General features: G+C 49.1%; 81 protein-coding genes and 11 pseudogenes. 76 read left to right on the top strand and 16 right to left on the bottom strand.

All coding sequences use genetic code 11. The features are described from left to right. Positions 1–791: pseudogene (locus tag BRO54_RS04335) on the bottom strand (glycosyltransferase family 2 protein); the annotation flags it as partial. Between the two features lie 995 nt (positions 792–1,786). Here BRO54_RS04335 and BRO54_RS04325 point away from each other — a divergent pair. From BRO54_RS04325 to BRO54_RS04280, 10 genes and pseudogenes are all read left to right on the top strand, one after another. After that, positions 1,787–3,973, top strand: a complete 2,187-nt coding sequence (locus tag BRO54_RS04325; protein WP_074043214.1) for a BglG family transcription antiterminator — start codon at positions 1,787–1,789, stop codon at positions 3,971–3,973. Beyond that, a complete protein-coding gene (locus BRO54_RS04320; protein WP_062898722.1) occupies positions 3,927–4,370 on the top strand; it encodes a PTS sugar transporter subunit IIA in 444 nt (147 codons plus the stop codon). Before BRO54_RS04325 ends, BRO54_RS04320 begins: the two co-directional genes overlap by 47 nt. Continuing rightward, positions 4,367–4,633 carry a PTS sugar transporter subunit IIB gene (locus BRO54_RS04315; RefSeq protein WP_062898721.1) on the top strand — a complete coding sequence of 89 codons (267 nt, stop codon included), beginning with the start codon at positions 4,367–4,369 and terminating at the stop codon, positions 4,631–4,633. Before BRO54_RS04320 ends, BRO54_RS04315 begins: the two co-directional genes overlap by 4 nt. Positions 4,634–4,660: 27 nt before the next feature. Then, entirely contained in the window at positions 4,661–5,956 is a 1,296-nt protein-coding gene (locus BRO54_RS04310; RefSeq protein WP_062898720.1) for a PTS ascorbate transporter subunit IIC, read from the top strand. Between the two features lie 306 nt (positions 5,957–6,262). Next, a pseudogene (locus BRO54_RS20405) lies at positions 6,263–6,382 on the top strand (IS110 family transposase); the annotation flags it as partial. A 214-nt stretch (positions 6,383–6,596) separates the two neighbouring features. After that, a complete protein-coding gene (locus BRO54_RS04300) occupies positions 6,597–7,589 on the top strand; it encodes a phosphotriesterase family protein (RefSeq protein WP_013524046.1) in 993 nt (330 codons plus the stop codon). Between the two features lie 9 nt (positions 7,590–7,598). After that, on the top strand, positions 7,599–8,330 hold the full coding sequence (locus BRO54_RS04295; protein WP_013524045.1) for a creatininase family protein: 732 nt from the start codon (positions 7,599–7,601) through the stop codon (positions 8,328–8,330). After that, positions 8,317–9,045: a KDGP aldolase gene (locus tag BRO54_RS04290; RefSeq protein ID WP_062898719.1), complete on the top strand. Its 729-nt coding sequence runs from the start codon at positions 8,317–8,319 to the stop codon at positions 9,043–9,045. The genes BRO54_RS04295 and BRO54_RS04290 overlap by 14 nt, the downstream gene beginning before the upstream one ends. Continuing rightward, complete coding sequence (locus tag BRO54_RS04285; RefSeq protein ID WP_013524043.1) at positions 9,042–9,785, top strand: SIS domain-containing protein; 744 nt, start codon at positions 9,042–9,044, stop codon at positions 9,783–9,785. Before BRO54_RS04290 ends, BRO54_RS04285 begins: the two co-directional genes overlap by 4 nt. A 53-nt stretch (positions 9,786–9,838) precedes the next feature. Next, positions 9,839–10,279, top strand: a complete 441-nt coding sequence (locus BRO54_RS04280; RefSeq protein ID WP_239691202.1) for a hypothetical protein — start codon at positions 9,839–9,841, stop codon at positions 10,277–10,279. Positions 10,280–10,573: 294 nt separating this feature from the next. On the opposite strand, the gene ade is transcribed toward BRO54_RS04280, so the two are convergent. Further along, complete coding sequence (gene ade / locus BRO54_RS04275; protein ID WP_084544541.1) at positions 10,574–12,304, bottom strand: adenine deaminase; 1,731 nt, start codon at positions 12,302–12,304, stop codon at positions 10,574–10,576. 194 nt (positions 12,305–12,498) lie between these two features. On the opposite strand from ade, the gene BRO54_RS04270 reads away from it, so the two are divergent. The 10 genes and pseudogenes from BRO54_RS04270 to BRO54_RS20400 form a co-directional block, all read left to right on the top strand. After that, on the top strand, positions 12,499–13,128 hold the full coding sequence (locus tag BRO54_RS04270; RefSeq protein ID WP_062898717.1) for a YhbD family protein: 630 nt from the start codon (positions 12,499–12,501) through the stop codon (positions 13,126–13,128). A 3-nt stretch (positions 13,129–13,131) separates the two neighbouring features. Then, a pseudogene (locus BRO54_RS20880) lies at positions 13,132–13,215 on the top strand (bactofilin); the annotation flags it as partial. A 4-nt stretch (positions 13,216–13,219) separates the two neighbouring features. Further along, positions 13,220–13,914, top strand: a pseudogene (locus BRO54_RS04265) (UPF0236 family transposase-like protein); the annotation flags it as partial. 296 nt (positions 13,915–14,210) lie between these two features. After that, complete coding sequence (locus BRO54_RS04260; protein ID WP_239691201.1) at positions 14,211–14,510, top strand: hypothetical protein; 300 nt, start codon at positions 14,211–14,213, stop codon at positions 14,508–14,510. 351 nt (positions 14,511–14,861) lie between these two features. Continuing rightward, a complete protein-coding gene (locus BRO54_RS04255) occupies positions 14,862–15,449 on the top strand; it encodes a sterol desaturase family protein (protein WP_062898716.1) in 588 nt (195 codons plus the stop codon). 103 nt (positions 15,450–15,552) lie between these two features. Further along, a complete protein-coding gene (locus BRO54_RS04250) occupies positions 15,553–15,939 on the top strand; it encodes a 3-oxoacyl-[acyl-carrier-protein] synthase III C-terminal domain-containing protein (RefSeq protein ID WP_062898715.1) in 387 nt (128 codons plus the stop codon). 541 nt (positions 15,940–16,480) lie between these two features. Then, on the top strand, positions 16,481–17,158 hold the full coding sequence (locus BRO54_RS04245) for a LexA family protein (protein WP_062898714.1): 678 nt from the start codon (positions 16,481–16,483) through the stop codon (positions 17,156–17,158). 261 nt (positions 17,159–17,419) lie between these two features. Further along, complete coding sequence (locus BRO54_RS04240; protein WP_138187030.1) at positions 17,420–19,501, top strand: efflux RND transporter permease subunit; 2,082 nt, start codon at positions 17,420–17,422, stop codon at positions 19,499–19,501. Between the two features lie 43 nt (positions 19,502–19,544). After that, positions 19,545–21,059, top strand: a complete 1,515-nt coding sequence (locus BRO54_RS04235; RefSeq protein WP_062898713.1) for a hypothetical protein — start codon at positions 19,545–19,547, stop codon at positions 21,057–21,059. A gap of 175 nt (positions 21,060–21,234) precedes the next feature. Then, positions 21,235–21,471: pseudogene (locus BRO54_RS20400) on the top strand (hypothetical protein); the annotation flags it as partial. Here BRO54_RS20400 and BRO54_RS04220 read toward each other — a convergent pair. Beyond that, positions 21,408–21,593, bottom strand: a complete 186-nt coding sequence (locus BRO54_RS04220; RefSeq protein ID WP_275651040.1) for a transposase family protein — start codon at positions 21,591–21,593, stop codon at positions 21,408–21,410. The pseudogene BRO54_RS20400 and the gene BRO54_RS04220 overlap by 64 nt on opposite strands. 485 nt (positions 21,594–22,078) lie before the next feature. Here BRO54_RS04220 and hxlA point away from each other — a divergent pair, with 485 nt between their 5' ends. After that, positions 22,079–22,714 carry a 3-hexulose-6-phosphate synthase gene (gene hxlA, locus BRO54_RS04215; protein ID WP_015375155.1) on the top strand — a complete coding sequence of 212 codons (636 nt, stop codon included), beginning with the start codon at positions 22,079–22,081 and terminating at the stop codon, positions 22,712–22,714. Between the two features lie 3 nt (positions 22,715–22,717). Then, positions 22,718–23,275 (top strand): 6-phospho-3-hexuloisomerase, encoded by a 558-nt coding sequence (hxlB, locus tag BRO54_RS04210; protein WP_062899103.1) that lies wholly within the window; start codon positions 22,718–22,720, stop codon positions 23,273–23,275. Between the two features lie 528 nt (positions 23,276–23,803). Here the strand turns inward: hxlB and BRO54_RS04205 are convergent. The 4 genes from BRO54_RS04205 to hxlR form a co-directional block, all read right to left on the bottom strand. Further along, positions 23,804–24,847 carry a bis-aminopropyl spermidine synthase family protein gene (locus BRO54_RS04205; RefSeq protein WP_074043210.1) on the bottom strand — a complete coding sequence of 348 codons (1,044 nt, stop codon included), beginning with the start codon at positions 24,845–24,847 and terminating at the stop codon, positions 23,804–23,806. 287 nt (positions 24,848–25,134) lie between these two features. After that, on the bottom strand, positions 25,135–25,806 hold the full coding sequence (locus tag BRO54_RS04200; protein WP_066234247.1) for a GNAT family N-acetyltransferase: 672 nt from the start codon (positions 25,804–25,806) through the stop codon (positions 25,135–25,137). Positions 25,807–25,821: 15 nt separating this feature from the next. Further along, the gene (locus BRO54_RS04195; RefSeq protein WP_066234250.1) at positions 25,822–26,496 is read right to left on the bottom strand and encodes a GNAT family N-acetyltransferase; all 675 of its coding nucleotides are present in this window, start codon (positions 26,494–26,496) and stop codon (positions 25,822–25,824) included. A 490-nt stretch (positions 26,497–26,986) separates the two neighbouring features. Next, positions 26,987–27,352, bottom strand: coding sequence for a transcriptional activator HxlR (hxlR, locus tag BRO54_RS04190; protein WP_062898709.1), 366 nt, complete (start codon positions 27,350–27,352; stop codon positions 26,987–26,989). Between the two features lie 458 nt (positions 27,353–27,810). On the opposite strand from hxlR, the gene zwf reads away from it, so the two are divergent. The 24 genes and pseudogenes from zwf (at position 27,811) to BRO54_RS04075 (ending at position 43,973) form a co-directional block, all read left to right on the top strand. Continuing rightward, complete coding sequence (zwf, locus tag BRO54_RS04185; protein ID WP_062898708.1) at positions 27,811–29,268, top strand: glucose-6-phosphate dehydrogenase; 1,458 nt, start codon at positions 27,811–27,813, stop codon at positions 29,266–29,268. A gap of 107 nt (positions 29,269–29,375) precedes the next feature. Then, the gene (gene gnd / locus BRO54_RS04180) at positions 29,376–30,278 is read left to right on the top strand and encodes a phosphogluconate dehydrogenase (NAD(+)-dependent, decarboxylating) (RefSeq protein ID WP_062898707.1); all 903 of its coding nucleotides are present in this window, start codon (positions 29,376–29,378) and stop codon (positions 30,276–30,278) included. A 266-nt stretch (positions 30,279–30,544) separates the two neighbouring features. Continuing rightward, positions 30,545–31,655: pseudogene (tnpB, locus tag BRO54_RS04175) on the top strand (IS200/IS605 family element RNA-guided endonuclease TnpB). 298 nt (positions 31,656–31,953) lie between these two features. Beyond that, the gene (locus tag BRO54_RS04170) at positions 31,954–33,234 is read left to right on the top strand and encodes a right-handed parallel beta-helix repeat-containing protein (RefSeq protein WP_033025658.1); all 1,281 of its coding nucleotides are present in this window, start codon (positions 31,954–31,956) and stop codon (positions 33,232–33,234) included. After that, positions 33,231–33,755 carry a nitrous oxide reductase accessory protein NosL gene (locus BRO54_RS04165; RefSeq protein ID WP_033025657.1) on the top strand — a complete coding sequence of 175 codons (525 nt, stop codon included), beginning with the start codon at positions 33,231–33,233 and terminating at the stop codon, positions 33,753–33,755. The genes BRO54_RS04170 and BRO54_RS04165 overlap by 4 nt, the downstream gene beginning before the upstream one ends. A gap of 135 nt (positions 33,756–33,890) precedes the next feature. Then, a complete protein-coding gene (locus BRO54_RS04160) occupies positions 33,891–34,700 on the top strand; it encodes an ABC transporter permease (protein WP_074043209.1) in 810 nt (269 codons plus the stop codon). Beyond that, positions 34,697–35,398: an ABC transporter ATP-binding protein gene (locus tag BRO54_RS04155; RefSeq protein WP_062898704.1), complete on the top strand. Its 702-nt coding sequence runs from the start codon at positions 34,697–34,699 to the stop codon at positions 35,396–35,398. The genes BRO54_RS04160 and BRO54_RS04155 overlap by 4 nt, the downstream gene beginning before the upstream one ends. A 64-nt stretch (positions 35,399–35,462) precedes the next feature. Continuing rightward, a pseudogene (locus BRO54_RS04150) lies at positions 35,463–35,993 on the top strand (rhodanese-like domain-containing protein); the annotation flags it as partial. Positions 35,994–36,160: 167 nt separating this feature from the next. Further along, complete coding sequence (locus tag BRO54_RS04145) at positions 36,161–36,499, top strand: cytochrome c biogenesis CcdA family protein (protein WP_239691200.1); 339 nt, start codon at positions 36,161–36,163, stop codon at positions 36,497–36,499. Then, entirely contained in the window at positions 36,483–36,779 is a 297-nt protein-coding gene (locus BRO54_RS04140; protein WP_239691199.1) for a TlpA disulfide reductase family protein, read from the top strand. The genes BRO54_RS04145 and BRO54_RS04140 overlap by 17 nt, the downstream gene beginning before the upstream one ends. Before the next feature lie 24 nt (positions 36,780–36,803). Beyond that, positions 36,804–37,172 (top strand): YidH family protein, encoded by a 369-nt coding sequence (locus tag BRO54_RS04135; protein WP_033025648.1) that lies wholly within the window; start codon positions 36,804–36,806, stop codon positions 37,170–37,172. 167 nt (positions 37,173–37,339) lie between these two features. Then, positions 37,340–37,729: a DsrE/DsrF/DrsH-like family protein gene (locus BRO54_RS04130; protein WP_033025646.1), complete on the top strand. Its 390-nt coding sequence runs from the start codon at positions 37,340–37,342 to the stop codon at positions 37,727–37,729. 23 nt (positions 37,730–37,752) lie between these two features. Then, the gene (locus tag BRO54_RS04125; protein WP_033025644.1) at positions 37,753–37,998 is read left to right on the top strand and encodes a glutaredoxin family protein; all 246 of its coding nucleotides are present in this window, start codon (positions 37,753–37,755) and stop codon (positions 37,996–37,998) included. Positions 37,999–38,086: 88 nt separating this feature from the next. Continuing rightward, on the top strand, positions 38,087–38,380 hold the full coding sequence (locus BRO54_RS04120; RefSeq protein ID WP_371878466.1) for a rhodanese-like domain-containing protein: 294 nt from the start codon (positions 38,087–38,089) through the stop codon (positions 38,378–38,380). After that, positions 38,355–38,474 (top strand): annotated as a pseudogene (locus tag BRO54_RS20975) (MBL fold metallo-hydrolase); the annotation flags it as partial. The gene BRO54_RS04120 and the pseudogene BRO54_RS20975, both read left to right, overlap by 26 nt. 145 nt (positions 38,475–38,619) lie before the next feature. Continuing rightward, positions 38,620–39,189 carry a class I SAM-dependent methyltransferase gene (locus tag BRO54_RS04115; RefSeq protein WP_042379791.1) on the top strand — a complete coding sequence of 190 codons (570 nt, stop codon included), beginning with the start codon at positions 38,620–38,622 and terminating at the stop codon, positions 39,187–39,189. Between the two features lie 89 nt (positions 39,190–39,278). Then, positions 39,279–39,671, top strand: coding sequence for a rhodanese-like domain-containing protein (locus tag BRO54_RS04110; RefSeq protein ID WP_094238828.1), 393 nt, complete (start codon positions 39,279–39,281; stop codon positions 39,669–39,671). After that, positions 39,638–39,898 (top strand): metal-sensitive transcriptional regulator, encoded by a 261-nt coding sequence (locus BRO54_RS04105; RefSeq protein ID WP_033025642.1) that lies wholly within the window; start codon positions 39,638–39,640, stop codon positions 39,896–39,898. The genes BRO54_RS04110 and BRO54_RS04105 overlap by 34 nt, the downstream gene beginning before the upstream one ends. 111 nt (positions 39,899–40,009) lie before the next feature. Further along, positions 40,010–40,237: a sulfurtransferase TusA family protein gene (locus tag BRO54_RS04100; RefSeq protein ID WP_033025641.1), complete on the top strand. Its 228-nt coding sequence runs from the start codon at positions 40,010–40,012 to the stop codon at positions 40,235–40,237. A gap of 50 nt (positions 40,238–40,287) precedes the next feature. Beyond that, a complete protein-coding gene (locus BRO54_RS04095) occupies positions 40,288–40,770 on the top strand; it encodes a DsrE/DsrF/DrsH-like family protein (RefSeq protein WP_033025640.1) in 483 nt (160 codons plus the stop codon). Between the two features lie 63 nt (positions 40,771–40,833). Continuing rightward, a complete protein-coding gene (locus tag BRO54_RS04090; protein ID WP_042379801.1) occupies positions 40,834–41,403 on the top strand; it encodes a sulfurtransferase TusA family protein in 570 nt (189 codons plus the stop codon). A gap of 49 nt (positions 41,404–41,452) precedes the next feature. Continuing rightward, positions 41,453–42,589, top strand: a complete 1,137-nt coding sequence (locus BRO54_RS04085) for an MBL fold metallo-hydrolase (protein WP_074043208.1) — start codon at positions 41,453–41,455, stop codon at positions 42,587–42,589. Between the two features lie 68 nt (positions 42,590–42,657). Beyond that, the gene (locus tag BRO54_RS04080; protein WP_074043207.1) at positions 42,658–43,440 is read left to right on the top strand and encodes a sulfite exporter TauE/SafE family protein; all 783 of its coding nucleotides are present in this window, start codon (positions 42,658–42,660) and stop codon (positions 43,438–43,440) included. A gap of 149 nt (positions 43,441–43,589) precedes the next feature. Beyond that, positions 43,590–43,973: a DUF302 domain-containing protein gene (locus BRO54_RS04075; RefSeq protein WP_074043206.1), complete on the top strand. Its 384-nt coding sequence runs from the start codon at positions 43,590–43,592 to the stop codon at positions 43,971–43,973. Positions 43,974–44,147: 174 nt separating this feature from the next. Here BRO54_RS04075 and desB read toward each other — a convergent pair whose 3' ends face one another. Both desB and BRO54_RS04065 read right to left on the bottom strand, forming a co-directional pair. After that, complete coding sequence (gene desB / locus BRO54_RS04070; protein WP_074043205.1) at positions 44,148–45,266, bottom strand: Delta(10) desaturase DesB; 1,119 nt, start codon at positions 45,264–45,266, stop codon at positions 44,148–44,150. A gap of 279 nt (positions 45,267–45,545) precedes the next feature. Beyond that, positions 45,546–45,959: an EamA family transporter gene (locus BRO54_RS04065; protein WP_074043217.1), complete on the bottom strand. Its 414-nt coding sequence runs from the start codon at positions 45,957–45,959 to the stop codon at positions 45,546–45,548. A gap of 125 nt (positions 45,960–46,084) precedes the next feature. On the opposite strand from BRO54_RS04065, the gene BRO54_RS04060 reads away from it, so the two are divergent. The 5 genes from BRO54_RS04060 (at position 46,085) to BRO54_RS04035 (ending at position 52,426) form a co-directional block, all read left to right on the top strand. After that, positions 46,085–47,650, top strand: a complete 1,566-nt coding sequence (locus BRO54_RS04060) for a plasmid pRiA4b ORF-3 family protein (RefSeq protein WP_074043204.1) — start codon at positions 46,085–46,087, stop codon at positions 47,648–47,650. Positions 47,651–47,828: 178 nt separating this feature from the next. Further along, positions 47,829–48,677: a Cof-type HAD-IIB family hydrolase gene (locus BRO54_RS04055; protein WP_074043203.1), complete on the top strand. Its 849-nt coding sequence runs from the start codon at positions 47,829–47,831 to the stop codon at positions 48,675–48,677. A gap of 1,166 nt (positions 48,678–49,843) precedes the next feature. Beyond that, positions 49,844–50,617 carry a type I 3-dehydroquinate dehydratase gene (gene aroD / locus BRO54_RS04045; protein ID WP_074043202.1) on the top strand — a complete coding sequence of 258 codons (774 nt, stop codon included), beginning with the start codon at positions 49,844–49,846 and terminating at the stop codon, positions 50,615–50,617. A 110-nt stretch (positions 50,618–50,727) separates the two neighbouring features. Next, a complete protein-coding gene (locus tag BRO54_RS04040; RefSeq protein WP_074043201.1) occupies positions 50,728–51,294 on the top strand; it encodes a shikimate kinase in 567 nt (188 codons plus the stop codon). A 448-nt stretch (positions 51,295–51,742) separates the two neighbouring features. Further along, on the top strand, positions 51,743–52,426 hold the full coding sequence (locus tag BRO54_RS04035) for a hypothetical protein (protein ID WP_239691198.1): 684 nt from the start codon (positions 51,743–51,745) through the stop codon (positions 52,424–52,426). A gap of 192 nt (positions 52,427–52,618) precedes the next feature. Here the strand turns inward: BRO54_RS04035 and BRO54_RS20775 are convergent, their stop codons facing one another. Continuing rightward, positions 52,619–52,741 carry a hypothetical protein gene (locus BRO54_RS20775; protein WP_275651039.1) on the bottom strand — a complete coding sequence of 41 codons (123 nt, stop codon included), beginning with the start codon at positions 52,739–52,741 and terminating at the stop codon, positions 52,619–52,621. 4 nt (positions 52,742–52,745) lie between these two features. Continuing rightward, positions 52,746–53,021, bottom strand: a complete 276-nt coding sequence (locus BRO54_RS04030) for a hypothetical protein (protein ID WP_239691197.1) — start codon at positions 53,019–53,021, stop codon at positions 52,746–52,748. Positions 53,022–53,136: 115 nt separating this feature from the next. Here BRO54_RS04030 and BRO54_RS04025 point away from each other — a divergent pair. From BRO54_RS04025 to BRO54_RS04010, 4 genes and pseudogenes are all read left to right on the top strand, one after another. Beyond that, positions 53,137–53,400 (top strand): annotated as a pseudogene (locus BRO54_RS04025) (hypothetical protein); the annotation flags it as partial. A 34-nt stretch (positions 53,401–53,434) separates the two neighbouring features. Then, positions 53,435–53,587: a hypothetical protein gene (locus BRO54_RS19780; RefSeq protein WP_161496641.1), complete on the top strand. Its 153-nt coding sequence runs from the start codon at positions 53,435–53,437 to the stop codon at positions 53,585–53,587. Positions 53,588–53,644: 57 nt separating this feature from the next. Next, complete coding sequence (locus BRO54_RS04015; protein WP_074043200.1) at positions 53,645–54,448, top strand: glycosyltransferase; 804 nt, start codon at positions 53,645–53,647, stop codon at positions 54,446–54,448. Beyond that, positions 54,420–54,830 carry a GtrA family protein gene (locus tag BRO54_RS04010; RefSeq protein ID WP_074043199.1) on the top strand — a complete coding sequence of 137 codons (411 nt, stop codon included), beginning with the start codon at positions 54,420–54,422 and terminating at the stop codon, positions 54,828–54,830. Before BRO54_RS04015 ends, BRO54_RS04010 begins: the two co-directional genes overlap by 29 nt. 168 nt (positions 54,831–54,998) lie before the next feature. On the opposite strand, the pseudogene BRO54_RS04005 reads toward BRO54_RS04010, so the two are convergent. From BRO54_RS04005 to proB, 3 genes and pseudogenes are all read right to left on the bottom strand, one after another. Next, positions 54,999–55,300: pseudogene (locus tag BRO54_RS04005) on the bottom strand (threonine aldolase family protein); the annotation flags it as partial. 65 nt (positions 55,301–55,365) lie between these two features. Further along, positions 55,366–56,607: a glutamate-5-semialdehyde dehydrogenase gene (locus tag BRO54_RS04000; RefSeq protein WP_074043198.1), complete on the bottom strand. Its 1,242-nt coding sequence runs from the start codon at positions 56,605–56,607 to the stop codon at positions 55,366–55,368. After that, on the bottom strand, positions 56,604–57,728 hold the full coding sequence (gene proB / locus BRO54_RS03995; protein ID WP_074043197.1) for a glutamate 5-kinase: 1,125 nt from the start codon (positions 57,726–57,728) through the stop codon (positions 56,604–56,606). The genes BRO54_RS04000 and proB overlap by 4 nt, the downstream gene beginning before the upstream one ends. 520 nt (positions 57,729–58,248) lie before the next feature. Between proB and ilvD the strand changes: the two genes are divergently transcribed. The 20 genes and pseudogenes from ilvD to BRO54_RS03890 all read left to right on the top strand — a co-directional run bounded on the left by ilvD (position 58,249) and on the right by BRO54_RS03890 (position 78,930). After that, positions 58,249–59,928, top strand: a complete 1,680-nt coding sequence (ilvD, locus tag BRO54_RS03990; RefSeq protein ID WP_013145048.1) for a dihydroxy-acid dehydratase — start codon at positions 58,249–58,251, stop codon at positions 59,926–59,928. Between the two features lie 287 nt (positions 59,929–60,215). Next, the gene (paaK, locus tag BRO54_RS03985) at positions 60,216–61,547 is read left to right on the top strand and encodes a phenylacetate--CoA ligase PaaK (protein WP_074043196.1); all 1,332 of its coding nucleotides are present in this window, start codon (positions 60,216–60,218) and stop codon (positions 61,545–61,547) included. Positions 61,548–61,643: 96 nt separating this feature from the next. After that, on the top strand, positions 61,644–62,612 hold the full coding sequence (gene paaA, locus BRO54_RS03980) for a 1,2-phenylacetyl-CoA epoxidase subunit PaaA (RefSeq protein WP_011231530.1): 969 nt from the start codon (positions 61,644–61,646) through the stop codon (positions 62,610–62,612). A 13-nt stretch (positions 62,613–62,625) separates the two neighbouring features. Further along, positions 62,626–62,979 (top strand): 1,2-phenylacetyl-CoA epoxidase subunit PaaB, encoded by a 354-nt coding sequence (paaB, locus tag BRO54_RS03975; RefSeq protein WP_074043195.1) that lies wholly within the window; start codon positions 62,626–62,628, stop codon positions 62,977–62,979. Continuing rightward, on the top strand, positions 62,955–63,788 hold the full coding sequence (gene paaC, locus BRO54_RS03970; protein ID WP_074043194.1) for a 1,2-phenylacetyl-CoA epoxidase subunit PaaC: 834 nt from the start codon (positions 62,955–62,957) through the stop codon (positions 63,786–63,788). Before paaB ends, paaC begins: the two co-directional genes overlap by 25 nt. A 155-nt stretch (positions 63,789–63,943) precedes the next feature. Beyond that, positions 63,944–64,420, top strand: a complete 477-nt coding sequence (gene paaD / locus BRO54_RS03965) for a 1,2-phenylacetyl-CoA epoxidase subunit PaaD (protein WP_074043193.1) — start codon at positions 63,944–63,946, stop codon at positions 64,418–64,420. Between the two features lie 24 nt (positions 64,421–64,444). Next, entirely contained in the window at positions 64,445–64,756 is a 312-nt protein-coding gene (locus BRO54_RS03960; RefSeq protein ID WP_011231526.1) for an EthD family reductase, read from the top strand. Then, on the top strand, positions 64,749–65,525 hold the full coding sequence (locus BRO54_RS03955) for an enoyl-CoA hydratase/isomerase family protein (RefSeq protein ID WP_074043192.1): 777 nt from the start codon (positions 64,749–64,751) through the stop codon (positions 65,523–65,525). Before BRO54_RS03960 ends, BRO54_RS03955 begins: the two co-directional genes overlap by 8 nt. A gap of 12 nt (positions 65,526–65,537) precedes the next feature. Then, a complete protein-coding gene (locus BRO54_RS03950; protein WP_074043191.1) occupies positions 65,538–66,311 on the top strand; it encodes an enoyl-CoA hydratase-related protein in 774 nt (257 codons plus the stop codon). A 17-nt stretch (positions 66,312–66,328) separates the two neighbouring features. Further along, positions 66,329–67,846: an aldehyde dehydrogenase family protein gene (locus BRO54_RS03945; protein ID WP_011231523.1), complete on the top strand. Its 1,518-nt coding sequence runs from the start codon at positions 66,329–66,331 to the stop codon at positions 67,844–67,846. A gap of 250 nt (positions 67,847–68,096) precedes the next feature. Beyond that, on the top strand, positions 68,097–68,960 hold the full coding sequence (locus BRO54_RS03940; protein ID WP_074043190.1) for a 3-hydroxyacyl-CoA dehydrogenase: 864 nt from the start codon (positions 68,097–68,099) through the stop codon (positions 68,958–68,960). 26 nt (positions 68,961–68,986) lie between these two features. Next, positions 68,987–70,198: a thiolase family protein gene (locus BRO54_RS03935; RefSeq protein WP_074043189.1), complete on the top strand. Its 1,212-nt coding sequence runs from the start codon at positions 68,987–68,989 to the stop codon at positions 70,196–70,198. Positions 70,199–70,460: 262 nt separating this feature from the next. Next, positions 70,461–71,318, top strand: a complete 858-nt coding sequence (gene paaX / locus BRO54_RS03930) for a phenylacetic acid degradation operon negative regulatory protein PaaX (RefSeq protein WP_074043188.1) — start codon at positions 70,461–70,463, stop codon at positions 71,316–71,318. 321 nt (positions 71,319–71,639) lie between these two features. After that, positions 71,640–72,590, top strand: a complete 951-nt coding sequence (locus BRO54_RS03920; protein WP_074043186.1) for an NAD(P)H-dependent flavin oxidoreductase — start codon at positions 71,640–71,642, stop codon at positions 72,588–72,590. 186 nt (positions 72,591–72,776) lie between these two features. Beyond that, positions 72,777–73,919: a Leu/Phe/Val dehydrogenase gene (locus BRO54_RS03915; protein ID WP_074043185.1), complete on the top strand. Its 1,143-nt coding sequence runs from the start codon at positions 72,777–72,779 to the stop codon at positions 73,917–73,919. 120 nt (positions 73,920–74,039) lie between these two features. Beyond that, entirely contained in the window at positions 74,040–75,053 is a 1,014-nt protein-coding gene (locus tag BRO54_RS03910; protein WP_074043184.1) for an ABC transporter substrate-binding protein, read from the top strand. A gap of 14 nt (positions 75,054–75,067) precedes the next feature. Beyond that, positions 75,068–76,060, top strand: coding sequence for an ABC transporter permease (locus BRO54_RS03905; protein ID WP_074043183.1), 993 nt, complete (start codon positions 75,068–75,070; stop codon positions 76,058–76,060). Further along, positions 76,035–76,828, top strand: a pseudogene (locus BRO54_RS03900) (ABC transporter ATP-binding protein). Before BRO54_RS03905 ends, BRO54_RS03900 begins: the two are co-directional and overlap by 26 nt. Positions 76,829–76,867: 39 nt before the next feature. Beyond that, positions 76,868–77,938 carry a pyruvate dehydrogenase (acetyl-transferring) E1 component subunit alpha gene (gene pdhA / locus BRO54_RS03895; RefSeq protein ID WP_074043182.1) on the top strand — a complete coding sequence of 357 codons (1,071 nt, stop codon included), beginning with the start codon at positions 76,868–76,870 and terminating at the stop codon, positions 77,936–77,938. Continuing rightward, positions 77,935–78,930: an alpha-ketoacid dehydrogenase subunit beta gene (locus tag BRO54_RS03890; RefSeq protein WP_074043216.1), complete on the top strand. Its 996-nt coding sequence runs from the start codon at positions 77,935–77,937 to the stop codon at positions 78,928–78,930. Before pdhA ends, BRO54_RS03890 begins: the two co-directional genes overlap by 4 nt. Before the next feature lie 458 nt (positions 78,931–79,388). Here BRO54_RS03890 and BRO54_RS03880 read toward each other — a convergent pair whose 3' ends face one another. Both BRO54_RS03880 and BRO54_RS03875 read right to left on the bottom strand, forming a co-directional pair. After that, positions 79,389–79,910, bottom strand: coding sequence for a gamma carbonic anhydrase family protein (locus tag BRO54_RS03880; protein ID WP_074043181.1), 522 nt, complete (start codon positions 79,908–79,910; stop codon positions 79,389–79,391). Positions 79,911–80,065: 155 nt separating this feature from the next. After that, complete coding sequence (locus BRO54_RS03875) at positions 80,066–80,527, bottom strand: hypothetical protein (protein WP_074043180.1); 462 nt, start codon at positions 80,525–80,527, stop codon at positions 80,066–80,068. 331 nt (positions 80,528–80,858) lie between these two features. Here BRO54_RS03875 and BRO54_RS03865 point away from each other — a divergent pair, with 331 nt between their 5' ends. After that, a complete protein-coding gene (locus tag BRO54_RS03865; protein WP_074043179.1) occupies positions 80,859–82,349 on the top strand; it encodes a peptide MFS transporter in 1,491 nt (496 codons plus the stop codon). Positions 82,350–82,444 lie beyond the last annotated feature (95 nt).

Genomic DNA, 82,444 nt, shown 5'->3' with positions numbered 1-82,444 from the left:
AAATTCAGCGCGGGGAGAATCGTATTCAAATGGCTGGTATACATATCGAACACTTGTTCCTAATTGCCAAGCGCATAAAAACAGTCGGCTAGCTTTCCACAGGCCGCAATGAAATCTTCCACCCAGCCTTTTTTCGTTTGTAAAAATTGTTCATAATATTGAATGGCCCATTCGTATTGTTGATGGTCAAATAATTCATTTGCAAAGTAAAACAAATCTCTAGGTGAAAATTCTTTGCCTTGAGCTAACTGCTTCTCGTAAATGTTTAAGTTTCGATCGGAATGATGATGGACCGGGTTATGGATCACGGTGATGTCACTGTTGAGAATCGTTCCCCATACTTCCAAGTATTCATGAACCATACCATGCCATTTGAAATGATTGGAGCGCTTGACCAGACGATTGCGACGGACGGTGGAGATGGTTGTTCCATGTTCATCCCGCGCAAGGCTGTAGACCATGGTCACCGAATCGACATCAGAAGGAAGGGTATGCTTCAACGTGAGGAATTTTTCTTGGTCTTCTTTCCATAACACATCATCGGCGTCTAACCAAAAAATATAATCCATTGTAGCATGGGAAAACGAGAAGTTTCTTGCTGCGGAAAAATCATCATTCCAAGGAAAGTCAATGATTCGTGTGGTATAACGTCGAGCAATTTCTTTTGTTCGATCAGTGGATCCTGTATCAACAATAATGATCTCGTCGACTAGATTTTGAACGCAATCTAAGCATCGGGCAAGGACATCTTCTTCATTTTTGACAATCATACAAAGGCTGATGGTGATCAACGAGCTTACACCTCCTTAGATGAGGGGTGTTTTTAATATATATGAAAAACGTAAAGAAGTGCTTATGCGAATACCTTTCGAGTCTTTTGAAAAGGGCTTAAATGGTTAGGATTCTGTAAACAATGGGGGACAGCGAGACGGCTGATTCGAATGTGCTTAAAGATTGACAGAGATCGAAACCGTGGCGTTTGAATGGTCGAGGCTATTGCTTTTTGCTTTGGAATTCGGGAAACGATACGAACAATCAATAATATAATCCCTCGCCCCCCCTTTCCGTACGGGATGAAGACGTTGATCATACACCGTTGAGTCCGTTTCATGATTAACGAGAACGGAAGGGGGATAGGTTGCTTTCCCGCTTGGCCGAATAATGGGGTTGCCTGGCTTCCATTAACACCCCGATTTCATGAGGAGCCAAGTCTCATCGCTGGTTCTCGTCAAGCCACTGGGCAATCTCATAAAGGGTGTGCCGATCCAAGAGCGTTCGTAGCCCTTTCAGGCAGGAAGCCGCCTGAGGATGGGGTCCAGTCAAATATGTTTGGATCGCTTCTGGCAAGTACGCCCGGTATCGGGAATAACTCGACAACCTAGGGTTTGGCCTCCCACTCGGTGAACATCTCTTTCCGCGTTTTTGATTTTCCGTTCCTGCTTGCGAAGTGTCTGTGGTATCCATCCGTGATCGTTGGTGATGGTTAGACGTTTCTGAGACGTTTCATGGATGATTCCGCTCTTTTCCATGGTTTTCATTAGGGGCAGTATAACCGGAGTGGGCACCGCTTATGCGTTGCATGTTAACTTTTCAATGAGCATGTATATAGTTAGATACAGAATAATGAAAATTGGGATTAGGGTACTTTTCGTACAGTTTTGCACAAACATAGTGTGGGAAATTTGGCCTTATAATTGAGAGTGCTTTCTAATAAAATGAAATTAAGCAATTGCTAAATATTTTTAAGACCAATCCGATTTTGCACAATTGTGCAGGGGGTCTGGCGATGTCGCTTGATGAACGCAGTACTGCGATATTACAAGAGTTGGTAAGGCGCGATGGTTATCTATCAGTAAAGGAGTTGATCAAAAAGTTTAATATATCCAGACGAACGGTTTATTACGATATAGAAAAGATTAACTATTGGTTAAAGATCAACCATCTTGATGAAGTGAAATATGTTCGGACTTCAGGCTTTTATATAACAGAACGGACGAAACAAGCTATTCTCGAAAAATTAAAAAATTCAGAGGCATGGAATTACGCATATTCTAAGAAAGAAAGGTTGGCGCGGCTTGCAATCCATTTATTAGTAGAGGAACCACCACATTTCCTGAAAGATTTATCAGAAAAAACAAAAGTGAGTAGAAATACGACCATTAAAGATTTAAAGAAATTGCGTGCACAGTTGAACAGTTTCCAATTAACCCTTTGTTTTACCCGCTACACTGGCTATGTAATAAAGGGAAAGGAAGAAGATAAACGAAGAGCGATCGTATATTACTTATCCCTTGTTATTCCACACCAGCAAAATTGGCAAACGGTTTTAGCTAATTTAAAACGCCTGTTGATCCATGATGAGGATGAGTCAACTACAGTTTTAAGTGAGCTAAGAAATATACTCGATGTCTTAAATGAATGTGAAAAGAATTTAAATATACAGTTTGCAGATGATGTTTTGTACCACTTGGCTCTACGCTTTTGGTTATTTGGAAAGCGAATCGTCCAAGGTAAAAAAATCGACTTTGATCCGGTGGAAAAGGAAGTGATCCAGCAAACGAAAGAATTTGAAGCAGCACAAACAGCAAGAAGCAAGTTGGAATCCATCTTTCAAACTTCTATTCCAGATGATGAAGTTTACTATTTGGCTACTCATTTATTAAGCAGCAAAGTCCAATATTCTGGAAATTCTCTGCAAAGTCATGATGATTATAAGAATCTACAAAATATTGTGCAAAAAATGGTTGCAGAATTTCAAGCTTTTACATGTATTACGTTTCCAAACAGGAAAGCAGTTGAAGAAAACTTGCTTTTACATTTAAAGCCTGCCTATTACAGAATTAAATATGGCTTACAAGTGGAAAATCCGATGATTGAGTTAATTAAGACAAAATATAAAGATCTTTTCTTAATTACAAAAAAGGTGATTCATCATTTTGAAAACGCTATCGGCAAGAAAGTTAGCGATGAGGAGGTAGCGTTAATTGCCATACATTTTGGAGGATGGTTGCGTAAAGAAGGAATTCAGCCAAAAGAACGGAAACGCGCCATTCTTATTTGCGCGAGCGGCATCGGTACTTCAACCATTTTACGAAAACAGTTGGAAGGATTATTTTCAACCGTTGACTTTGTGGAAACCATTTCTGTAAGAGATTACGAGCAAAGGGATTTTCATGACATTGATTTTGCTGTTTCGACTATTCCGGTTTCTAAGAAAAAGCACCCTGTATTCGTCGTTAATCCGATTTTAACGGATCAAGAAAAAGAAACGCTATTAAAAAAGGTTCATGCTTTATTTGGCGAAAGCGCATCACAGAATACAAAATATTCCCCAGAAGCGATTTTGGGAATCATTAAGCAATACGCTGATATAAAAGATGAACAAGCACTAATGACCGCATTAAAGGAATACTTTTATAAGCCTTCTATTCCAAAAAATTGGACGAGAAAACCGGGCTTACTTGATCTGCTTTCACTAGAATATATTCAAATTGCTACGAAAGTGGAAAGTTGGGAGCATGCAATAGAGCTCGCCTCTAAACCGCTTTTACAAACCGGTAGAATAACGCAGCAATATGTTGTTGGGATGATCAATCATATTAAAAATTTGGGACCGTACATCATCATCGCGCCGAAAGTAGCACTTCCTCACGGAAAGCCGGACGAAGGGGTGAAAAAGCCAGGGATTAGTTTGTTGGTGCTGAAAGATCCGGTTTCTTTTTCGGAAAAAAAAGAACATGATGTTCAATTAATCTTTGTTTTGGCATCAGTAGATCCAGAAATTCATCTTCATGCATTATCAACATTGTCGGAGTGCTTTCAGTCATCTGAATTTGTCCAAGAGTTAATTCGATGTTATACGCCTGAAGAAATATGGTCGTATTTAAAAAAGAAAATGAGCGAGGATAACAAAAAGGAGATTAGTCATGAAGTTTTTAGAACCAAACCTAGTAGCATTGAATGTAAAAGCTAATACACCTGAAGAAGCTATTAGGAAAGCGGGACAATTACTTGCTGATCAAAATCATGTCGATCATTCTTATATAGAGGCGATGGTGGAATCGTATAAAAATAATGGACCATATTTTGTTTTAGCACCGCAAGTAGCTTTGCCGCATGCAAGACCGGAAGATGGAGTGAAAGAAGCGTCAGTATCGCTTGTACAGTTGGCAGAACCGATCGAATTCGGAAACAAACCAAACGATCCTGTCAAGCTTGTGTTAGCTCTTGGAGCTTCTAATAATGATGAACACTTGGAAATTTTAAAAAAGTTAATGGTATTGTTAGGAAATAAAGAGACAATCGAAAAGATGATCCACGCAAAGACATATGAGGAAATTGAAAATTTTATTAGAGGAGTGGGAGCATGAAGTTATTATGTGTTTGTGGTCTAGGACAGGGAACGAGTTTAATTTTAAGAATGAATGTGGAACAAGTTTTGTCTGAACTAGGAATTGCGGCAGATGTAGAACATACGGATGTATCTACTGCATCAAGCATGGATGTAGATTTTATCGTGACCAACAAGGAATTGGCTGATTCTTTAGCTGGTGTAAACGCGAAGATCATTATTGTGAATAACTATTTTGATCGAGTGGAAATTAAAAATGCCTTAGAGGAGAATTTAAAATAATAATCTTCATATTAGGAGAGATGGCCAATGGAAATCATTAAGTGGATTGCTGCCAATGTGTTTGGAACGCCGGCTATATTGCTAGGTTTCATTGTATTTATTGGTTTGCTATTACAGAAGAAAAAAACCAATCAAATTATCAGCGGCACATTTAAGGCTGTCATCGGGTTTCTAATTATTGGCGCTGGTGCTGGCGTTATAGTAGATTCTTTGACCGTTTTTGAACCTATGTGGAAAGAAGTATTTAATTTAAAGTCGGAATCGTTAGGTAAGTTTATAGGGCAGGAAGGATTTAACGCGAAATACGGAAGTGCGGTAACTTTAGCCATGACAATAGGGTTTTTAATTAACGTCTTGCTAGCCAGATTGACCAAATTCAAATACATTTATCTGACTGGACATATGATGTTTTGGACAACGACCGTTTTTGCCGGTATTGTTATTCATACAGTTGGAGATGTGTCATTTTGGAAACTTGTTATCTTTCTATCTATTATTATGGGTCTCTATTGGACATTACAGCCAGCGCTTACACAACCATTTATGCGGAAAATTACGGGCAACGATAATATTGCTTTAGGGCATACATCTGCATCTGTTGCGTTGATTGGGGCACTGGCCGGTAAAGTACTTGGTAATAAAGAGAATGATTCAGAAAAGATCAAACTTCCAAAAGGGTTGGAGTTTTTAAGGGATTCTAATGTCATTACTGCACTAACGATGGGAACGTTATTTTTAGTAGGTGCAATCATTGTTTCTCTAAAAGGAACTCCAGGAGCGGAGGAATTAATAAAGAAAGCAGGAAATCAAAACTTTATTATCTATTCGATCGTTCAATCCTTTACGTTTGCCGCGGGAATTGCTGTTGTACTAATGGGAGTTCGGATGTTTATTGGCGAAATTGTTCCGGCTTTTAACGGTATTGCGACCAAGCTTGTGCCAGGAGCGAAGCCGGCTCTCGATTGTCCGATTGTTTTCCCTTATGCTCCAAACGCGGTAATATTAGGATTTTTAGGTGCGTTCGCAGGAGCATTAATTTGGCTTGTTATTATCGGAAATACTGTTGGTTACGTATTTGTACCAACGATGATCGTTCTATTCTTCCATGCCGCGACAGCAGGAGTTTTTGGCAATGCGACTGGTGGTGTAAGAGGCGCCTTGTTAGGCGGATTTATGACCGCAACAGTGGTGGCATGGGGGCAGTACATCATGGTGAAGTTTTTAATATCGAGTACAATCCCTGACACCGCTATGTGGGCAGCTGACTCGGATATGTTTATTCTCGGGCCTATTATTAAAATACTTGCCCAATTATTCTTCTAGATTTTGCTAAAGAAGGCGGGCTGGGCAACAAACCGTTCAACGTGACGGAATCTATATAGACTCTCATGACGAAAAAATTCGTCACGAGCGGAAGGATGAAAACAACCTTCTGTCAAATGGTCTCCTTGCAGCTGGGGTCATGAGGTCGTTGCATTAATGGTAGGGAAAAGTCCGATATATAGGCGGACCCCAGCAGTCTGGTGCACGACGGAATGTCGCTCCCTTGAGGGAAGCACACAGGATAGAATGCTTGAACAAAGGCTGCTGCACCAGCTGTGTTTGAGGACGAAGCAGGGAGGGAGACGGATGCGCGTCTTGTATGAACGCTGCTGTGGATTGGATGTGCATAAGCAATCGATCACGGCTTGCGCCCTTACCCCTGAAGGAAAAGAGATTCGCACGTTTAGTACGATGACTGACGATCTCGATTTTCGACTATCGAAGGCAAGTCTTTGGCTTGCCTTCGTCACGCCTTGGCGTGGCGGAAGACCGAACGACCCGACCACCCGGAAGCAGCGTTGTTCGGTCGCCCGACAGTCGGATCCAATAGCTCTATAAAAGTTACAAATGTGAAAGCTTCAAATTGCATCTATATAGTTTTATCCGCCGTAATAGGGTTTTGTGCTGGAGGTGTTGAAAAATGAGTTTTATTCGTACATTGCATGGAGATATTGATCCTGAACAGTTAGGATTTACTTATTCCCATGAGCACATTGTTTGCCGCCCGCCATATTGGAAAGAAAAAGGAGAAGACGATTTATTGCTGGATGATAAGGAAAAATCATTGAAAGACGTTCTAGACTTTGTTAAACATGGCGGCAATGCGATTGTGGATGCTACTGCAGTAGATTATGGAAGAGATGTAGAAGCTGTTGCAGATATTGCAAGAAAAGCAAAAATCCATATCATTGGGACAGCCGGTTTTAATAAAAGCTTTTTATGGGGGGCTAAACTGGAAGAAAAAATACAAAAAATAGTTGGTCCTTATACTACCTACTATGAGTGGATTGAAACAGCAACTGTAAATGAACTGGCGGAATTTGTCATCCAAGAAGTAGAGGCAGGGCTTGAAGGAACATCTTATAAAGGTGGACAAATAAAATTCGGAACAGGTTACAACCGAATTACTCCTTTAGAAGAAAAAACAATACGTGCCGTCGCCAGAGCACATCATGAAACAAAAGCACCGATTCATTCCCATACGGAAGCAGGTACGATGGCCCTTGAACAAATCGAAATTTTGCGAAGTGAAGGAGTTGATTTGTCTAATGTAAGCTTCGGTCATATGGATCGAAATCCTGATCCTTATTACCATGAACAAATAGCTAAAACTGGTGCTTACCTTTGTTTTGATGGCATTGGAAAGATAAAGTATGCTCCTGAAAGTACAAGAATCCATTGTATTTTGGAACTTGTCCGCAAAGGATACGAAAAACAAATACTAGTGAGTGGAGATACGGCGAGAAAATCATATTACAAACATTATGATTACGGACTTGGTTTAGAGTATATCATTTCTAAATGGGTTCCACGATTTATCGATGAAGCAAATCGTGCAGGTTTTGATGGTGAAAAACTAATTTATCTATTTTTTGTAGAAAACCCTTCTCGTTGCCTTACATTTAAAAAGTAGGTGAAATTGATGAACTTCGCTTTAGAAAATTCATTCGAGATAAGCAACAAAATTACGAAATCAAGCATCGCCATCATGCCTATAGGCGCAGTAGAAGCCCATGGTCCACACCTTCCGTTATGTACCGATACCATTTTGGCAGAACGTCTTGCCTGTCGGTTGGCAGAAAAGGTTGAAGGTTTTGTTCTCCCTGTCATTCCATATGGACAGGTATGGAGTTTACGCGATTTTCCCGGTAGTATATCTATTTCCAATGAGACGTTGATCCGTTTATTAGTGGAAATTGGAACGAGTTTATATAAACAAGGATTTCGGATTTGGGCAATGGTCAACGGTCATCTTGGCAATCAAACAGCGTTAAAAGAAGCAGCAAGAATATTATATGATCAATTTCCAAATTTTAAAACCTTTTATTTTTTCTATCCCGGTATGAACAAAGTCGTTAATGAAATACGGGAAACGGAGGCGATTCATTCCGTCTATTTCCATGCTTGCGAAATTGAAACATCGATTATGCTTTATTTAGCTGAAGAATATGTGGACATGAGTAAAGCCATTTGTGATATTCCGAATATAGATGAGGAAGCGGACGTGAGTCCAACGCCATGGAAGTCATTTACTCAAACAGCGGTGTTAGGGGATGCAACAAAAGCAACAAAAGAAAAAGGAAAAATAATTGTGGAAACAGCTTTGGACAAAATGGCATATATGTTAAGGAGAGCACAAAATGAAGCTATTTAATATAAAGCGGTTTCAAGATCAGTTGCTGCTCAACGTTTTAGCGAAGGATGGAAAAAACGCCGCCGATCTTTTGGAGGCATCGGATGGCTTTTGTGTGCCAGGAATTGCAGCGGCGGATTTTGCCACCATTGAGGAAGCCGTTGGGACGGTTGAAAGTATTAAACAATCATCGCCAGTGGTCAGTATCGGTCTTGGTGGTGGCGGAAAGTTTGATGAGTGGAAACGAGTTGTTGATATAGCCGTTAGGAGCAATCCGGAACATATCAATCAGCCATTGGAAAGAGCCCTTTTTGCCAAGGGATTTGTAGCAGCAAATCAATGTTTTCCTATTGTTACTGCTCTTATCTCTCCATCTGGGGAGGTCGGTTTTGCAAAAATGCTAACAGGAAAAAAGATAAGAGTAGAGCCATTATTAGAATTGGTTGCTGCTTGTGGAGTGGAATCCATAAAAGTCATGCCAATGAAAGGGCTCGATCATCTAGAAGAACTTCTTTTCATTGCCAAAGAAGCAGCCAAAAGAGGAATAAGAGCTATTGAGCCGGCGGGCGGTATTAAAGTTCACCATCTGCCTGTTTTATACAAAGAGATAAGAAAAATAAATATTGAATTATTTATGCCGCACGTATTTGGAGACGTATTACAAGGTAAGGGAGAATCGAATCCAAGCAGAGTCAAAGAAATTTTTCGACAACTAAAAGGAGTGATCGGCTCGTGATCGAACATTATTTTCAAAAGGTCAACGAACGTTTGGAACTCGTTTTAAAACATGAAAAGGACAATCTCAAAAAAGCTGCTTATGTAGTAAGTGAAGCCATTCAGAAAGGTGGAATTATTCAACTGTTCGGATGTGGTCACTCCCACATTTTAACGGAAGAAGTGTTTTATCGTGCTGGAGGGCTTGTACCAATTAAACCAATATTTTTTGAGCCCCTTATGCTTCATGAAGGGGCGGTCCGTTCGTCAATGTTGGAGAGAATGAATGATTTCGCACAAAATTTTATAGATCATGAGGATATCCGTCCTGAAGATGTGTTTTTTGTTTTGTCCACATCGGGGCGCAATCCAGTTCCGATTGACGTTGCGCTGACGGCTAAAGAGAAGGGAACTTATACAATCGCCATTACATCTTTGGAATATTCAAAAAGCCAGCCCTCACGGCATAAAAGTGGTAAATTGTTATACGAGGTAGTGGATCTTGTTATTAATAATTATTCGGTGAAAGGTGACGCAATTTTATCCCACGAAAGTATTTCCGTTCCGTTTTCTCCTACCTCTACTGTTGTAGGAAGCGTGATTTTAAATGCTATTTTTGCTGAAGCTATTGTCTTAATGGCGGAAAATGGTTTGGAACCACCGATCTTTTTAAGTGGCAATATGGAAGGGGCGGATGAACATAACAACAGATTAATTGCAAGATACAAAGAAAGAATTCCTATTTTAGTAGGAACAAGTTAACAGTATCGTTGTAACCCCATATTTATTATGCAGAGGGAGAGTATGGGAGAGCAGTGTATCATTTTGAGCGTGTGCTTTCGAATGGGGCAGACGGGGGATTAAATGACACGCAGCGCATGCTTAGTCATATGCTTCTTGCCAACTGCGGCCTTTTGTTGGCCTCACGGTCGCTGAAGAAAATTGAAGAAATGGAAGACAGCCTGTACGATGAGGAGCTTGTTGAGCGTTACCGCGGTGAAATTTTGCTTCAGCGGGCGGAAACGTTTGTGCGGGCGCTGTATCACATCGTGACGCCAGAAGGCAGTGAAATCGTCAGCGAGGAGCGGTATTTCGCCGAGCAGGACGACTGCCATCCAGATGAAGTACGGCTGTTGATTGAAAATCATTACGACGGATTGGTTGTATGCTATGGATGCAAGTGCGTGATTTTGAATTATGCCACGTTTTACTTGTTGCTGTACAGCGAGCGGCTGCTGGCAAGGGGACATCCGTGAAACGCTGTTTTTCTCCTTTTTGGAACGAGAGATGGCGGAAGAGGCCATTCGCAAAATGATCGAGCGCCTTCGCACTCGTCTCCCGTTTTGGGATGACATGATTGAGACGACGCGAATCGGCAACAAGGCGGCGCGCCGCCGACGAACGGGCGTTTCGCATCACATTTTTTGCCGTGCGGGCGACGTGTTTCCTTGGGAACAATGCGGTTTTTTTATAAAGATAAACTATGTTCTAAATAATCAATTAGTTAATACATCCTTGAACAACAAAGAAGGAGGGACACTCGCCCTCCTCTATGCCTCGATCGGAATCCATTCCCACCGCTTGACATCAAACAGCCCTTGATCGGTCAGCTTGAGCTCCGGAATGACCGGCAAGGCGAGGAATGACAGCGTGATGAACGGATTGAAAGAGCCACATGCGCCGATCGCTTCAAGTGCTTTGTCAATCTGTTTCAATCCGTTTAGCACCTCGGTATAGTCTTTTCTTGTCATCAATCCGCCGATTTCAAGCGGCAGGCTGGCGAGCACCGTTCCGTCTTTGACGACCGCAAGCCCGCCGTGTTGCCGGCGGAGCTGTTCGATGGCGACGACGAGGTCGCGGTCGTTGATGCCTGCGGCGATGATGTGGTGTGAATCGTGCGCGATCGAAGAAGCAATGGCGCCTGCTTGGAACCCGAAGCCGCGGACGATGCCAAGGCCGATTCCGAGGCCGCGATGGCGTTCGACGACCACAAGCTTCAGCAAATCCCGCTCGACCGAAGGGGAAAAGGCCCCGTCCCGGACATCCACCTCGGTGACGAGATGGTTCGTATGCAAATGATTCGGGATGATCTCCATGACATTGGCTTTGTTTCCTTTCGTCATCGGGATGCGAAGATCCGCTTCGGTGACGGGTCGGCAACGAATGGATTGAAGCAATTTCGGTTCGGTTTCACTGGATGCCGGATGGAAGGAAAACGTTGCCCTTCCATGTTCGGCGACGATCGCCCCTTGTTTGAATACATGGGTGATTTTCAGCGTTTCCAAATCCTCAACGAACAAAAAGTCGGCGTCATACCCCGGGGCGACAGCGCCCTTCGTCGGCAACCGGTAGCACTCGGCGGCGTTTAATGTGGCCATTTGGATCGAAAGAAGCGGGTCGAGCCCAGCGCGAATGGCAAGGCGCACGTTATGGTCGACGCTGCCTTCGAACCATAAGTCGTCGAGATGTTTATCGTCCGTGCAAAACAGAAAGCGGCGCGCGTTGTGCTCATGGACGGCAGGAAGAAGTTTTTCGAGGTCTTTGGCGACCGAGCCTTGGCGAATGAGCACGTACATGCCGCGGCGAATGCGTTCAAGCGCTTCGTCGGCGGTGACGCATTCATGGTCCGTATGGATGCGGGCGCTTCGGTAGACGTTGACGGCGTCGGCGTCAAGGCCCGCCAAATGGCCGTCGATCAGGCGGTTGGCGTTTGCCGCGAGCGCCAGTTTGTCGAGCATCGACGGGTGTTGTTCCCTTAATGACGGATAGTCCATCACTTCCGCCAATCCGAGAACGCGTTCATCGTTGAAAAACGGCGCTAGGTCCGCTGCGGTTAAGACGGCGCCGGCATGTTCAAACGAGGCGGCCGGCACGCACGATGGCAACATGATATACACATCGAGCGGCGTCTGTTTCGCATCATCGAGCATAAACTGGATGCCGCGGATGCCGGCGACGTTCGCGATTTCGTGTGGATCGGCGATCACCGTGGTGACCCCATGCGGGAGAACGACGCGGGCGAATTCGCTCGGGGGCACCATCGATGATTCAATATGCACATGTCCGTCAATCAGTCCAGGACAAATATAGCGGCCTTCGGCGTCAATCGTTTCTTTGCCTTCATAGCGGCCAATGCCGACGATCATCCCCTCAGCAATGGCGAGATCCCCTTCGATGACTTCGTGCGTAAACACGTTGACGATTTTCCCGTTTTTGATGACGAGATCGGCTTTCGTTTGTTTTGCGGCGGCGGCGATTTTCTTCTGTAATGTCGAATGCATGCGGCTCATTCTCCTCTCTTCATGATGTGAATCGCGATGCCAGTGGAAATTGGCTTCATTGTACTGAGCTAGACGGCAAGTTGTCAACCGCTTTGGTTCGTTTTTTGACATATGTATGGCACTGCTGTTTTCACACTCTTTATAACGTAACAATGTTATGTTACATTGGTGGTGGTGAAGGAGGTGAGCGGCTCATGGAACAAGAATTGATTTCGAAAAAAGAACTGCTCGAGCTGACTGGCATTTCGTACGGCCAGCTGTATCGATGGAAGCGGAAAAAGCTCATTCCGGAAGAATGGTTTATTCGCAAATCGACATTCACAGGGCAAGAGACGTTTTTCCCGAAAGAAAAAATCTTGGCGCGCATTGAGAAAATCAAAGAGCTGAAAGATGAGCTGTCGCTTGATGAGTTGGCGGGCATGCTTTCTCCCAATCCAGCGGCTGTGATGTTGACGAAAGAGGAAGTGTTGGAACGTCACATTGTTTCGGAGATGGTGGTGCAACGTTATAGCGAGTGGAAAGAAAACAAACAGGTCTTTTCGTTCACCGATCTTCTTCCTCTGTACGTGCTCGATCAGCTTCTGCGCTCGGGCGATCTGAGTTGGGAAGAAGGAAAAAGCGTCCTGAACGTTTTCGAAACGCATTACCCGAAACTTCAAGGGAAAAGCTGCGAGCTGGCGATCATTCGCAAGATGGGAGTGACTGTGTGTTTGCTTGTGGCGGGCGGAGGCGACATGTATGTGGAGCCGGAGGCGAAGCTCGTTGCGCGGCTGCACGTGCCGGCGTGCATCGAGGAGTTAAAACTGAAAATTTTGGAGGGATGACAAATGGAGGGCCGAGATTTGGTCATTGCTGGAACGGGGCATGCGTCCGGAGGGCTGTACAACTTGGTGAAACTTTCTGGGAATGGAATGACGGGACCTTTTAGTCATCAACGGCGACGCGGCATCGTGGATCACGGCATGCCGGGAACACTTTAGAAAGCGGGCCTGCTTCCAGCTGGATCGGTTTCATGTCGCGCGGGAGCTGCGCCAGTGTCTGGCGGGCCATCCGCGTTGGCGGGAGGTGCGGAAGAAGTTGGCGAAACAAGACGAACAAGGGCTTTTGATGGAGCTGAACAGCGCCGCGCCGTCGGCACGTTGGAGGACGAAGCGAAGGAGCAGCAGCTTTTCGCTCTGATCCGCCGGATCGAGTCGATGCCGGGATGCATTCGGGACTACCGGAAGTGGCTGGCGGAGCAAGGAGTGGACACGGCGGGAATGCGTCCGATGGGCCACGCGGAGAGCGTGATGAGCCGGTTCGCGCACCGGGTGAAATCCCGCCGCAGCTGGAAAGACCAAGGACTTCGAGCGTTTTGGAAAGCGATGGCGGCTCGGATCGATGGGATTTCGTTGAGGAAACGGCGTCCGGAGGAAGAGACGGCGTCGACCGCCGCGTCGACATCAACGAAGGCAGAGCGGATCGAACAGGCCAAACGGAAGGTGGGGCGGTTGTATCCGGACGTGGTGCGTCAGAACATGCCGTATCTTCAGCAGTCGTCGGGGACGCCGATCCATCAAGCGTTGTCGGCGCTTCGGGATTTTGGTTTATGTAAAAAAATGGAATGTTGATTCACCACCTCAAGATGAGGGATGAGCGTCCGAAAGCACTTACGATATAAATTCATGAAAATGGTTCAATGCCCTATGATTAACAATGATCCTAGTGAACCGAAAAAAAGTTCTCCACAAAGTCTTGACTGACTCATGCGGCATTTTCGAGTTGACAAAAGTTTTTATTGGTCTTATAGTTAATAACGTAATGATTATTTTTTGGGTTTTTTGGGTGATGGGGGGATGTTGTTAACTGAACGTCGAAAGCAATTTCTTTAGAAGTTGATCGGATCGACTTATACCAAAAAACAAATGTGCCTGTTCATTATGAAACATTTGCGAAAAGCACTAGTGTCAGCAAATGGACGGAATACGACAGGCTGAAAGAACTTGAAAAACTTGGCTATCTCACCCGCGATTACGCTGTGAATCCTAGCGAGACAGGACGTTCCCAAATCGTTTTTCTGCCAACAGCAAAAGCTGCGAGCTTGTTTGAACAAAAACGTTCTGAAGTGTTCAATCTGGAAGAGCGGCATAAAACAAAAGAGAAAATACATGAATTTCTAAACAGTTTAAAGAATTGCAGCCTCAGCGACACCATTCAAAAAGTCTAAGAGATTACGAAAGTGCAAATTCGGATGATGTTATTAGGTTTCTGCTTGTTTATCTCCGCAAGTTGGACATCGGCCGGTATCTGAATGAAATCAGTGGCTGACCTTTCGGAACATGTGGAGGATATGCTTTCCGGTTGTTGGGAAGAGGAGTACAATTATTGTCCAAGGTTATTCTTTGGTTATTTTTTTGGTTTTTTGTGTATTGTTTCATGGGATTATTAAAACGCGATTCCGTTATGTTGTGCAACATCTAACAAAATCTTCTGTGATCATGGAAGTTGGCGGCTTTTTTGTCTTTGGTTTTTTGGTCTTTTTGGTAAAGGATGTCGTTATGGGGGAGTGAGCTTTAAAATGATGCGGTATTACCGGGAGTTTCTTTCCAACTCAATGATTCAGTTCGTGCTTTTTGTGGGAACGGTCAGTTCCATCCTAACTATTGTGGAATTTGATGGGGTAAAGACGATCCTTGCTTTACTGGCTGGTGCAGTTTTTTATGCTGTCGTCGAATATTTGGTGCACCGTTACCTTCTGCACCAGTTTCCCAACGCTATTCCCGTTTTGTACCAGAAACATGTCGAACACCATCAGTACCCTACGGCACTCAGATATTTATTCAGTCCGATGTGGTATGACCTGATCGTTTACGTCGTTTATTTTGTTGTATTATGGGCAGTGTTCCGGAATCTTTCCTTGGTTATGGCCTTCATAGCTGGCACTTCGCTCTATCAATTGTATTATCAATGGATGCATTACATTGCACACCGTCCGATTACCCCTGTAACACCATGGGGGAAGTGGATGAAGAAAAAACACCTTTTGCATCATTATATGGATGAACAGTCCTGGTACGGTGTATCCCATCCCGTCATGGATTACCTGATGGGAACTCACAATCCTAAATCTTCCAAAACCAACGGATACATGGATGGTGGAAAGTGAAAAAACAACTCAATGATCAAGAAACCTATTTGTAACAGAGTAGAAAACGTGGTGTCAGCATGAATAAATCCTTAGTGAAAAAACAGAGAAAGAAGGGTTTCGCATGAAGCATCAAGCTCATGTTGCTATTGCGGGAGCGGGTTTTTATGTACCTCCACGCGTGGTTACCAATAACGATTTGAGCCAGCGGTTGGAGACGGACGATGAGTGGATTGTTCAACGAACAGGAATCCGCCAGCGCTATCGCGTGGAGGAGTCAGTGACAACCACAGAGATGATTGAAAGCGCGGCGAAAAAGGGAGGATATCCTTTCGAAAAGTTTTTTCTGAACGTGGATCGTTACGGAAACACCTCTGCCGCTTCCATTCCAATTGCTCTGACGGAATCGCTCCAACAAAAAGCTGTCCGGGAGTGGGATCTGGTAGCGATGATTGGTTTCGGAGGTGGCTTGACGTGGGGAATTCACGTGCTGTCCGTGTATGCGCGGTAATTCCCCTAGTCTTTTCCACAGACAAATAGGCGGAGTGTACACCTTACGCGAACGGAACTTTGAAGTTCTGAGAGAGTCATTCTCGGGCGCATGAAAAAAGTAGAGTAGTGCAATGTTAGGTAATTCCACAATGCCGTGGTCTTTATTTTTATCAGACAAAAAATACGATAAAATTTTGATAAAATTCAGATGAATGAAGCGTAATTTATCTTACCTCTGTGTCGTGCTTTGCGGCATGGGGTGATGGAGATGGGTGGAATTTAATCCGGTCGCTTTTACAAAGGAGCTGGTTCGCACGTGCTCTTGATAGGTGTATTCGAAAACAATTTTTACAATACAAGAGGGCACATGGAAATGGTTATGTATAATTGGTTACAGCCAGGAGTGACCGTTGTGCCTATCGGGTTGTGGTGTACCAATCGAAATTACCTAATTTTTGGTAAATTTTATTAACATACACTTTCAAGTTGACAAAAGTTTTCATTGGTCTTATAGTTGATAACGTAGTGTTTATTTTTGGGTTTTTTGGGTGGTGAAAACGATGTTGTTAACTGAACGTCGGAAGCAATTTCTCCAGAAGTTGATCGACTTATATCAAAAAGCAAACGTTCCTGTCCATTATGAAACATTAGCGAAAGCGCTTGGTGTCAGCAAATGGACGGCATATGACATGCTGAAAGAACTTGAAAAACTTGGCTATCTCACCCGCGATTACGCGGTGAATCCCGGCGAAACAGGACGTTCCCAAATCGTTTTTCTGCCGACGGCAAAAGCGATGAGTTTGTTTGAACAGAAACGCTCTGAAGCAATCAATCTGGAAGAGTGGCATAAAACAAAGGCGAAAATACTTGAGTTTCTAAACAGCTTAAAAAATTGCAGTCTCAGCGCCGCCGTCCGAAAGGTTTTAGAGGAGATTCCGAAAGTGCAGATTCGTGTTGCCTTCTGTGCGTACATCATCGGTCTTTTTCTTGTTTATCTTCGCAAGCTGGGCGGGAAAACTGAGGTATTGATTAAGAACCTCGTTCAGAACGCCCCAACTAATGAAATGCAGATGACCGTGTTTGTTGGAACCGTCCTTGGCGGCATTATTCAAACGGTGAATCACGAAATTGGCGTGGAAGTGACTGAATTGGTTGGACGGTATCTGAAATCGATCGCCGACCTTTCCCATTTTGAAAAGGAAATGCTTTCCGATTTTCTCCATGAAGCATTAGCATGATTGTGGTCAACGGTTAAAACCTTGGCCATTTATTTGTTTGAGTTTTTGTGTTTTTTGTGTTATTTGTGTTTTTTTGGGAATAGGTTGAGTAAAGAGAAGAACGCAACCTCATAAACAAAATGAGGGGAGGTGGTAACATGATGAACGATTTTCTTGAATTCTTAAAGAAAATCCTTGAAGCATTTCAAAATATTTAATGGCTGGTTGATCATTGACGTTACTTAAGTAACGGCCCATAAATTGCTTTGGCAGGTGATTGATGTGCTTGAATTATTTGGTAGATTTGTGGTGAAAAACAGAATTGCTATCATTGTTTTATCATTGATACTTGTGATTCCTGCATTGTCCGGAATAGTCAAAACGCAAATCAATTATGATATTTTTGCTTACTTGCCGGAAAAGCTTCCTTCGGTGCAAGGGCAAAATATTATGAACAAAGTGTTTGGGTTCGGTGGAACAGGCATCCTGATGGTAAAAAATCAAACAGATGTTGAAGTAGAAAATTTAAAACAAAAACTGGAGCAAGTGGATGGTGTTGAAACAGTCAATTGGATCACCGACATTGCTGATTTTGCAGTGCCTCGCGAGTTTCTTCCAGAGGAATTGGTGGATCAGTTTTATTCTGGAAACAGCACTATCATGCAAATTCAATTTGAAGAGGAGGCGGCATCAGAAAAAACTCATTATGCTGTACAAGAAATCAAAAACATTCTTGGGCCGAATACTTATTTTGCGGGAACTCCTCCAATGTTGTCGGAGCTGCGTCAGTTGCTTGAAAGTGAGAAGTTTGTCTATGCAGTGTCCGCAATTGGGTTTATTCTGTTGCTTTTGGGATTAACGCTCCCATCGCTTTTCATTCCGTTCCTTATCCTGTTCTCAATTGGGGTCTCTATTATTTACAACTTGGGATTGGCTTACTATTTAAATGGTTCAATGTCGTATGTTACCGCTGCGATTGCGGGAGCTTTGCAGCTCGGAGTTACGATGGATTTTTCTATTTTCTTAGTGCATCGTTATGAAGAAGAACGAAAGATGAAAGAAAAGAACGAGGCCATGATCGCGGCCATCAAGCACACAGCGATGGCCATTTTAACCAGCTCGGCAACGGCAGTAGCCGGTTTTCTTGCGATGGTCACCATGTCGCTTGGACTTGGGGAAGACTTAGGGATGACGATGGCGCGAGGGATCATTCTTAGTGTGTTGATGATTTTGACATTGTTGCCGTCGTTCATTCTGGTGTTTGACAAGTGGATTCGCGAATATCAGCACCGCGTGATAATCCCTAATTTTCATCTGTTAGCCAAATTTGTGACCAATCGCCACAAACTTGTTTTTGTAGTGTTCCTGCTTTTGTTTATCCCTGCTTTCATCGGTTTTAAAAATGTGCATATCGTGTATGATTTGGAGCAACTTATGCCGAAGACGCTGCCTTCGATCCAAAATCTTGACGAAATCAAAAAAGAATTTACGTCGACTGATTCGGCTTTTTTAGTCATGGATAGCAAGATTTCTGATCAGGAACGTCTCAAAATCAAGCAGCAGATTGAAGAAATAGAAGGAATCAAGAAAGTAATTGGGTATGACACCTTTGCAGATCCTGCGATTCCTTCAGAATTTGTTCCCGAAAACTTAAAAAACATGTTTATCAAGGATCAATACAATTACATGTTGGTACAGATGGAATATGGATCGTATGATGAACGCACGACACAGGCCATTCAACAAATCAACAAATTAACCGAGCCATATGAAGGGCATATGTACCTGACTGGTCAAGCTGTTTTGCAAAACGATCTGACTACCACGGTGCGGGACGACATGAAAAAAGTAGATTTGATTTCGGTTGTCGCTGTATTTTTGATTATTGCGCTTGCCTTCCGATCCGTGGCGTTGCCGGTTGTATTAGTTGGCGGAATTGAATTGGCGATTTTGTTCAACCAAGGACTCGATTTCTATCTTGGCCGTTCCATGCCATTTATCGGCACATTCGCCATTGGCGCTATCCAGCTCGGCAGCACGATCAACTATGCGATTTTGCTTGTCACACGCTATAAGGAAGAGTTGATGAATTATCCGAAAGAGGAAGCGATGTATCGAGCCATCACAGCAAGTGGAGAAGCGATCTTGAGCAGTGCGCTTGCCTTGTTTGCCGCTGTCATCGGGATTTGGCTGTTTTCCGACATCACGTTGCTCAGAGATTTAACCTTTATGATTGCGCGAGGAGCGATTATTTCTCTTGCCGTCATCTTATTCCTGCTTCCGGCAGTGTTGCTCACATTAGAAAGTTTTATATCCAAAACGACATTTGGCTGGCCTAAAAGCCAAATCCATGAAAGAAGATGAGACGCTTTCAGAATTATCTTAATAAAAGGAGAGGAGAAGCATAATGAATGCGGTAAAAGCCACAATCCCCGTTTTGACTGCTGCCACCCTTTTATTATCATCGGCAACCGGTACTTATGCAGCGGCTCCCGATCAAGTCGTTGATCGAGAAACGGTTTATACCCTTCTTAATTCCGATGGGACTGTGAAAAAATCGATCGTTGTGGATTGGCTGTATTTTAAAGGAAATGGAAATGTCACCGTGACAGATTACGGACAATTACAGCATATTCGCAATATAAGCGGATTGGAAAAACCAGTGGTGCAAAACGGACAAATCATTTGGGATGCGGAAGTGAAAGGAGAACGGTCGATTTATTATTCCGGTGAAACCAGCCAGCCTCTTCCGGTGGACGTCTCGATCAACTATTATCTGAATGGGAAAAAAGTGGATGCTCCCTCATTGGCCGGAAAAAATGGCACAGTAAAAATCGAGATAACGTTGAAGAATCGGCTGAAACAAAAGAAAAACATTTCCTATTCCGGCTATAAGGGAGCCCGTCATTCAGTAGAAAAAGAGCTGTACACCCCGATTTTATCGCTTGTTTCGCTTAACATTTCGACTGAACATTTCACGGATATGAAACTCGGTGATGCAATGACGGTTATGTCTGGGAAAACGATGAGCGCGACTTGGATGGTTGTGCCCAATCCAGAAGAGACCATCACCCTTGAAATGAAAGGAACAGACATTGAGCTTGAACCAATCACAATTACTTTGATTCCGAAGCTTCCTCCAGTATCAGAAGTACCGGTCAAAGAACAATTGGAAAAACTGACAGATGGCATTCAGCAAATCTCTTCTGCACTAGATCAACTAGGAGATGGCGCAAATCAACTTGCCGCTGGCAATCGTCAAGTAAAAAACGGTTTAAACCAACTTTCTGAAGGACTGGGGCAGTTGAACCAAGTGAATCAAGCCCATGAGGGACTTGTGAAACAGTCGCTGGAAACAAACCGGCAGCTTCTGGCACTGGCTCAAAATCTGGCTGCTGAGAAACCGCAGGATGCGAATTTGCAGGCTCTCGTGCAGGGACTAAAAGGCCAGCAACAAATGCTGAAGATGCTAGCCGAAGGGGGGAATTTGCAGGGAAAGCCATTTCCAGGCCTCGATAAGATGGAGGAAGGTTTAAAAGGCTCCAAAGCTGGAGCTGACAAGTTAGCGGCTGCGGCGGGCCAACTGGAAAAAGGTTCGTTGCAATTAAAAACTGGTATAGAAAAGTTATCCGGCGGAACGGCGGAAATGAAAAATGGGCTGATTGCCGGATTAAATAAATTGTATGAAGGAGAAGCTATTTTACATCAATCAAAAACAGCGGCGGAACAATACGATACATTTCTTGGCAAACCAAAAGGTGCGAAAGGGGAAGTCCGTTTTATTTTAAAAACAGATCCGATCGAGCCGGTGAAGGTGAAAGACTCAGCCGGACAAAAGCCAGACACGGGCAGCGAGGAAGAGAACATTTCTTTCTTCGAAAAAGTAAAAAAATGGTTGAGTGATTTATTCCTGAATCCGTGACAAAACATCTTTACAATCCTCGCGAACCGTTGATACGCTAAGGATGAACAAGGTTGATGAGTCTTCACTAAGCAGGTGAAATCATGAAAGACTTCCCGATTCGTTTGGTATTGACGGATGAACCCATCATTCCCAGTGCCGGTTTGGTCCTGGTCGGCTATTTGCTTCATCAAACGAAACTATTTTGAGCGATCCGCGCCATCCCTTACATCATCACGTGAAACGCTACTGGATCAAAACGATCATCCAGACAGTGATCACCATGGCGGGACGGCTCATCCGAAGCGCCCGCCGGTTCTGGATGAAGCTCACCCGAAGGAATGGATACAGCGAGCCGGTCTGGTATGTCTACAACCTCACACAGATCACTGTAGGACTCGATTCAGGCAAAAGCACAGGCGCGTGTTGGTAAAACCATCGTTCCACGGTGGTATAAGCTATGCATAACCATTGTGTCACTTCTTGAATGCTTTTCCCAATGCACAACCACGCCACCCATTGCTGAAAGGATTCGGTGGCAATGCTATTGAACACTGTTTTTTTTCGCGCGACCAACAAATAAAATCCGGCGTTTTCGGAGGGTGTCCCAAAAGTAACGGGACACCCTTTCTGATCACCATATATACGCGCGAAACACCCTTACAAAACTATATATTGTATCTTGCATGAAGAAAGACAATCTTTTGGGTCAGCCCCCTTTTTACATATGGTTTGACAAAGAAACAGTTCTTCAGTTAATGCCACAAGCAATGGATAGCATATTGCTTTTCTTATTTTTGGGCCATTTCAAAATAAAATTTGTCTGGAAATGGAGAGCCCCTCTTTCCAGGTTGCATTCAAAAGTAAAAGAGTATAAATAATAACCAATAGTATATTTTTTAATACTATGTAAAAATAAAGTGCGTACTTTTAAAGATAAAACATACATAGTATACTCATCAGTGTGTAAGAGATAAACACATAAAAATACTACTGCTTATGCAACCTACAATAAAATTTTTATGAGAGGTGAAGGATTCATGGAATTACAATTAGCATTGGATCTCGTAAACATTCCAGAAGCGAAACAATTAGTAAAAGAAGTCGAGGAGTATGTGGATATTGTAGAAATCGGCACTCCAGTTATCATTAATGAAGGTCTTAGAGCCGTAAAAGAAATCAAACAAGAATTTCCTCACTTAAAAGTATTGGCAGACTTAAAAATCATGGATGCAGCCGCATATGAAGTCATGAAAGCGTCCGAAGCTGGAGCCGACATTATCACGATACTTGGAGTTGCTGAAGATTTGTCCATCAAAGGTGCTGTGGAAGAAGCTAAAAAACAAGGCAAAAAAATATTGGTGGACATGATCGGGGTTAAAAATTTAGAAGAACGGGCGAAAGAAGTAGATGGGTTTGGAGTCGACTATATTTGCGTACACACAGGTTATGATCTTCAAGCAGTCGGCAAAAACTCTCTTGAAGACCTTGCTACAATCAAACGTGTCGTGAAAAACGCAAAAACTGCGATCGCAGGCGGCATTAAATTAAACACATTGCCTGAAGTCATTAAAGCAAAACCTGATCTTATCATCGTAGGCGGCGGTATTACTGGTCAAGAAGATAAACGAGCTGTAGCCGCTGAAATGAAAAAAATGATCCAACAAGGTGAATGAATGATGCAGGCTACGCAATATTTAGGCAAAATCATCAAAGAGTTAAATGGGACAGCCGATTTAATCGCCGCGGAAGAAGCGGAAAAATTGGTAAATGGGATTCTCGAAGCAAAGAAAATTTTTGTAGCTGGCGCAGGCAGATCTGGATTTATGTCCAAATCTTTTGCGATGCGAATGATGCACATGGGGTTAGACGCCTATGTAGTAGGCGAAACCATCACCCCTAACCTAGAACAAGACGACATTTTGATCATTGGATCGGGTTCAGGGGAAACGAGAAGTTTAGTTTCCATGGCTGAAAAAGCGAAAAGTTTAGGGGCTACCGTAGCGTTAGTGACCATTTTCCCTGAATCGACCATTGGACAATTGGCTGATATTACGGTCAAATTGCCTGGCTCGCCTAAAGACCAGTCAGATAATGGATACAAAACGATACAGCCAATGGGATCGCTTTTTGAGCAAACCCTTTTACTATTCTATGATGCCATCATATTAAGATGCATGGAGAAAAAGGGATTGGACTCCAATACCATGTTTAAAAGACATGCCAATCTGGAATAGAGTAAAGGGATTCTTGCGCAGACATCTTTAACCATTCAAAATTTTAAACTATTTAAACGAAATTTTCAACTTGATCACGGGGGAAAGGAGAAAAGACCGCAAAGCTTTCTTTAAGAAACGCTTTGCGGTCTTTTTTTGATCGGGAGATTGGATTCTTGTGATCGATCCATGATAGTCCTCCAACAGTTTGAACATTATCATTCTCTTCGTACACATCAGTCGCTCTCCCACTATCAGCATTCCCTCGATTATCATTACAAATCAAATCGGTTATAGTTGGAACGTGGCGTTTGCCAAGACTTGTTTCAAAATCGGATGACCACTCCTTTAATGGTTGCAAACGGCGTCAAAAACTTTAAAAAGTCTGTTGCCTGCCATAATCCATCGGTAAAATCCTGCTGTGGTAATAAATGTGATTCAGCAAACTTTGAAGAACGCAACTCCGCATGCGGGTGTCAGGAAACGGCGTACAAACGTCCGCCCTCGGCGGCGGGAATACCCGTTACCGAGGGCGAGCAGTCTTTATCGCTATTCTTTGACGCAGAACTCTTCGTCGTAGTAGAAGTCCTGCCCAAACTCCACCCGCCCGAAAAAGAGGGGCCGAGGCTCCTCGACCATCTCTAAGCGATAGACGGTGCTGACGTAGAAGGGGATATCGGGTTCTTTGACCGGCACCGGTGCCATGCGCGCCCAGTCTAGGAACACAATATCCTCTAACTGATAGTCTTGGAAGGCGCTCAGCATGTCAGTGATGGCAAAGCCTATGTCAAGGATGCCCTGCTGGATCTGCCGCCATTTCCGCCAAGAGGCCTCCAAGTAAGAGAGTCCAAAATAGCCCGCGGCACCGGGCCCACGCACCCCCTCTGTGCAGCGGCTTAAAAAAAGCAGGAGGCCCTTGACGGTGTCGACCGGGTCCGTGAAGAACACATCAAACTGGCCACGGAGATGGGACGGCAATTCATCCCGCACGTCGTAGACCTCGGCGTGGACGTGGTCCCAACCTTGGTCCTGAGCCACATCGCGGATAAAGCGGACAATGCGCTCATCCACATCCAGGACACAGATGCGCCGCGGCAGCCCCGAGAGCGCGGCCGCAATGCTTGTAAGGTCATCATCGCCCAGTAGCAAAATGTCTCGTCCCATCAGATCTCCCTGTTGGGCCATCAGGGCCAGCCGCCGCACGGTTGTCTCGGGCGTCACATACCCTTGGTCAAAGTCGGGTGTCGCCTTGGGTCGCATGGCTACAATATCTTGAAAAGCAGCAAGGACGCTGTCAAAAGGCGGTCTCAGAACAATGCCGCGCCCCGCGCAAGCCTCACAGCGCTGTTCGGTCACCCGTTCTAGGCCCATAGTTTCTGCCTGACGACGCCCTTTCTCAGTGATCACAAAGCGGTCGCCGTTGTAGGCCGCCAGCTCGCCCTCCAAGAGCGACTGCAGCGCCTTCAGCACTTGGTGCGTCTGGGCTTTCCCTGCCCGCATCAGTTCCCAGTAGGATTTGGGACCAAAGTAAAGCGCACGAAGCAGAAGCGTGTCGATCCGACGACTTTCCGCAGCAATGCCGACTTTCGACATGGGTATCACTCCTTTCGCCCTAAAAGAGTAAAGACCATTCCACTCCGGCACCCCTTCGTTTTCATCGAAAGGAGCGACATGAAACATAGATAGCAGCGGTTCAAACGTTTTTTTGGAACGCCTGTCTTCCTAGTGTGAGGCCTAACAATCATCCGAAAAATAAAGCATCCTTCACCTTTCAGGTATCGAAATAGCATTTTTGCTGCTTTCGATAGGGAAACGATAAAGGACGCGCTGAAGTTGGAAGAATTTTTTAGAGTTCATAAGCATTGTGTTTTTATTAAGGTTTAAATCGGTAATAGCGGTATGGTATTTTTCGCCTCTAGTTTTTCCATCATTTCATACCAATCCCTTGGTTTGTTCGATAAGACAGAATAATAACGTTTCAAAAACTTCACAACAAGATCCGCTGGAAGTTCATTCACGCTATCGTCCATCGGAAGGAAACAAAGATCAAGCCCGGTTACGGCTTCTCCATCATTGTTCCATGATGGATGGACATAAGGGAAGTCAAGCCGCTTATATCCCAAATGAGATAATACCTCACGACGAACATATGGATCCATCGGCTTAATCCCACCAAATTCATAATGCTCCATCCGGTAAGGATCATAAATCTCGGCGAACATGCCATACAACTGCTTTCCATTTGCAGCGGCCCAATTTTGCAAATCCTCCAGTCGCTTTTTAGCTAAAAATCGACCGATCCCCAGACCTGCTTGGCCGATAATGGTAAAATCTGTCATAGCGACATTTAAATCTTCATAATAGCGGTACTCAGTCGCGCCTACTACCTCTCCTTCGTGAACAGCAACGCACACACGAATTCCCGGATCTTCCAGAGGCTCTTTCCACAAATCAAATGCTAATACTTCTTCCGGAGGAAATACATTTTGCATCAATTGATGCATTTTCTTAAACAAAGGGTCTTCAATGCTCGTAATTCTGCGATACTCCATCTTCATCATTCTCCTTTAAGATTTTGAGCGATAAAAAGGATTTTTCCATTCCATCAGTGCAGCATAATTGCACGATTCTTCATCTTCTAAATAGTTCGCCACCACTTTGACCGGTGTGCGGCCGCAGCGAAGCAGGAAGGTAATAACAGGATCCTTCAATTCGCCTTTTACTACCGCTTCGAGATATTGCTCCGCTGTCATCTCATGCGCTTTTTTATGATAGCCAGGCATCCTCCCTCCGCCTAACAGCCGCTCTAGTCCCAAATGAACAACCACTTCATACATGGATAGCATCAGCCATTTTCCCAGCCCCAATTTGCGGTAGGCAGGGCGCACGCCAATATCAACGACATAAAGCGTATTCCCGTTTGGGTTATGGTTACGGATATATCCATTATCCGTGATCTCTTCCCATGTATGGTCTGGATGGCTGGGATCAAAGTCGACAATAAGCCCTGTCATTGACCCCGCAATTTCACCATTCACCTCAACACATAAGGCTCCCTCTGGAAAGAGCGTAACATGATTTTTCAATTGTTCCGTGTTCCACCATAACTCAGAGGGGAATGGTGGCGGGAAACTTTCCTGTTGGATGAGGATTAAGCCAGGAAAGTCTTTTTCTTCATAATTTCGGATCACTGCTGGAACAGGATGGTCTTGGTCAAAGACATAAAACTCCTTTCGATACATTCTTACCCCTCCTCTCTCGTTATCCATCTAGCAATGTATCGCCCATTCATGTGGCGATACTGATATTATTAGGCACATCATTCCATTTAACAAGTAGATACTTTCGTGTTACATAGTGTGAAAAATTATACCTAAAAAAGAAATTCGGAATATTTTTTCCAGACCATCCTCGCATTCGAACAGCCATGTCAAGTCCTCATTATTGTCAGTGAACTTGGATCACTGGAAAACAAAAGCACTTTTTTGCCGTTTTTCTTTTTACGCCATTTTCGGGACTCAATCAACAGTCATCAACGTATATACAGAAAAACCAACGGACAGCGGATCTTTCATAAAGATGGTTGTCCGTTGGTTTTTCGCGTCTAATATAAAACTTATTGCTTTCCTCATCATCTTCATGTGTGTATTTCTTTGTTTACCAGCAAAAAAAGAAAAGTACATATACATACACGCAGAGTGTTTTCGAAGCTTTCATAACGGAGAAAGCTTTCTACTTAGTGGCTTCATTGATTTTTACTTGCCCCTTTACGACCGTCTCCATATAGTTTTTGCCCCATTCATACATCGCATCAAGAATTGGCATCAAACTTTTCCCATGTTCGGTCAATGAATATTCTACTTTTGGCGGAACAACAGGATAGACTTCACGATGAACAATTCGATCTTGCTCCAGCTCCCGCAGCTGGTTAACAAGCATTCTTTGGGTGATCCCAGGCATGAGGGCTTTTAATTCGCTAAACCGCTTCTTTCCCCCTTTTCCTAGATGCCATAAAATAAGCATTTTCCATTTACCGCCAATAACAGCGAGTGTTAATTCTTTTTCACAATTATACGTCTTGCCACAAACGTGCCCCATCGTTTCACCTCCCATGTTGATTATAACCTATGGTATACTTTTTGTCACTTTATAATCATAAAGCACATACTGACAAATAAATGTTATATATCTTTTATTTTCACTCATTGCAAATGGTATTCATTCCTTCTGGATAATATAATCCATTCATTGCATCTGGATGCCTTTTATATCATTAAGTATTTTTTTTTACACTATATTATATTTTTGTCACTACATGATAATAAAGTGCGTACTTCTCAATAAGTTTTATACACATTATACTAGCATCTGTAAACAATCACGAGTACTGGAGGGAGCAGCATGAATCGTTTTACTATTCCTCGCGATATTTATTTTGGAGAGAATGCTCTCTTCATAAAAATACCAATTCGAGCAATGTAGTAAACGTCGTTATATCTGCTCTATCAACTTTATTCTTTTTGAAAAATGTTTCGAAAAGTCAGGGGGGGATCACATTGGATTCAATGACCTTTATCTTGTTTGGAGCAACAGGTGATTTAGCGAAACGAAAAATTTTCCCTGCATTATATAATTTATTTCTTGATCAAAAAATGCCGCAGTCATTTTCCATTATTGGTGTAAGCAAAAGAGAATTATCCGATGAGGCATTTCAAATATATGTGGAAAATTCGGTAAAAACCTTTTCCAGACGTTTGACAAATGACCGTTCCAAAATGAAGGAGTTTCTTCGCGCGTTTCGCTATATTTCTTTAAATGTAACAAATGCACAAGGGTATAAAAAGTTGCTCGAAATGGTTCAACAACGGGAAAAAGAATTGAATATTCCTGAAAACCGCGTGTTTTATTTATCTGTTGCGCCGGAATTTTTCGATGTGATCGCGTCGAACATCAAGGAAAGCGGATTAGGATCCACAAAAGGTTGGAAACGTCTGATTATCGAAAAACCGTTTGGCCACGATATCAAATCGGCCCAAGATTTAAACGAAAAATTAAGCCAAACTTTCGAAGAAGAAGAAATTTATCGGGTAGATCATTACCTTGGAAAGCCGATGGTGCAAAACCTTGAAGCTTTAAAATTTGCCAACCCTGTGTTTCAAGCAATATGGAATAATCAATTTATAGCCAATGTGCAAATTACAGCTAGCGAGACCGTTGGGGTAGAACAAAGAGCAAGCTACTATGATCAGGCAGGCGCCATTCGCGACATGTTTCAAAACCATATGTTGCAACTGTTGATGATGACAGCCATGCACTTGCCAAAACAAATTAGCGCAAAAGACATCCGTAACGAGAAAAGAAAAATTATGGAATCTCTTCGACCAATACAGAAGGAAGAAGTAGGTTTGCACGTCGTTCGCGGCCAATACGGTCCTGGAGAAATCGATGGCAAACCAGTGGTTGGATATAAAGAAGAACCTGGCATCGATGCTTCTTCGACAACGGAGACATTTGTTGCGGCCCGTCTGTGGATTGATGATGAAAACTGGAGCGGGGTGCCATTCTACATCCGTACAGGTAAAAGAATGAAGGAAAAGTCCACACGTATCGTGATTGAGTTTAAAAATCCATTAAAGGAATGGTACTTGCCAAAAAATGAAGAAACAGCTCCTAATCTTTTGGTGATTCAAATCAATCCGAACGAAGGTGTTTCGCTGCAATTCAATAGTAAAAATGTATTCAACAACGGAAAGATGGAGCCTGTCCATATGGACTTCGCGACGAATCAGAAAGAGGTGCCTGAAGCGTATGAACTCTTAATTTTTGACGCTTTACACGGCGATTCGACTTTCTTTGCCCATTGGAAAGAGGTCGAACTATCTTGGAAATGGCTGCAACCTATTTTAGAGGCATTTGCGGAAAACCTCCTTCCTCTTTACTCCTATCGTTCAGGATCGATGGGGCCAGAGGCTTCTTATCAATTATTGAAAGAAGACGGATTTTATTGGCGGTAAATAAGCTCTTCCGGAGCAAACCCGAAAACATAATTTCTGGATAAACTAACTATGAAATAGGAATAGCTAATCTTCTTTGACCAAGATATTTTTAGGAGGTAGTCAGCATGAGAGTCGGGCTAGTCGGTTTAGGAAAAATGGGATTAAACTTAGGCAAAAATCTCATGGACCATAAGCACGAAGTAGTGGCGTTCGATATAAATGCAAATGCGGTTGAAGAAATAAAAAAATACGGTGCTAAAGGCGTATCCACTTTAAAGGAACTCGTCCTATCATTAGAAAAACCGAGAATTGTCTGGATAATGGTTCCCCACACCGTTGTTGATTCGGTGATTAGTGAAATTGCGCCATTTTTAAGCAAAGGAGACATTGTGATTGATGGTGGCAATTCTCACTACAAAGAATCAATTCGTCGCTACAACGAGCTAAAGGAGATTGGAGTTCACTTTATGGATGCGGGAACTTCTGGCGGAGTCGAAGGTGCTCGAAACGGAGCATGTTACATGGTTGGAGGCGATCCCGAAGCTTGGAACATGGTCGAGCCTCTTTTCCGCGACACTGCTGTAAAAAATGGGTATTTATATACTGGAAAAGCAGGTAGCGGCCACTTCTTAAAAATGGTCCACAATGGGATTGAATATGGAATGATGGCTGCCATTGGCGAAGGATTCGAAATATTAGAAAAAAGCGAATTCGATTACGACTATGAAAAAGTGGCGAGAGTGTGGAACAATGGTTCGGTTATTCGTTCATGGCTCATGGAATTAACAGAACGCGCGTTTTCAAAAGATGCAAAATTAGAGGAAATCAAAGGAATTATGCATTCTTCCGGTGAAGGAAAATGGACGGTCGAGACAGCATTAGATCTGCAAACGGCCACTCCTGTCATCGCCATGGCCTTATTGATGCGGTATCGTTCATTAGAAAGCGATACATTTACAGGAAAAGTGGTAGCCGCTCTACGCAATGAATTTGGCGGACATGCTGTAGAAAAAAATGAGAAGAAATAACATAAAATCCCCTTGCAGTAAGACTTACAATGGACATGCGCTGCAAAATAGAATGAGAAAGGAGAAGTGTATATGGCTATCTCTTTTGATTACTCCCATGCCTTGCCATTTATCATCCTGAATCGAGAAGACCCCCACTTCCACGCGTGAGCGGAAGTGGGGGATGAATCGGTATTCGCCATCGATTTCCCTCTTGCCTCCAACGAATCAAAGGTGTAAAATAGACAGAAACAGAACAAATGTTCCGTTCTAAAAGAGGGAAGGTCATGCACAAAGCCTACCGCTTCCTGCTGTATCCCACCCGCACACAAGCGGAACGGATCCATCAAACCATCGGGTGTTGCCGGTTTGTGTACAACCACTTTTTGTCCGAATGGAATCAGGCGTATGAAACCACCGGAAGAGGACTCGGCTACAACGAGTGCTCCAAGCGGCTGACCGCCTTAAAGCAGACCCTTCCGTGGCTGAAGACTCCCGATTCGACCGCCTTGCAAAACGCGCTGCAACAGTTGGACGAGGCGTTTGACCGATTCTTCGATGGAATCGCGAACGCTCCCCGCTTCAAAAGCAAAAAACATCCGAACCAATCGTACACCGCCCAGTGCAACTATTCAAAGAAAGGGCGCCCATCGATCGAAGTGGACGGCCATCGATTGAAACTTCCCAAGCTCGGATGGGTGAAGTTTGCCAAAAGCCGTGAGGTTCAAGGCCGCATTCTCTCGGCCACCATTCGTCGAAACCGAACAGGGAAGTATTTCGTCTCCATCTTGGTGGAAACGGAGATTCCTCCATTGTCCACCACCGACAAGCAAGTGGGGGTGGATGTGGGGTTGAAGCATATGGTGGTTCTTTCCACGGGTGAGAAGATCGAACACCCCCGGTATTGGCGCCGATATGAAGAAAAGCTCGCCTACTGGCAGCGGGTGATGTCCCGCCGGAAGCCGGGCGGTTCGAACTGGCATAAAGCCCGCTTGAAAGCGGCCAAGCTTCATGAGAAAATCGCCAACTGCCGGAACGATTTCCTGCACAAACTGTCCACCCGCCTCATCCGCGAAAACCAAGTGGTGTGCGTGGAGGACTTGCGCGTGCGGAACATGCAAAAGAACCGCAAGCTGGCCAAACGCATTTCCGATTCCGCGTGGGGGCGTTTTCTCAAGATGCTTGAGTATAAAGCGAAATGGTACGGGCGGACGTTGGTCCGTGTCGCGAGCACCTCCATCGAGCCAATTGTGCTCGTGCTGCGGGCATCGGCAGATTGAGGTGAAATCGCTCGACATCCGCGAGTGGGTGTGCCCAAACTGCGGAGCCGAACATGACCGGGACCATAACGCCGCCCGGAATATCCTGAATGAAGGGCTTCGTTTGCTGTCGTTGTAAGGCAGTCGAACCGTGGGACGCACGGGGATGGCTTGGTTAACAGCCTGCCGTAGGGCGGGTGTTCCCAAGAATCTCCCACCTCTAAGCGTGAGCGTAGGTGGGAGAGCGTTCAATGTTGTGAAGAGAACGCCCATTGGCGGAAAAATATACGAAAACGGTGTCGCATTTGTTTTTTGAACGCAAAGCAATCAACGCAACGATTCAAAAATAATAAACGTGAATGTTGAACAATTGACAAACGGTTTTCACAAAGTTCACATCATTGTTTGGTATTGTATCACAAGAAGGTGGTGAGCCGATGAGGAGATATGCAGATCATTGGCTGCTTGTCCTATTGCTGCTCCTTGTCTTTCCGTTGCCGGCGCGTGCGGAAGAAACCGTTCAAGCCCGCATCGACGAAGCGCCGGAGTATGGGGTGGTGAGGCTAGCGAGCGGCGTCTATGATGAAGCGATCGTATTATCGAAACCACTTACGTTGGAAGGGATTGGGGAGGTGACGATTCGTTCGTGCCGCAAGTCTCCTGTCATTGCGATATACGGCCGGCATGTTGTGCTCAAAAATATTCGTGTGGTGCAATGTGGTGATGCGCCCGATATGCCGGCGATTTACGTAACCGGACATGATCATACGATCGACGGTGTGCGCGTGTTGACGAATCAGCAAGGCGTCAAGCTTGATCACGCGCATCATACAACCATTGTCCACTGCGCTGTTCAAGGCGAGAAAAACGGCAATGGCATTGATCTATGGGAATCGACGCAAAACGTGATTCATTATACGGCGATTGAGCGGGTAAAAGACGGAATTTACATGGAAAACAGCCATAACAACGTACTAAGCGGCAATCACATTGACAATGCCCGCTATGGCATTCATGTCATGTTTTCGAATCGCATCGTGTTGCGAAAAAACATTTCCGAAAAAAATATCGCTGGAGCGATGGTGATGGGGACAGAGCAAACAACGATTGAACAAAATTCGTTCGTGCAAAACAAAAGAAATGTCCACTCTCAAGGCCTTTTGTTATACGATGCGGCGAAAACGATTGTACGAAAGAACCGAATCGCGGCCAATCGAGTCGGAATTTATGTGGAACAAGCGCGCCATAACGAATTGACTGAGAACGATGTTTCCCACAATTTTATCGGCATGCAGTGGAATGAATCGTCGAACAATCGTGTTTCGGACAATTCATTCATTGGCAATGTCTATGACGCACAAGCCATTCGCAGTCCTGACAATACCATTGTTCGTAACTATTGGGACGCAGCGACTAAATTAGATGTCACGGGCAAGGGAGTCAGCGCCATCCCGTATCGAGCTGATCCGTTTTTCCTAGCGCTTACCGTCGACGTGCCGGAATACCAATTGTTTTTTCAGTCACCAGGTATGATTGTCTTGCAAAAGTTGTTGCGCAGTCCTGACGAACAAGTGCTGACGGATGACGCTCCGCTCATGGAGCAACCGACGGCAAGGAAGGATCGGCCTTCCCGGTCGGCAAGCCTGTTGTATGTGATGAGTGCTGTGATGATCGCTGGAAGCATTAGTGGATTTATAATAGGGAGGAAACGACCATGAAAGCAAAAGGAATATGGTTGGCCATTTTTATCTTCATTATTGGCGTCATAACTGGTTGCAACCAAAAGGCTGAGCCGGTAGCCATTGATGAAAAAAACGATAAATGTGATTTTTGCCATATGGCGGTAGGAAATAATCAATTTGCGACCGAACTCGTATTGAAAAATGGCAAAGTGTTGAAGTTTGATGACATCGGTTGTATGTATCAATGGATGAAGGAACATAAAAACGAAACGGTCGAAGCCATGTTTGTTCGCGATTATGAAACGAACGATTGGCTGGAGGCGGATCAAGCAACATATGTATATGATCAAACAATTCGCACTCCTATGGCATACAATGTGATCTCTTTTAAAGATGAAGATAAAGCAAAGAAATTTGTCGAACAACATGGTGGAGCGGTTTTGACGTATAATGAACTGGGTCGCCATACATGGGAACGAAATAAAGAGATGATGATGGAAATGAAAAAAGAACATATGAAAATGGACAAACAGAAGGATAACCATATGGGCAACTGAGCGCCAGTTGCCTTTTTGTTTATCTGTCCGTTGCCTGCACGGGCTGTTCTGTAGAGAGATCTAATGTTTCGAAACTCTTAGGTGTTTCTCGAGTGGCTGTTGAAACTGAAACATCGATGGAGAGGACAGAGAAGGATGTGGAATATCGGACGGATGGAATGGCGGCTGCTGATGCGCCAATATTCCTCTTATTCGTTTGTTTTGTTATGGGTTGTCATATTGTCGCTATTATTTTTCATCGCCAAAAACGATGCAGATTTTGCTGGATATACGAATGTCACAGGAACGATCGCGAACATTATCTTATATCTTTTGCCTCTGTTTATGCTCATTGCCGGTTCGTTCGCGATTGCGGGTGAGATGGAAAATGGACAATGGCGCCTGTTATGTACGTATCCGCTGTCACAGGCCATGTATGTGGCCGGGAAATGGCTTGGGCAATGGTTAGGGCAGGCGACATTGTTTACGTTTAGTTTTGGCGTGAGCGTAGCGATCAGTTCCTTTGCTGGAATCGCATTGCCGGTGAAATGGGTGATTGCGCTCTATAGTTTTTCATTATTCCTCATCGCTTTGTTTCTCATGTTGGGTCTATCCGTCGGCGCGTTTACGTCGACTCGATGGCAAGCGTTGACGGTATCGGTCGGAGTATGGTTTTTGTTCATTATGATTTGGCCGACGTTGTTAATTGCTGTGCTTAACATCGTTCCATATCCGCTCATTGCCCCTTTGTTGCAAGCGGCGACGCTTTTCAATCCGGCCGAGGTGTTGCGTGTGGCGTTTGTGGTCGAATTGGGGGGGAGCGCCATTTTCGGACAAGCTTATGATCATTTGATCCATTTATGGAAAAAAAAGTTCAGGCTGATATTGACCGTATATGCCATTGGCTATCTATGTTTGTTATGGTCCATGGCAACGTGGAAGTTAACAAGGAGGAAACAACGATGACCGGACTCGATGTGCGGGAAGTGTCAAAAATGTATAAGAAGAAAACCGCGTTGTCTTCGCTGTCCTTTCAGGCGAATCGAGGGGAGTGTATCGTTTTATGCGGAGGAAACGGCGCGGGGAAAAGCACGCTTCTTTCAATTTTAGCGGGCATTTTGCCGCCGACAGATGGAACGGTCACCCTTCACGGTGTTTCCTTGCGGATGAATCGAAAGCAATACATTTCGCACATCGGATACATGCCGGATGAGTTCCATGCGCCGCCCATGATGACCGTTTGGGAATTTCTTTCGTTTTATGCATCATTGCGAAAAGTCACGCGAGAACAGGTGGAAGAAACGCTTCGTGACATAGGATTGGAAGCGCAAAAAAAGGAATGGATCAAGCATTTATCAAAAGGAATGCGGCAGCGGTTGTTGTTCGGTCAGGCGTTATTAGGAAATCCGGCGTTATTGCTTCTTGATGAGCCGACAAACGGTCTCGATCCGTTTTGGATTGATCGGTTTATCGATATATTGAAACAGAGAAAAAACGAGGGGACGATCATTATTTTTTCGACACATATGATGGATGTGGCCGCAGATATCGGGGATATCATTGTATTTATGAAAAATGGGGCTATCGTTCATCGAATCGAGACCGCAGCCTGTGGATCGAAAGAACAAACGGTGTTGCAGCTGTTGGCTTTGCACCGACAATGAATGATCGAATCGATTGGATCGGCGCGGCGATTTGTTTAGCAGGTGTTTCAGTGATGTTATGGGCGCCGAGCCAATGACGTTCAAATTGATTTTCGATCGCAAGACCGGGCGCATTTACGGCGCGCAGGCGGTCGGAAAAGAGGGAGTCGACAAACGGATCGATGTCATTGCCACCGCGATCAAAGGGGGATTGACCGTTCGGGATTTACCGGATTTGGAATTAGCTTATGCGCCGCCGTTCTCTTCGGCGAAAGACCCGGTCAATATGGCTGGGTATGTCGCCTCCAATATCATGGACGGGCTTGTCGAGACGGTGCAGTGGCATGAAATCGAACGGATTGTGGAGGCAGGGGGCGTGTTGATCGATGTCCGCACGGCGGAGGAAACGGCGCGCGGCATGATCCGCGGTTCGATTCACATTCCATTGGACGAATTGCGTGACCGTTTGCATGAGCTCCCGAAAGGAAAGACCATCTATGTGACATGCCAAGCTGGGCTGCGAGGATACATTGCCGTAAGGATTTTGCAGGGGCATGGGTTTCAGGCGAAAAACGTAGATGGCGGATACCGGCTGTACGCCGCTGTCAAGCGATAACGAATGGGGTGCCTTGCCGATAGCGGCAAGGCGTTTTTTTCGTTCTAATGAACTGTTTTTTGTTAGGTAGATTGACAATAGTGAAAAGGCTAGTTAACATACCCGTAGGGGTAGTTTTGTGAATAAAACTTTTTTTCCTCATTCGAAGGCATAGGAATGATGAAAGGATGTCGATCTATATGTCAGTGATATTCGCTTTCGTTGCAGGGGCGCTTTCTTTCTTTTCCCCTTGCATTTTTCCGATTGTTCCTGCTTATGTTGCCCATTTAACAGGCACTCCAATAGCGGAAAACAGAATCCAAGTTGGAAAACGGGAGATCCTCATGCGCTCCCTTGCGTTTATCGGCGGATTCAGTGTCATTTTCGTGCTGATGGGAGCGACGGCAAGTGCGATTGGACAGATGTTGGTTCAATATCGTGGGTTCATTGAGAGTGATGGTGAACATATGGGCGACTTGGTGTCCGCCTTGTCGTGCGGAAATGCCGGATATGCAAAAGTTTTATGAGCAGTATAAAGATGAGGGAGTGGAGATTGTCGCGGTCAATTTAACTCAATCGGAAAGGCAGCCGGAACATGTTGCGCGCTTCATTCAGGAGTATGGAATTACGTTTACTGTCGTTCTTGATGAAAAAGGAGAGGTATCCCGGCAATACCAAGCTCAAGCGATTCCGACGAGCTACTTGATCGATTCGAAAGGAATCATACAGAAAAGGAATCATACAGAAAAAATGATCGGACCGATGAGTTATGACTGGATCGTCGATCATATGCAATCGATCCAGTAAGTTTGGCAAAAGGGGAAATGGTGAATGAGAGAAGAAAGACCAAAGCCGACAGAGGATTCAAAATATATTCAGCAACACTTAGCCAATGAACGGACGTTTCTCGCTTGGATTCGCACTTCGATCGCTGTGATCGGAATTGCTTTCTTGATGATCAACTTGCATGAAAAATCAACGGCGAGCGCCCTGTCGACATTTCTTGTCCAGCTCATCGGGGCATTGGCGGTGGTGATTTCCGTCTGCACGATTGTGTTTTCCACCATTAGTTATGTCATGAAGACAAAACAAATTAATGAACAAACGTTCCGGCCGTCACGCCCGTTAATTTGGTTTTTGGCGTCCTTGTTGTTGCTGATCACTGGATTGTTTGGCTATTATTTCTTCACTTTGCTTTGACAGCGGCACTTTCTCGCCATTTTTTCTTTTTTGTTGACAAAAGGAAAGCGATTCGATAACATAGGGATTGTAATACACATACACGTATGTGTATACAACGCATGTACGTGTATAAAACCGGGATAGGTATCAAACATAATAACAAAAAACATAAGGAGGTTATCTCGATGAAAGTAGCGATCATTGCGGCAAACGGCGGGTTGTTTGATGCGTACAAGGTGTTCAACATCGCGACAGCCGCTGCGGCGGCAGACGCAGAAGTCGGCGTGTTTTTCACGTTTGAAGGGTTGAATCTCATCCACAAAGAAGCGCACAAACAATTGCCGATTCCTGAAGGGAAAGAACATTTTCAACAAGGGTTCCAAAAAGCGAACGTTCCATCGATTGCAGAATTGCTTCAAATGGCGCAAGGGATGGGTGTGAAGCTGATCGCTTGCCAAATGACCATGGACGTCATGGGGTTGGACAAAGACCAATTCGTTGATGGCATTGAAGTGGCGGGGGCGGCGACGTTCCTGCAGTTCGCGAAAGACGCGGACATTACATTGGCCTTCTAATGAGGGAGAGGAGGAAGGAGAATATGGCGCAAGTCACCGTTTATACAACCACTACATGCCCATATTGTGTAATGGCGAAAAACTTTTTGCGCGCCCAAGGGATTCCATTCAAGGAAGTGAATGTCGAGCTCAATCCGGAAGCGGCGCGGAGACTGGTGGAAACGACCGGGCAAATGGGCGTGCCGCAAATCGAAATTAACGGCCGCTGGGTGCTCGGGTATGACCCGGAAACGATTATGGCGTTATGGAACGAAGCGAATCATCGCTGAAAATCACATGTGAATGATAGAGCGATGACGTAGGGGCTGGGTATGGTTGGCAAAAACGATTTCGGTCAAAGAAATCGCCAATCAAATCATGCGCGGTGAAGAGTTGTTTATTGTAGACGCCCGCAACCCTGAAGATTTTGCCGATTGGCGGATCGAAGGCAAAGGCGTTGAGGTCGTCAATATTCCGTATTTTGACGTGTTGGACGGTATCGAACCGTATTTGGACCGTTTGCCGAAAGACAAAAGCAAAACGATTTATGCCGTTTGTGCGAAGGGCGGCTCGTCGGAGTTTGTGGCAGAGCAGTTGGAAGCGGCGGGCTATACGGACGTTTATTCGATTGAAGGCGGCATGAAAACTTGCTCCGCAGCCGAATGCTTATAAGGAAATCCGGCAGACGAATATGGGGAAACTGCATCCGACAGAAGACGAACAACGGGAGATGGAAATCGGCCCAAACCGTTGCGCCGTTCGGTAGGGAAAAGAAGCCGGCGTTTTCCGATGCCGGCCCTTTTCATGTTTCAGACTCATAATGGGCGTGTCGACTGGTTGATGTGAGTCGTTTGGAAACCGATAAAAAGAATACAATAACGAATACAAGTTGTCGAATAGGAGGGGACAGGATGACAGGGCATCGTTTTCATTATGAACACGCTGATCGACTGCTCGACCCGAAGCGCAAAGAGTGGATCGACCCGCAACAGGCGATTTCGATGTTGTCCGTGAAACCGGATGACACGGTCGTTGATCTTGGCGCCGGGAATGGCTATTTTACGATTCCTCTCGCGCAGGCGACAAATGGAAAAGTATACGCGGTCGATGTGCAGCCGGAAATGATCCAGTTATTAAAAAAACGGGCGCAGCAGTTTTCGATAACCAACATTGAATATCAGGTGGCGGATGTCGCTTCAACCGCCTTGCTTTCTCATTCGATGGATAAAGGAATCATGGCGTTTGTCTTTCATGAAGTGGAACAAAAAGACGCTGTCGTCGACGAGATTCGCCGCGTGATGAAGCCGAATGGACGATTTCTTTTCATTGAATGGGAAGCGGTTGAAAGCGAAATGGGGCCGCCGCTTCATGAGCGGATTCCGTCGGATGAACTGCTTTCCTATGTGAAACAAAAGGCGAGTGATGTGGAATTGGTCCGTTTTCACCCGGCTGTCTATGGTCTGTTGATTCGCTGGAAATAGCCGATTGTTCAGGGAAATGATTCTTGTTGTCATTATACTGCACAGGGTATATAATGATCGTGCATAGGAGAAGCAGAGGGGGTGAACCGTTGACAGGCAGTAGTTTGTTATTCTTTCTTTTTCTTTTGAGCGTTGCGTTGTACCGACGCTACTATCCTGTGAAAAATATTCCGTGCCTTCCGGTAGGAGAGGTGCCGGACGGCTTGCTTCTTGTCGACTTGCGCGATTATAATGAAAGCAATGGCCCCATATTTGGCCAAGCGTTGCATATTCCGGTGGCGTATTTGAAACGGCATGTTCGGCATATCCCGCGAAAGCCGCTTCATATCATTGCCCAAGATGCCATCGAAAAAAACGTCGGCATCCGGCTGTTGCGCCGCTATGGCTATGAGGTGAAAAGCTATTCGATCGCCGCTTGCGACTGCCGAGAAAGGGGGCGAATGGACCAATGGAATACAATAAAGAAATCAAAAACCGCTTAAAACGGATTGAAGGACAAATTAAAGGCGTTCTTGGCATGATGGAACAAGGGAAGGACTGCAAGAGCGTCGTTTCTCAGCTTTCAGCGGCGCGCAATGCCATTGACCGCGCCATTGCCGTGATCGTCAGCACGAATTTAGAGCACTGTCTGCGTGAAAGCATGCAAAAAGGAGAGAACACAGACGACCTTGTCAAAGAAGCAGTTGAACTATTGGTAAAAAGCCGATAACCCGTTGGTCAACAGCAAGAGAAAAACGTGTTGACAACGTTCTTTTTCTTGTAGTAATATACCCATAGGGGTAATGGTAATAAAACATATGATGTCAAGGAGGTTATCACAATGAACGTAGCGAAAGTATTGGATGCCAAAGGACTTGCCTGCCCGATGCCGGTGGTGAGAGCCAAAAAGGCGATGGACGAATTGGAATCGGGACAAGTGCTGGAGGTGCAAACGACCGATAAAGGGGCGAAAAACGATTTGCCGGCATGGGCGAAAACAAGCGGGCATACGGTTATTGATATGAAAGAGGAAAACGGTGTGTTGACGTTCTGGATTCAAAAAGGATAATTTCCGGTCTTTCTTATACCTGTGTAGGTATATAGAAAGGAGGCGGCCAGATGACACAGCCGAAGAAAAAGACGACGATCATTTTGTTCAGCGGCGACTATGACAAGGCGATGGCGGCCTACATCATCGCCAACGGCGCCGCGGCATACGACCATGACGTGACGATTTTTCATACGTTCTGGGGGCTGAACGCCTTGCGGAAAGAGGCGCCGGTTCCGGTGCAAAAAGGATTTCTCGAAAAGATGTTTGCGAAGATGATGCCGCGCGGCGCGGACCGCATGGGGCTGTCGCGCATGAATTTTGCCGGCATCGGCCCAAAGTTGATCAAAAAGGTGATCAAGAAACATAACGCCATGCCGCTTCCGCAGTTGATCGAGATGGCGAAAGAGCAAGGTATAAAACTCGTCGCCTGCCAAATGACGGTCGATTTGCTTGGACTGAAGCCGGAAGAATTGATCGACGGCATTGAGTTTGCCGGCGTCGCCGCGTATTTGGCGGATGCGTCGGAAGGAAATGTGAACTTATTCATTTAAAATGAGGGAGTCGTTGGCCTGGGAAGGGCCTGTCGAATAAACAATCAAGGGGGGAATCAACCAATGATCAAAGTCGATATGACCGTAGATGCTAAAGGATTGTCCTGCCCGATGCCGATCGTCCGCACGAAAAAGGCGATCAACGAATTGGAGCCGGGCCAAGTGTTGGAAGTGCAGGCGACGGATAAGGGGTCCAAAGCCGATATCAAAGCATGGGCGGAAAGCACAGGGCATCAATATTTAGGAACAATTGAAGAAAATGGGATTTTGAAACATTATATCCGCAAGGCAACGGAAAATGAAGCACGCAAAGAAACGGCATTTCCTCATGTCGTATCGAATGAAGAATTGCAAGAAAAACTGGACGATCCTAATTCGTTTGTCTTGGATGTCCGCGAACCAGCGGAGTATGCGTTTGGCCATATTCCGGGCGCCGTTTCGATTCCGCTTGGAGAGCTCGATCGCCGGATGGAGGAACTTCCGAAAGACAAAACGATTTACGTCGTGTGCCGCACAGGGACACGGAGCGATTTGGCCGCGCAAAAGCTGGCCGAAAAAGGATTTGACCGTGTGCGAAACGTCGTTCCCGGCATGTCGCAATGGAACGGGCCGCTCGATTCCGCTCAATCGTAATGGAGCGGCCTTTTTAAACAATCAAATATACATTAGGGGGTATGTTAATATGGTGAAAGAAATGACCGTGCAACAAATGACGGAAAAGGTGTTAAACAAAGAACCGCTGTTCATCTTGGACGTCCGCAACGAAAGCGATTTTCGCGATTGGAAAATCGAAGGGGAAAACTTTGCCTATTTGAACGTTCCGTATTTTGAGTTGATCGATGGGGTTGACTCGATTGTCGGCCGTCTTCCGAAAGACAAAGACATCGTCGTGGTGTGCGCCAAAGGAGGATCGGCGGCGTTTGTCGCCGAACAGCTGGCGGAAGCCGGGTTTGACAACGTTTATACGCTCGCTGGCGGGATGCAGGCGTGGAGCGAGCATCTCCATCAAGCCAAAGTATACGAAGATGATCAATTGAAAATTTACCAATTCATCCGCGTCGGCAAAGGATGCCTGTCGTATATGGTCATCTCGGGAAGCGAAGCGCTTGTCGTCGATCCGCTGCGGTTTATCGATGTGTACGAACAAGCAGCCCAACAAGAAGGGGTAAAGATCACGCATATCGTGGACTCACACTTGCATGCCGACCATCTTTCCGGAGGCAAGGCGCTGGCCGAGCGGACCGGGGCGGCGTACTACTTGATGAAAAGCGAGGGAGCGGTGTTTGATTTCGAGCCGCTCGAGCAACATGAAACGATCGACTTCGAAAACGTGCATTTGGAAGTGTTGGCAGTGAAAACACCGGGGCATACGCCAGGCAGCGTCTCGTTCTTTGTCAACGGCAAATGGCTGTTCTCCGGCGACACCATCTTTGTCGGCGGTCTCGGGCGGCCGGACCTCGGCGGCAAGGTGGCGGAATGGGCGGCGGATTTGTATGACACCGTGTACGAAAAAGTCGCGGCCATGGCTGATGATGTGATCGTCTTGCCGGCTCACTACGCTGATTTAGATGAAGAAATCAATGCGGAGGGGTATGTCGGCGATACGTTAGGCCGCATCCGCGCCCGCAATGAGATGATGCAAAACAAACCAAAAGACGAATTTATCGATCTTGTCATCCAAAGCGCCAATACCGAAACACCGCCGAACTTTGAAGACATTGTCGCCATCAACCGCGGGCTCAAAACCGTGGATATCGAAACGCAGCGGGAGCTTGAGATCGGCCCGAACCGCTGTGCATTGCATCATACCCATGCTTAAAGTGATACAAATTGGTAAGGGACGGGGAGCGCCCCGTCCTTTTTGAAAACAAAAGGGAGGGATGGCCGATGGATGTTTCGCTCGCGTTTCTCATTGTCATCTTTTTAATCGGCTTTGTCGGTTCATTTATTTCTGGGATGGTTGGGATCGGCGGGTCGATTATTAAATATCCAATGCTTTTGTATCTTCCGCCGTTGTTTGGGCTGACGGCGTTCAGCGCTCATGAAGTGTCGGGAATCAGCGCGGTGCAAGTGTTTTTCGCCACGATCGGCGGCGTGTGGGCGTATCGAAAAAGCGGCTATTTGAACAAATCGCTCATTCTCTATATGGGCGTGAGCATTCTTGTCGGCAGTTTTGTCGGCGGCTATGGCTCGAAGCTGATGAGCGAGGGAACGATTAACGTCGTTTACGGCATCTTGGCGGCATTGGCGGCGGTCATGATGTTTGTGCCGAAAAAAGGGATCGATGACATTCCGCTTGACCAAGTGACGTTCAACAAAGGGGTGGCGGCCGCCTTGGCGTTTCTGATCGGCGTCGGGTCCGGCATCGTCGGGGCGGCGGGGGCGTTTTTGCTTGTGCCGGTCATGCTCGTTGTCCTGAAAATCCCGACGCGAATGACGATCGCCACGTCTTTGGCCATTACGTTCATTTCCTCCATTGGTTCTACGTTCGGGAAAATCGCCACCGGCCAAGTCGATTACCTTCCGGCTCTCATCATGGTCGTCGCGAGCTTGCTTGCCTCTCCGCTAGGGGCGAAAGCGGGGCAAAAAATGAACACGAAAGTGCTGCAAGTCATCCTTGCCGTGTTGATTTTGGCGACGGCGGTGAAAATTTGGGTGGATATTTTATGATCGAAGCGCTTGAAAGGCGACGGGTCACGGGAAAAGGCATGTGAATGCTGGAACTGATCATGTTTCGCTGTCCGTTTTCTGCGTGATGGTGCGCGATCCATTTGGGCATGCTAAACAGCGGGAAAACATAACGAAGGGAAGAATGAGCGATGTTCCATTACACGGTTGACGTGTCAACGGGCATGAATGAAACGATCGAGCGTTTGGAAGAAAGCTTGAAACAAGAAGGATTCGGTGTGCTCTGGCGGTTCAGCGTGACCGAAAAGCTGCAAGAGAAAGGGCTCGATTTTTCCACGCCGATGGTCATTTTAGAAGTATGCAACCCGCAAGAAGCGGCGCGGGTGTTAAACGAAAATCTCTTAGTCGGTTATTTTTTGCCGTGTAAAATCGTTGTCTACGAAGAAAACGGGATCACGAAAATCGGCATGCCGAAACCGACGATGCTCGTTGGCATGATAAACGAGCCGGCGTTGAAGGAAATCGCGGCCGACATCGAGAAGCGGCTGGCCGCTTGCCTCGACCGCTGCCGCTGATGGGCAAAGAAAAAAGGTGTCCCAAATGATGGGGCACCTTTTGGTTGTGCGTGCATACACGGAAACGCAGGTTTGCAGAAAGAAAAGCGCTCTTTTCACTTCTCCGCCGCTTCTTGATCGATGATCCAAAAGGAGAACCACATAGGTGGCGGATTGTTGCAAAACCAATCCTTTCTACAAATTCCCTTGCCCCGCCGCTTTTTTTGTTTTTGCCCGTTTTTTGGCTGAGCGCGGCTGTTTCTCTGTTTCCAGCTCGCGATGCACAATCCGGTCGGGATCCAACCCATTGCCAAGCGTGCCGTACACATGGCCTTGCTTCGGCTCGATGAGCTCGTGTTGCTCGTAGTAGACGCGCGGCGTTTTCCAAAGGGCGGCCAACGCTTTTCCCATCGGCATTTCATGGTAGCGGTCGGGCCACATTCGTTTGATGTATGTTTTCACGAGCGGATAGTACTTCGAACTCATCGCTGGAAAGAGATGATGTTCGGTATGGTACGAAAAGTTGAAGTGAAGGATATCCACCCACTTTGGCACCGTGACGGACAAGCTGTTTGCCAACGGATCGTTGACCGGCACTAACGGATTGAGCCGGTGGTTTGTTGAGATATAGCTCATGACGATCGTGTTGGCGACAAGCAACGGAAGCAAAAAGGCGAAAACCCACTTTTCCCAGCCGATCAGCCATAACAGCCCGAGCCATGACGCCCACGGCAAGAAAAATTGAAACAGGACAACCGCGCGGTTCTTCCGGCGAAAGTCTTTGAAAAAGTAAAACAGCATCCGGGTCGAGTGAAGGGTAAACATCACGGACAAGGAGCTAAAGGCGAAAAAAGCGCGAATCGGAAACGGGATGCGATATACCCAAGAGAGCAGGCGGCTTTTCGCTAATTTCTCCATGCTTGGCCACGCGTCCGGGTCTTTTTCTTCATGCTGGGTATGCACATGGTGGCTGGCGTTATGCCATTTTCTCCACAACTTCGGACCGGTGCAAAGCGGCCAAAAGGCGATCGCTCCGAGAAGATCGCGCAGCCATGGCGTTTTGACGACTGTGCCGTGCAAAATTTCATGTCCTAAAAATCCTAACGCGGCAAAACTGAAACCAAGCACAACAGAGATGAGGAGGTTCCATACCGGGTGAAGATGAAAAAGTGATACAGCGAGGATGCCGGTGATGACGAGCCCTACATAAGCCAGACCTCCAAACAAGCGGGACTTCACAGGTTGAAACGCTTTTTTCGGCAAATGCGGGGCAATTTTCGCCGCGTACCAACCGAACGGGTGAAAATCATTCATTAAGTGATCTCCTTTCAAACTACTCTCCGTTTGACAAGCAGCGGCGAAGCCATTCACACACTCTTGGTCGCAACGAAGACCTTATTTCATGAGGTGATCCCAAAAGCTGTTCTCTATGCCTAAATGAGTGAAGGGGCGAGAAAAGCTCTTGGTAATTATAATATATATCATAACATCTTTTGACTCGTCCTGTCTATAGGTTTGATGGAAAACTGCCAAATTTGGGCATGATGGCAGTTTTTCCAGAAGAACAGGCTAGGCGCTTGAGGAGGCGGCCAGCTAAAACATCATGATCAATGTCCCGATGGTAATGAGCAACACCCCGATCACCACTTTCGCGGACAGCGGTTCGCCGAGAAACATGGCGGCAAACAAAATCGTCAGCACCAAGCTTGATTTGTCAATGGCGGTGACGCGCGAGACATCGCCGATTTGGATTGCTTTGTAGAAACAAAGCCATGACAATCCGGTCGCCGCTCCTGAGAGGCAGAGAAACACCCAGCTTTTCGTTGAGATTGCTTTGACGCCTTGATGAGCCCCTGTCATCCAGACGATCATCCATGCGAGCACGAGCACGACGGCGGTGCGAATGGCGGTCGCTAGATTGGAGTTCACGTTCTCAATGCCGATTTTCGCCAGCACCGATGTCAGCGCCGCAAACACCGCCGCCAGCAAAGCATAAACGATCCACATGCACATCCCTTCGCTTTCATTGAGAATTTTTCTCATCTATTATACTACGAGAAGGGAGAACATTTCACCATTTTTCCATTCGTTTGTTATAATGGAGGACAAGCAAACAGGAGAGGAAGTGGAGAATGATCTATCAGTTGAAAGTGCAGTTGAAACATACGAGGCCGCCGGTTTGGCGCCGGTTGCTTGTGCCGGGGGAGATGACGTTCGCCGAGCTGCATCGCGTGTTGCAAGCCGCGTTCGGTTGGATGGACCAACATTTGCATACGTTTTACATGACAAAGGTCGGCGGAACGGCGCGGCTGCGCATTGAAATCGGCAACGAAGCAGCCGGGTGGGACGGCGCCGATTATGATGAGCGGGAGGAAACGATCGGGCAATGGTTTGTCGAAGAAGGTGACCGCGCCCAATACGTGTATGATTTTGGTGATATGTGGGAGCATGACATCGTTTTGGAAAAAATCGTCGATCCGATTCCCGATGCGTTGTATCCATGCTGCATCAAAGCCGTGCGGGCCGGATTGGAAGAGGATAGTTGGGGAGAAGTGCGGGGCGTGGACGAAGAGATCAGCCCCGCAAAGCTGACAGCGAGAGTGAATGCGGCGCTCGCCCCATTTCAACGAAAGGCGGTTGGGGAGAAAGGAGAAGCGAAGGAAACCAAACGAGTCGCAAGCAAAGGCAGAACAGAAGAAGTGGAAAGAGACGTATGGAAAACGCTGTTCGATCGAGCGCTCGCCTACAGGGACTTGGCGCCGTGGACGTGGATGGACGATGATCACATTTTTGCCGTGATGGCTCCTGATGGTGAATCGTTGTATTGTACGGTGATCGGAGCGCTTGGACAGGAGTACGGGCTTGTGATTTACATCGGTGAGGAAGGATACATGTGCTTGCAAGACATTTTATCTGGAACGTTGCATCCAAAAGACGCCGTATTTCAAGAACGCGCATTGCTTGTGTCGTTGGCGCCTCGAAACCACCTAGAAAGAGACGATAAAGCGCTGTTGCGGAAGCATCACATTCCGGTGAGCGGAAAACAGCTGTTGCCGATGTTCCGCAGTTTTGTTCCTGGATATTATCCATGGTTTCTTTCGGAAGAGGAAGCGGCATGGGCGGCCATGGCGCTCGAACAAGCGGTCGTTGTTGCCGAGCGGCTGCGCGGTGGCGAGCTGGCGCTAGCTGCGTTTTCCCGCGGCAATCGGTTGTTTGCCCGGATCGCCGAACGGAGAGAGGATGGGCTTCATTGGCGCGACGGCTGGGTGCCGCGCCCGAAGGCAAAGAAAAAGGAAACATCCGCGCTTGACATCGGCACGGACGAGTTGGCAAAGGCCAAGACGCTCGAGCGAGCCCCACTGTTCGTGGAGTTTTCGGTCGCTTATGTGAACAGGCCGATCCAGGAACGGCGCTCGGAGCGCCCGTATTTTCCGTTGCTGGCGTTGGCCGCCGATGCAGCGAGCGGCGTCATTTTGCATCATCAGGTGTTTCGCGGCCAGACGGATGCGAAGACGCTGCAACAAAGTTTTCTCGCATTTGCCCGCGCGCTCGGGTGTGTGCCGAGCCATGTGCGCGTCACGAAGGAACACGGACCGTTGCTGGCGCCGCTTTTGCGCGAGTTGGGCGTCAATATGAGCACAGGTCCAACCCCTCGTTCTGATGAAGTACGGCAATTGTTCGAACAGTTTGCGATCTAAGAAGCCGACAGCTATTCAGAATAAAAGGAAGAGTTGCAGAACAAGAGCAGATGGAGGCAGGCGCTGGAGTGCGGAGTGAAAAGTGCGGGAATTTCCAGCTTTCCACTAGCCCCCTGCTTCTGTCAGAACGCCGTTTTTCTAGAAGCTCTTTGCATGACGAAGGAAAGAGGGATGAGTTATGTTGATTGCACTCGATATGGATGGCACTCTGTTAAACGGGGAAGGAAAAATCAGCGAGCGCAACAGGGCGGCCATTACGGCTGCAAAAGCGCAAGGCCATATCGTCGCCGTCGTGACAGGGCGGGCGCGCAAAGACGCGCTCGCCCCGCTTCGTGAGGCAGACCTCGTCTGCCCGATCGCCAGCTTAAACGGAGCGATTGTGACGCTTGAGGACGGCACGGTCATCAGCGAGGCGCCGCTCGAGCGGGCGGCGGTCCGCCCGACGCTCGAGTGGGTGCGCGAACAGTCGGATTTGTATTGCGAGACGTACACGGGCGATGCGGTCTATGTCGGCTTGCACAACCGCTCCCAATGGGAAGCGCTCGCTTCCGAGATGGCTGATGTGGCCCCGGATGTGAAATGGCTTGTCAATAAGCAGTTCCAGCAAGCGCGGGTGACGTATGTCGACGACATCCGCACGGTGTGGGACGATTCGCAGCTGACCTTATACAAACTGCTTATTTTTGCGCTTGACCGCGGGCGGCTTCTTGATGCGGCCTCCCGTTTCGCGGCGCTCCCTGGCGTCACGGTCACTTCGTCGCATCCGCACAACATTGAGATGAACAACGAACGGGCGACGAAAGGCGAAGCGCTCAAGCAACTCGCCGCCCATTACGGCATCGACTTGCGCGACACGGTCGCCTTTGGCGACAGCCATAACGATTTGTCGATGTTTGAGGTCGCGGGCTGCCGCGTCGCCATGGCCAACGCCGCGCCGGAGTTGAAAGCAACATGCGACTTTGTCACCTTCTCCCACGAAGAAGACGGCGTGGCGGCGGGGCTTGAGCGGGTGCTTCGGCAACGGTGAGCGGAAGCGCCCTTTTCCCCATTTTGTACACCCCAAAATGGCTGCAAAAACGGGAGAGGTGTGCATGAGGATTTTTTCTTCGATTATCGAAAGAAATAAATAATTGATCTATCAAGCTTTTGGACGATTGATGATTTCAGTCAACTGTACAAGTTGACATAACCACATTTATTTTCGAGGGGTGCAAGGGGGCAAAACAGCCTTTTGTTGCCTTAGAAAATCAATGGTAAAATAAAGGTGCTCTTGATCAAGTTGGGTCTCGTTGAGAGGACGTAAGTGACAATGAATAAGTGAGAAGGGAATCGTTATGTCGAAAACCCAGAGGACTGGTTTTTGCCGTCTTTCCGGGTTTTTTCATGTTTTAAGGGCATTGCGGAATGGCTGCGTCCAAAAGAGGAAAAGTCCGTCTTGAGGGAGAAGCTGGCATATGATTTAGAAAGAAAAAACGTTTGGACATTGGTGGTAGTAATATGTTCGCTCTTTATTATTTTCCGACAGACGACTCCCGCTTCCATTTTGTACGGGGGGTAGCCCAAAATAAGCGAGAGATGAATGTCATTCAGTCTAACCTAAATCGTTGAATATTTCCAACAAATGTACTTTTGTACGTTGTTCTTCGGATCAAGGGTGAAAAAAGGCGTCTGTCGCGTAAAATCTTCAACGTTTGATTTTCCCATGCTCACCGAGGTGCGAAAACCAAGCGAATGCAGAAAATGTGGATGGTTCAGCGTACAAGATTGCTGAACAATGATTTTTTTGCTAATCTTTCTACTAAAGAGCTAGAAGGCCGGTGAAAAACGATTGAAAAACGATGGTCTTGACCAAATCGATGGAGTTCATCAGGAAAGAAGAGATGATTTTACAGAGCTGCTCAACTTGAGAAGAGCTGGTTTTGAGCTGTTTTTTCATTAAGTCACCAGTCTTCTAGGCGTTCAACGTGGCCGGTCGTTTTTTCTTGCGAAGAGCGGAAAAGGAAACGATTGAAGCACGGCGGGAAGAGAGGGGGGCAATCGGATTATAATAAAAAGCAATTTGCTTTCCGTTTGTATAAGCGTAGCAGAGCCATCGCGAGATCCAGATGGGCCATGCTGTTCTGCCCACTTGGTAGGTTTTTTTGCGGCTAGCCGCCGCTTTCTGTTCGACAAACATGATTGGGGGAACCATCGATGAATATTTCACTGAAGGCCATCAAGGTCAGAAATACATGGATCGGCGGCAATGAGCCGTGCATTTGCGCTCCTGTTGTCGGTGCTGACGCCGAGCAAGTGTTGCGCGAGGCGGCGGAAGTGTGCAGGAAGCAGCCGGATTTGCTTGAATGGCGTGCCGATTTTTTCCGAGCGATTGATGACCAGGAGCGCGTATTGGCGACGGCCAACGGGTTGCGGAACATAGCGGGAGAGATTCCAATTTTGTTTACGATCCGTTCCGAGCGAGAAGGGGGGCAGCCGATTCCGCTCAATGAAGCGGAAGTGCGGCGGTTGATCGAAGCAATCTGTCGAAGCGGGGCAATCGATTTAGTAGATTATGAGCTAGCTTATGGGGAACGCATCGCCGACGTGCGCCGCATGACGGAAGAATGCGGCGTCTGGCTCGTCGTGTCGCGCCATTACTTTGACGGCACTCCGCGGAAGGAAACGCTCTTGGCTGACATGCGCCAAGCCGAGCGGTACGGTGCCGACATCGCCAAGGTAGCGGTTATGCCTAAATCGCCGGAAGATGTGCTTGTTTTGTTGCAAGCGACGGAAGAAGCGCGGCGCGAGCTTGCCATTCCGCTCATTACGATGGCGATGGGCGGGTTGGGCGCCATTACTCGGCTGGCTGGATGGCTGTTTGGTTCGGCGGTGACGTTTGCTGTCGGAAACCAAAGCTCCGCTCCGGGGCAAATTCCGATCGATGACGTGCGGACGGTGCTTTCTATTTTGCAAACGTACAGCCGTTGACCGGTTTTTGTTGAAAAGCAACTGCGATTGGAAAACGATTATTTGACCATGACTTTTCCTCCTGCTATACACGGAAATATAGCGGGTTCGGCACGAAAGGGGGATGCATCATGAGCAGGCAAACCGCCATCCCGCTCCGCGAGCGGAACATCATTTTGATCGGCTTTATGGGAGCGGGGAAAACAACGATCGGGCAGCTGGTCGCGAAAAAGCTGTATCGCGACTTTATCGATGTCGACGCGGAAATCGAGCGGCGGCACGGGATGTCGATTCCGGAGATGTTCGCGCAAAAAGGGGAAGCGTACTTTCGACAGGTCGAGCGGGAACTGATCGTCGATTTATGCACAAATACAAGGTTGAAAATCCTTTCGCTTGGCGGCGGCGCCTATTTGCAGGAAGACGTGCGGCGCGTCTGTTTGGCGCACGGCATCGTCTTTTTCCTTGACTTGTCGTGGGATTATTGGAAAGAAGAGCGGCTGCCGCTCATTGTCGACAGCCGCCCGGTGTTGAAAAACAAAACGCTCGAAGAGGTCGAACAGCTCTTTTTCCAACGGCAATCCGCTTACGCTCTCCATCATTCCCGCGTCATCGTCAACGAGCTCGAGGCTGAACAGGCGGCGGACCAAATTGTCGAGTCCATTAAATGGACGTGGGATGTGTACGAGCCGAACCGTTGAGGCGGCTTATTGGCGGGCAAACAAGCTCCCGGGCAAGGGGGCTTTTTCTTTTTATTTCCGCCCCAATGCCCGTCAGCCCATACGGCCGCTGCCACAGGCGAAGCTGTGTTTGACGAAAAGAAAAATTTGACAGATGCCCTTGCCTGTTCTTGCCGGACAATATTTCCGTTTGTTATAAGGAAGATATCGGATGCGAGGGAGAGTGGGAGATGGAAAAGCAAGCGTTTAGTTGGCTTTATGTGTATATGGTGTTGGCCGTAGCTGTGCCTTCCGCACCGTATTAGCTTTGGTGGCTGAAGCTGGTTTGCTTCGTTTTGATCCGGGACCAGGCGCAGCTGCGATCATCAAGGTTGATGGACGCAAAGATGATTGGACGTTCAACGGGATCAACCCCGTATGGACGGACGGGGGGGGGCGTTATGTCACAAGTGATGAGGGTTGCTTATATGTGCGCCTAGACAGCGGGCATATCAAGGATCAAACAACGACGTACATCGCGTTTGATACGATCCCGAACCAAGGGCAGTCGCGCCTTCCGGAGCTTCCCGGCGTGCGCACGGCGGGAGTCGATTTCGCTTTGGTGATTCGCGGGAAAGAAAGCGCACGGTTGTTGATCGACAGCTACTATGACACGTTTTATTATCATTATGGCCATCAGCTCCAGATGATGCCGGCTACGCCGTACGCCAACCGGAAAGATAACGGCGTCTACCACCCGATTCGTCTGACATTAAATAAAAAATTGGAAGAGACTCGCGGCAAGGCGGTGCCCTTTGATTCGTATGAAACCGGAGTATTGCGGTTTGGCACGGCCAACCCGGCTGATGCGGTGTATGATTCACTTGCCGATATCAGCGTGAGCCGCAGCGGGAACGGGTATGAAATCCGCCTGCCGTGGGCGCTCCTCAATGTCACGGACCCGAGCCGGCGCGAGGTGATGGGCGACATCTGGTCGAAAGACGGCTTGAAGAGTCGGCGGATCGTCTCGGGCATTCGCCTCGGTTTATACATCACGGACGGAGCGGATTCGTTTGCGTTTCCAGCGATGAACAGGAACATGCGCTGCCATCAGGGCGGTTTTACCAGTACACGTGGCCGGCGTGGGAGACGCCGCGCTATCATGAGCGGCTGAAATCGTCTTATGAGGCGATGAAAGAGGCGTTTTCGCGCGCGAACATCGTTCAGCCGTAACGGGCTGGAACAGGCGGGAAGTGCAGGGGACGGGGGCAGATGGATTCTCATATTCTTTGTGGTGAATAGTGCAAAAAGAAAATCGGCCGTCGCAGTCTTGATTGCTCGACGGCCGATTCGTTTTGTTGGGAATTTAGTTTTTATCAGCCCAAATGCGGAGTTTTTGTTCATGCTGGAGCGTTTTGCGGGCGAGGAAGTCCACCGTTTCTTGCGTTTCTGACCATTCGAGGCGCAAATAGCCGATTTTCGTTTCCATGCGTTCAAACTGCTTGTCCGACCGTTCTTCGAGGCCAATACATCTCTTGACGAAGCCGCTTCTCTGATTGTTGAATCTCTTCGCGCAACCGCTCTTCCGTTTCCTTCATTTCGGCGCGCAAACGAGTCTCCATGTCTTGCATTTCTGCGCGCAAGCGGTCTTCCGTCTCTTGTATTTTTGTAGACAGCCGCTCTTCCATTTGTTGCATTTGCCAGCGGATATGGTCGAAATGCAGATCGAGCGCTTTTAAAATCTGCTTCACGATTGTTTCTTCTTCCACGTGATTCACCTCCTTTTGTTCTCATCATAGCACATGCCTAACTGGGTGGAACAGAAAAATTTAGTCAAACGGGTGATGCTTTTTCATTCAACTTTCACCAAATGGATGTATGGTGATGATTCAGAAGGTGAAGTGGAAGGAGAGGAAGCCATTGAAGAAACAAAGGAATGCGTGGGATGGATGGCTTACCGCCATCTTGGCATGGTCGGCTTTTTTGCATCTCTATCAAATTGGAAACAGCGGTTCTAATGTGTATTATACAGCGGCGGCGAAAAGCATGGCGGCGAGTTGGAAGGCGTTTTTCTTTGCCGCGTTAGATCCAGCCGGATTTATTACAGTCGACAAGCCGCCGGTGGCGCTTTGGCTGCAGGCGTTGAGCGGCTGACGGGAGAAGCTGGACCGGGAGGGGCAAGATGGCGGCAGGTTTCAACCAAAGGGAGCGGCCGCCGGTAAACAGCGGCACGGCCAATGAGGCGCCGTGGTCAAGCGGTGAGCATGCTCGCCCCGGCTATTGCGGTGTTGGTTGGGGCTGGGGGAAAGATGTTGGCATCGTTCGGAACCCATGAACGTCGAACGTCATGGCTGTTTCCTGCCGCTCTCCTTGCCACCTATGCGTTTGAAATATGGATCGCTTGGCAATACAAAGAGTCGCTGCCGCCGATATTTCCCGCAATTTTGGCCATCAAATCGCCATCACCGCCGGGATGGACTATGCCTCCGGCCAAGCGGTCATCGTGATTGACGCTGACTTGCAGGATCCGCCGGAGTTGATTTTGGACATGATCGCGCGTTGGAAAGAAGGGGATGATGTCGTCTATGCCCGAAGAGTGAAACGGAAAGGGGAGACCGCGTTCAAAAAATGGATGGCGTATGTGTTTTACCGCTTGCTGCGGGCGGCGACCGAAATCGACATCCCGGTCGATACGGGCGATTTCCGCCTCATTGACCGGAAGGTGTGCGATCAGTTACGCTATATGAGGGAGCGAAGCCGTTTTGTCCGGGGTCTTGTGAGCTGGGTCGGCTTCCGGCAGACGGCGGTCGAATACGAGCGGGAGCCGCGTTTCGCCGGCAAGACGAAATACTCGCTCAAAAAAATGATTCGGTTTTCGCTCGATGGCATTACATCATTTTCGCATAAGCCGCTCAAACTGGCGAGCTTGCTTGGATTTTTGTTGTCGGCGGCCAGCGTCGTCGGTATGATGGTTGTTTTGCACTTGAAATGGTTCACCCATTCGACGGCTGCCGGACGGGCGTCGCTCTTTATGGTGATGCTTCTTGGCAACGGAGTGATGATGACGATGCTTGGAATCATCGGGGAATACATTGGCTGCATTTACCATGAGGTGAAAGAGCGTCCGCTCTATGTCATCAATGAAACGTGGGGAGTCAGGACGAAACATGAACGAAAGCCTTCATACCTTTCGTAAAGAAAAACAAACGATATGGCGATTTGCCGTCGTCGGGGTGAGCAATACGGCGGTTGACTTTGTTATCTTTTTCTTGCTTGCCGCGATGGGCGTCCCGGCGGCGGCCGCCCAAGTTGTTTCATACGGTGTTGGAATGGCGAACAGCTACATCTGGAATCGGCTATGGACGTTTCAAGTGAAACGAAAAGCGAACATCGGGGAATTTTTGCGTTTTCTTGCCGTCAACGGGTTGTCGCTTGGCGCGTCGCTTGGCGTTTTGCTTGCAGCCGAACGGATCATGCCGCTCTGGCTGGCCAAAAGTGCGGCAACGATAGCCGGTATGGCGGTGAATTTTATCGGCAGCCGGTTTTGGGTGTTTGTGGAAATGGAAGGGGAAAGATAAGAAAACGATCCGAGCCATGCTTGAGCCCGGATCGTTTTGTGTTTTAGGACAACATCAGGCGAATCCGCTCGATGGCGGTTTGCACCGAATCGGCGGTGATTTCCCGGTGGGTGACAAAGCGGATGACGCCGTCATCAAACGGGCTGGCCAAGATTTCGGCTTCTTTTAGACGCCGGCCAACGCGGATGCCGCGCCGGCTTCGTACAAGAAAATGTGAGATTCAGCTTCTACAATCACCTCGTCCCCCGGGCGGCAATGCGTCAAAATGGCGACTTGGTTTCCTTGCGTGCCGCTTGTGACAAATAAGGCGTCTTCCTCTTGCCAAGCAACCGGGCGGCCAACGCTTCTAACCGGTTGACGGTCGGGTCTTCGCCGTACACGTCATCGCCGACTTCAGCCTCAAACATCGCTTGGCGCATCTCGGGCGTTGGTTTGGTCACTGTATCGCTGCGAAAATCCATAAAAGGCATCGTTCGTCTCTCCTTGCGTGCTTTTGTGTTGAAAAAGGCTACTCGCTTTGCTGAACGCGATTGTTTCATTCTCGAATTTGCCCCGTCCCATACACGAGCGATTTTGTCGTCGTGATGGCGACAAGCCCCATCGGACCGCGGGCGTGCAGCTTTTGTGTGCTGATGCCGATTTCCGCCCCGTAGCCGAACTGTTCGCCGTCCGTGAAGCGGGTTGAGGCGTTATGGTACAAGACAGCCGCGTCGACCGCTTGGAAAAAGCGGCGGACGTTCGCCTCGTTTTCCGTGATGATCGCTTCCGAGTGCTTCGTCCCGTAGCGGCGGATGTGGCCAATCGCCTCGTCGACATCGGCGACCAGTTTGACCGCTAAAATCGGCGCTAAATATTCCGTATACCAGTCATCTTCTGTTGCCTCGCTGACAAACGGATAGGCGGAGGCAAGACGTTGGTCGCCGCGCAATTCGACGCTGCGGGCGTGAAGCGTCTCAAGCAAGTCGCCGGCATATGGCCAACGCTCATGGATGAGCACCGTTTCGACGGCATTGCAGACCGACGGGCGCTGCAGTTTGGCGTTGAGGACGATATCGATCGCCATTTGCCGCTGTGCTGATTCGTCGATGAAAATATGACAGTTGCCGACGCCGGTTTCAAGCACCGGCACGGTGGCGTTTTCGACGACCGAGCGGATGAGCCCGGCTCCTCCACGCGGGATGAGAACGTCCAAATACTCGTTCAGGCGAAACATGCGCTGGGCCGTTTCCCGGCTTGTGTCTTCGAGCAGTTCAATCGCCGTTTCCGGAACGGCCGTCGTGCGGAGCGCCTCTTTCATGACGCGAACGAGCGCTTTGTTCGAATGAAGCGCTGATGTGCTGCCGCGAAGCAAAACTGCGTTGCCCGTTTTCAAGCAAAGGCTCGCCGCATCAACCGTCACGTTCGGGCGCGCTTCGTACACCATGCCAATGACCCCAAGCGGCACGCGCACCGTTTGGATGCGAAGCCCGTTCGGCCGCGTCCACTCTTCGATGATTTCTCCGACCGGGTCAGGCAGCGAGGCGACTTGGCGGACGCCGCCGATGATTTGGTCAAGACGTTCATTCGTCAGTTGGAGCCGGTCGAGCAACGCGGGCGACAGCCCTTGTTCGCGGCCTTGGACCATATCTTTCTCGTTTTCTTGCAAAATGAAGGTGCGTTCGCGGTCAAGGGTTTGGGCGATCTGTTCCAACGCCGCGTTTTTTTCCTCCGTTGACAGCATGGCGAGCGTTTGTGAGGCGGTTTTCAATCGTTCGGCTTTTTCGAGCAGTTCGCTCATTTCGATACACTCTCCTTTCGCAACGTGACCCAATTGTCGCGGTGGATGACTTCCGGGCGGTGAAGGTAGGAATATTGCCGGGCCTCTTCGCTCGGAAGTCCTTTCACTTTCTCTAAATCGGCGGCGGCATAATACACCTGGCCGCGGCCAATCGTAATCCCTTTTTCATTGACGACATCAACGACATCCATGGCGTGAAAATCGCCGGAAACAGCCGTTACGCCGGCGGGGAGCAAACTTTTCCCACGCATAAGCAACGCTTCCTCAGCCCCGCTGTCGATCGTGATCGTGCCGGCGACAGGAGCATGATAGGCAATCCATTGTTTGCGCATTTGCATTTGTTTCGGAAACGGAGCGCCGATGTACGTGCCGTCTCCTTTTCCAGCTAAAATATCAGCCAGTTTTTCTTTGCCGCTACCTGTGCCGATGAACACGCTGACGCCAAACGAGAGTGCTTTTCGGGCCGCGAGAAGCTTCGAGCGCATCCCACCGGTGCCGACGGCTGAACCGATGCCGCCGGCGGCTTCGATCATCTCATCGGTGATTTCCAGCAAAAAGGCGTATTTTTTCGCCTGCGGATTCGTTTTCGGATTGGCGTCATACAACCCGTTAATGTCGGTAAGCAAAATGAGCGCATCAGCGTGCAAAAAGCCGGCCACGAGCGCCGAAAGCATGTCATTGTCGCCAAATGTCAATTCCTCGATGGAAACGGAGTCGTTTTCATTAATGATCGGCACGGCGCCGTTCTCAAGCAGTGTGGTGATCGTGGCAAACAAGTTGCGGAACCGCTCGCGGCTGTAAAAGTCGCTGCGCGTCAACAACAGCTGAGCGGCCGTAAAGCCGAATTGGGCGAACGCCGAGCTGTATGCCTGCATGAGTAAGCTTTGCCCGACGGCAGCGGCCGCCTGTTTCCCGGCGATCGTCGTCGGGCGCGCTGGGTAGCCTAAGGGTCCGAACCCAGCGGCGACAGCGCCGGACGTGATGAGAATGACGTCATGGCCGAGCTGTTTGAGATAAGCGATCGCCTCAACGTGATCGAACAGTTTGTCATGGCAAAGGCCGCCTTTCGGATCGGTGAGAGAGCTGCTGCCGATTTTGACCACCACGCGCTGCCGTTTCATCGCGTTCCTCCCTCCTTTGCGTGTTGAATGGCATGAGTTGGATCGCCTAGCCGTCCTGCGAAGCGGCCGGCCAATAAAAAACGCTTTTCCTCCTTTTTTGCAAAAGGACGGAAAAGCGTTCCGCGGTACCACCTTTTTTGGCGCACAAAGCGCCCTCCTCTAGCCTGTAACGCAGGCGTGCGGCTTATGTTTGCATAAGCGGCCGTCTAGGGCAGGTTCAACCGGCTTCCCGCGAGGAACCTTCCAGCCTGTGGGTTCCACTCTCTGGCGCGTTCCCTCGGTTTACTAGTCCCGTGCCGTTATCGTTGTTTCATTGTCAAGGATAGCCTTGTGATTTATAGTTTGTAAGAAATTATGACGCCAAATGCTCCGGTTGTCAAGAGGGCCGGCTGATTTTTCTGACTCGTTTTCGCGGAGTAGATAATGAAAGCGCATTCAGAATAAAGATAATTGTCTTTTTATTAGAAAAAGTGGTACAATACTAGCAACCTAGCAATCTGCACGATGGAGGGACCAGGACATGAAAAAGCGGCGCAGCGACATGATCAAAAAAGGATTCGACCGGGCTCCGCACCGGAGTTTGCTGAGGGCGGCCGGCGTGAAAGAGGAGGATTTTGACAAACCGTTCATCGCGGTTGTCAACTCGTACATCGACATTATTCCAGGGCACGTTCACTTGCAAGAGTTTGGGAGAATCGTGAAAGAAGCGATTCGCGAGGCAGGCGGCGTGCCGTTTGAAATGAACACGATCGGTGTTGATGACGGCATCGCCATGGGGCATATCGGGATGCGCTATTCGCTTCCGAGCCGGGAAATCATCGCTGATTCGATCGAAACGGTCATTTCTGCGCACTGGTTTGACGGCATGGTATGCATTCCGAACTGCGACAAAATTACGCCGGGGATGATGATGGCGGCGATGCGGCTCAACATCCCGACGATTTTCGTCAGCGGCGGGCCGATGAAAGCCGGTGTGACGAAAGACGGGCGGAAAATTTCGCTCTCGTCCGTGTTTGAAGGGGTCGGGGCGTATTTAGGTGGAACGCTCGATGAGAAAGGGCTCGAAGAACTCGAACGCTACGGCTGTCCGACGTGCGGATCGTGTTCGGGCATGTTTACGGCAAACTCCATGAACTGTCTCGCTGAAGCGCTCGGGCTCGCTTTGCCAGGCAACGGCACGATTTTGGCGGTCGACCCGGCGCGCAAAGAGCTTGTCCGCCAATCGGCGAAGCAGCTCATGTATTTGATCGAGCATGACATTAAGCCGCGCGACATCGTAACGGAAAAAGCGATCGACAATGCGTTCGCGCTCGATATGGCGCTCGGCGGCTCAACGAATACCGTGTTGCATACGCTTGCGATCGCGAACGAGGCCGGCATCGACTACTCGCTTGAGCGCATCAACGAAATCGCCGCGCGCGTGCCGCATTTGGCCAAACTCGCGCCGGCGTCGGATGTGCATTACATTGAAGACTTGCACGAAGCCGGCGGCGTCTCGGCGGTGTTGAACGAGCTGGCGAAAAAAGAAGGCACGCTTCATTTAGATACGCTGACCGTCACCGGCAAAACACTCGGTGAAAACATCGCCGGCTGCGAAGTGAAAAACTACGATGTCATCCGCCCGATTGACAACCCGTATTCGGAAACGGGCGGGCTCGCCATTTTGTTCGGCAACTTAGCGCCGGACGGCGCCGTCATCAAAACCGGCGCGGTCCAAGGCGGCATCACGCGCCATGAAGGTCCGGCGATCGTGTTTGATTCGCAGGAAGAGGCGCTTGAAGGCATTGCCAGCGGCAAAATCAAGCCGGGACATGTCGTCGTCATCCGCTACGAAGGACCAAAAGGCGGCCCGGGGATGCCGGAAATGCTTGCGCCAACGTCGCAAATCGTCGGCATGGGGCTCGGTACGAAGGTAGCGCTTGTCACCGACGGCCGCTTCTCCGGCGCCTCGCGCGGCTTGTCCGTCGGCCACGTTTCTCCGGAAGCGGCGGAAGGCGGACCGATCGCTTTCATCCAAGACGGCGATATCATCGAGATCGATACGGTGAAACGGACGATCAACGTCAAGCTGTCCGATGAAGAGCTCGAACGCCGGAAAGCGAACTGGAAAGGCTTTGAACCGAAAGTGAAAACCGGGTATCTCGCCCGCTACTCGAAACACGTCACATCGGCGAGCACGGGGGGGATTATGAAGATTTAGCCGATTTCTGTAAGAACGTTGTCCCCTTCCAAGCGTGCGAGGGACGCCACTAGACGATCAGGATCAAAAGAGGCGGTTTTTCCGCCTCTTTAATTTATTTTGGAAAGGGGCGTCCATCGCCTCTTTTTTTTACAGCTTTGTCCGCCTGAAAATCCGTTGACATTTTCAAATATTTAGCCTATTTTAAAATTAGATATCATGATAAAACTATATAACGTTTGTATAACGTTATATAGTTTTGTATTTTCCATTTTTATGAAAGCGCTTTAAAAGAGGGGGCGGAAACGATGATTTTGCATGACATCGAGACGGCCGCACGCAGCGAACTGGAGGCGCTCCAGCTCAAGCGGCTGCGGGCGACGGCGGAGCGTGTGTATGAGCGGGTGCCGTTTTACCGGCAACGGTTTGATGAAAAGGGAGTGAAGCCGGAGGATATTCGCACGCTTGAGGATGTGCGCAAACTCCCGTTTACGACAAAGCGGGATTTGCGGGACCATTATCCGTTTGGTTTGCTCGCGGTCGATCTTTCCCAATGCGTCCGTGTGCACGCATCAAGCGGCACAAGCGGCAAACCGACGGTGGTCGCTTATACAAAGCAGGACATTGACCATTGGGCCGATATTGTGGCGCGAGCGATTGTCATCGCTGGTGGGAAACCGGGGGATGTGATTCACAATGCCTATGGATACGGGCTGTTTACCGGCGGCCTTGGGCTGCATTATGGCAGCGAGCGGCTTGGGGCGGTGACGGTGCCGGTATCTGGGGGCAACACCGACCGGCAAGTGATGATCATTGAAGATTTTCAGCCGACCGTCATTTGCGCCACGCCGTCCTATGTATTGAACATTGCTGAGCGGATGAAAGAGCTGGGCAAAGATCCGCGGCAAACATCGCTGAAATACGGCATCTTCGGTGCGGAACCGTGGTCCGAGGAAATGCGGCGCACGCTTGAAGAGACGTTTGATATGAAGGCATGTGACATTTACGGACTGAGTGAAGTGATCGGCCCAGGGGTGGCGATGGAGTGCCATGAAGCGCAAAACGGCCTCCATATCGCCGAGGACCATTTCCTTGTTGAAGTGATCGACCCGAAAACGCTCGAGCCGGTGGCGGAAGGGGAAGAAGGAGAGCTTGTTTTTACGAGTTTGACGAAAGAGGCGTTCCCGGTCATCCGCTACCGGACAGGCGATATCGCTTCCGTGACGAGAGAGCGGTGTGCTTGCGGGCGGACGACGGCGCGTATGTCGCGGGTCAAGGGGCGGGTTGATGATATGATCATCATCCGCGGCGTCAATGTGTTCCCGTCGGAAATTGAACACCATCTGCTTCGCGTCTCGGAACTGGCTCCGCACTATCAGCTGCATCGTCTCCGCCACGGACATTTGGAAGCGCTCGAGCTGCATGCGGAAGTGACCGATCGTTTTTACAGCGAGGTCGGCGGAGATTTGCAAAGCGAGCAGGCCGCTGCCCTTGTCCGGCGCATTCAGTCATTGTTGAAAACGCACTGTCTCATTTCGATTGACGTCCGTCTCCATTCGCCGAAAACGCTCCCGCGCTCGGAAGGAAAAGCGGTTCGCATCGTTGACCGCCGCCATCTTGAAGCACCGCAATCCATCTGATAGAGAAAGAGAAAAAAACGATTGCAAAATATATAACATTAAAATATAATAACGTTAAACAAACGTTGTATATTTTAAATGAGAGGTGGATGGGGGATGGCGGCTATGATGACGTTCACCCGCCTGTCAGATGAGGAGAAATACGAACGGTTTATGCAGCGCATCGAGGCGGGGGAAAAGATCGAAGCCGATGACTGGATGCCGGATGAGTATCGGGTGACGCTTATCAAGCTCATTGCGATGCATGCGGTGAGCGAAATTATGGGAGCGCTTCCGGAAAAAGAATGGGTGCCGAAAGCGCCGTCGCTGCGCCGGAAGCTTGGCATCATGGCGAAAGTGCAAGATGAGATGGGGCACGGCCAGCTGCTGCTTCGGGTGGCGGAAGATTTGATGGCCCCGCTCGGCAAAACGCGGGAAGATATTATCGAAGATTTATTGAACGAACGGTTGAAGTTTCATAACGTGTTTCATATGCCAGCGCCGACATGGGCGGACGCCGGGTTGATCGGCTGGCTCGTCGACGGAGCGGCGATTATGACGCAGACGAACATGCTGGATGCCTCATACGGACCGTACGCACGGGCGCTGAAGCGCATTTGCGCCGAGGAAGTGTTTCACGCCCAGCACGGCGAGTCGATCATTTTGGCGCTCGCCGAAGGGACGAAGGAGCAGAAAGAGATGCTGCAAGAGGCGCTCAACCGTTGGTGGGAGGCGTTGCTCATGTTTTTCGGCCCGCCGACGGCCGACACGACGGGAACTTCGAAGCAAGACATCACGATCAAATACCGCATCCGCACGAAAACGAATGAACAGCTGCGCCAAGACTTCTTTACGAAATATGTGCCGCGCATTTGGGCGCTCGGACTGAAGATTCCTGATGAGACAATGCATTTTGACAAAGAGAAGGGCCAATGGATTTACCGGCAGCCGGATTGGGAGCGGTTTAAAGAGATCATCCGCAACAACGGGCCGAAGTCGCAAGAGCGGCTTGAGCTTCGGCGGACGGCGTATAAGCAGAACGCGTGGGTGCGCGAGGCGCTCAGCGCCGTACGGACGGCTGGATGAGAGGGGGATGTCCATGGCGGAGAAAGAACAAGGATTTTATCAAGTGTTTGAAGTGTTCAGCCGCAAAGCGCCGGATGCGCCGATGCAGCATCAATTCAGTCTGCTTGCCCCCAATGAGGAGATCGCGCTCGTGATGGCGCAGGAAAACTTTATGCGCCGCGAGCCGGTCGCTGACCTTTGGGTCGTGAAGCGGGACTATATTCGGCGGATGAGTGAAGAGGAAAAAGCAGCGCTCAAGCGGCTTGATAACAAAGATTACCGGTTGACGCGAGGATATGGAGACTTGAAAAAACGGTGGCGGAAATATGAGCAAGAAGCATTCGATGAGAAGGAAATTTTGTCATGGAAAGGCGAGATTCGGCGATGAGCGAAAAACCGATTCACTTCCATCCAGACGGTCAAGAAGCGCTTGTCGAGCTATTGTTTCAGCTCGCGGATGATGATTTTTTGCTTGCCTACCGCGGCTCGGAATGGCTTGGGTTGGCGCCGCATATCGAGGAGGACATTGCCTTTTCTTCCATCAGCCAAGATACGATGGGGCATGCGACCATGTATTATCAGCTGCTTGAAGACCTTGGCTGTGGATCAGCCGACGAACTGGCGCACGCCCGGCCGGCTTCGGCCCGGCGCAATGCGGTTTTGCTCGAACGGGCGAACGGCCCGGGGCATTATTTGCGTGAGCCTCGCTATGACTGGGCGTTTACCGTTGTTCGCCAATATTTTTATACGCAGGCGAAGCGCGTCCGTCTCGAGTCGCTGACCAAAAGCAGCTATGCCCCGCTCGCGGAAGTGGCGGCGAAAATTCAAGTGGAGCTGCACTACCATTTGCTTCATTGGCATACGTGGTTTGTCCAGCTGACGAATGCCCCTTTGGAAGCGCGGACGCGAATGACCAAAGCCATTCAGGATGTGGCCGCTGATTTTGCCGGCGTATTGACGCTCGGGGCGAAAGGAACGGAAATGGTGCGGTGGGGGCTGATTGATGAGGAAAAGGTGCTGACGGAAAACACGATTGCCGCGCTGGCGCCGGCGTTTGCCGAAGTGGGGCTTGATTGGCCGATGCCGTTTGGCATGAAACATGGCAACGGCCGCAACGGCGAACATACGCCGGATTTGGACGAAGCGCTGGCGACGTTGTCAGAAGTATACCGCGCCGTCCCGCATGCGATATGGTAATGTCCGCGCCGCTGTTGGCCAAAGTGCGGCGTTGGGCATGACGCCTCTTTGTGACGGCGAAGTGTTTGTTGAAGGAGCAAAACGGCGCAGCATTGGCGGCACTACGCAGCCAAAGCGGGAAAACGGCAGCGGGTTGGAAAATGTGAGGGAGAACCATGACAAATGAAGAGGTTTGGAAAGCGTTAGAAACGGTGAAAGACCCAGAAATTCATTCGATTAGCATTGTCGATCTTGGGATGGTGGAACAGGTTGACGTTCGGGATGAAGCGGTCTCGGTCTGTCTGTTGCCGACGTTTCTCGGGTGTCCGGCGCTTGATATCATCCGCACCCGGGTTGAGGAAGCGGTGAAGCAAGCAGGAGCCTCGGCGGTGACGGTTGAGTTTCTCCGCCATCCGCCATGGACGTCCGACCGGATCAGCGAAGCCGGACGGGAGCGGCTGAAGCAGTTTGGCATCGCTCCGCCGCCGCGGCAAATGCCGTCAGGGGCATGGCAAGTGGCGTGTCCATATTGCGGGGCGGAGCGGACCGTCATGGAAAATTTGTTTGGCCCGACCGCCTGCCGCAGCATTTTCTACTGCAAACAATGCAAAAATCCGTTTGAGGCGATGAAGCCCGTATTAATTTCAGGATAAGAAAAGGGAAAGGGGACGTTCGTGATGTTTAAAATGATCGCCTTGTACAAACAGCCGAAAGATAAGGAGCAGTTTGACGCCCATTATTATGGGACGCATGTGCCGTTGACGGAAAAAATTCCTGGCCTCCGAAAAATCAAGGTGACGAAAATTACGGGGACGCCGATGGGGACGGAGAGCGAGTATTATTTGTTGTGTGAAATGTATTACGATAGTCAAGAGGCGTTTCAAGAGGCGATGAAAACGAAAGAAGCGAAGGCATCGGCAAAAGATGTCATGTCATTTGCCGGCGACCTCGTCACCTTTATGGTCGGTGAGGAAGTGGAACATGAGTGAGTTTGTTTCCATTGCGGCGCGTCAAGAGGGAGCGGTCGGCATCATCGAGCTCGCCCGTCCTGATGTATTGAATGCGCTGAGCCGTCAAATGGTGGCGGAAATCGTTGCGGCAGTGGAAGCGTTTGATCGGAATGAGAAGGTGCGTGTCATTGTGTTGACCGGGCGTGGACGGGCGTTTGCGGCTGGGGCGGATATTCAAGAGATGGCAAAAGATGACCCCATTCGTCTTGAGTGGCTGAACCAGTTTGCCGATTGGGATCGCCTGTCCATCGTGAAAACGCCGATGATCGCCGCTGTGAACGGGTTGGCGCTAGGGGGAGGTTTTGAGCTGGCGCTTTCGTGCGACTTGATTGTCGCGTCGTCGGCGGCCGAATTTGGCTTTCCAGAAGTGAACCTTGGCGTCATGCCAGGTGCGGGAGGCACGCAGCGGCTGACAAAGCTCATCGGTCCGAAGCGGGCGCTCGAGTGGCTTTGGACTGGGGCGCGTATGTCGGCGAAAGAAGCCGAGCAGCTGGGGATTGTCAACCGCGTCGTCAGCCCGGAGCTTTTAATGGAAGAAACGATGCGGCTGGCCGGGCGTCTCGTTGAACAGCCGCCTTTGGCTCTCCGGCTGATCAAAGAGGCGGTGCAGAAAGCGGTCGACTATCCGCTGTATGAAGGCATGCAATTTGAGCGGAAAAACTTTTACCTATTGTTCGCCTCGGAAGACCAAAAAGAAGGAATGGCGGCATTCCTCGAAAAACGAAAGCCGCGCTTCCAAGGAAAATAAGGGGGGCGTTCGATGTACGAAACGATCCGTTATGAAGTGAAGGGACAAGTCGCCTGGCTGACGCTCAACCGCCCTGATCAGCTCAATGCGTTTACGGAGCAGATGAATGCGGAAGTGACAAAGGCGCTAAAACAAGCAGGGGCGGATCCAAACGTCCGCTGCGTGGTGATCACAGGCGCCGGTCGGGCGTTTTGTGCGGGGGAAGATTTGAGCGGCGTGACGGAAGAAATGGACCATGGCGACGTGCTGCGCTCCCGATACGCGCCGATGATGAAAACGCTTCATCATCTTGAAAAACCGGTTGTCGCGGCGGTGAACGGGGCGGCGGCCGGCGCGGGCATGAGCTTGGCATTGGCTTGTGATTTCCGGCTCCTTTCGGAAAAAGCGAGTTTCGCTCCCGCGTTTATTCACGTCGGTCTTGTGCCGGACGCGGGCCATCTGTACTATTTGCCGCGTCTTGTCGGGAGGGCGAAGGCGCTTGAGCTTGCGGTGCTCGGGGAAAAAGTGACCGCCGAGGAAGCAGCTGCGCTCGGACTGGCGACAAAGGTGATTCCTCTCTCTGATTGGGAGGAGGAAGTAAAGCAGTTTGCCGAGCGGCTCTCTGCCATGCCAACGAAGGCGATTGGACTCATCAAACGGCTGCTTCGCGAAAGCGAGGAAACGACGTTTGACCGCTACCTCGAACGGGAAGCGGAATGCCAGCGCATTGCGGGATTGACATCCGACCACCGCGAAGGCGTCAAGGCGTTCTTTGAAAAACGAAAACCACTATTCCAAGGAAACTAAGCAAGGGGGAAAAAACGATGGCGACTGTCAAACAAAAGAAAATGGAACCGATGCCGACCAAACGTGATTTCTATCATTTGATTGTGAACGGGGAGCGGGTCGAAAGCGCCTCGGGCGAAACATTTGTGGTGACCAATCCGGCCACTGGCGAACCGGTCGCCCGCGTCGCCAAAGGGACGCGCGAGGATGCCGAACGGGCGGTGCAGGCGGCAAGGCAAGCGTTTGACCGTGGGAAATGGCGTCATTTTCCGGTGCAAAAACGGGCGCGCATCTTGTACCAAATTGCGGCCATCATGCGCGAACGTTTTAATGAATTGGTGGAATTGGAAATTTTGAATACCGGCAAAGCGTTGTCGGCTGCTCAAGGGCAAGTAATGCAGGCGATTGAAGACTTTGAATTTTTCGCCGGGGCGATCATTGGGCACCGCGGGGCGGTCAACCCGATGCCGGGGGCGTTTCACAACTATACGGAAAAAGAGCCTGTCGGTGTGTGCGCCCAAATCATTCCTTGGAACTATCCGCTCATGATGGCGGCTTGGAAAATCGCGCCTGCCATTGCCGCTGGATGCTCGGTCGTCGTTAAACCGGCGTCGCTGACGCCGCTCACCTGCCTTGTGCTGGCGGAAATTTGCCATGAGGCCGGCGTGCCGGAAGGGGTCGTCAATGTGGTGACGGGCGCCGGAGCGGAAGTTGGGGACTATTTGGTCGAACATCCGCTCGTCGACAAAGTGGCGTTTACCGGATCGACGCCGGTGGGGAAGGAAATTATGGAGAAGGCGTCGAAAACATTAAAACGGGTGACGCTCGAGCTGGGGGGCAAATCGCCAAGCCTTGTGTTTGCGGACGCTGATTTAGAAGCCGCTGTCGCCGGCTCATTGTTCGGCATTTTCTACAACAGCGGCCAATCGTGCGAGGCGCGTTCCCGCTTGTATGTGCATGAAAGCATCTATGACGCGTTTATGGAAGCGTTCGTGGCCAAAACGAAGCAGCTGAAACTCGGCGATCCGTTTGATGCCGGCACGCATGTCGGGGCGATCATCAGCCGCGGGCAGCTGGAAGTGATTGACGAATATGTGCAATCGGCTGTCGCCGACGGAGCGACGGTCGCTGCCGGGGGAAAAGAGGCGGTTGTCGCTGGGTTTGAAAACGGTTACTGGTATGAACCGACGATTTTGACGAACGTGAACCATCAAATGAAAGCGGTTCGTGAAGAAATTTTTGGACCGGTTGTCGTCGTGATGAAATTCCGCGATGAAGCCGAAGCCATTGAATTGGCGAACGACAGCGACTATGGACTGGCCGCCGCGATCTGGACGAAAGATCATGGCCGCGCCGTTCGCGTAGCGAAACAGCTGCGCTCCGGCATTGTCATGGTCAACAGCCCATTCTCCGCTTTCCCAGGCACGCCGTTTGGCGGCTACAAACAGTCCGGATTTGGGCGCGAGCTGTCTGTCGAGGCGCTTGATTTGTACACAGAAACGAAAAGCGTGCTGTCGTATTACGGCCCGCGTCCGCTTAATCCGTTTGGCGTCTAAGGGCTTTTGCCGTTTTGTGTTTGCCCATATACGAGAGCGTGTCGCGTCCTTGGAAGCAACGTTCAGTTTGCCGCCCTTGAAGGCAAGAGCTGGTTAGGGCAAGCGTGGAGAGACACGCCCGCTCGTTTGCCGAGCACCCCGTCGCTCTTGATGGGGTGCCCATTCATTTGACGGCGTCCGCCGCTTGGCGAAAGGCACGCCGGCTTGATACATCAGCCGTCATATGCGAAAAAAGGAGAGGGGGAAGACGATGATCGAACGCCTTGTTGTTGTCGGCAGCGGCGTGATGGGGAGAGGCATTGCTTATGTCGGCGCTGTCGGCGGGTTCCAGACGACATTAGTGGACATTAAGCAAGAACAATTGGAGAGCGCCCAGAAGGAGATTGCTTCGATTTTTGAACAAGCGGTCGCTCGAGGGAAATTGACCGCTGGCGAGCGGCAAGAAGCCGAGGCGCGCCTGTCGTATTCACTTGATTTGGCGGCCGCTGTGCGCCATGCCGATTTGGTGATCGAGGCGGTGCCGGAAAAGCTTGAATTGAAAAAGCAAGTGTTCGAGACGATTGACGCCCATGCGCCGGCGTCGTGCTATTTTGCGACGAATACGTCCACCATGAGCCCGACCGAAATCGGTTCGTTCACGAAGCGGCCGGAGCGGGTGATCGCCATGCACTTTTTCAATCCGGTTCATAAAATGAAGCTTGTGGAAATCATCCGTGGCCTTGAGACGAGCGACGAAACGGCGCAAGTGGCGAAAGAAGCGGCCGAGCGAATGGGAAAAGAGACAGTGGTTGTCAATGAATTTCCGGGATTTGTCACGAGCCGGATCAGCGCCCTTGTCGGCAATGAAGCGTTTTACATGCTGCAAGAAGGGGTCGGGACGCCCGAAGAGATCGACAAGGCGATCAAGCTCGGCCTCAATTTCCCGATGGGGCCGTTTGAGCTCGCTGATTTAGTTGGGCTTGATACGAGATTGAACAACTTAAAATATTTGCACGAAAAACTCGGAGAAAAATACCGCCCAGCGCCGCTTTTGGAGCAATACGTCAAAGCAGGGCGTCTCGGCCGCAAAACCGGCCGCGGCGTCTATGACTATACGAATCGGGAAAATCGCTGATTCGCTGGAAAAGGAAGGGAGAAAATATGAGCAGAGAAGTTGTGATTGTCGATGCGGTGCGCACGCCGATTGGCCGCTACAAGGGCGCGCTAAAAGAAGTCAGGCCGGATGATTTGGCGGCTGTTGTCATTCGAGCGCTCATCGAGCGAAATCCGAATGTGCCGGTCGAGCAAATTGATGACGTTGTCTTTGGAAACGCCAACCAAGCCGGCGAGGACAACCGAAACGTCGCCCGCATGGCGGCGCTGTTGGCCGGGCTGCCGATTGAGGTCGCAGGGGTGACGGTCAATCGGCTGTGCGGTTCAGGGCTTGATGCGGTCAATTATGCGGCGCGGGCGATTTTGGCCAATGAGGCGGACATCATGATCGCTGGCGGCGTGGAAAGCATGACGCGCGCCCCGTTTGTCATGGCCAAACCGTCAAGCGATTTTCCGCGCGGCAACATCGAGATGTATGACACAACGATCGGCTGGCGCTTTATCAACCCGAAAATGCACGAAATGTATGGCACCGACAGCATGCCGCAAACGGCGGAAAATGTGGCGAAGCGATTCGGCATTACGCGCGAGGCGCAAGATGAGTTTGCTTACGAAAGTCAAATGAAAGCGAAACAAGCGATCGAAACGAATCGGTTTGCGGATGAACTCGTGCCGGTCGTTTATCACGACCGGAAAGGCAACCGCGTCGTCGTCGACAAAGATGAGCATCCGCGTCCGGATACGACGCTTGAGAAGCTGGCGAAGCTGCCGCCGTTGTTTGAAAACGGCACGGTCACGGCGGGTAACTCGTCCGGCATTAACGACGGGGCGGCGGCGCTGCTAGTCATGAGCGCAGAGAAGGCGAAGGAACTCGGCTTAAAACCGCTGGCTGCTTATGTCACCTCGGCGGTCGCCGGCGTTGAACCGGCCGTGATGGGAATCGGTCCGGTTTTTGCGACGCGCAAAGCGTTGCGCCGCGCCGGGTTGTCGCTTGACGACATCGGGCTTGTCGAGCTGAACGAGGCGTTTGCCTCGCAAGCGCTTGAATGCATCCGGCAGCTTGAGCTCGATCGGGCGAAAGTGAACGTCAACGGGGGAGCGATTGCCCTCGGCCATCCGCTTGGCGCGAGCGGCGCCCGCATTTTGACGACATTGATTTACGAAATGCGAAAACGCGGCGTCACCTATGGCTTGGCAACGATGTGCATCGGCGTCGGCCAAGGAATCGCGACGATTGTGAAAAACGCGGACGAACGGTGAGAACGCTTGCCTTGGTTCGGCGGAAAGGCTGGTTATATTCAGACGACGGCCCGTCATACAGCCGGTCTGGTTGAATGACGTCTGCCTAAGTTGATGAAGCTGCCGAAGCTGCGGCCGCATGTTTGCATGCCGTCGAGAGCCGCCTGCTTTTTTAGCGGTGCGGCTCTTTTTTATTCCTTTTGTTTTTTCGTCCGTCTTGCCAGCGTGAGAAAAGTTTGTTACGATTATATTTCGAAAACAAGATAAAGGGAGCCCATTCACAATGAACACACGCTCAATGATCTTTACGATTTACGGCGACTACATCCGCCATTACGGCGGTGAAATTTGGATCGGCAGCTTGATCCGCCTCCTCCGCGAGTTCGGCCATAACGACCAGGCGGTGCGGGCGGCGGTGTCGCGCATGAGCAAACAAGGCTGGATTCGTTCGGAAAAACGCGGCAATAAAAGCTACTATTCGCTCACGGAGCGCGGCGTCAAGCGGATGGAAGAAGCGGCCCGGCGCATTTACAAAACGCGCCCCGAGCATTGGGACGGGAAATGGCGCATTCTCATCTATACGATTCCTGAGGATAAGCGGCATTTGCGCGACGAACTGCGAAAGGAGCTTGTTTGGAGCGGGTTCGGCACGATTTCCAACAGCTGCTGGATTTCACCGAATAATTTGGAGCAACAAGTATACGACTTGATCGACAAGTATGACATCCGCCCGTATGTCGACTTCTTTCTTGCCGAATACGATGGACCGCATACGAATAAGCAGCTTGTGGAAAAGTGCTGGAACTTAGAAGAGATCAACCAAAAATACGAGCAGTTTATTGCGGTCTACAGTCAAAAATATGTGATTGACAAACATAAAATCGAGCGTGGCGAGATGTCGGACGCGGAATGTTTTGTCGAGCGGACGAAGCTCGTCCATGAATACCGAAAATTTTTGTTCATCGACCCCGGCTTGCCGGAAGAGCTGTTGCCGAATGAGTGGATGGGAAGCCATGCCGCCGCCTTGTTCAACGACTATTACCAACAGCTCGCAGCACCGGCCAGCCGTTTCTTTGAAGCGGTGTTTCAGGAAGGGGCAGAGCTTGACAAAAAAGAAGAGGAAGAGATATCGGTGGAATGAACCGGGATGCACGGCGCAACGACAGCTGTGCATCCCGTTTGACGTTCATGGAACGTTCGGTACGGCACCGTGGAAGAAGCATGTTGTCGTCCAAACGATCATCATTGGTGTGGGCGCCCACCAATCGTTGTCGATTTTTCATCGCTGTGGGGCGCGGCGTTGACTTACGGCAGTCTCACTGGTGAAAAATAGGCTTCAAAGGAAATTCATACGGTTTAATTGGTGTTCGTTTTTTCTTCGTTATATAAATCAACCATTCTCATCTTCTAAAAAATATGGTATCGTTTATATATAACGTATTTTTTACGGGGTGTGAACATAATGAATGATGTTTGCCGTTTGCTCGACCTTCGTTATCCGATCATTCAAGGGGGGATGGGCAACATCAGCAACGCCGAGCTGGCGAGCGCCGTATCGGAAGCAGGGGGGCTTGGAACGATCGGAGCCGGAACGATGACGCCCGATGAGGTGGAGGCGCTGATTATCGAAACGAAGCGGCGCACCAACCGTCCGTTTGCTGTGAACATCCCATTGCAGGTGACGCCGCACGCCGCGGAGATCGCCGAACTTGTCATCCGCCATCAAGTGCCGGTTGTTTCTCTTTCAGCTGGCAATCCGGCGCCGTGGATTCCACGTTTTGCGGAACATGGCATCAAGGTGATCGTCGTCGTCGCCTCGGTCAGCCAAGCGAAAAAAGCGGAAGCGGCTGGAGCGGATCTCGTCGTCGCTGAGGGGTATGAGGCGGCGGGAATCAACTCGCCGCTAGAGTTGACAACGATGACGCTCATTCCGCAAGTCGTCAGCGCCGTCCGCATTCCTGTCATCGCTGCCGGCGGCATCGGCGATGGACGCGGCTTGCTTGCCGCGTTGGCTCTCGGCGCCCAAGGGGTGCAGCTCGGCACAAGGCTTGTGGCAACGAAGGAAGCTCCGTTTCATGAAGCGTATAAACGACGGCTTGTCGAGGCAAAGGAAAATGAAACGGTCATTGTCGGCCGTTCGGTCGGGCGCATCCGCCGCGTCATGCGCACGCCGTATGTCGAGAAGCTGCTGGAGTATGAACAGCAAGGCATGCCGATCGAGCAGTTTCAAGAATATACATCGGAGGATCGTCATCGCCGCGGCGCCCTCCTCGGCGATTTCCATGAAGGATTTATCAACGCGGGGCAAATCGCTGGCCTCATCGATGACGTGCCAACGGTGGCCGAGCTGTTTGAACAAATGATGACGGAAGCCAAAACGCAGTGGCAATCATTATCGACACTATTTCGCTGATCGAACGAAGACGCCTGTCAAACGGCGTCTTTTTTTGGCGATGAAAAATTGGTTGGCAGAGGGTTGACACTGACAACGAACATCGTTACTATAAAAATAGTATAACGTTATTTTAACGTAATAATATTTTTTGTTATATTAACTTGAAAACGCTTTCAAGCGGTGAAGCAAAGGAGAGGGGAAGCGATGAATGTCATGCTATCGCCAAACATGTCACAAAGATTGGATTTGTTTTTCCAAATGCGTGAACATGAACAGGTGGTGTTTTGTCTCGATGAAGCGACCGGCCTAAGGGCGATCATCGCCATTCATAGCACGGCTCTTGGGCCGGCGCTCGGCGGCTGTCGGATGCATCCGTATGCCACGACGGAAGAGGCGCTCGCCGATGCGCTTCGGCTGTCGAAAGGGATGACGTATAAATGCTTGGCCGCTGATGTCGATTTTGGCGGCGGCAAAGCGGTGATCATCGGCGACCCGCGCAAAGACAAATCGCCGGAATTGTTTCGTGCTTTCGGTCAGTTCGTGGAGTCATTAGGCGGCCGGTTTTACACGGGCACCGATATGGGGACGACGCCGGACGATTTCGTGCACGCGCTGAAAGAGACGAATTGCATCGTCGGCGTTCCGGAAGCGTATGGCGGAAGCGGCGACTCATCCGTGCCGACCGCTGAGGGCGTTGTTTACGGCATTCAGGCGACGAACGATGTTGTGTTCGGCAGCAAGCACTTGCATGGCAAAACGTATGCGGTGCAAGGGCTCGGAAAAGTCGGAAAAAAAGTGGCGCTTCGTTTGCTTGAAGAAGGGGCGGATCTGTATGTGTGCGATTTGAACGAAGCGGCAGTCAAAGAGGTCGTGGCGTACGGCAAGCAAATCGGGGCGTCCGTCAAGCCGGTGAACGGAACGGATATTTATCGCGTCGAAGCCGATGTGTTCATCCCGTGCGCATTTGGCGGCGTCATCAACGATGAAACGATCGCCGAGCTGCGAGTGAAAGCGGTCGTCGGTTCGGCGAACAATCAGCTGGCTGACAAACGCTACGCCCGTATGTTGAAAGAAAAGGGCATCATGTATGCCCCCGATTATATCGTCAACGCCGGCGGCCTCATTCAAGTGGCCGATGAACTGTACGGAGCGAACAAAGAGCGGGTGTTGGCGAAAACGAAAGCGATTTATGATACGCTGCTCGCCATTTATGCGCGGGCTGAATCGGAAGGAATAACGACGATCGAGGCAGCCGATCAATTTTGCGAAGAGCGGCTCGAGAAACGCAAACGCCGCAATCATTTTTTCACGCACCAAAAGCGGCCGAAGTGGGATATTCGACGTTAATGCCGAGTCTATCCATATGAAAAAAATTATCTGAAAATACGTAATATAATACCTTATTTTTCAATTCAGAGAAAAATCCTTTTGGAAAGCAGCGATCAAAGAGGCGAGGAGGAATCATTCATGAAACAAGCGATCAAACGATTCGCGATACCGATCGTTTTCGGAGTTTTGGCGCTCTCAGGCTGTGGGGGAGAAGAGAAGGCCGCGACGAACGGTGCGAAAGAAGATGGAAAGCAGAAAACGTTTACGATTGGCGTCACCCAAATCATTCAACATCCATCGTTAGATGCTGCCTTCAATGGATTTAAAAAGGCGCTCGAAGACGGGGGATTTAAAGAGGGGAAAAATGTTCGGTACAATATTCAAAATGCCCAAGGCGACATGAACAACAGTCAAACGATCGCCAATAACTTTGTATCGGATGGGGTTGACCTCATTTTTGCCAACTCGACTCCGAGCGCGCAAAGTGCACTCAATGCAACGAAAGACATTCCCATTGTGTTTACATCCGTGACGGATCCGGTGGGCGCCGGTTTAGTTCCATCGATGGATCAGGCGGGGGAAAACATCACGGGAACAACGGACAGCCATCCCGATGCGATTCGCAAAACGATTCAATTCATCGATGAGCAAACGGATGCCAAAACCGTTGGGCTTATTTATAACGCTGGCGAACAAAACTCGTTGGCGCAAATTGAAAAAGTGAAGGAAGCGGCGAAACATACGGATTTGAAGTTGGTGGAAGCCTCCGTTTCGACCACAGCCGAGGTGAAACAGGCGGCAGAGTCGTTAGTTGGCAAGGCAGACGTGTTTTACATCGTTACAGATAATACCGTTGTATCCGCCATTGAATCGGTTGTAAGCGTTGCTAATGAGAAAAAAATCCCTGTTTTTACGGGAGAGCTCGATTCATTAAAACGAGGCTGCTTTGCGGCGTATGGGTTTGATTACTACGATATCGGCTATCAAGCTGGCAAAATGGCGGTTGCTATTTTAAAAGGAGAAGCAAAACCGTCAGAGATCAAACCAGAATATCCAAAAAAATTAAAATTGGTGATCAATAAACAAGCAGCGGAAAAACAAGGAATCAAACTGAAGCCTGAATGGGATCAAATGGCAGAATACATCGAATGAAAGGATGAACGCTTTTGTTGACGGCAATGACAGGAGCAGTTGAATCAGGACTGATTTATGCCATCATGGCATTAGGAGTCTATTTATCGTTTCGTATTTTAGATTTTCCGGATTTAACGGTAGACGGCAGCTTTGTGACAGGAGCTGCTGTAGCGGCGACGTTGATTGTCAACGGGGCCAATCCGTTTGTGGCGACGTGTCTGGCGCTTTTCGTTGGATTCGTTGCCGGGTGTATGACCGGGCTTCTTCATACAGCAGGGAAGGTCAATCCGCTTTTGTCGGGCATTTTAATGATGATTGCGCTTTACTCGATCAATCTTCGCATCATGGGGCGTTCGAATGTACCTCTTTTAAATCAAAAGACCGTCTTTACAACCATTCAAGAATGGGGGACGAAAATCGGACTTGACTCGGCCGCGGCGAAAACATGGGGAATTCTCCTGTCGATGACGTTGCTTGCTCTTTTGTTTAAATGGTTCACAGACTGGTTTTTACAGACGGAAATTGGGCTTGCGATTCGGGCGACGGGCGATAATCCGCGCATGATTCGCAGCCTGTCGGCGAACACCAATTTGCTCATTGTCTTAGGGTTGGGCCTTTCCAATGCCATGGTCGCGTTCTCGGGGGCGCTTGTTGCCCAGTACGGCGCGTTTGCCGATGTCGGGATGGGAATTGGCATGATCATTATCGGTCTGGCTTCTGTCATTATCGGCGAAGCGGTATTTGGAACGAAAACGATCGCGCGAGCCACGCTTGCCGTGATCGGTGGAGCGATCATTTACCGCATTGTTGTGAGTCTCGCTTTGCGCGTCCAATTTCTCGAAACAGGGGATGTGAAGCTCATTACGGCATGCATTGTCATTTTGGCGCTCGTTGTTCCGCAAATGGTTCGTCAACAAAAAGAGAAAAAACGCAAAGAAGAAAAAAGACGGAATCGAGCGCAGGTGATGGCCGTTGCCGCAACGGGAAAGGGTGAGGCGGATGTTGCAGTTAAAAGGGATTTATAAAGTGTTTCATGAGGGAACGCCTGACGAAAAGATCGCGCTCCAAAACATTCATTTAACGCTTCGAAAAGGAGATTTTGTCACTGTTATCGGCAGCAACGGAGCAGGAAAATCAACCTTGATGAATTTGATTTCAGGAGTGTTGTTTCCTGATGAAGGGACGATTTGGATTGACGGTCAAGATGTCACCATGATGCCGGAATACGTCCGCTCCCGCTATATCGGAAGGGTGTTTCAAGATCCGATGGCCGGAACGGCGCCAAACATGACGATTGAGGAGAATTTGGCGATGGCGTATACACGCAATCAAAAGCGCACGCTCCGCCGCGGAGTGACGAAAAAACGGCGCGATGATTTTCGCGAGTTGCTCTCCACCCTTCATCTCGGTTTAGAAAACCGTCTTCAGGCGAAAGTCGGCTTGCTCTCGGGCGGAGAGCGGCAGGCGTTGTCTTTGCTTAGGCGACCTTCACCGAACCTGCCATTTTGCTGCTCGATGAACATACAGCGGCCCTCGATCCAGCCAGAGCGGAGTTGATCACCAACTTAACAAAAGAGATTGTGGAGCGATATCGATTGACGACCTTGATGGTCACCCATAATATGCAGCAGGCCATCGATTTAGGAAACCGCCTCATCATGATGGATAAAGGGCAGATCATTTTCGAAGTGGATGAGAATGAAAAGAAAAGCTTAACGGTAGAAAAGTTACTCGCAGAATTCCAACGCATTCGCGGGGAACAGCTCGTGAGCGATCGTGCGGTATTGAGCTGATCGATCAGCCATTCAAATACCATGGAGAGGAGGAATGGTATGGAACGCGATTTTCCGATTGTGCAAGTATTAAGTGAAGAAGGAACGATTGCGCAGCCTGAATATCGTGAACAAATCACGAAAGAATTGACGATGACGATGTACCGCCATCTGATTCGCACGAGAATGGTTGACCGAAAATGTGTCAGCCTGCAGCGGCAAGGGCGCATCGGGACGTATGTGCCGTACGAAGGGCAAGAGGCGTGTCAAGTCGGAAGCGCGCTTGCACTCAACGACGGTGATTGGATGTTTCCGACCTACCGCGATCATGGGGCGATGATGACGTTCGGCCGTTCCTTAACGCAAACGCTTTTATACTGGAAAGGGAGGACGGAAGGGTGTGTTCCACCTGAGGGGAAAAAAATCGTTCCGCCGAGCGTTCCGATTGCCACGCAACTCCCTCATGCAGCGGGGGCGGCGTGCGCTGAAAAATGGAAGGGGACGAAAAATGCGGTGATTGTGTACTTCGGTGATGGGGCGACATCAGAAGGAGATTTCCATGAGGGATTGAATTTCGCGAGCGTTTTCAACGCGCCTGTCGTCTTTTTCAACCAAAACAACCAATATGCGATTTCCGTTCCGATCACCCGTCAGATGAAGACAAAAACGATCGCGCAAAAAGCGTTGGCGTACGATATTCCCGGCCTTCGCATCGATGGAAATGACGTGTTTGCCGTGTATTTCAAAACAACTGAGGCGCTCGAGCGGGCGAGAAACGGAGGGGGGCCGACGTTAATCGAAGCGGTGACATGGCGTTATGGCGCCCATACGACGTCCGATGACCCGTCCAGATACCGCGACCAGGAGGAAAGCAAGAAACGGCGCGAAACAACCGATCCGATTAAGCGGGTCGAGCGGTTGATGCAGCGGGAAGGCTGGTGGGATGAAGAATGGGTGAATCAAGTGCAAGAGGAAGTGAACGCAGAAATCGAGCAGGCGGTTGTGGAAATGGAGAGCTATCCAAAAGCGAATGTATCTGACATGTTTGACTTTGTGTTCGCCCAACCGACATGGACGATTGCGGAGCAGAAAGAAGCGTATCTTCAGTGGAAGCGGGGGATGGAAAGGTGATCACCAAAGTAGGCGTCAAATCGCTCACCATCGTGCAAGCGGTCAATGATGCGCTTCGTACCATGCTAAAAGAGCGTGAAGATGTCATCCTGCTCGGGGAAGATATTGGAAAAAATGGTGGTGTGTTTCGCGCCACCGAAGGATTGCTGGAGGAATTTGGCGAGGAGAGGGTGATGGACACGCCGTTAAGCGAGGCAGGATTTACTGGTGCAGCGATTGGAATGGCGCTTGGTGGATTTCGTCCTGTCGTAGAAATTCAGTTTTTAGGTTTTATCTATCCAGCCTATGAACAAATCATGACCCATGCGGCACGCATGCGTGCGCGGACGAGAGGGCATTTTACCGTGCCCTTGGTCATTCGCGCCCCGTACGGCGCAGGCGTGCGAGCCCCGGAAATTCATTCGGACAGCACGGAAGCGCTGTTTACCCATATGCCAGGCATTAAAGTCGTCTGTCCCGCGTCGCCGTATGACGCCAAAGGGTTGCTCATCGCCGCGATTGAAGACCCGGACCCTGTTCTCTTCTTAGAACCGATGCGCAGTTATCGTGCGTTTCGCGAAGACGTTCCGGAAGGAAAATATACGATTGAAATTGGCAAAGGGAAAAAACTACGTGAAGGGGACGACGTGACCGTCATTGCATGGGGAGCCATGGTGCCGGTCGCCATAAAGGCGGCGGAAGAAGCGAAGAAAAAAGGGATTTATGCCGATGTCATCGACTTGCGTACGCTTTACCCGCTTGACAAGGACATCATCGCCGAGTCGGTGCAAAAGACAGGGAGAACCGTGATCGTTCAGGAAGCGCATGCGACTGGCGGATTGGCCAATGACATTCTCGCTGTCATCAACGATACTTCGTTTTTCTATCAAAAAGCGCCGGCCGAACGGGTGACGGGATTTGACGTTCCTGTGCCGTTTTTCGCCTACGAAGACGATTATTTGCCAACGCCAGCGCGCGTTTTGCATGCCATTGAAAAAGTGATGAATTTCTAGCGGCGCGAGAGGAAGACATGAAATTCCCTTTTTGTCCGCACCCAAGCAGCGACGAAAGTTTGTTAGAAGCGGTAGAAGCATTGAGATCAGGAATCATTCATCTTTTGTCAATGAAACAGAAAGCAAGTTCGGAAAACACCGCCTCGCCGCATTGAAACGGTTTTTCGAGTGTGGAAGATGATTGTACAAAACGCGGATGAATCATAAACGAAGAGCCATGCCCTCTGGCTGGCTCTTTTTCTTTTAACGATAAGCTGTACGAACAGATGGCCGCGAATATCGTTTTTTCGTGCGACCATCTGTTCTCTGATGATTTTGTTTTGATCATCTCGCGCCGAGAAGCCCCCCACTTGAAGTGGGCGGGGATGGCTTGGTTGACAGCCTGCCGTGGGGCGGGTGTTCCCAAGAATCTCCCACCTCTAAGCGTTAGCGTAGGTGGGAGAGCGTTCAAGGCGTTATTACCGATGATTGGCCAGCTGTTCGCGATACTCTTTTCCTTTTTGCACGTATGTATCAATCGACAGCTGGATGAGCTCAAGGTCTTTGTCCGTCAGCTCACGCACCACTTTTCCGGGCGATCCGATGACAAGGGAGCGGGGCGGAATCTTTTTGCCGGACGGAATTAACGTGTTGGCGCCGATGATGCATTCTTCGCCGATTTCGGCCCCATCCAAAATCGTCGATCCCATGCCGATGATCGAGCGTTGGCGGATCGTACAACCATGAAGGATCACATTATGCCCGACCGTCACTTCATCTTCAACAACGAGCGGCGACCCTTCGTACAAATGGCAGGTCGTATTGTCTTGAATGCTCGTTCGTGCGCCGATCGTAATCGGCCCTTCATCGCCGCGCAGCACGGCATTGAACCAAATGGTCGATTCCGGACCGACGGTGACGTCTCCGATCAAATAGGCTCCCGGGGCAATGAATGCGGTTTCATGAACATTCGGACGTTTTCCGTTATACGGGTATAGCATCCCCACATCCCCCTTCATTTTATGTGTCATGATAAGTATAACACATTTTGCACGGGGGAGAAAATGGACGGAATGAACAATGTCTTTTCCCATCATCAATAAGCATAGATTCATGCACAATGCCTCGCGGAGCGAAAGCGGCAATGAGGCGGGCATCAGCCTTTGAGGGCAAGGCGAAGATCTGAAATTGCCGCTTCATGTTCAAGCGACCGGCGGCATAACATATCGATGATCCGCTCTTGGCGCAGCAATAGTTGCATTTGTTGCTCTTGATTTTGCTCAAGCCGTTTCACGATCGCATCGATTTCCCGAATGGCTTGATGAACAGCGGCAAATCCCTTCGCCATGTCGGCTTTGATTTCATTCAACTCCGCTTTTGTCGCCATATTCGCTTTCATGTCCTCAAGTTCTTGCTTGGTCGCCATATTGGCTTTGATATTTTCAAGCTCCTGCTTGGTGGCCATGTTGGCTTTGATGTGTTCGAGTTCTTCTTTGGTGGCCATGCGGGTTTTGATGTCTTCGAGCTCCTGTTTGGTGGCCATATTGGCCTTCATCTCTGCCATTTCCTGCTGCATGATTTCGAGCTTGTCCAAAATAAGATGCCACGGCTCGCTCATGGGCAACATCCTTTCCTAATCGTCAATAAGATAAGGGAATTGCGGTGGACACAAAGATGTAGATGAGATGGAAAAGAGGAAATGGTGTTGTGGGGAAACGATGATTCCCTGCCATTGATTATACATGATCAACGAAAAGCGGAAAAGGGTTTTTCCTATAACGAAGAAAACGGAAAGGGAGAAAATTTTTTCAGAATTTTTATTTAAATAATATTTTTTCTTAATATTGTTGTTTTATGATCTTTAATCATGAATCATACAAAATTTTTTTGACAATATAAACATAATGAATTATTATATTAAAAGAATTTAAAGGAGGTAGGTAGTGGTTATGGCATCCATCGACAAGCAACAAATCGCTGCCAGCGTTCCCCAGCGCGGCTTTTTCGGCCATCCGAAAGGGCTGTTTACGCTCTTTTTCACCGAGTTTTGGGAGCGCTTTTCGTACTACGGCATGCGCGCCATTTTAGTGTACTACATGTATTACGAAGTATCGAAAGGCGGGCTCGGGCTTGATGAGCATCTGGCGCTCGCGATTATGTCGATTTATGGGGCGCTTGTGTACATGTCCGGAATCATTGGCGGCTGGCTTGCCGACCGGGTGTTCGGCACGTCGCGCGCGGTCTTTTACGGCGGCCTTCTCATTATGGCTGGTCATATCGCCCTGGCGATTCCGGGCGGGGTGGCGGCGCTGTTTGTGTCGATGGCGCTCATCGTCCTGGGAACCGGGTTGTTGAAACCAAACGTCTCAAGCATTGTCGGCGATATGTACAAGCCTGGCGATGATCGCCGCGACGCCGGATTTAGCATTTTTTACATGGGGATTAACCTTGGCGCCTTTTTGGCTCCGCTTGTTGTCGGCACCGCGGGGATGAAGTACAACTTCCACCTCGGCTTCGGACTTGCGGCTGTCGGGATGTTTCTCGGGCTTGTCGTGTTTGTGGCGACAAGAAAGAAAAATCTCGGGTTGGCGGGAACGTACGTGCCCAACCCGCTGACGCCGGCAGAAAAGAAAAAAGCGGCTGCGATCATGGCCGTGGGAGCGGTCGTGATTGCCGTGCTGCTAGCAATCTTGATTCCGAACGGTTGGTTTACTGTGGAAACGTTTATTTCCCTTGTCGGCATCTTAGGAATCATCATCCCGATCATCTATTTTGTCGTCATGTACCGCAGCCCGAAAACGACGGCGGAGGAGCGGTCGCGCGTGATCGCTTACATTCCGTTGTTCGTCGCTTCAGCGATGTTTTGGGCGATTCAAGAACAAGGATCGACGATTTTGGCGAACTATGCGGACAAGCGGACGCAGTTGGATGTAGCAGGCATCCACTTGTCGCCTGCATGGTTCCAGTCGCTGAACCCGCTATTTATCATCATTTTGGCTCCGGTGTTCGCATGGATGTGGGTGAAGCTCGGCAAACGGCAGCCGACGATCCCGCAAAAATTCGCGCTTGGTTTGTTGTTCGCCGGCCTGTCGTTCATCGTCATTCTCGTGCCGGGCTATTTGAGCGGCGGGGAGCTCGTCCATCCGATTTGGCTTGTGTTAAGCTATTTCATCGTCGTGCTTGGTGAACTTTGCCTGTCGCCGGTCGGTCTGTCGGCGACGACGAAACTTGCCCCTGCGGCCTTCTCAGCGCAAACGATGAGCCTTTGGTTTTTATCGAACGCCGCCGCGCAAGCGATCAACGCCCAACTTGTCCGTTTTTACACGCCGGAAACCGAAACGGCCTATTTCGGCACGATCGGCGGTGCGGCGCTTGTACTAAGCATCCTTTTATTCGCGCTGGCGCCAAGCATTCAGCGGTTGATGAAGGGCGTTCGTTAATAAGGGAAAACGGATGATCAAAAAGGTTGTAAACTGGTGATAGGATGCTCTGCGTTGGCAGGGCGTCTTTTTTTATTTAAAAAATATTTACATAA

The sequence above is a fragment of the Geobacillus proteiniphilus genome, assembly GCF_001908025.1.
Taxonomy (GTDB): Bacteria; Bacillota; Bacilli; order Bacillales; family Anoxybacillaceae; genus Geobacillus; species Geobacillus proteiniphilus.
The sequence above is the reverse complement of the archived record's forward strand: the minus strand, read 5'-3'. Positions and strand labels throughout refer to the sequence as shown.

Coding starts and splice junctions, on each gene's coding strand:
- BRO54_RS04325 (WP_074043214.1), top strand. CDS start 1,787: ATGTCGCTTGATGAACGCAGTACTGCGATATTACAAGAGTTGGTAAGG.
- BRO54_RS04320 (WP_062898722.1), top strand. CDS start 3,927: ATGAAGTTTTTAGAACCAAACCTAGTAGCATTGAATGTAAAAGCTAAT.
- BRO54_RS04315 (WP_062898721.1), top strand. CDS start 4,367: ATGAAGTTATTATGTGTTTGTGGTCTAGGACAGGGAACGAGTTTAATT.
- BRO54_RS04310 (WP_062898720.1), top strand. CDS start 4,661: ATGGAAATCATTAAGTGGATTGCTGCCAATGTGTTTGGAACGCCGGCT.
- BRO54_RS04300 (WP_013524046.1), top strand. CDS start 6,597: ATGAGTTTTATTCGTACATTGCATGGAGATATTGATCCTGAACAGTTA.
- BRO54_RS04295 (WP_013524045.1), top strand. CDS start 7,599: ATGAACTTCGCTTTAGAAAATTCATTCGAGATAAGCAACAAAATTACG.
- BRO54_RS04290 (WP_062898719.1), top strand. CDS start 8,317: ATGAAGCTATTTAATATAAAGCGGTTTCAAGATCAGTTGCTGCTCAAC.
- ade (WP_084544541.1), bottom strand. CDS start 12,304: ATGCATTCGACATTACAGAAGAAAATCGCCGCCGCCGCAAAACAAACG.
- BRO54_RS04270 (WP_062898717.1), top strand. CDS start 12,499: ATGGAACAAGAATTGATTTCGAAAAAAGAACTGCTCGAGCTGACTGGC.
- BRO54_RS04255 (WP_062898716.1), top strand. CDS start 14,862: ATGATGCGGTATTACCGGGAGTTTCTTTCCAACTCAATGATTCAGTTC.
- BRO54_RS04250 (WP_062898715.1), top strand. CDS start 15,553: ATGAAGCATCAAGCTCATGTTGCTATTGCGGGAGCGGGTTTTTATGTA.
- BRO54_RS04245 (WP_062898714.1), top strand. CDS start 16,481: ATGTTGTTAACTGAACGTCGGAAGCAATTTCTCCAGAAGTTGATCGAC.
- BRO54_RS04235 (WP_062898713.1), top strand. CDS start 19,545: ATGAATGCGGTAAAAGCCACAATCCCCGTTTTGACTGCTGCCACCCTT.
- hxlA (WP_015375155.1), top strand. CDS start 22,079: ATGGAATTACAATTAGCATTGGATCTCGTAAACATTCCAGAAGCGAAA.
- hxlB (WP_062899103.1), top strand. CDS start 22,718: ATGCAGGCTACGCAATATTTAGGCAAAATCATCAAAGAGTTAAATGGG.
- BRO54_RS04205 (WP_074043210.1), bottom strand. CDS start 24,847: ATGTCGAAAGTCGGCATTGCTGCGGAAAGTCGTCGGATCGACACGCTT.
- BRO54_RS04200 (WP_066234247.1), bottom strand. CDS start 25,806: ATGGAGTATCGCAGAATTACGAGCATTGAAGACCCTTTGTTTAAGAAA.
- BRO54_RS04195 (WP_066234250.1), bottom strand. CDS start 26,496: ATGTATCGAAAGGAGTTTTATGTCTTTGACCAAGACCATCCTGTTCCA.
- hxlR (WP_062898709.1), bottom strand. CDS start 27,352: ATGGGGCACGTTTGTGGCAAGACGTATAATTGTGAAAAAGAATTAACA.
- gnd (WP_062898707.1), top strand. CDS start 29,376: ATGAGAGTCGGGCTAGTCGGTTTAGGAAAAATGGGATTAAACTTAGGC.
- BRO54_RS04170 (WP_033025658.1), top strand. CDS start 31,954: ATGAGGAGATATGCAGATCATTGGCTGCTTGTCCTATTGCTGCTCCTT.
- BRO54_RS04165 (WP_033025657.1), top strand. CDS start 33,231: ATGAAAGCAAAAGGAATATGGTTGGCCATTTTTATCTTCATTATTGGC.
- BRO54_RS04160 (WP_074043209.1), top strand. CDS start 33,891: ATGTGGAATATCGGACGGATGGAATGGCGGCTGCTGATGCGCCAATAT.
- BRO54_RS04155 (WP_062898704.1), top strand. CDS start 34,697: ATGACCGGACTCGATGTGCGGGAAGTGTCAAAAATGTATAAGAAGAAA.
- BRO54_RS04145 (WP_239691200.1), top strand. CDS start 36,161: ATGTCGATCTATATGTCAGTGATATTCGCTTTCGTTGCAGGGGCGCTT.
- BRO54_RS04140 (WP_239691199.1), top strand. CDS start 36,483: ATGCAAAAGTTTTATGAGCAGTATAAAGATGAGGGAGTGGAGATTGTC.
- BRO54_RS04135 (WP_033025648.1), top strand. CDS start 36,804: ATGAGAGAAGAAAGACCAAAGCCGACAGAGGATTCAAAATATATTCAG.
- BRO54_RS04130 (WP_033025646.1), top strand. CDS start 37,340: ATGAAAGTAGCGATCATTGCGGCAAACGGCGGGTTGTTTGATGCGTAC.
- BRO54_RS04125 (WP_033025644.1), top strand. CDS start 37,753: ATGGCGCAAGTCACCGTTTATACAACCACTACATGCCCATATTGTGTA.
- BRO54_RS04120 (WP_371878466.1), top strand. CDS start 38,087: ATGCGCGGTGAAGAGTTGTTTATTGTAGACGCCCGCAACCCTGAAGAT.
- BRO54_RS04115 (WP_042379791.1), top strand. CDS start 38,620: ATGACAGGGCATCGTTTTCATTATGAACACGCTGATCGACTGCTCGAC.
- BRO54_RS04105 (WP_033025642.1), top strand. CDS start 39,638: ATGGAATACAATAAAGAAATCAAAAACCGCTTAAAACGGATTGAAGGA.
- BRO54_RS04100 (WP_033025641.1), top strand. CDS start 40,010: ATGAACGTAGCGAAAGTATTGGATGCCAAAGGACTTGCCTGCCCGATG.
- BRO54_RS04095 (WP_033025640.1), top strand. CDS start 40,288: ATGACACAGCCGAAGAAAAAGACGACGATCATTTTGTTCAGCGGCGAC.
- BRO54_RS04090 (WP_042379801.1), top strand. CDS start 40,834: ATGATCAAAGTCGATATGACCGTAGATGCTAAAGGATTGTCCTGCCCG.
- BRO54_RS04085 (WP_074043208.1), top strand. CDS start 41,453: ATGGTGAAAGAAATGACCGTGCAACAAATGACGGAAAAGGTGTTAAAC.
- BRO54_RS04080 (WP_074043207.1), top strand. CDS start 42,658: ATGGATGTTTCGCTCGCGTTTCTCATTGTCATCTTTTTAATCGGCTTT.
- BRO54_RS04075 (WP_074043206.1), top strand. CDS start 43,590: ATGTTCCATTACACGGTTGACGTGTCAACGGGCATGAATGAAACGATC.
- desB (WP_074043205.1), bottom strand. CDS start 45,266: ATGAATGATTTTCACCCGTTCGGTTGGTACGCGGCGAAAATTGCCCCG.
- BRO54_RS04065 (WP_074043217.1), bottom strand. CDS start 45,959: ATGTGGATCGTTTATGCTTTGCTGGCGGCGGTGTTTGCGGCGCTGACA.
- BRO54_RS04060 (WP_074043204.1), top strand. CDS start 46,085: ATGATCTATCAGTTGAAAGTGCAGTTGAAACATACGAGGCCGCCGGTT.
- BRO54_RS04055 (WP_074043203.1), top strand. CDS start 47,829: ATGTTGATTGCACTCGATATGGATGGCACTCTGTTAAACGGGGAAGGA.
- aroD (WP_074043202.1), top strand. CDS start 49,844: ATGAATATTTCACTGAAGGCCATCAAGGTCAGAAATACATGGATCGGC.
- BRO54_RS04040 (WP_074043201.1), top strand. CDS start 50,728: ATGAGCAGGCAAACCGCCATCCCGCTCCGCGAGCGGAACATCATTTTG.
- BRO54_RS20775 (WP_275651039.1), bottom strand. CDS start 52,741: ATGGAAACGAAAATCGGCTATTTGCGCCTCGAATGGTCAGAAACGCAA.
- BRO54_RS19780 (WP_161496641.1), top strand. CDS start 53,435: ATGGCGGCAGGTTTCAACCAAAGGGAGCGGCCGCCGGTAAACAGCGGC.
- BRO54_RS04015 (WP_074043200.1), top strand. CDS start 53,645: ATGGATCGCTTGGCAATACAAAGAGTCGCTGCCGCCGATATTTCCCGC.
- BRO54_RS04010 (WP_074043199.1), top strand. CDS start 54,420: ATGAACGAAAGCCTTCATACCTTTCGTAAAGAAAAACAAACGATATGG.
- BRO54_RS04000 (WP_074043198.1), bottom strand. CDS start 56,607: ATGAGCGAACTGCTCGAAAAAGCCGAACGATTGAAAACCGCCTCACAA.
- proB (WP_074043197.1), bottom strand. CDS start 57,728: ATGAAACGGCAGCGCGTGGTGGTCAAAATCGGCAGCAGCTCTCTCACC.
- ilvD (WP_013145048.1), top strand. CDS start 58,249: ATGAAAAAGCGGCGCAGCGACATGATCAAAAAAGGATTCGACCGGGCT.
- paaK (WP_074043196.1), top strand. CDS start 60,216: ATGATTTTGCATGACATCGAGACGGCCGCACGCAGCGAACTGGAGGCG.
- paaA (WP_011231530.1), top strand. CDS start 61,644: ATGGCGGCTATGATGACGTTCACCCGCCTGTCAGATGAGGAGAAATAC.
- paaB (WP_074043195.1), top strand. CDS start 62,626: ATGGCGGAGAAAGAACAAGGATTTTATCAAGTGTTTGAAGTGTTCAGC.
- paaC (WP_074043194.1), top strand. CDS start 62,955: ATGGAAAGGCGAGATTCGGCGATGAGCGAAAAACCGATTCACTTCCAT.
- paaD (WP_074043193.1), top strand. CDS start 63,944: ATGACAAATGAAGAGGTTTGGAAAGCGTTAGAAACGGTGAAAGACCCA.
- BRO54_RS03960 (WP_011231526.1), top strand. CDS start 64,445: ATGTTTAAAATGATCGCCTTGTACAAACAGCCGAAAGATAAGGAGCAG.
- BRO54_RS03955 (WP_074043192.1), top strand. CDS start 64,749: ATGAGTGAGTTTGTTTCCATTGCGGCGCGTCAAGAGGGAGCGGTCGGC.
- BRO54_RS03950 (WP_074043191.1), top strand. CDS start 65,538: ATGTACGAAACGATCCGTTATGAAGTGAAGGGACAAGTCGCCTGGCTG.
- BRO54_RS03945 (WP_011231523.1), top strand. CDS start 66,329: ATGGCGACTGTCAAACAAAAGAAAATGGAACCGATGCCGACCAAACGT.
- BRO54_RS03940 (WP_074043190.1), top strand. CDS start 68,097: ATGATCGAACGCCTTGTTGTTGTCGGCAGCGGCGTGATGGGGAGAGGC.
- BRO54_RS03935 (WP_074043189.1), top strand. CDS start 68,987: ATGAGCAGAGAAGTTGTGATTGTCGATGCGGTGCGCACGCCGATTGGC.
- paaX (WP_074043188.1), top strand. CDS start 70,461: ATGAACACACGCTCAATGATCTTTACGATTTACGGCGACTACATCCGC.
- BRO54_RS03920 (WP_074043186.1), top strand. CDS start 71,640: ATGAATGATGTTTGCCGTTTGCTCGACCTTCGTTATCCGATCATTCAA.
- BRO54_RS03915 (WP_074043185.1), top strand. CDS start 72,777: ATGAATGTCATGCTATCGCCAAACATGTCACAAAGATTGGATTTGTTT.
- BRO54_RS03910 (WP_074043184.1), top strand. CDS start 74,040: ATGAAACAAGCGATCAAACGATTCGCGATACCGATCGTTTTCGGAGTT.
- pdhA (WP_074043182.1), top strand. CDS start 76,868: ATGGAACGCGATTTTCCGATTGTGCAAGTATTAAGTGAAGAAGGAACG.
- BRO54_RS03880 (WP_074043181.1), bottom strand. CDS start 79,910: ATGCTATACCCGTATAACGGAAAACGTCCGAATGTTCATGAAACCGCA.
- BRO54_RS03875 (WP_074043180.1), bottom strand. CDS start 80,527: ATGAGCGAGCCGTGGCATCTTATTTTGGACAAGCTCGAAATCATGCAG.
- BRO54_RS03865 (WP_074043179.1), top strand. CDS start 80,859: ATGGCATCCATCGACAAGCAACAAATCGCTGCCAGCGTTCCCCAGCGC.